Source organism: Chitinibacter sp. GC72 (assembly GCF_009760905.1).
In the GTDB taxonomy this organism is placed as follows: domain Bacteria; phylum Pseudomonadota; class Gammaproteobacteria; order Burkholderiales; family Chitinibacteraceae; genus Chitinibacter.
In genome coordinates, this window is record NZ_VIRW01000002.1 from 1 (window position 1) to 115,343 (window position 115,343).

A 115,343-nucleotide genomic window follows, 5' to 3' on the forward strand; every position below is an offset into this window, starting at 1 on the left:
ATAACGCGACAGTGCATCACCATTTTGATGAAGAGGTGGTCAATCGTTGGTTGGTGGATCATCGTTTTGTGGTGATGTACTTGCCAGCGTATAGCCCTGAGCTCAATTTGATCGAGATCGTGTGGAAACACGCCAAGCATTTTTGGCGTAGCTTCAAGTCGTGGAGCAAGGATAAATTGGTCGAAGAAGTCCACACCCTTTTATCCGGCTTCGGTTCGAAATTTAAAATTAGTTATGCGTGATTACTTACGAGGGCAATTTTAGCCGGATTTTATCCTCTATTTTTGGCGCGACCGACAAGCCCCCTCTTGGCTCTGCACCAGCTCACACGATAAGCATTTACAATGAAATCGGCGGTATAACTAAGGCAGACAACTTAGTTCTCAAGGAGTCGTGTGAATATTGCCTCCAGAGTGAAGACTTCTTCATCGATCCAGAACAGCTATTTCCCGATGTAAACACATTGGGCTTCAAGCGTTCGGAAATAAAAGACTGCATAGAAATACTAGAGCAGCACGGCTATATAACCGTTTCACATTTTATTGGAGGAGGACTCGAAGGATATGGTTGCCGCTATCAAATCACTGAATATGGGTTTGAAACATATGCTGCAGCATATATTGCAAACTATTCAGGCATAGTGGCTAACGTTATTTCTGAAGTTGTTAATAATCAAATGAACAGCAACTTAGATCTACAAACAAAAACAGCTCAACCAATCACCTTGATTAATCACATTCTGACTACTTTAGAATCTAGAGGTCATGTCAATCTTGTCAAATATCTTGGTGGAAACATTCATGTCTACAATGTTGCAGCAAGTCTTCGTCGCTTATTGGCGGTAAGTTAGCGAGTCGGGGTAACCAACTTTCCAACACGATTCCGGACATAAACGCTAGTCATATTTTGCGTGGTATGAGCGAGCAAATCTTGCGCGGCGCTCATACCGGAATCCATTTCCTTTTCTGTTCCGGCCTTAGCTCGCAGATCGCGGAATTGCCAAGTTTGGCCGCTTAACTCGCGCGCATGATCGAATTTATGGCGGAGCATTGATTCGGTTAGCGGTTTGCCAACCTCATCAATCAGCAGCTTTAAACTATGCACTTTATAGGCCTGCTTGCGCGTCATGATGCGCTCAATCACTTCGGCCAACTGACCTACAACTGAAATTCGAAGTTTGGCGCCCGTTTTGTTTTGCTTCACCCACAACACGCCGTCTTTCACATCAGCTTCTGACATTTTCAGAATATCCGCCGGACGCTGACCAGTCAGCCACGCCAAATCCATTGCATCACGCAACACGATATCCGCTTGCTGATAAACCGCATTGTAAGCGGCATCATCAACATACACATCACGAGCGTGTTCACGATAGCCAGCAATTCCTTGGCATGGATTCGGCTTATTGGTATAGCCCCATGACCGGGCAAAATTCCAAATATGTGAGAACAACGCTTTCTCACGATTGGCGCGAACCCGGCCATCCCCTGCTGCATCTTCTTTGCCTGCCCGCTTTAACCGCTCTTTCGTTTCGGCTACGCGCCAATCAAGAAATTGCCGAATATTAATTGGCTCAATTTGATCCAGCGGAGCAGGTGGATCATCAAAAAAGGCGAGCAGCTTTGCGAGCTGCGTTAAATTGTCTTTTTGAGTTCTCGGTGCTTTTTCTGGAAGAACGTCACGAATATAGCGTTCCGCAGCATGGCGAAAGGTAATCACGATAACTTCGGTACGCTCAGCCTTCTCCAGTTCCGCCCATTTCAGGACGGCAATCACGTAATCATCGCCCAGCGGAACTTCACGGCGCGGCTTTCCGCCAGCATCGTAGTAATACCAGACCTTTTCACCCCGATGACGCGCACGCATTCGGGGCGGCAGGTTTTTATTTCTTGTTGGTACTCTACCCATCGTGTTTACTGCGCTCCACCAGAAATGACACGCGGTGACCACGCAGGGGCAGCCGCTATTGCAGCACCATGCTTAGAACCTTCAATTGCAACACGAGCAACAATGGGTGCGCCTCTGGCATTCACCCAATAGGGAATTCCGACGCTTCGCAACCATTGGCTTTGCAAAACCTCGCGTGGCTTACCGCCCTGCCCCGTTTTAACGCCGGTTAATTCAATCAACTCATCACGAGTCAAAAATAGCGCACTCATGCCAGCACCTTAAAAATAATCCAATCCATAGCCACATACATCACACTCAGAAGCCGCATCGCCAAATTTCAGCGTGGTATCTGGCGGTTCGATCCAGATGCCTTTTTCACCGCACGCAGGGCAAACCAGCACTACCTTTTTCATTGGCCGCCCATCACGAAACGGTGGCACATCAAGCGCATCCATTGCCGAAGTACCAAAGGGAACGTCAAATTCTTCAATATGATCCATCGCCATTTCGTATTACTCCGAGTCAATATTGCGAAAATTCAATTCATCGATGGCAAGCTGCGCAATCAGGTACAAGCCACCACACAGGACAAAAAACCACGATATTGCTGACCATGAAATTGGAGCACTTAAAAGCTGGCAAGCCATCGCATACAGTGCCACGCCGCTCAATCCGCCAAGCGATCCATCAAACAAAAACCAGCGGTGAAATTGCGAAATTGTCATTTTCTTCATGGTGTTTTCTCCTCTAAATAATCGGTTTCAAACTCGGTCAACTTGTAACAGCACAAGTATTTCGGTTTGATTTAAGTCTTTGCCTTCGCCTAGCGGCAGACTAAAAAATGGTAAATGTGACTTTTCTTCTGTGGACTTGGCGCTAGTTAAGCCGCCGATTACATATACTTCGCCGGGCTTGGCCAGCAGGTTGGTTTTGATTTCGCGTTTAATCAGCGTGGGTGATGCACTGACGCCAGTTTTGGTTGCCGCAAAGTTTGAGATTTGCTGTGTAATCGCCAAGTCAACAATTTCATCGCGAATATTTGGCGCAACATCCAAAATGACGCCCGAGGATTTATATTCAACGGATTGAACAGGATTCCCGTTTTTATCAATTACGGCAGCACCGAGCACAGGGACATCATCACCACTCATAAAGCGGGCTGCGGCTGCATCTTTAACGCGCACATGTGGGCGGGAAATCACTCTAAATCGAGTATCGGTGGATACCAGTGAAGCCACTAAATCCAAACTGCCCGTTGCTAAGGTCAACACATTGCCTGTGGCCGAAGCTGGCGACATTCCCAATGATACTTTCAGCTTGCCATCAAACAGCTTGAGCAAAGCACCAACGCCCCATGAGTTGGTATCTACTGTAGAAAATTCGTAGACCACGGCTGAAATTTGAACTTGTTTTTCTGGTAAATCAATTTGCTGAATCAGGCCGCGCAATTGGCTGACTTCTTGCGCAGGGCCGCTAAAAATTAACAGGTCGTGATGTTTATTGATTTGCGAGTACGCCGAATTGCCACCATCCTGAATCGGCGCTTGACCCGGCGTGGCCGCAATCGATGCTTGCACAGCACGTTGGAAAGTAAATCGACCTTTCGGAAACAGGCTGGACAGCAAATCAGAAAAATAAGTGATGTCACGAAATTTGGGGCGGTACACAAAGATTTCATTCGGTTCTGCAGGTGTGCTCGCTTTCGTATTCAAGCGCAAATAATCCGTGCCATTCTGAGTTTCGACTTCAAGACCTGACATGGCCAATACACTGAGGAACAAGGTACGGTATTGCTTCGGCTCTTTCGCATCAAACGAGATCGTCACTTTGTCGGTAATTTGCTGTGCCTTGGGATCAATGACGAAATTCTTGCGTTCAATTTCGGTGTAATACAGCTTGGCAAACTCAAGCACAGGCAGCGCATCAAAAAACAGCCGTGATTTGGGCTGCTGATCTGCTGCCATGGCCAACGATGTGAGAAACAGAAAAATCAATGTAAGGCGTTTCATTGTTTGGACTCCGTGGCGGTCGGCAATGCCGCACCAAATGGCACTACCTCAAGTTCGCTACCAGACCAGAAGGCCACCATTTCGCCATCGATATAACCTGATGTGGTTAGGCCATCAATCGCAAAGCTGGTCGCTTTAACCGTCCGATAATGTTTTCCGTCGTGCAGGCTGACCAGCAACGTGCCATCCTGTTTTTGCAAATAGCCCGTCAAGCGCCAGCGCGACATTCCCTCGGTTTGGTTTTGTACCTTCCCGCCGATGCTTTGATTTTGGTGATTCACTACAGGTAGAACCTTGGCTGATTTCTCTGTCTCTGTTGCCACGGGCGTCGGGTGAAAGAATTTCCACATGTTGTAAAAGCCAACGCCGAAAACTATGATCGTGCCGACGACCAACGCCCACAGCCGCCAGTCTTTGAGCAAGTTCTGTCGATCATCAATTTGATGCTCTTTACCTGTTCCTCCGGTGTATGACGAATACAGCGGGAAAATAGCTTTGTCGTATTTTTTGGGGAATGTGTTTACGCGAGTTTTAGCGTTGAGCTTGTAGCCCTCATAGACCTCGACCCGATAGGCTTTACTCAAACCGAGCGATTTGAGTTTTACCGTGCGAAAGGTCATTTCAACGACCACCCGCAAAATACGGTGCAGGTCGGTGATGTCCTGAACCATCAGCACCAAGTCACAGCACACCTTAGTGATTGGGCTGACGTAATGACGATGCTCGCGGAAGAAAATTTTATGCTCTTGGGCGATCTTGCAGTCGCAACCCCAAAAGCGCCAAGCCTCGTCAATGCACACTAAATCGCCCGGTTGAACCGTGGTTTCGGCCTCTGTGCCGTGGCAGAAAAACTCCGGGCTTGCGACCGTATCATTTGAAACGTGAACAACGTGCCCCAGCTTTTCCAGTTCATCGCCGTGCTTGTCATGCAGGTAGGCGCGAATTGCATCGCTATCAATGTCGGCCACGTTGGTAATCACGCGCCTACCACGGCGTACCGCTTCAAGAATGACGCTACTCACGCATTCGTAGGATTTACCCGACCCCATCAAGCCAGTGTATGCATTAATTGGCATGGCTTACCCGATGACTGGAATACGACGAATTAAAAAGCGAGTGACATACGCAGCAATCACCATTTGAATGCCGGCAGCAATTTCAAACGCATCCAGATACCACCACACTGTTGGCGCTACGCCGCCAAATGCAGAATTCAAACCATCTATGCCTGGCAGCAATTCAATGAGGTTTTCAGCCATCAGTTGCACCAGAAAGAACACTGCAAACGCGACGACAAACTTCACAATCAGCGTGCGAAAGACCCAGCCAATAACGGCGTTGAATGCCGAGAGCAAAATGCCAAACATGATTTACCTCACGCCGCCAAAATGATGAAAAGCGCAGCCAAAGCCCACATCAACAGCGCTGCCGATGACATAACTTCTTTGTGTTGCTCGAACAGTTGGCAATGCGCGTCAAATGCGCCTGAAAATGGGTGGCCCATAAGCGAAAAATTGAACTCACCCGTCGGGCATTGCGCACTGTGACCCGGAACTTGAAATCCCTTCAATGGCGCAAGTGCATCATTGATTGGTGCAAAAATTTCTTTGCCAGTTGGCGTTTGTTCCAGTTCTGGCGAGCCGATTACCGGATCAGGCCCCAAATCAATTTGCGTTGCGCCTTGCGGTGCATTAATGGGTTGAGTACCGGGATTCGTTGCTGTAGTTACAGGTGGAATCGGGACTTGCGATGTTGAGTTCGGGTTAATTGCAGGCGATACAAAATCGCGTACTTTTGGATATGAAGTTGGATTGTTTACGCGCCAGTTTTCAACATCACCCTCGGTAATTGGATCAGCTGCGTCGTAAGGCAAACCACGATAGTCAGGTTGTAACGCTGCATTTCGCCAAAGCGCATTTGCTGCTGCAGCCAATTGCAGTGGATGAACTTGGGCATCTAAAGCGGCCTCTGGCAATTTATTGATGGCATCAACTGGCGTGAGTCCAATCCCTGTACCGGGGACTGTTGGCAGCGGCTTAAAATCATAGGCCACACATTCTTTATCGCGCAGCCATTTCCCTTTCGGGCAAGCCGTATGCGCAGGCGGACTGGCAACATATTCAACAGTCACGCTTGAAGCCGTAAATAACTCCTCTCCGGTTTGGCTTGGCTGGCGATACACCGCATCAAAATTGCATTTGTAGATGATGTTGCTGGTTTTTGTGCAAGCAACATTGCGGTAGCCTTTGTATGCCTGATTATTTTCAGGTGAAAAGCGGATTGAAATTGCCTGCTGACCAACAGCTTCGGGATCAGCGCCAAGCACTGCAGGACCGATTTGCGTATAAGCTCGCCAGTACGGTCCATTCAAAGGTAAGCCTGTTGAATTATCGATTGGCACAAACTCAGTCATTGAGCCGACTTCAATCGTGCCATCAGGTTTCCAGAACCATGAAATTGCTTTGTCGATCAAAAATGGCAATGCAACGCTAGCAACTACTGAAATTCCAGCGGCAGCCAAAATCACAGGCCATGTTGCTCCGGCAACTACCCCCCCGGCGATGGTAACGACAGCCGCACTGACACCATTTACTGTTGCGCCATAGCGCGGATCATTTGCGGCTACATAGTTGTAATTTGGATCATTCGCTGCGCGACCCGGGGTAATTCGCTTGGTGGCTTTTTGAGCGACTATTTCACCAACCGCCCGCCCCATATTGGGGTTGTAGGCAGGAACGGCTGCGGCCATTACCCGGATACTGAACATCAGTAGCAATAAAACCAGCATCAAATTCTTCACGATTCAAACCCACGAATAAAAGCCCAGCCGCATAGCGCACCAAAACAAAACATTGCTAGATACCAAAACTCTGCAGCCATACAACCCCCATAAGTCCAACCCGTTTTCTATTGGGAAAATTACTTCACCCAAGAGAAAACGGGCGGGAAACCCGCCCAAAACGATTAAGCGCCTTTGACTTTCTTCAAGATGAATTCAGCCGCCTTGATCGCGAGGTACACGCCAAGAATCACGGCTGATACGGACAACAGCCCGGTCTTAACATCATCGAAGTTCACCGCTGCGACGAGGCCATTTACATCAGTAATTGGCGCTGCACCTGCAAAAGCGGCAGCAGAAGAAAGTGCTGCAACAGAAACACCTGCAATTTTTTTCAAAAAGTTCATGGTCATACTCCTAGTTAAAAAACGGGAAAGCGCCCGTTACGCTCTTTTCACCAGACTGACAATTGATCCCATGCCAATCCCGAGAAGCCAGACAAACAGAACGGTGGAAAGGCCAAACGAAAAATACTGGCCTGCCGTTGCAGTCGAAAACGCTTCGTTTTCAGCCTCAAATTGAGCTGCATTTGCTGGATCAATCACATAAGCCTGCACAACCTTCGTGGTTTGCCCTGCAGGGCAGGGAACACGAGTCGGCGTACCCGGCATGCACACGATCACATTGACTACTTGTCCGAGAGCCATCCTTTATCCATCCAGCCTTATTGCTTGAGCAGCACTTCGACCTGCAGCGCTCTGCTCAAACCGTGGAATAAAAATCTGATTTTCTTTAAAGGCAAAAACATCTAGTTCGCGGTGGCTCGGCGTTCCGCCGATCTGGCCGACCGTATAGTTATTGATACGAGTCGAACTAAGCTCGCTTCGCTCGCCCATGGGCGTAAACTCAACCGTCCATTCATGAATCCGTGAGCGCACGAAATCACCGTCAACTCGATCAACAACACCTGTAATTTTTGATGTGCTGGCTTCGCCATATTTATTAAGCAAATTGGTGTCGCGCACGAGACCTAGCGGCAAATCACACAGCTTCAAACCTGTGCCGCCAAGTATTCGAACGTATTCAGCCCAATCGCCCTGTTCTGCAGCAACAGAAGCACGCTCCAGAATGTCAGAATCAACTGACGGGTCTTGACGAGCAATGCGGCGAAGTTCCCGCCACAGAGTTACAGGTGCAACGCCAATTGGTTGAAATTGGCGAATGCTCCAGATTGACGCCCATGCCTGCACACGTTCCGCTGCCGTAATGGCTTCAAAACCATCGTGAGTAACACCGATGCTTTCACCGTCCGTTTGCTTGCCGTCGATGTTTTTTGAAATGTATTTAGCGATGTAGCCAGCTGCGCTACCACGTTTCCAATCAATTTGAATAAACTTGATGCGACGCTGCCATTTGATTTTGCCGCTGACGCTATTGATCAACTCTTGCTGATCTTCCGAGGTGAAGTAGCGGCGAAATATTTCCTGCATGGTCTTCACATGCTCGGGTTCAACAAACAAAAGTAGATGCCAGTGCGGGCAACCGTCGTGGTGTGGCTCTGCCACACGGAACCCAAACGGTTTGATTCCACGTCGATGAAGTGCTGCACGAACACGTGCAAACACTAGAGATAAGTACACCTGACCATCATGAGGTGTAGAACCATCAAAATTTGGATTTGGTGTGGCTTTCTTTTTGCCTAGACGCTTGAACGCATGAAAACGGCTCGGACACGTTGCAGTAATAAAAACACCGACATGGCCAAGGTCACGTGCAATACGTTCTTGTCCAGCAATGCGTGTCATTAATTCGGAGCGGCGAATAGCCGGATTTGAAACACTGGTATCCGCTAGGTCTTGCAATGAAAACGTGTCACCAGCTTCGTTGGTCGCCTGTAGATTTTGCAATAGCGTTTTATTGCGCTTCCGTTGAGCACGGAAACGATAAACACTTTCGTCGCTGGCGTAAGCGCCCGCCTGAATGTTGACTAGACCCAAACGGATTGCTTCGGTCTCCAATCTACGGGCGGTGCCACGGCGTAATACACGCCGCCAGTAATATTCATCAGTGAGGCGCTGAAGCAATGTTTCTTCAGTTACGCCATTCTTGCCAATTGCAGGCAGATCAGAAGACTCAACGTCAAATTGCTTGGAAAACTCAAGTGCGCGAGACAACAGCTCTTTTGCATCATTAGTCAAAGGCGGGAATTTGAGTTGAGAAATGATCTCATTAGCCACTTTTTTGGCCTGAATGCGAATTTCTTCATCATTGGCCGCAAGATTAAATTTCCCGGTTACTGATTCAATATGGTCGCGATACTCACGAACCAGAATATTCCCGGCAGCAGCGGCGCGGGTATCACTACCTTCCGTTTTGAAAACAATGTCGTTATGCTTCCGACGAATAACGCGGGCAAATGCTGGAGGCACTTTTGCCAGACATTTATCTACAAACCACTTGTCTTGCTGGTAATAGCGTTGACGGTATTCGACGGCAGAACGAAGTTGCACGTTAAGCCCCCTGCTTCACACGGTAAGGAACAAGGGGGTCAGGCAGGCCAACGACTTTAGCGATGGCCTTGAAACGCGCCTGCTCTTCTGTTTTCAACTCAATAAAATCAGGCGTGATTGAGCCGATCAGTGTTGAAACAAAAGCGCGATCTGCAAGCAAACGTGATGATGGGTGAGGCGCTGTAACGAACTCGATATACACCTCTGAGGCCATTTCGAGCGATTCCAGCAGGCGCGGGATTGGCATCGAATTCATCGTTTATTCCTCGACAGCTGAATAAACGTTGACGGTCGGGCGGCGGGTTACTTTTTCGCCAGTCTGTTTGTCGAGATATTGAAAGCTTTTGGCGCGATAGCCGCCGCAAGTCACAAGCACTTCAACGGTGTCACCTGATTGACCCAAGCGCTTTTTCGAGCGGATTTCTACAGAATTTGGTGGAGTGTATTGGTCAACGGCGGGAAGTGTTACTTCGGTGTAGGTGAAGTCGTCTGCGCGGCGAACCGAATGGATACGTCCAAAGAGCAGGGCTTGGTTTGGTTTCAGTGACAACTTTTGATTTTCTTGGGCAGTACTCATTTTCGTGTTCCTTGTAAAAGTATGGGGGCTACGTTCGTAATTCAGGCTTTCAGTGTTCATCGCTTCGCCTTGCCGTCCGTCCTCGCAGGCTGCGGGCGGGCGGCAACCCTCGCGCTGAAGCACGATAGAGCCCTCTACAGTGCAGAAAAAAGATAAAATCTCTACAATCTGCACTAATAGAACCACTCACCGCGAACAAATTACACCATTAAACTACACCGTGCAATATTATCGTGCAAAAAATATGCTAGCTTTGAATGGCACATCAACAAAGGAGGGGGTCAAATGGCCAAGACACAGCAAGAAAAAGAGTTGAGTCACCGCCTCAGAACGCGGATTGAAAAGAGATTCCCACAACGAGGCAGGTTCAGGGAGTTAGAAGAAATAAGCAGTATTAGTGCGAGTAGATGGAAAAACTTCTTCTATGGAAGGACAGATGCAGCTGTTGAAATGGTCGACTTTTGGTGTAGCAAATTTCATGATGAAAGCGAATTTATACTACACGGTGTACTAGAAAGAGCAGGCGGGGAAGCGCCATTCGGCTCGGTTCCCATGCTTAAAGAAAGAGCAAACCGAACGATTTCCGAACGGTTGACATGGGTTATTTTTGAATGGGCGTCACCATCAGGGGATCAGCTATTTAGCTACCTTGAAGGAAAGTCAAATATGAAAATTTCGGCAGATGAATGGAAACAAGTCATTGTGCATGCACAACCACCAAGTGCAGAAATGGTTGCAGTAGTTGGTGAGTATCGCCCGCATTTTATTGAATGGATTATCAGAGGTGCTACGACAGGTGATGGCCAGGTAGACCCAACAAATAAACAGTCAATCCTAGACTGGAACACTCGCATGCGGCAGCAATGGGATTTGGCATTTAGTAGCTTTGCGAAGGCAATGCAACAGTCGGGCGATCTTCCCGATTGCTGAATGTTCAGTGCATCTGGGGTGTTGGGGTCGAGGATGTCGGCAGATGCGACAAGCTACGCAAAATGGTCATTCAAATAGATCGCTGCGAAAGTTCGTTGTAGCCAAATAGCTCGGGATATAAAAATAAAGAAGGCCGCTACCTAATGGTTTGCGGCCTTTCACGTTTCAAGTTACGGCTCATGTTTAAACTAAACACGGCGGAGCGTAGCGAAGGATATTCAAACGTTTAGCTTTTGAGCCAATGTGCACTTTTTGCACATTGCGTTATGGATTAAATTGGACTTTCATCATTGGTCTTTGATCGATACGTCCGATTTTCCAAGAATATGAACCGATCCCAAGAGTTGGTGTTGTTGTTGCATTATGCGATATAACATTTGCATTTTTCGGAAGGCGCACCTCAAGAACTCCGTTAATGGCGATTCCTAATTGCTCCAATTCGCGCTTGTCTTTATCTTTTATTTCGTTGGAAGAGATTGTTACCACACCATCTTTCCCTGTTTTCACAGAAAAGATGTCGAGCGCACGCAGGGGCTGACCAGCCTTCTTTGCACTTTCAATCTCAAGTTCATACCGTCCATTGCCTTTATAAATCGCCTTTTGAATATCCGGTTTTTTCGAGAGTTTTTCCGCGTCTGATTTAAGACCATTCTCATCTTTCTCTGAAAGGGAGCCTTTCTTCTTGATCTCGGCGGCAGCAAGTGCGTGAACGGCAGTGCCAGAATAGTGAAACGTATAGTTGGCATCTGGCTGAAAATCAATTTTCGCGGTAAATCGCTCAGGGATCAGACAGCCTGATAGTAGCGTAACAGTGCCAATTACAGCCGAAATAATGAATGCGGATTTTTTCATATTGAACGCAAGTGGAAGTGGTTAACCAGAACTCGACTGATTCTCACCCCTCTTAAAATCTGACGCAAAAGTAAGTTGATTATTGTGTCCGTTGCTACACATAAGTGCCAGCTATGTCCGAACAGCAGAAGTCGATGTGCTGCCGCAATCAGCCGTAAATCAACGAATGTGGTCTCTGCCACACTAATCACGTGACCAGATTCCGGAACGGCATAAACCCATGGGCTCCGCCCAAACCCGCTCTAGCTTGCGAGGCGGCGGAGTCAGGGGATAAAACCCTCCCCTCACTCCACCTGAAGCTTGAGGTCGTTGCTTGAGCATCAAGGGGCTTTCGCGGCATAAAACGTGGCAAAAATCCGCCACATTTATTCCACGTCCCCTTGACCCTCACTACACTATCAATGCCCCACTCCAACGTTCCGCAAAGTGAAGTTGCTTCTATATATTGCAAGCCCTGTAACAAGGCTGATTTTTTGTGTTTGCGGAACAGATATTTATCGAAAAATTATCCAAAGTACTATAAAAAAGCGAGACAAGCCCGGAAATGCTTGCTATAGTTCGGCCTCTTCAAGAACGGAAGCGTGGCTGAGTGGTTTAAGGCAGCGGTCTTGAAAACCGTCGGGGATGCGAGTCCCCCCAGAGTTCGAATCTCTGCGCTTCCGCCAAAAATTCTAAAATGCCCTGAGCTTGCTCAGGGCATTTTTTATTCCCCCAGGGTATTGCCCTGCAGAGCAATCTGCCCCTAGCTTTCAGGCGTATACTCCAAGCAAAAAATCCGGCAGCAGCGCCTGCTGGCACCTTGCCTGCGAAAGAAATAAATATTACCTGCACCAGCCGCCACCACTTTTAACCAAGCAAAGCAGCTGCCCGGCAAAAAGCCGATGATTTTTAGCGTCAGCCTCTTGAAAAGCCCCGCACTCGCCCCTACTATTTAGCACTCAAGCGCAGAGAGTGCTAAAAATGCCATCTGCGCCAATCAAATTCTGAATTAACGAACTTGTACTCAGGAGTTTTAACACCATGAAAATCCGTCCATTGCATGACCGTGTTGTGATCAAGCGCGTTGAAGCCGAAGAAAAAACTGCATCTGGCATTTTGCTAGCTGGCAGCGCGGCTGAAAAACCAGACATGGGTGAAGTGATTGCAGTTGGTGCCGGCAAAGTACTGGAAAACGGCTCAGTTCAAGCACTAACTGTCAAAGTCGGCGATAAAGTCTTGCTCGGCAAATACGCGCAAAGCGTGAAAATCGACGGCGAAGAGTTGGTTGTTGTACGTGAAGAAGAAATCTTCGCGATCGTTGAGTAATCCACACTAAAGATTGTTTCCCGGCAAAAAGCCGGTTGATTATGAATTTGGAGAATTGAAAATGGCTGCTAAAGAAGTTCTGTTTGGTGACAGCGCACGCGCAAAAATGGTCAACGGCGTTAACGTATTGGCGAACGCGGTAAAAGTAACTTTGGGCCCTAAAGGTCGTAACGTCGTGCTGGAGCGCTCTTTCGGTGCGCCAACGATCACTAAAGACGGTGTATCGGTTGCCAAAGAAATCGAATTGAAAGACAAATTCGAAAACATGGGCGCGCAGATGGTGAAAGAAGTGGCGTCTAAAACTTCTGACATCGCTGGTGACGGCACGACGACTGCAACCGTATTGGCTCAAGCCATCGTGCAAGAAGGCATGAAATACGTTGCTGCTGGCATGAACCCAATGGACCTGAAACGCGGTATCGACAAAGCCGTGGTGACTTTGGTGGGCGAGCTGAAAAACATCGCTAAACCTTGTACAACCAGCAAAGAAATCGCGCAAGTTGGCTCGATCTCTGCTAACTCTGATGAAATCATCGGTGAAAAAATCGCGGCTGCGATGGACAAAGTGGGTAAAGAAGGCGTGATCACCGTTGAAGACGGTTCAGGCTTGGAAGACGAATTGGACGTGGTTGAAGGTATGCAATTCGACCGCGGCTACTTGTCACCGTACTTCATCAACAACCCAGACAAACAAATCGCTGCGCTGGACAACCCATTCGTATTGTTGTTCGACAAGAAAATCAGCAACATCCGTGACTTGCTGCCAGTACTTGAGCAAGTAGCAAAAGCGGGCCGTCCATTGCTGATCATCGCTGAAGACGTTGATGGCGAAGCATTGGCAACGTTGGTAGTGAACAACATCCGCGGCATCTTGAAAACTGTAGCGGTTAAAGCACCAGGCTTTGGCGATCGTCGTAAAGCGATGCTCGAAGACATCGCGATTCTGACTGGCGGTACTGTAATCGCTGAAGAAGTGGGTCTGAGCCTTGAAAAAGCTGATTTGAGCATGCTCGGTCAAGCTAAACGCATCGAAGTGGCAAAAGAAAACACCACCATCATCGACGGTGCTGGTTCAGAAGAAGCGATCAAAACTCGCGTTGCAACCATCCGCAAGCAAGTTGAAGAATCAACCAGCGATTACGATCGTGAAAAACTGCAAGAGCGCGTAGCTAAATTGGCTGGCGGTGTTGCGGTAATCAAGGTTGGCGCGGCAACTGAAGTTGAAATGAAAGAGAAGAAAGCACGCGTTGAAGACGCGTTGCACGCGACTCGCGCAGCGGTTGAAGAAGGTATCGTGGCAGGTGGCGGCGTTGCGCTGTTGCGTGCTCGTTCAACGATCACTGAGCTGAAAGGCGCGAACTCTGATCAAGACGCAGGTATCAAGATCGTGCTGCGCGCAATCGAAGCTCCATTGCGCCAAATCGTACAAAACGCGGGCGACGAGCCAAGCGTTGTGGTGGCTAAAGTGCTGGAAGGCAAAGGTAACTTTGGTTACAACGCGGCGACTGGCGAATACGGCGATATGGTTGAGATGGGTGTACTCGATCCAGCTAAAGTAACTCGTTCAGCATTGCAACACGCAGCTTCGGTAGCAGGTCTGTTGTTGACGACTGACTGCATGGTTGCTGAGTTGCCAAAAGACGACGCACCAGCAATGCCAGACATGGGCGGCATGGGTGGTATGGGCGGCATGATGTAATTTGTCCCAGCGCAAGAAAACGCCACCGGCTCCACCGGTGGCGTTTTTTTTACCTTGAACTTAATACCCGCAATCGGTAGAGTTTGACGACAGTACCTAAGAGATAAAGAGATTGTTTTGACACCTGCAGTTGTGGCCTTACTGGGTAATGATGGCGATTTCTACCCGCACCACCTTGAGCAACAGTACCCGCGCATACTGGAGCAGGTCGTTGCACTGTGGGGTAGCGAACAGCTCGAGCCTTTTATCAGCGAGCTGGCCGTGGATGAACGCGGCACGCGCCAGGGCTTTCCGCCTGCGGTGGCTTCCGAGCTATTTACACTTTATCAGCTGCATACCCAGCGCTTTGGCGGCGAACCCGAACAGGAACAAACCTGGGATCACGTCAAACTGCAAGATGACGGGCTAAGTTTTTACGAAGTCAACGGCACGCAAAAAGATTACTTTCAAGCCGCGGAATCCGGCAACACGCTACGCGTACTGGTTCACCTCAAAGCGGGCATCGACATTGAAACCGGCGATGAATACGGCAAAACAGCGCTCATCTGGGCGGCGACCCAATCGCATCTTGCGCTGGTCGGCTTGCTGCTATCGCGCAATGCCAATACCGAAACTCGCGATCTGGGCGGCTTTACCGCACTGCACTGGGCCGCAGCCGCTGGCAATCTCTCCTCACTGGCGCTACTGCTCGAACACGGTGCGGCGGTGAATGCGCAAAGCAAAGCCGGCATTACACCGCTGATGCAAGCCGCATCGCGCGGACACCATGCTGCCATCCGCAGCTTGCTGGAGGCAGGGGCCGATCTGGGCCTGCTAGACGGCCATGGACAATCCGCGCTTAGCCATGCCCTGCAAACCAACCACTATCGCAGCAGCGAAACCTTGCTGCTGCAATTTACCAAGCTAGACACCGCCAGCAAAAGCAAGCATCAGGCCACGCTGGCTCAGGGGCTAAGCCATACCAACCCGGCCATCCGGCAACTCTTCATCAAGCACCGCTTCGAGCTGCAAGTAGGCTAAGCCCCTGCTGGTTTAAATCATTTAATTAACCATTCGCCAGACGGATATTGCGGCGCGCCAAGGCTTCGTCCCAGCGCTGCTGCTGCACCGCGCTGCTAATCTGCAGCGCCGGGATGGAGAGCGGCGTGCCCTGGGCACTCATGGCCACCATGGTGAAATAGCAGCTATTGGTGTGTCGCTGCGTTTGCTCGCGGATATTTTCTGCCACCACCCGGATGCCCACCTCCATCGAGGTGCGCCCGGTGTAGTTCACGCTGGCCAGAAAATGCACCAGCTCGCCGACATTGATTGGCTGCTTGAACATCACCTGATCCACCGACAACGTCACCGCATACGCACCAGCGTATCGGCTGGCGCAGGCGTAGGCCACCTGATCGAGCTGCTTGAGCAAAGCACCACCGTGCACCTTGCCAGAAAAATTGGCCATATCGGGCGTCATCAGCACCGTCATGGCCAGCTCATGCCGTGGTAAATCGCTCATATACCCTCCCAATGTATTGCCCAGAAAAAGATATACAACAATGCTTGCTTGGCAATACATAAGAACGGGGCATCAGCCCCGTCATATTTCATTGCAATGATGATGCGTTAAATCTCGACCAATCCCCTGTCCTTGAACCAGCGCCCTTCGGTATCGCTACCCCCGCCCTGATCATCGTTCAGATTGTAATTAATCGTTAATTCTTCATCGATCGCGATATCACGCACCGCAACATAGCGCATATGGCTAAAGCTTTCATCAGCGTGATACCACAAATTGGCCGGGCTGCTATGGTTGTACAGGCTGCCATAGCCGAGCACCAGCGCGACAGCATTGGGCTTGTCCGGAAAGAAGGACCAACCAAAAGCGACAAACTTCAGCTCGTTTGGCAGCGCGGTAAATGGATGATCAACCAGCAGAATCGGCGCGGCTTCAATCAGCTCACCTTTCTTGAAAGCTCGTGCGGCAAACACGCCACGGCCTTTTGCCGTTTTCGTATCCATCACATAAACATCGGGGGGCGTGATCGCCTGCTCATTGCGCATATCAATTTATCCATAAGCTGATCGAAACAGTATAAATAAATCATGCTCAAGGCTGAGCAATTACTTGTAAGCCAAGATCGAGTGTCAATAAATCCCCACAAAAAATGGCGCCGCAGCGCCATTTTTTACATCACTCAAGTTCAACCGTCTTACAAACCGGCGTTATGCGCCTGCTGATCGGCATGGTATGAACTGCGAACCATTGCGCCAACGGCAGCGTGCTTGAAACCCAGCTCGTAAGCGCGCTTCTCGAAAGCCTTGAACTGATCCGGGTGCACATAGCGCAACACTGGCAAATGGCCATTCGATGGCTGCAGATACTGACCGATCGTGATCATGTCGATGTCATGCGCGCGCATGTCTTCCATCACTTGGTAGACTTCTTCGTCCGTCTCACCCAGGCCAACCATAATGCCGGATTTGGTATTCACATGCGGGTACAGGCGTTTGAATTCTTTGAGCAGATCGAGCGAGTGCTGGTAATCCGAGCCGGGGCGAGCCTGCTTGTAGAGGCGTGGCGCGGTTTCCAGATTGTGATTCATGACGTCGGGCAAGGCCTGCGCAAAAATATCGAGCGCGATGTCCATGCGGCCACGGAAATCGGGCACCAGCACTTCGATTTGCGTCTCGGGGCTCAACTCACGCGTTTTCTGAATACATTCAACAAAGTGCGCCGCACCGCCGTCACGCAAATCGTCGCGGTCGACTGACGTAATCACAACGTATTTGAGTTTCAGCGCGGCGATGGTTTCGCCCAGATGGCGCGGTTCGTTTTCATCGAGCGGATTGGGGCGACCATGACCGACATCACAGAAGGGGCAGCGCCGCGTACAGATGTCGCCCATGATCATGAAAGTAGCCGTGCCCTTGCCGAAACATTCGCCGATATTCGGGCACGATGCTTCTTCGCAGACGGTATGCAGCTTCTGCTCGCGCAGGATTTCCTTGATTTCGTAGAAGCGGCTATTGTGGCTGGCGGCCTGAACGCGAATCCATTCCGGTTTTTTCAGCTTGGTTTCCAGCTGCACGATTTTGATTGGAATACGTGCAGTTTTGGCTTCGCCCTTAAGCTTGACGCCAACTTCTTTGCCTGGCTTTGCCGGTGTTTTGATTTCTTCAGTCATTTTTTTCCCGATAACCGTACAAACTAAACGGTTAAAGTTTTGATTTGGTGGGCAATTTTGTCCGCCATTTTAGCGGCTAATGTCGCGGGTGTCTCGTCAAGACCAAAATCAGCCATGCGCGTCACCTGCAAACCCTGATAACCGCAAGGATTAATCAGGCCAAATGGTGCCAGATCCATGCTCACATTGAGCGCCAGGCCGTGATAGCAGCAGCCATTGCGAATACGCAGCCCCAGACTGGCGATCTTGGATTCAGCGTATTCATCCCTGACATATACGCCGGGCGCGTCGACTTTGCCATACGCCGCAATGCCATGATCGGCCAGAATGCCAATCACGCTGTTTTCCAGCTTGCGCACCAGATCGCGGACGCCCATTTTGTAGCGGCGCAAATCGAGCAGTAAATAGGCAACGAGTTGACCGGGGCCGTGATAAGTCACCTGCCCGCCGCGATCGATCTGCACCACCGGAATATCCGACATGGCCAGGATATGCTCGGCCTTGCCCGCCTGCCCCTGCGTAAAGACGGGCGGATGTTCAAGCAGCCAGAGCTCATCAATGGTGTCGGAAGTTCGCTCGGCAGTGAAACGCTGCATGGCTTGCCAGACTGGCTGGTAATCAACTTGCCCCAGCTGCCGCACACGCAGCACATGCGGAAATGGATCAAGGGGTATATCGCTGTAGGGCAGACCGGACATTTCCTGCAGGTCAATACCTAGCAATGTATCTTCAGCAAGCATCATTACAGAACACGCAATACCAGCGGGTGGGCGCGCAATGCCGTGTCGAGCGCGTACACCTGATCAATGTGCTCGAATGTCACCATTAGCGTGGCCGAAAAATAGCTGCCGGCGCTCGAAGCACGAATCGTGATGTGTTCTTCCATAAACACTGGCACCAGCTCGCGCGTCACGGCCAATACAGCGGCACGAAATTCGTGCTCGGCGATGTTTTTATGGCTGACCGCTTTCACGGGAATCAGGGCAGGAAAAGTCACCAGGTCTTCAAGTTTCTGGTTCGGAATATCAATTAAAGCCATATTCAGTCCTCGCCACGGCGCATCACCGTGGCTTTGTAGGTTTGATAAATCGACAGCATTTGCTGGTATATGGGGCCAGGTTTGCCATTTCCTACTGGCAAACCATCCAGTTCGACAATCGCCAGTATTTCTTTGGATGACGACGTCAGCCATACCTCGTCGGCGTCACGCAGCATGGCCTCGCTCACCTCGCCCAGCACCAGCGCCAACTGATGCTGCTCTGCCAGCTCGATCACCAGCTCGTAGGTAATCCCGGCCAGCATCAGCTCGCTGGTTTGCGGCGCATAAATCACGCCACTTTTAACTATAAAAATATTGCTCGCCGCACCTTCGATCATCAGGGCTTCTTCCCCTTGTCTGCCATCGCGCAGCATAATGGTTTCGGCCGCACCCGCCTCCACCGCCTGCTGTTTGGCCAGCACATTGGCCAGCAGCGAGATCGCCTTGATATCGCAACGCAGCCAGCGAATATCGCGTGTAGTGACAGCGGCAACGCCTTGCGCAAATAGCGCCGCGGGTGGCATCTCCAGCGGGTCGCTAAATGCAAAGACCGTTGGCGCGGTGTCTGTCGACGGAAAAGCATGATTGCGCGGATAAGCCACACCGCGCGTAATCTGCAGGTACACCGACTGGTCGGCAAAATCCTGCTGTGCCACCAGTTGCAGCACAATCTGCCGCCACACAGCCAGCTCATGCGGATTGGCGATCCCCACCGCCGCCAAGCTGCGCGCCAGACGCTGCAAGTGTTCATCCAGCCGGAAAACGCAGCGCGAATACACCGGAATCATTTCATACACGCCATCGCCAAACAAAAACCCCCTGTCCAGCACCGGGATTTTCAGCTCGTCCAGTGGCGCAAACTGGCCATTCAGATAAGCAATCAGATTTGGGGTGTGCATAAGATGAACTCCTTGAAGAATCTGTTGGCGCTTGCTTTGCCGTCTGCAAACCAAGCAGCAACAAACCCGAGCTATATTTTACCCTTTTTCATACGCAGACCGACAGCGCAAGGCGTCAGCGGTCGGCTCGGGGCTTGGCACGCCGAGATTTGCTGCCTATACTGGTCACAATTTCAAACGATCGTTTTACCGGAGGTTTTATGTCTGAACTGGCTCAACGCTTTCAAACCGCACAAAACGAAGTGGTCGAACTGAACGAAGCGCCTGATGTACAAACCAAACTCAAGCTGTACGCACTCTACAAACAGGCGAGCGAAGGTGATGTACAGGGCGAGCGCCCTTCTGCCATCCAGTTTGTGGCGCAAGCCAAATTTGACGCCTGGGCCAAACTGGCAGGGCTGGATCGCGAGCAGGCCATGCAAAGCTATATTGATCTGGTTGAAGAACTCAAAGCCAACGACGATTAAGTCCACGCTTTACCAAACAAAATGCCACGCAAAGACGTGGCATTTTGTTTGGGTATTGCATCAACCTAGTATCAAAAATGATTCGTGCGATTATTCCGGAATCACTGTGATCATTTCAATCTCGGGTAGTTTGAGCTGCCGCTGCTCTTGCAGCAATTGCCGGAACTCATCAGCACGAACCGGGCGGCTAAACAGATAACCCTGAATCGAATCGGTTTTGGCGCGGCGTAAAAATTCAAGCTGCAGCTCGGTTTCAACACCTTCAGCCAGCACCGACATCCCCAGCGTTTTGCCCAGACCAATAATCGCCAGCACAATGGCCGCATCGTTTGGATCAGAGCTGATATCGCGGACAAAACTCTGATCCACTTTAAGCTTGTTAAAGGCAAAACGTTTCAGATACGACAAGCTGGAATAACCGGTACCAAAGTCATCGAGTGAGAGTTTGACCCCCAGCTGCTTGATGCCATGCAACATGGCCATCACATGCTCGACTTCCTGCATCACGACCGACTCGGTGACTTCCAGCTCCAGATATTTAGCATCCAGCCCGGCGGTATCGAGCGCATCCTGAATCAGATCCAGCAAATTGGCCTGATGCAACTGCAAAGGCGACAGATTCACGGCAATCGTAATCGGCGGCAAACCATCTCTTTGCCATTGCGCGGCCAGCTCGCAAGAGCGGCGCAAAATCCAGTTGCCTAATGGCACGATCATGCGCGATTCTTCGGCAATCGGGATAAATTTGCCGGGCGGCACCAGCCCTTGCGTGGGATGATTCCAGCGAATCAGCGCTTCAGCGCCAATAATACCGCCCTGATCCAGCCCGACTTGCGGCTGGAAATACACTTCGAATTCACCGCGATCCAGCGCTTGGCGCATGCTGGTTTCCAGACTTAGACGCTCGGACGCTCTGGCATTCATATCTGCGGTGAAAAACTGGTAATTATTGCGGCCATTGCTTTTGGCCTGATACATGGCCACGTCGGCATTTTTGATCAGTTCGTCGGCATCCTGACCATCATCCGGATAAACGCTGATCCCGATTGAGGTGGACGTCGCAAAATTGCCCGCTTCAAGCACAAACGACTCGCCAAACGACGCCAGAATCCGCTCGGCCACGTCGCCGGCAACCAGTGCATTGGGCAGATCGGCCAGCACCAGCACAAATTCGTCACCGCCGAGGCGCGACAGAATATCCTGCTTGCCCACAATGCTGCGCAAACGCAGCGCAACCTGCGCCAGCACCATATCGCCCGCCGCATGGCCTAATGAGTCGTTAATCGTTTTAAAGCGATCCAGATCCAGAAACAGCAAGGCCAGTTTGCGCTTGTAGCGCTCGGCAGAAGCCAGCGCAAGGCGCAACTCGTCGCGCAGCAAATTGCGGTTAGCCAAGCCGGTGACGGTATCAAAATTAGCCAGCTCGGTAATGCGATCCTGCGCTTCCTTGCGTTCGGTAATATCGGTCATGGTGCCGATCAGACGGCTCGGTTTGCCGCGCGAATCAAAGTCGACAAACTTGCCACGGGTCTGATACCAGCGAAACTCGCCCAGTTTGGTGCGGCGGCGAAAATCGACGGTAAATTGCGCCGAATTGCCGACATAATAATCACGATAAGCCGAGACAGCCTGCTCGCGATCAGTCGGGTGAAGCTGCTCTTTCCATTTCTCAAATGTTTCAATGAGCTCGCCTGGCTGATAGCCAAGCAATTTATCATATTCGGGGCTGGTCACGGCTGTGCGGCGGCCATCGAGCGGCATATCGAACAAACCGGTATTCGAGGCTTCCAGCGCCAGACGCAATTGCTGCTCGGATTTGCCGATGGCTTCTTCGGCCATACGGCGCTCGGAAATATCGCGCACCACGGCACAGTTGTACTCCTGCCCCTGGAACAGAATATAGTTCGAGTGCATTTCGCTGGGAAACTCTTCACCCGTACGGGTACGCAGGACAATCTCGTCAAAAAGGTGACGGTGATGCCGCAACTTTTGCCAGAACTTGGGCCATCCATCCGCTTTGAAATTGGGGTGAATATCGCGAAAACGCATCGCCATCAGCTCGCTTTCGCTGTAACCTAGGCGCTTGCTACTGGTGGCATTTACATAGCGGATATGCCCCTGCGGATCCAGCCAGATCGCCATATCGGCCCCATTTTCAACGGCGACCTTGGTCAAAAATAGCGTATCTTCAGTGCGCTCCAAACGGCGCAGCTGGCGCAAAACATAAAACAGCAATACCACACCCGAGAGCACCAGCAGCAGTGCAATTGCCACATTGACCAGTGTATCCTGCCGCCACTGGGCCAGCACCAACTCACGATCAACCCCCACCGAGACACCCAATGGCCAGCCCTGAACGCGACGCCAGCCATAAATCCGGGTCAGAAAATCAATCTTGCTGGTTTCATAAAAAATTCCGGTTGGCGCATCACGAAATACTTTGTCAAAGAAACTGCGCTGCGATATATCACGCCCGATTTCTTCATTGGCTTTGGGAAAGCGCACCAGCGAAATACCGTCTTCGCGAAATAATCGGATCACCAGCTGCCGTTCCAAATTGATCGAATCATAAAACTGCTGGTAAAAATCTGGCGCCAAACCCGCCACCAGCACCGCAGCCATTTTGGTTTGCGGATCGGATACACTGACGACAAATGGAATCATTTCCAGCTTGCCGGTCGGATCGGTTTGCTGCTCGCCGATATAATAAGGAGCCTGAGCACGGCTGCGCATCGCGCGGAAATACGGCGCGCTGGAAAGGTTGCGCGCCTCAACCGGATAAATAGTGCTGGACGCTGCCAGATCGCCATCGGGATACGCCAGCGCGAGCGTGGCAATTTGCGGATAGCGCCCTACCGTGCGCTGCAGGTAGGCGTGCAAACAGGCTTCGTCGCGCGCCGCCAGACAGGAAGTGAAAATCTCATCGTGCGCAACACCATTCATGGCCGACAACGTGCCTTCCATCGAACGGCCAATGTGCTCTTCCATCGTGCGGGACAGAAGCAACATTTCTTGCTCGGCCTTGCCCAGCGCCTCCTCGCGGCTGCGCCAGGTAGATTGCGCCAGAATAGCCAGTGCAATCACGCAAACCGACAAAGATAAAAAGATCAGCACTTTACGGATTCGGCCAAATGAATAGCCGGAATCGTCAACTTGCTGATTTAATCGATTACGAGACACAGGATATTTCTCTTATAAAGGCAGAGTCGGCAATTGAAGCGGGGTAAAACCCCATTATTTTTATGACAAAGCCCACTGAAGGCAAGCAATCATAGTAAAGCGTAGCAAAACAAGGCTTTATTTGCTGACAAAATGCTTAAACTGGGCAGCAAAATTGTAGATCAGCGCCCTTTCATGCACGCGCACAGCCGATGAGTCGGCTCCTTATTCAAAACACCCCGGACACCATGAACCTCAATCTGTGGATTATATTTCTTGCCAGTACCATTTTTATTTCAGCCACGCCCGGCCCGAATATGTTGCTGATGCTAAGCCATGGCGCCCGCTATGGCTGGCGGGCGACGCTGGCCACCATGGCGGGAGCGATCAGTGGTCTGGCCATCTTGATCGGTCTGTCTGCACTGGGCGTCGGCGCCATTTTAATGGCTTCGCCTGTACTTTTTCAGGGCTTGAAACTGGTCGGTGGCGTCTACCTGATTTATCTGGGGGTGCAATGCTGGCGCGCCGGAGAAACAATGAATATGCCGGAAAAAAGTGCCAATACCGCATATGCGCGCTACCAGACCGGTTTCACTGTCGCCTTGTCCAACCCCAAAGCCATTCTGTTTGCCGGGGCTTTCCTGCCGCAATTTATCGATCTGAATCAGCCCCAGGGACCGCAATGGCTGATTTTGCTCGTGTCTTTTTTTTGCATTGAAAGTCTATGGCAGGTGGCCTATGCCTGGGGTGGCCATCAACTGGCACAGTGGCTACAGGCTCCGGGACGCATCCGGCGCTTTAACCGTTGCTGTGCGCTGGCGTTCTTTCTGGTCGGCGGTCTGTTGACATTCACTCAGTAGCGATATTGATCCGACGACGAAAAAGGCGGTTTCCGTCCCAGTAGGGCTTCCAGCATGGTCAGCTCGGCGTCGGTATGATTGCGCACGCCACCGGGACGTACTTGTGCGCCTTCCACCCAGTACGGCTTGTCGTGATGCATGGTTTTGTATTCGATCATCTGCTCTGGCGCGGCTTTCGGGGTGAGGATGGCATGCCCATAACACAGGCAGACATAGGTGCCAGCGCCTTCGGCTTCCAGATAGCAGCCGGTACCACGGATTCCCAACGTCACCGCCTGCGTTTCCAGCGTTTTTTCGCCGGGGCCAAACACCGAGAGTAATTTGCCGGTTTGCAGGCGGATAAAGCGGCTTGCCGCTTCCAGCCCCAGCTGTACCCGGCTGTTTTCGCGCAGTAAAAATGCGTCCTTGCCCAACACAAACACCGCGCTGGATTTCACGCCGGTTTCCACCGTATCACCCCAGGAGACCGGCATGCCTTCAGTGGCCGGACTGCCGTTGATTTTGACACTGCCCTGAATCGCCCGCAGGCCGGGGCGATACAAAAACCCACTCATTGCCCAGACGCGGGAAAGCGGCAAGGCCGCAAGCAGGAGCATGAAAGTGCGACGACGAATTGATGCCATGAAAACCTCCCAAAAACTATTTGGATTGCCAGCTCCAGATGCCATCTGCTGGCCAGTTGGGTAAGCGAGCCCGATAGCTGTGATATAGACCATCTGGCAAGCCGAGCTCACGGCATTGCGCCAAATACTCAGCCGCCAGTACCGCATCCCCCTGCAGACAAGCCGCACGCAGTTGCTGCCACGCTGCAAGCCAGCGCAGATCATTTGCGGGTGGCAAGGTATAGAGCGAAATGGCTTGCTGCCGCCCCTTCACCCTGACCCGGTCAATCTCCAGCCAGGCATATTGCGGCAAAGCCTGCACCAGCGCCTCGGTCACCAGAAAGCCTTGCTGGTAAACACGCGTCAGGCTTTCGGTTCTAGCCGCCACATTTACCGCATCGCCCATTACGGTATAGGCGCGGCGGTAGCGCGAGCCCATATTGCCAACGCGCATCGACCCTGCATGCAGCGCAATGCCCATCGCCAGCTCGGGCCAGCCTCGTGCAGCAAACTGGCGGTTCAGCTCGATCAGGCTCGATTGCATATCCAGGCTGGCCTGCACCGCGTGCGCATGCTGCAGCTCATCGGCCACCGGCGCGCCCCAGAACGCCATAATCGCGTCGCCAATGTATTTATCTACCACGCCCTGATTGGCGTGGATCTGCTCGGTCATCGCGCTCAGATACAGATTGAGCAATTCGGCCAGCTCGTCCGCACCCAGCTGTTCGGCAATCGCAGTGAAATCGCGCACATCGGCAAACAGCACCGTCATCGACCTCACCTCCGGGCTCATGCCTTGCTGCAAGGTGGCGCTATCGAGCCTGGCCACAATTTGCGGCGGGATATATTCGCCAAAACGCGCTTTGAGCAAACGATGCTGGCGAAAAGCCAGAAAACGGCTTGCCAATACCATCCACAGGTATAGGGCCACAATCATGATCAAAGGCCACACTACAGGCAATACCCATCTAAACTGCTGCCAGCCCCAATAGGCCTGCCCAATCAGCACACCGATCGCGAGTGCAAACCACAGATGGCAACGCAAAAAATCATCGCGGGCAAAACGCCAAGCCAACAAGCCACCGATCAATACCATCAGCGGCAGCATCAGCAATGTCGCCAAAGGCGGCTGCCACGCCAGCTGGCCTGACAAAATGCCGATCAGTAAAGAGGCCTGCGCCTCCAAGCCGGGATAGATCGGGCTCACTGGCGTCGCCCGGATATCCTGCAAGCCCGGAGCGGTCGCTCCGATCAGGACAGCCTTGCCCCGCAAGGCCGATTTATCCACCCGGCGATGCAAAATATCCGCTGCTGAAAATCCCGGCACAGCACCTGCCGGGCCAAATTGGGGGAGCAACACACGGCCAGCCGCATCCAGACGATGGACAACGCGCTGCCCAAGCCGGATGCCATCAAGCACGTGCGCGCCCGAATCGTCACTCAGTATCAGCGGCTCAATCACCGGCGCAGCTGGACCGGCAAGTCGGGCCGCCATGCGCACCGCCAGCGCCGGATAGAGGCGCTCCTGATAGCGAATCAGGAGCGGCACGCGCCTGACCACGCCATCATCATCGACCTGGGTATTCAGAAAACCAGCATCGGGCAAGGCCCTGGCCAGCCCCTGCCAGTTGCCGCCGAAGCCACGCGCCAGCGGAAACAGATTCAGGCCGGACTCAAGCGCGATCCCCTCGGGCAGTGCGCCCGACTGGCGCGCTTCGGGCAGAAAATACATGCCGCCCACCACAGGCAGCTGCGTCAAGGCTCGCATCAGGCGCCGCTCGGGTAGTAACAGTGGCTGCAGGCGTTGTTGCCACTGCTGGCAGCGCGGACTTTGCTCGCCGCCCAGATCACGGCACAACGCCGCCCATTCGTGCTGCAACTGATTTTGCTCGGGCTCGGCCAGCACAATATCAAGCCCGATCAGCTGCACCCCGTAATCGTGAACCAAAATCTCCAGCAACTGTGCCTGCGTTTCACGCGGCCAAGGCCAGCGGCCGATCTGCTGCAAGCTGGTGTCGTCAATACGGATCGTGGCCACCTGCTGCAAAGGCACGTCCCCCGTCGCCGACATGCGTACCCGTACATCGTAGGACCAGCGCTCCAGCCCCGGCAACAAGCCCTGCGTCTGACCCAATACCGCCAGTACGATCATTACGGCGGCAACCCAGCTGCCATAGCGCATGCCCTGCTCCATCCCGAAGATGGTTTTAGTAAACGCGATTTGCGCCAAATAGCAAGGTCAGCAAAAAATCCACCACAGCCCGATTTTTGACTAGACTGGTCAGGTCTCTTCACTCAAGAAAAGGAAGCCGCCATGTTTGGTAAATTAGCCGCAGATGCACTGGGATTGAGCGATATTGGCTCGGTCGTTAAAGTGGAAGACTATGACAAGGTCGACGCCGATGATTATGTATTTCACGAAGACAGCGAGAAGATTTTCTTTCTGATCAAATCCAAAACCGATGAATACTGCTTTACCAATAAAGCGCTGATTCATCTGGACGGCACCAGCGCAATGAGCAAAAAGCGCATGCTCTATCGCTATAGCTATCATTCAAATCCGATCACCAATGTGCATCTGGAAACCGCTGGCACGGTGGATATGGACATCGAGATCAAATTCACTTTCGGCCATAAGGAATTCTCGATCGACGTGCATAAAAAGCATCTGGAAGAATTGAAAGACCTGTACAAATCGCTGCTGCGCATCGCCGAAATCATGCACGAGAACGAGCTGATGCATGACAACGCCAAAGCCAGCCTTGAGCTTGCCGCCACCACACTGGGTCGCGGTCAGGTCGGCGGCACGCCGGTGGTGGAAGCGTTTAAAGAACTCAATCAAACCGCCTTTAGCTGGCTGTCTGCTGCGCAGCAGAAATACATCGTCAAGGATTTTGGCTTTGTGTTTGAGCGCTACCTAAAAGCCTAAGGGTATATCTATATAAGCCATAAATGCATTGATGTATAGAAATATACTCATGCATGTATGGTTACCATCTGAGGCTTTGCCAAGGCAAAGCCTCAGATGCTATGCGCTCTGCGTTTTACCGCGTTTACGCGCCCACCATTGCACGAAATCATCGACAAAGGTAAACACCACCGGAATCACCAGCAAGCTGAGGAAAGTCGAGGTGATCAAACCGCCGATCACCGCAATCGCCATTGGTGAACGGAAGCTCGAATCAGCCCCCCAGCCCAGCGCAATCGGCAACATCCCCGCGCCCATTGCAATCGTCGTCATTACAATCGGGCGCGCCCGTTTGTGACACGCATCCATCAGCGCATCAAAGCGGTTTTTCCCTTCGCGCCTTGCGACAATCGCGTATTCCACCAGCAAGATCGAGTTTTTGGTCGCAATCCCCATCAACATAATCAAACCAATTAACGATGGCATCGCAAAGGCGCTATTGGCAATGAGCAGCGCGACAAAAGCACCACCAATCGACAGCGGTAGCGCCGCCAGAATCGTCACCGGCTGCATAAAGTCGCGGAACAGCAGCACCAGCACCATATAAATGCACAGCACGCCAGTCAACATCGCCAAACCAAAACTCGCAAACAGCTTTTTCATTTCTTCGGCATCGCCAAACTCGGCGCGCGTCACACCGGCAGGCAGATTTTTAAGTGCCGGCAATTCATCGAGCTCAGCACTGACCTCACCCAAGGTGCGGCCATTGAGTTCGACATCAAAAATCACATTGCGCGCGCGATCATAACGGCTGATCAGGCTAGGGCCGCTGGAGATTTCGACGTCCGCCACCTGTCCCAACATCACATCACCCTGAGTCGATGGCACCGGCAAACGCTTGATCGCCTCCAGATCGGTGCGGAATGCATCGGGCAAACGCACCACGATAGGAACCTGGCGCTCGGGCAAATTGAGCTTGGCCAGCGCGGTATCAAAATCGCCCACCGTCGCGACACGGATCGTATTGGCGATCGCCAGACCAGTCACCCCCAGATCGGCGGCTTTGGCCATATCGGGACGAATAATCACCTCGGGGCGAACCAGACTTGCACTCGAGGTAATCGCCCCAACGCCTTGCAACGTGCGCAAATCCTGCTCGACATTTTTGGCCGCCAGCGCCAGGCTTTCCGGATCATCCGACTTGATGATCATTTGCAATTTCTCACCCGATTGCCCCAGACCAATTTTGACCCGCGCACCCGGCAAGACGGCCAAGGCTTCGCGCAGATTTTTCTCAATCTGCGTTTTCTTCACGGGTCGCTCGGTGCGATCAGCCAGAGTCAGCGTGATGCTGGCCTTGTTCACCCCGCTTGAGCCACCGGCAAACGGATCGCTCCCCGCCTTGCCGCCGCCAATCGCCGTGTAAATACGGGTGATATAAGGCTGCTTTTCCAGAATATGCCTCGCCTGCTCGGTGACCGCGAAGGTATCCTGCAAAGTTGCCCCCGGTGGCAGCTCAATGCTCACCAGCGTTTGCGATCTATCATCGGCAGGTACAAAACCGGTGGGCAGCAGCGGCACCAAAGCCAGCGAGCCGACAAAGAACAGAATCGACAAGGCCGCCGTCGTTTTACGATGCCGCAAGCACCACTCGGCCCACTGCAGATAGGTCTGCATAATGCGACCTTCTTTTTCCTGCGTCAGAATCGGCTTGAGCAAATACGCCGCCATCATCGGCGTGAGCAAACGCGCTACAACCAGAGACGCCATGACCGCCAGCGCCGCAGTCCAGCCAAAAGAGATAAAGAATTTACCCGGAATGCCGCCCATAAATGCGGTCGGCAAAAACACCGCCACCAGCGCAAAAGTGGTCGCAATCACCGCCAGACCGATTTCATCGGCCGCTTCCATCGCCGCCTGATACGGGGTTTTGCCCATGCGCAAATGGCGCACGATGTTTTCAATCTCGACAATCGCGTCGTCAACCAGAATCCCGACCACCAGCGCCATCGACAGCAAGGTCACGGTATTGAGGGTGAAACCCATATAGTGCATGCCGATAAAGGTCGGCAATACCGACAAGGGCAAGGCCGCGGCCGACACCAGCGTGGCACGCCAGTCGCGCAGGAAAAACCACACGACCACAATCGCCAGCAATGCGCCTTCGTACAGCAGCATCATCGAGCCATCAAATTCATCCTGCACCGGCTTGGCCATATCGTAGGCCTGCGTAATTTGCAGCGTCGGGTGTTCGGCCTTGAGTTGCGCCAGCACTTTCTGAATCAGCGCCGCCACTTCGGTCTCGCTGGCGCCGCGAGAACGCGTGATTTCAAAACCCACCACCGGCTTGCCATCGAGCTGGGCAATCGTGCGCCGCTCGGCCACCGTATCAGAGATGATCGCGACTTGATCGAGCCGGATGCGGCGGCCATCGCCCAGCGCCAGCTCGGTGCTGGCGAGCTCGGCCGCGGTTTGCACCGTGGCAATCGTGCGCAGCGCCTGCTCGGCGCCCGCCAGATCGGTACGGCCACCGGATGAGTCGCGTTGCGTCATCGCCAGCTGGCGCGAAATATCACTGCTGGTCACACCCAGCGCGCTCATGCGCTCAGGGTCAAGCTCGATGCGCACTTCACGCGTTACGCCACCAACGCGCGACACCTGTCCCACGCCAGAAACGGCGCGCACCAGCCGGGTGATTTTGTTATCCACAAACCACGACAGCTGTTCTTCATCAAGCTGCGGATCGGCGACGGTAAACACCAGAAACGGCACACCGGAGAATTCCACCTTGCCAATAATCGGGTCTTTCAAATCGGCGGGCAGATCGCCGCGCACATTGGATACCGCGTCCCGAACGTCATCGACCGCTTCGTTGATCGGTTTTTCCAGCTCGAATTCAACCGTCATACCGACGACGCCGTCGGTGATATTGCTGTAAACGTGCTTGACGCCTTGCAGCGCCGACACCGAATTTTCGATTTTGCGCGCCACTTCGGTTTCCAGCTGGGCGGGCGCAGCGCCATCGAGTACGGCGGTCACCGTCACCATGGGCAATTCGATGTCAGGAAAATCCTGCACCTTCATCGCTTTGAACGACCACAGCCCGGCGATGGACAGCAAGACAAACAGCATAATTGCCGGTATCGGGTTTTTAATCGACCACGCAGAAAAATTCATCATGCATCCTTGGCAAACATACCAACACAGGTATATCGACAGCGATATTGATTATCAAGGGCTACAGAGCAATACCCTTGGTTTAACAACGAAAACAAAGTACCCACGCGGGCCGCTGGTGCGGGGGCAGGTGTGCTGGCTGATTACTTCACAACACGGACGGTATCGCCATCGGCCAGAAAGCCAGCACCCGACGCCACGACTTGGGCATTGGGCGCAATGCCGCTCACTTCCATCAGCCCCTGCGCCTGCCGGCCCAGTTGCACGCGCACCTGCTTCACCTTGCTCGCGCCCTGTTTAGCAGCGGTGTCGATCACAAACACATTGGCAAAACCGTCACGCAGCAAAATCGCGCTACCGGGCAAGGTAATGGCTTTGGCTTGCCCTACAGCGATCTGCCCTTTGGCAAACATCCCCGGTTTGGCCGCGCCTAGCGCTGCGTCGTCATTTTTGACGTCAACATACACAATTAAATTGCGGGTTCTGGTATCGACCGTCGGCGCGATCTGGCGCACCTTGCCGCTGAGCGTCTTGCCACTGGCCACCGTTAATGTCGCATCCTGCCCAACCTTGATGCGCGCGCTCTCGGTTGCGGTCACTTCGGCCTGCCATTCCAGCCGTCCTTTGCGCACTAGCTTGAACAAATCCTGCCCCGGCTGGCTCACCGAGCCCAGCGTGGCGCTGCGGCCGGAAATCACGCCATCGTCGGGCGACACAATCCGGGTTTGATTCAGCCGCGCCTGCGCGCTGACCAGCTGCGCCTTGGCTGCGGCCACGCGCGCTTGCGCGGTGCGCTCTTGCGTCATCGCCTGAGTGATTTGCTGCGCACTCAATGAGCCACTCGTGCCCAATTGGCGCACGCGGTTGGCGTTTTCCTGCGCTTCATTCAGCCCCGCCTCGGCTTCGGCCAGTGCGGCCTTCACTTGCAGTAATTCGGCTTGAATCGTCTCGTCGTTGTAGCGCGCCAACAGCTGGCCTTTTTTCACTACATCGCCAATCTGCGCATTCACTTCCACCAATCGCAAACCGCCGATTTCGGTGCCGATTTGCGATTCCTGCCAGGCCACGACATTGCCATTGGCCGACACGTTCTGCGCCCATTCCATCACCTTGGGCGTAATCAGCTTGACGGTCAGCACCGCCTTGGCCGGGCTGGCGGCATCCGGTTTTTTATCCGCATTGGCCACGGCGTAACCAGCCATGCCAATCACAGCCAGCGCGGCCAATACACTGGCCACCATGCGACGTTGCGCGGGAAGACGTTCTAGCAAACGATTCATTACCCTACTCCAGTATCTTTATGTAATCTGCTTGGTGCATTGCCTTCGGAGCAATACCCTATTTATTTGCAACCAATTCGGTATCATCGAGCGGCCACTCGCCACCGACCGATTTATACAAGGCAATCCAGTTCGCCAATTGCTCGCGTTGCAAATTGATCAGGCGGGTTTGAGTGCCGAGCAGGAAACGGCGTGACACTTCCAGATCAAGCAGGCTGGCTGCGCCGGCCTGCCACATCGCCTCGTTTGAGGCGAGCTGCTTCTGGTAACCTGCCACCGCGCGCTGCGTGGCGGCGACGCGCTGGGCCGAGCTAGTGAGCCGCACCATGTTTTCTTCCACTTCGCGCACGGCCAGCCGCACGCGCTGCTGATACGCCGCCAACGCCTGATCGTAGCGCGCTTGCGCGGCGTCCTGATCGGCTTTGAGCCGCCCGGCGTTAAAAATCGGCAGTTTGATCGTCGGGCCAAAAGACCAGCTATTACCCGATACCGTCACCCCGTCGTTCTGCTGCCGGCCAATGCTGATGGCACCAAACAGACTAAGCGATGGCAGGCGTGCCACTTCGGCCACGCCCACGTCAGCAGCGGCCATTTTGACCTGTTCGGCCGCGCCACGGACATCGGGGCGCTGGGCAATCACTTCGGCAGGCAGGCTGGCGACGGTAAAGCCCACGGCTTGTGGCATGGTTTGCGCGGCTGGATCAAGGGCTGCAAGCTGCAAGCGTACTTCGCTTTCTTCCAGGCCGGTCAACGCCACCAGCGCCTTGATCGCCAGCGCCTGCCCTTCGTGCATTTCGGCCAATTGTGCTTGCGCATCGGCGCTGCTGGCGTCGAGCAGCGCAACGTCAACCGGGCTGGCCAGACCAACGCTTTCTTTATCTTGTGTTAGTTTCAGGCTGCGATCACGCGAGGCCAGATCCTGCGCCACAATCGCGCCCATGGTTTGATAAGCACGGTAAGTGACATAGGCATTAGCCACTTCGGCCGCCATACTGGCGCGTGCGTCATGCCACTCGGTTTCGCGCGCGGCCAGATTGGCCAGCAAGCCTTGCTCGGCGGCACGCACACCGCCCCATAAATCAATTTCCCAACTAGCATCCAGCCCGAGCGAGCCAGCCTTGCTGATTGCCCCCGGCGGAGCCAGCTCGTTCTTGCTGCGCGTGCCCGCTGCCGTGCCAGTTAGCGTCGGCCACAAGTACGCCTTGGCTGAATACGCCTTGGCGCGCGCTTCGCGTATTCGCGCCTGCGCCAGTTGCAAAGTCGGGTTTTCCTGCTGCGCGGCGGCTTGCAGCTGGCTGAGCACGGGGTCATTCCAGGCTTGCCACCACTGCGCCTGCTCGGCGAGGCGCTCAGCCAGTGGCGGGCTGCTTTGTTGACTGATTTGCAGAGGGCTTTGCAGACTGGTTTGCCATGCCTGCGCCTTAGGGTCGAGCTGGGCAGAAGTCGGGGTGGGCAAATTGACGGCGCAAGCACTGAGCAGGCTCGCCAACACACTCACTGAAAGCATCAAACGGAGTGACATGGAACTGCGTTCCTCATTGGGACACACACGATCTAAGCCGCGGCCTTCACAACAATCTTGAAACAGGCAGCGGCGCTGAATTGGGATTTACGAGCAAAGATGCTAAACTGACTGAACGGTTCGGTCAATACGCCGATTGAATATATTTCCGGAAGCCTTGTTATGTCAGATCAGCAAAACACGAGCAAACTCAGCGAAAGCAAGCGTCAGCAAATTATCGACGGGGCGCGTGACGTTTTCATGGCCAAAGGCTTTGCCGCCGCCAGCATGGAGCAGATTGCCAAAGCCGCCGGCGTCTCCAAAGGCACGCTATACAATTACTTTGAAAACAAGGAAATGCTCTACGTCGCGCTGATTCAGGGCGAGTGCTGTAAAAGCGAACAGCACGAATTACCCGAGCATTTTTCGGAGACTTCGCCCGAGCAGGTACTGGAACAGATCGGCCAGCAATGGCTGATCAGCCTGCTTGATCCGCAGCAAAGGGCGCTGTTTCGCACGGTGCTGGCCGAAGCCTTGCACTTTCCGCAACTCGGGCAAGCCATCGAGCACAATGGCCCGGCCATTGCACACGCCAATCTGGCGCGCTATCTGGCGCATTTAAATGGCACAGATTTGCTGAATATTGACGATACCGCACTGGCCGCCGAGCAGTTTTTTGCGCTATGCGACGCCGGTATCGTGCGCAAAATGCAGCTATCCGTGGCCGAGCCCACGGCCGAAGTGATCAAACGGCAAGTCAGCAGCGCGGTGATGGTGTTTTTGAAAGCCTACCGAAGCTGATATACCTAACTAGGTATTGCCTTGAAGGGCATGCAGATAGAGATCTTTAAGAACATACCCAAAGATCAATTCATCGCCACACCATTGCGCCATAGCTGCAGCTTTTCTTCCAGCGCCTGCTGGTTCAATGGTTTGGACAGAAAATCATTCATCCCGGCCTGCAGGCAGGCATCCCGGTCGGCCTGCATGGCATTGGCGGTCAGCGCGATAATCGGCATGGCGTCAAAGCGGCTTTGCGTCCGGATTAATCTGGCCGCAGTCAGGCCATCCATCACGGGCATCTGCATATCCATAAACACCAGATCGTAGGATGTCTGCTGCAATCTGGCGATGGCTTCTGCACCGTGCTGCGCCGTATCCACCCGGCAACCGATGGCTTCGAGCATTTTCACTGCGACCAGCTGGTTGATCGGATTGTCCTCAGCCAGTAATACTGAGAGCTGGCACTGGCGAATTTCGCGCACGGTATGGCGCGTAACCAGCTGGTTGGAATGCCCGTTTCTGATCACCAGCTGCAGCATTTCGTACAAATCGCGCTGGTGTATGGGTTTATTCAGAAAGCCATTGCAACCAGCAGCCTGAGCGCGGCCAGCATCACCACGCTGGCCGACCGCGGTGAGCATGACGATGGGCAACGCCTCGAACGCTGGCGTCTCCTTGATACGGCGCGCCAGCTGTTCGCTGTCTTCGCCCGGCAGCTGGAAATCGAGCAGGAGCATGGCGTAGGGCAGTCCGGCCTGCTGCGCAACGGCCAGCGCATCGAGCACCTGTGGGGCAGACACCACCACATCGGGGTGCATGTCCTTGCGCTGCAATAGCTCGCGCAGCAGCTCGCCATTATTGCGATGCCGCTCGGCAATCAGCACCCGCTGCCCGCTCAGATCAGCGCTGCGCACTGCCAGCGGATAAGCGCTTTCCCCCACCTGCAAGCGGGCGGTAAACCAGAATTCCGAGCCCTGATCCAGATGGCTTTCTACGCCGATTTGCCCGCCCATCAGATTGGCCAGCTGCTTGGAAATCGCCAGCCCAAGGCCGGAGCCGCCAAAGCGGCGGGTAATCCCGGCATCGACCTGGCTAAAGCTCTGAAACAGGCAAGCGAGCTGCTCAGGCGCAATGCCGATGCCGGTGTCGCGCACTGTAAAGCGCAGCGTCATCTCGTTGCCGGTCTGCTCTTGCAAGGCAATATGCACATCCACTTCGCCCTGCGCGGTAAATTTGATCGCGTTGCCGGTCAGATTGATCAGGATCTGCCGGATACGGCCCGGGTCGCCCACCACGCGCTGTGGCACATTTTCGTCAATCCGGCATAAAAACTCGACGCCGTTCTGCTGCGGCTTGATCGCCATCATATCGGCAAAATCGTCGAGCATGCTGTGCAGGTCAAACTCGATCGGATCAAGGTCAAGCTTGCCGGCCTCGATTTTGGAAAAGTCCAGAATATCGTTAATTACGCTCAGCAAAGCGTCGCCGCTGGCTTGAATGGTTTCGATGTATTTGCGTTGCGCGTCGTTCAGCGGCGTATCCAGCAGCAATTGCGCCATGCCCAGTACGCCGTTGAGTGGCGTGCGGATTTCATGGCTCATATTGGCGACAAACATGCTTTTGGCTTTGCTCGCTGCTTCGGCATTCTGTCTGGCTTGTCTGAGCTCCAGCTCAACGCGTTTTTTCGCCGTGATATCGCTTTCGATGGCAATAAAGCCTTGCAGAAAATTAAGCCCGTCAAAAATCGGATTGCACTGGATGCTGACCCAGTACGGCGTGCCGTTGCGGTGATAATTGATCAGCTCGACATCAAAGGGCTGCCTGCGCATCAGGCATTGCGCCATGTATTGCACCGTGGCGGCATCGGTATCCGGCCCCTGAAAGAGCATACCCGGACGCTGCCCGGACAATTCGCTCAGGCTGTAACCGGTCATCATCTGCAGTGCCGTATTGGCCCATTCAATCGCACCGCTGGCGTCGGTAATGATGACGCCATTACTGGTGTGGCTAGCCACGAGTGATAGGCGCTCCATCGCCATGTCGAGCATGCGCCGCTCGGTTATATCCTGCACCAGCCCTGTCCAGCATACCGACTGGTTATCAATCTTACGTGGAATCGATTCAAAGCGGACCCACTTCTCCCTACCCTCAATCAAGAGCCGCCCTTCCCAATACAAGGGCATCATATTGAAATTGGCTGCTTCATTGGTCGCTGCAAATGACATCAGATCATCTGGATGCAAACGTGTCAGCAGCAAACCTGGGCTGCGTATTAAATTGGCTTCGCTGAGCTCAAAAATTTCGCAAAAAAGCTGATTGACCAGTTCAAAGTAGAGAGGAATACTCTCTGGCTCCCGCCAGTCCTGTTCCTGCCATTCATGAATTGGCTGCACGCGGAAGCGGAATACACCGGCCGGTTGCGTATTGATAATGTCGGACAATAAGCCGCGCTCGTAATCGCGCTGCAACTGCGCTTCTTTTTGCTCGGTAATATCGCTAAAGACGCTGTACACCACGTCATCGTCCTGCTCGCTGCCACGACAACGCGGATAGGCGTCGATATTAAGCCAGCGATAAACCTGCTTTTGCGGGTGAAACACGCCCATCACCGCATCACGAATCGTCTGCCCGCTGCTGATCGCCAGCATGGCCGGATGGGTATGCACCGGATATGGGCGACCATCTTCATGGATGGCACTTTGGCTGGGGTCGAGCGACTTTCGCGCGAGCAATTGCGCTTTGCTCATACCCAGAATATCGCACGCCGCCGGATTGGCCTCGATCACACAGCCATCGGCATCTTGCATGACAAAGCCTTGCGAAATATGGGCAAACAGGTCCTGCAGCAAATGGCTGCTTTTCGCCAGCGCCACTTCGCGCGCCTGGCGCTGCAAAGTCACACCGATCCAGCGCGCCAATAGCAGGACAAAATCATCATCACTGCCGTCAAAACGCTGCGCGCGCGGGTGCGGCGACGAGAAGTTCAACGTGCCAAAGCGCACGCCATCCACCCAGACCGGGCAGCCGATATAGCTTTCCAGGCCAAATTTCTGATAACAAGGGTGGCGTGCATGCGGCGACTGCGCCATATGGTCGATATGCAGCACCTCATTGCTGGCCAAAGCCAGGCTGCAATAGGTATCGCCCAAAGGAAAGACCATGCCGTCCTGCAATTCGGCCCCCGGGCAGGTCTGCGCCATAATGCTGTACTGCTCGCCCTGAATGCGGCTGATAATGCCGAATGGCAAGTCCAGATACTGGCTGGCCAGGCTCAGCGCCGATTGCAACTGCACTTGCGCACTATCACTGGGCAGGGACGCGATTTCATTGAGCGAGCGCACTGCCGCTTCCTTGCGAATCAGTTGGGCCTGTTGCGCCTGCTGTGCCTGCTGATAGCGCTGGCTGGCCACCAGCTGGGCAATGGTGGTCGACAAAGGCTCAAGCACATCGACCATCTCCGGCGTATAGCCCTGCGAGCGATTGGCCAAACCCAACAGCGCCACCATCGTACTGCCATAAAAAATCGGCACACCCAGAAAACAGTTCAGCGGCGGATGTCCCGGCGGCAAACCACCGGAGCGCGGATCATTGGCGGGGTCATTGGCAATCACCACCTGGCCGCTGAGCATGGCGGCACCAAACAGCGTTTTCATATTGGTGAAAGTCATGCCTTTTATTGCTTGCCGGCTATAAGCGGGCAAGGCCGAATCGGCCCACGCCATCTCGCTCATTGCACAGCTTTGCAAATAGGGCTGCCCGTCCGAACGGAACAGCACCTGGCCGATAAAGCCGTATTCGCTTCCGGTCAACTCCAGCAGATCGCTCAGCAGGCTTTCAAATGCAGCGTAGCGGTTTTGTTCATCGACAAAACCCGCTTGTGCACGCGTGATCGCCGCCAGTATTTTCGACAACATGCCACAACCTTTCTTGCTTGCCAGGCTAAAAATCCAGATTAATGCTTTCACAAGCCATTAGCAAAATTTCATCGCGGCGTGCTGCTCTGTCGATCGCTGCGGCTGAAAAACATTAAAAATAAAATCAGACATTTAGGCAAAAACCCGGAAAAATTTGGCCATCGCAGCTTGACGCACGCTAGCCTCATCGGTATAGTTCGCAACCTCTAGTCGGGGCGTAGCGCAGCCCGGTAGCGCACCTGGTTTGGGACCAGGTGGTCGTGAGTTCGAATCCCACCGCCCCGACCAGAAACCAGATAAAAACGCCGAAAGGCGTTTTTTTTCGTCCAGCGTTTTGTCTTTCTCCATTCCCACTCGGCGCTGCGGGCGCTATCATAAACGCCATTCGCTCATTTCCGCCCAATCAATATCGTGGGTATATTGCGGCAAAACAATACCGGCAAGTCTCACGGACAGATACCCAAAGACCATGGCATATACATTTCTCTGGCACGATTACGAAACCTTTGGCGTTAACCCCAAGCTGGATCGCCCAGCACAATTTGCCGGTGTACGTACCGACGAGCAGCTGAACGAAATCGGCCCGGCCATCAATCTGCACTGCCAGCCTGCCAACGATTATCTGCCCGCGCCCGAGGCCTGCCTGCTCACCGGCATTACGCCGCAGTTCTGCCTGGAAAATGGGATTGCCGAATACCAGTTTGCCGCCGCCATCGAGCGCGAACTGGCGCAAGCCGAAACCATTGGCGTTGGCTACAACACCATCCGTTTTGATGATGAAGTCACGCGCTTTATGTTCTGGCGCAATCTGATTGACCCGTACGCGCGCGAATGGCAAAACGGCTGCGGCCGCTGGGATTTGCTCGATGTCGTACGCGCCATGTACGCGCTGCGCCCGGACGGAATCCAATGGCCGCAACACGAAGATGGCCGCGTCAGCTTTAAGCTTGAGCATTTAACCCAAGCCAACGGCCTCGCGCACGAAGCTGCGCACGATGCCTTATCCGACGTGCGCGCCACCATCGCACTGGCCAGACTGATCCGCACAGCGCAGCCCAAGCTGTTTGATTTCTGCCTTGGTTTGCGCAGCAAGCAGCGCGTGTTCGACGAAATCAATGTCGCCCAGCCGCGAGCGCTAGTACATATCTCGGGCATGTACGGCGTCGAACGGGGCAATCTGGCCATCGTCTGGCCGCTGGGCGTACATCCAACGAATAAAAACGAAATTATTGTCTGGGATCTGGCGTTTGATCCAAGCGAGCTATTTACGCTTGAGCCAGCAGAAATCCGCCGCCGGATGTTCAGCAAGCAGGACGAGCTGGGCGATGTGACGCGGCTACCGATCAAAACCATCCACGCCAATAAATCACCGATTGTCGTGGGGAATCTGAAAGTATTGCGCCCGGAAGACCTGACGCGCTGGCAGATCAATCTGGAGGCGATCAAGGCCAACGCGGCCAAACTGACGACAGCCCCCACCCTGCCGTGGGGTGAAGTATTTACGCGCGACAGCCTGGACAAGCAGGACGTGGATGCCAATCTGTACGGCGGCTTTGTTTCCAACCCCGACCGGCGCACGCTGACCCGCTTGCGCGGACTGAGCGGCGAGCGGCTGGCGAGCGAAATCGTACATTTTGAAGATCGCCAGCTTGAAGAGCTGTTTTTCCGCTATCGGGCGCGCAATTTCCCGTACACGCTGAACGAAGAAGAAGCGCAGCGCTGGGAGCAATGGCGCACCGCGCGGCTGTTTGACGGCGCCGCCAATGCGCTGACGCTGGAAGCCTATAGCGAGGAAATTGATCGGCTGGCCGATACCCTGCCGGAAGGCGACGAGCGCGCCGAGGCGATTCTGGCCGCGCTGTATGATTATGCCGAGCAGATCGCCCCCGAATTCTGACCGGCGCGGCGAGACCCGGTCGAGACATCAGCCAGCGTCTGCTGAGCTTAAGACACACACCCACATCAACTTATATCTCATCCTGTCGCGGCGCCTGCCCGCGGCGGGATGAATACAGATAAATACTGAAATCCAGCGATTCATCGACACGCGGCGCAGCCTTGCTATCCTGCCGCTGATATACCCACCAGCTCGCCAGCAAATACACCACAAACCCCAGCACAATTATCCAGCCTAGCGCGTCCATTGCCATCTCCTGCTCTCATCTGAACGTCAGCTTAGATTAAGAATTTGGCGTACATACGGTTTATACCGTTAAATTTTTGTGAAATCCCCTTGTGCAAGCCCAAGCTCGACCCTGTATCAAGGGTATCCCCCTACAGGGCTTATCCAATATTACCTTCAGAGCTATACCCCAATATCCTTACCCGAACCAAAGGTCAAATCAGCCCACACAATGCCATCGGCATTCTCCTACCCTAGCGCACAGGCATGCTGGCCAGCATGGCAACGCGGCACTTTTCCACTGGATAGATCGCTGTTTCATAAGGGTATTTATATAGATAAATCCTGTTGATTTATTAAGAATAGAAGCATAATCTTTTCATAAATCAGATTGATTTATATAAAAGCACAAACAATCTGATCGCAACACACTCGACACAGGAACCCATTTCAGGAGAAGTATCATGCAACAAAGCCGCATCCATCTTGCCATTGCCACCCTCGCTACCGCGATTGCCCTGCCCGCTTTCTCTGCCGAACCGATTATCGGCCTGATCACCAAAACCGAAACCAATCCCTTCTTTGTCAAAATGAAGGAAGGCGCCAGCGCCGAAGCCAAGGCCAAAGGGGCCAAGCTATTGTCTGCTGCCGGGCGCACCGACGGCGACAATGCCGGTCAGGTCACGGCCATCGAGAACATGATTGCGGCAGGCGCGAAAACCATTCTGATTACACCAAGCGACTCCAAAGCCATCGTACCGAGCATTAAAAAAGCCCGCGAAAAAGGCGTACTGGTGATTGCCCTCGATAGCCCGACCGAGCCAGCGAATGCCACCGACGCACTGTTTGCCACCGACAACTACAAGGCAGGTGTGCTGATCGGCAATTACGCCAAAGCCAGCATGGCGGGCAAACCAGCCAAAATCGCTACACTGGACTTGTTCCCCGGCCATCCGGTCGGCGCCCAGCGCCATAACGGTTTTCTTGCCGGGTTTGGCTTGAAATCACTCGATGCCAAGAGCAATGAGCTGGCCAAACCTGCTGAAGTGGTCTGCATGGCCGACAGCTTTGGCGATCAGGCCAAAGGCCAGACGGCAATGGAAAACTGTTTGCAGAAAAACCCGGACATCAATCTGGTGTACACGATCAACGAGCCTGCGGCGGCTGGCGCGTTTAATGCCTTGAAAAAAGCCGGCAAGGAAAAAGGCGTGCTGGTGGTGTCGGTGGACGGTGGCTGCCAGGGCATTAAAGACGTCGTAGGCGGCAAAATCGCCGCTACGTCGCAGCAATACCCGCTGCGTATGGCGGCCATGGGCGTCGCTGCTGGCGTTGAGTACGCCAAAACCGGCAAGAAACCCTCAGGCTACACCGATACCGGCGTGACGCTGATTGCCGCCAAGCCAGTGACAGGCGTTGACAGCAAAGACACCAAAACCGGGCTGGATCTGTGCTGGGGCAATAAATAAACCGCCCTATCACCCGCCAAGATGAGCTGGGCCTTAGGGCTCAGTTCGCCGGAATCAAACAGTAGCAAGGAGCGGTGTTATGCCGAGCTGGAAAGAGCAATTACCGTCGATTGGCAGCTTGGGCCCGTTTATGGCCCTGCTGATCGCCTGCGGTTTCTTTTCGTTCCAAAGTGAGCAGTTTCTCACGGGCGCGAATTTTTCCCTGATTTTGCAACAAGTGATGGTCGTCGGCCTGATCGCGATTGGCCAGACGCTGATTATTCTGACTGCAGGCATTGATTTGTCCTGCGGCATGGTGATGGCGCTCGGTGGCGTCGTGATGACCAAGGTGGCACAGGATTACGGCCTGCATCCGGTGATTGCCATCGGGATTGGCTTTGCCGTCACCGCCGGTTTTGGCCTGATCAACGGCCTGCTGGTCACCCGGGTCAAGCTGCCGTCTTTTATTGTCACGCTGGGCACGATGAATATTGCCTTTGCGCTGACGCAGCTGTATTCGCAATCGCAAACCATTACCGATCTGCCAGCCGGCATGACCTTGCTGGGTAATACCTTCAGCCTTGGCCAGACGCAGATCGCCTATGGCACGGTGCTGATGCTGGCGATGTATGCTCTGTCATGGCTGTGGCTACGCGACACGGCGTCCGGGCGCCATATTTATGCCGTCGGCAATAATCCGGAAGCCACCCGCCTGACCGGCATCCCGACGCACCGTGTGTTGCTGATGGTGTATGTGCTGGCTGGTTTGTGCTACGGCATTGCTGCGCTGCTGTCTGTTTCACGTACCGGCGTAGGCGACCCGAACGCAGGTCAGACCGAGAATCTGGACGCGATTACGGCTGTGGTACTGGGCGGCACCAGCCTGTTTGGTGGTCGAGGCATCATTATCGGCTCGCTGATCGGTGCGATGATTGTGGGGGTATTTCGCAATGGCCTAACGCTGATGGGCGTTTCATCGGTATACCAGATACTCATCACCGGCATTCTGGTTATTCTGGCCGTCGCCACTGACCAACTGTCCCGCAAAGGAGGCCGCTAATATGAGCCCCATGACCGAACTGGAAGCAAATCCGCACAGCCTGACACAAGATGCCCGCCCACTGGTGCTGCAAGCCAAGGGCATCGTCAAACGCTATGGCCAGGTGACCGCGCTGGATGGCGCCGATTTCGAGCTGCGTGCTGGCGAAATCATGGCCGTGATTGGCGACAATGGCGCAGGCAAATCATCGCTGATCAAGGCTTTGTCCGGGGCGATCGAGCCCGATAGTGGCGAAATCCTGCTCGATGGCCAAGCTGTGCAATTCAAAAGCCCGATTGACGCGCGGCGCGCCGGGATTGAAACGGTGTATCAGGATCTGGCCGTCGCGCCAGCGATGACCATCGCCGAAAATCTTTTCTTGGGTCGCGAAATCCGCCGCGACAATCTGCTGGGCCACTGGTTTGGCGCGCTGGATAAAAAGCGCATGCTCAAAGACAGCATTGCCTATATGCAGGAGCTGAAAATCGGCATTCGCTCGATGAGCCAGGCTGTGGAGACACTATCGGGTGGTCAGCGTCAGGGCGTGGCCGTCGCACGTGCTGCTGCTTTTGCCCGCCATGTGGTCATCATGGACGAGCCGACTGCGGCGCTGGGCGTCAAGGAAGGCAATATGGTGCTTGAATTGATCCGCAATGTGCGTGATCGCGGCCTGCCGGTGGTGCTGATCAGCCACAATATGCCGCATGTATTCGAGATTGCCGACCGGATTCACGTCGCCCGGCTGGGGCGTCGTGCCGCGATTCTGAACCCCAAGGCCATTACGATGAGTGACGCCGTGGCGGTGATGACCGGCGCGATGAAACCCGAAGACATTCCCGCCCACTGGCTTGCCAATTAATCAAGGATATCGTCATGCTCAAAGGGATAGATCCGATTCTCACCCCTGACTTACTCAAGGTACTGGCCGAAATGGGGCATGGCGATGAAATCGTCATTGCCGACGCCAATTTCACCGCCGCCTCGCTGGGGGCAGGCAAGCCGCTACTGCATCTGGCCGGTGTTGGTGTTGCACGTGCGGTGGAAGCCGTCGTCAGCCTATTTCCACTCGATCAGGATGTGACACAGCCGGTGGCCTATATGCAAGTCAGCCATCAGCCTGATGGCTGGCGCAGCGCGCTGCAAAGACATGTGATTAGCGATTTGGCCGCACAAGGCCATGCGTTAGAATCGCAGGTTGCCGCAGTGGAGCGTTTTGCCTTTTACGAGCGGGTCAAGCAGGCTTACGCCATTATCCTGACCAGCGAGTTGCAACCCTACGGCAATTTCATTCTGAAAAAAGGGGTTATCAGTGAACCGCTCGCCGGATAAGCGTACAGCAGAACCCGCCAGCAAAACCGCGAAGCTCAAGCCGCGCGGCTCTTCACAGGGCGGGATGCGGCAATACAATGAGCGGGTGGTCTTGCAGGCCATCCGCCTCAATGGCCGCCTGCCGGGCGCTGAAATCGCCCGCCTGACCCGCCTGACTGCGCAGTCGATTTCAATGATCACCAAGCGTCTGCTCGACGATGAACTGCTGATCAAGGAAACGCCGCAACGCGGCAAGGTGGGCCAGCCATCGGTACCGCTGGCGCTGAACCCCGACGGGGCTTTTGCCATCGGCGTCAAAATCGGCCGCCGCAGTCTGGATGTACTGCTGGTCGATTTTACCGGTGCCGTGCGCGAACGCTGGGATCTGCAGTACGACTTTGCCTCGCCCGAACAAGTGCTGGCACATATTGCCGACAGCCTGAAGAAGATCAGAGCCCGTCTACCCGATGCACACTGGGATCGCATTCAGGGTATCGGCGTGGCCGCGCCGCTGAATATGGGCGGCTGGCAGCAATTGCTGGGGCTGGACGCCAATATCGTCGAACGCTGGGCCAGCTTTGCGCTGGAAGATGAAATCGCCGCCATGGCGGGCTTGCCCGTGCAATCAATCAAGGATACCTCGGCGGCCTGCGTCGCCGAGCTGGTTGCCGGACGCGGGCGTGATATCCGCAATTTTGTCTATATTTTTGTCGACACTTTTATTGGTGGCGGTCTGGTGCTCGATAGCCACCTGCGTATCGGTCAACACGGCAACGCCGGGGCTTTGGGCTCGCTGCCACTGGGTATGGCCAGCCAGGGCAGAAACGGCACGCAACTGCTCAATATTGCCTCGCTCTATCAGCTGGAAAACCGCTATCTCGCCGCCGGGCTCGATGGCAAGGCCACCAGCGATGAGCGCAGCATGAGTGATCCATACAGGCCACACACCGATGCCTGGCTGGCCGAAGCGGCACCAGCCATTGCACTGGCCTTGTTAAACACGGCCTGCCTGCTGGATCTGGAAGGCGTGATTCTGGACGGCTGCTTTTCCCGCCAGCTACAAAACGAGCTGATCGGCCGGGTAGTGGCAGCGATGCAAACGTTCAACTGGGAAGGCGTGAGCGAGCCGCAACTGCTGGCAGGCGTCATCGGCTCGGACGCGCGTGCGCTGGGCGGCGCTTTATTGCCGCTGTATGCCAATTTTGCGCCTGATCGCGATTTGTTTTTAAAACTCGACTACTAGGTGCCACCATGAGCAAGACCTCAAGCGCATTTCCCAGCTTTGTTGCCGCTGGTGAAGCACTGACCGATATGATCCGCCAGGATAGCGAACACTGGCTTGGCAAAGTGGGTGGGTCAACCTGGAATGTCGCCCGCGTGCTGGCCAGCCTGGGGCAAAGCAGCGCTTTTGCTGGCGCAGTGAGCCAGGATTGCTTTGGCGATGATCTACATGCAGCCAGCGCGGCTGCCGGGCTGGATCTGCGCTTTTTGCAGCGGCTGAATTACTCACCGCTGCTGGCCATGGTGCATTCAACCCACCCGCCGCAGTATTTCTTTGTCGGGGACAACTCGGCCGATCTGCATTTTGACCGGCACCAGCTACCCACCGGCTGGCAACAGGCGGTGCAGTGGGTACATTTTGGCGGCATCAGCCTGGCGCGCCAGCCGCTGGCCCAGCACCTGATCGAGCTGGCACACGAACTCAAATCGCGGGGCGTTAAAATCAGCTACGACCCCAATTTCCGCATACTGATGGACGAGCATTACGACACCACCTTGCGCACCATGAGCCAGCTGGCCGATGTGATCAAGGTGTCCGATGAAGATCTGGCCGGGCTGTTTCGCACCACTGATCTGGCCGGAGCACTCGACACCCTGCGCAGCTGGAACCCGGCTGCCGCCATCCTCTACACCCGAGGCGGCGACGGTGCCAGCCTGTATGCTGGGCAGGACCACTTTAGCGCGGCAGCGATGCAGGTGAAGGTGGTCGATACGGTAGGGGCAGGCGATGCTTCGATCGGCGGACTGATTTACAGCATGCTCAACGCCCCAGCGCGTACCACGCGCGAACACCTGCTGTTTTCCATCGCCAGCGGCGCTGCCGCCTGCCAGCATGCGGGCGCAAGACCGCCCACTCTGCCAGAGGTTGAACAGCTGTATGCGCAGGCCTGATGGCCTGCCAACTTGATAGATTACTCCTTCGTTGCCGAAGCGTCCCAGGCCTCAAAAGTGCTCGCGTTGTCACGCGTCACCAGTGTAGTGCCCAGCAACAGCAGCTCCGGTTCTGCCGCCCCGCCCTGATGCAGGGCAAGCGCCATCTCGATGGCGTGCTGGCCTATCATTCTGGGTGACTGGCTGGCAGTGACCACGATGGGCGAATCACCCGCAATGGCCTGCACCACGGCATGCGAGCCATCAACCGAGCCAATCCGGGTTTTGTGATGTCCGGCTTTTTGCAAGGCTTGTACCGAGCCCAGTGCCTGCCTGTCGTTAATTGTGAAGACCGCATCAAGTTCACCATACCGGCTGATCGCCGCCTGCATGGCCGTGTGGCCGCCCCAGACCGAGCCATCGCCATTTTCCTTGTCCGACAGCAACTGGATTTTCGGATAATTGAGCCAGGCCTGCTTGCAGCCCGCAACGCGGTCGATTACCGACGACACTTGCGGACCATTCTGAATCACCACCCTGCCCTTGCCATTGATCCGGCGCGCCAGATAGTCACACACCAGCTGGCCTGCCGCAAAATTGTCGGTCAGCACCGTTTGCTGCGCGCCGGTAGCACGGACATCCACGCCAATCACCACAATGCCCTGCTTGCGCGCCTGCAGCAGCACTTTTTCCAGCGCATGCTCGGACGAAGCGGATAACAAAATGACATCCACTTTGAGTTTGATCAGCTCCTGAATCTGCGCCTGCTGGTTGGCCACACTATATTCAGCCGCCCGGACTATCCATTTCACCGCCGGGTTTTGCTGGCGCGCGCGCTCATGCGCACCGCGCGTCAAAGCAACAAAAAACGGATTGGCCAGGCTGGACACACTGACGCCAACGCTCTGTGGCCAGGGCGCTTTACTGGCCGCGGCCGCCGGTTTTGCCGTTTCGCCCTGCGCCATGGTCATCAGCACAAAAACCAGCAGCACAAAGCAACACAAATTGATTAAAGACATCCCGCGCATGATCTGCCCCTGTCGAGTTCGCGGATTCTTACAGCCGAATCCATTACCCCGTATTAGCCCACGGCACTGGGCCTTGCCTTGCTAACTGACAGGAGGCAGACCAGGCTTACAGAGTGGCAGAGCTCAGTAGCTCGCCCCAGCCCGAGCCGCCACGGGGGCGATGGCAAGCCTGTGCCGGGTGGCTGGGCAAAGCCAGATTGCTGCATTGTCTGAGCCGTTGCCAATAGCAAAATTCAGCCAGCTGGTGCAGCTGACCCACCCGCTGTTCAATATCGTGCAGGATTTGCGCTTCACTTTGCACGGCTTTGTTAATGGAATGGACGCCCCTTCCAAATGCAGCGCGGCCGTTCCCCTGCCCAGCCCCTTGGGGGCGCAGTTTCCAGCTAGGCTATTTCAGCACCAGCAATGACCGTTTTCAGTGTCTATTCTGGATTGTTGGTATCGGGATTTGATACCAACAAATATACCAACAATGATTGCTGGCTTTGTTGGTACTATGGCGAACTGCTGCGGAAACAAAAAGCCCCGCAATCCTAGGATTTACGGGGCTTTAGGTATTCTCTGGGAAACCCTGAGAATGGTATTTGGTGGCTATGACGGGACTCGAACCTGTGACCCCAGCATTATGAGTGCTGTGCTCTAACCAACTGAGCTACATAGCCAAGAGAAGCAGCATGATAGTAGGCCGATTATGTACTGTCAACCCCTCTTCGATTTTTTCTTTCAATTATGTGCGGGTCTTGATACCATTAGCCCCTCTTACAGGAGACGAGCGCATGCGCAAGTTGTTGTTTTCTTTGCTTCTTAGTATTTCGGCCAGTAGTTTTGCGGCTCGCACTTTTCCAAACGGAAATTTGCTTGAATTAGAAGCCTATCAGCCAGGACAAATGAAACTGAGCGGCAAAGTCTATACCACGGCGCCTGCGATGCAGGTTCGCGGACTGAAAAACACCTTGTTGATGCCCGGATTTATCGCGCAATTACCGCGCAATAGCAAAGTCTGGGTGCAGGCCGAACCGAATACCGGTTATATCTGGCGTGTGTGGGTGGTGAATGAACTAGAAGCCCAACAATTGGCGATCCGCGAAAAACAAGAACGCGAGCTCAAAGCCAATCAACAATAGGTATACCTCTGTAGCTATTACTAGATTTTATCTGCATAGGCATACCCCCCTATGCATTCGATTTTTCGTTTGCCGCGCAAACCCATTAGCTTTTAAAAGAAAAGATGTAACCCAATGAGCAGGAAAGTGTGTCGCTAAACCTTATCCTGCCTTCGCAGCCCTATTTGCATTTCAGAAAAGACGTGAATTTATGAGTAAGAAAGTATTTATCAAGACCTTTGGCTGCCAGATGAACGAGTACGACTCGGACAAAATGGTCGATGTATTACACGCATCGGAAGGCTTGAGCCGCACCGACAATGTTGAAGAAGCCGACGTAATTTTATTCAACACCTGTAGCGTGCGTGAAAAAGCACAGGAAAAAGTATTTTCTGACTTAGGCCGTATCAAGGAATTGAAAAACGCCAACCCAAACATCGTCATCGGCGTCGGCGGTTGTGTTGCTTCGCAAGAAGGCGACACGATTGTGAAACGCGCACCGTACGTCGACATTGTATTTGGCCCGCAAACCTTGCACCGCTTGCCTGAGCTGATTGCAGAAAAGCGCAAAACAGGCGTATCGCAAGTCGATATTTCTTTCCCAGAAATCGAAAAATTCGACCACATGCCACCGGCGCGTGTCGAAGGCGGCTCGGCCTTTGTGTCGATTATGGAAGGCTGCTCAAAATACTGTTCATTCTGCGTCGTACCGTACACGCGCGGCGAAGAAGTATCACGCCCGTTTGACGACGTACTGGTTGAAGTAGCGAACTTGGCGCAGCAAGGCATCAAGGAAATCCACTTGCTCGGCCAAAACGTGAACGCGTACCGTGGCAAGATGGAAGACGGCGAAATCGCTGATTTTGCAACGCTGCTTGAATACGTGCACGAAATTCCGGGCATTGAGCGCATGCGTTTCACGACCAGCCATCCAAAAGAAATGACGCAACGCATTATCGATTGCTACAAAAATCTGCCGAAATTGGTATCGCATTTGCACTTGCCCGTACAAGCCGGTTCCGACCGCGTACTGGTGAATATGAAGCGCGGCTACACCACGCTGGAATACAAATCGCTGATCCGCAAATTACGCGAAGCGCGCCCTGATATTTGCATGTCGAGCGACTTTATCGTCGGCTTCCCCGGCGAAACCGAGGACGATTTCGAGCGCACAATGAAACTGATCGAAGACGTGCGCTTTGACGCCAGCTTTAGCTTTGTTTACAGCCGCCGCCCGGGCACGCCAGCCGCCGATTTGGGCGACGATGTGCCAGAAGAAGTGAAATTGGCGCGCCTGAAACGCTTGCAAGCGCGAATTGAAGAATTCGCCAGCGAGATCAATCAGGAAATGCTCGGCACTGTTCAACGCGTGATCGTCGAAAAAATCTCGAAAAAAGACAGCAAAGAGCTGGCTGGCCGCACTGATAACAACCGCATCGTCAACTTCCCCGGCAACCCGCGCCTGATCAATCAAATGGTCAATGTGCGGATCACCAAAGTGTTCCCGCATACGCTAGGCGGTGAGCTGGTGATTCTGGAAGACTAAGATTAAATGGCGGGTATATCCCGCCATAATTTATGGAATAAGCCTTGCACACTGATACCCTATCTTTTACTCCAATCGATAACGCCCGCCTTGCCAATCTGTGCGGGCCTCTGGATGAAAACCTCAAGCAAATTGAAAACGCGCTCGACGTGACAATTTCACGCCGTAACGAGCATTTCAAAGTCGCTGGCCGCACCAAGGTCGTCAATCAAGCGCTTGATGCGCTGGAATATTTTTACAACGAAGCGGTGCGCAAAGAGCTGGAAGTTGATGATATTCAGCTTGGCCTGATCGAAATCATCCGTGGTCCAGAAGAAGCGCAATCCGATGTCGATACGCCAGTGCTGCGCACGCGTCGCGCTGACTTGCGCGGCCGCACGCCGGGGCAGAATGTTTATTTGAAACAAATTCAAGACAACGATATTACTTTCGGTATCGGGCCAGCCGGTACGGGTAAGACGTATCTGGCTGTAGCCAGCGCGGTAGATGCGCTAGAGCGCGATACCGTCAAGCGTTTGATCTTGGTACGCCCTGCGGTGGAAGCGGGTGAAAAGCTCGGCTTCTTGCCCGGCGATTTAACGCAAAAGGTCGATCCTTACCTGCGCCCGCTGTACGACGCGCTGTACGACTTGCTCGGCTTTGACCATGTGACGCGGCTGTTCGAGAAAGGCATTATCGAAATTGCACCGCTGGCCTTTATGCGCGGCCGTACGCTGAACCACAGCTTTATCATTCTGGACGAAGCGCAAAACAGCACGCCCGAGCAGATGAAGATGTTTTTGACGCGGATCGGTTTTGGCAGCAAGGCCGTGATCACGGGCGACCCGACGCAGGTCGATTTGCCCAAACATATGAAATCCGGTCTGGTCGACGCGCAAGAAGTCTTGCAAGGCGTGCGCGGCATCGGCATTCATCACTTCACCAGTGACGACGTCGTGCGCCACCCGCTGGTGCAGAAAATCGTCAATGCGTATGAGAAAGCGACCAAAAAACGCGACGAAGAAGCGGCTGCACGCAAAGCGCGCCAAGAAGCTGAGCGTGAACTGGCGCTGAAAAAGGAATAAGCATGCAGAAAACAACCCTGCCCGGACTATTGCTGATCTGCGCTCTACCCGTGCAGGCCATCACGCCGCAAGCCGACGCCGAAGTGCAGCAATTATTGAATTTTGTTGGCAAATCGCAATGCACGTTTATTCGCAGCGGAACAAACTATAGCGCCAAAGAAGCGCAAGAGCATCTGGGCATGAAATACGGCAAGGCGAAAAACAAAATCAGCAGCAGCGAAGATTTCGTCAACGAAGTAGCGAGCAAAAGCTATCTCACCGGCAAGCCCTATACCGTGCAATGCCCGAAAACGGCCGAACAGCCAGCCAAAAATTGGTTGAGCACCGAGTTAAAGCGCCTGCGCGCCGAAAAGAAATCCTAAGCCATTACACACAAGCCATTTATGTCCAAGAATATCGAAATCAGCATTCAAAACCAAAGCACCCTTAGCCCCATCCCACGCAAAAAACTGCTGAAAGAGTGGGTGCGCGCAGCGCTGGGCGCACAGGTGGAAATGGCGCAAATTACCTTACGCTTTGTGGACACCCCCGAGGGCCAGACGCTGAACCGCGAATATCGCCAGAAAGACTACGCCACTAACGTACTGACTTTTACTTTTAACGACGATATGCCGCAAATCGACGGCATGCCGCTGTTGGGCGATCTGGTTTTTTGCGGCGCGGTGATCGAGCGTGAAGCGCAAGTGCAAAACAAACCGCTACTGGCACATTACTGCCATATGGTCGTGCATGGCACTTTGCACATGCAAGGCTTTGACCATATTGAAGACGATGAAGCCGAGACAATGGAAAGCTTAGAAACGCAAATTGTCATGTCTTTGGGTTATGATGATCCGTACTTGGCGGAAAAATAAGTTAGTTAAGCACAAGTTTTCTTGCGTCGTTGTCTCGCCTTGTCGTACTAGATGTACTGTCTGCGGCTTCGACGCCTTGCCATAAAACTTTTGCACGAGCTCTTAATCACCCAGGTTTTTTTCAATTTAAAGGAAGCACGACCACTATGGACGATGTACCGTCCCCGAGTCCCAAGCAAAATTGGCTTGAGCGACTCACCCATTTCCTGTTACGGGAGCCGGAAAACCGCGGCGAACTGGTTGAAATCATGCACTCGGCTTTCGAGCGCCACCTGCTCGACGCCGACGCGCTGGGCATGATCGAAGGTGTGCTGAACGTCGGCGATATGCAGGTGCGCGATGTCATGGTGCCGCGCTCGCAAATGGACGTCATCGACATCAACGACACGCCCGCCGAATTTATCCCCCGTGTGATCGCCACTGCGCACTCGCGCTTTCCGGTGATCGATGGTAGCAAAGACAGCGTGGTCGGCATTTTGCTGGCGAAAGATCTGCTGCGCTACTACGCCGAAGATGTTGAATTTAATGTCCGCGACATGCTCCGCCCCGTCGTGTATATCCCCGAAGCCAAACGCTTGAACGTGCTACTCAAGGATTTTCGCAATAATCGCAACCACATGGCGATTGTGGTCGATGAATACGGCGGCGTGGCGGGCTTGGTGACGATTGAAGACGTGATCGAACAGATTGTCGGCGACATTGAAGACGAATTTGACGAAGACGACGATGAAGACCAGATCATTCCTGATCGCCGTGGCAATCTGCGCGTCAAAGGCGAAACCCGGATCGCCGACCTGAACGAGGCACTGAGCGAGCACTTCGACAGCCGCAGCCAGTTTAGCGACAAGGAAGTCGATACCGTCGCTGGCCTGGTGACACTGGCTTTTGGTTGCGTCCCCAAACGCGGCGAAGAAATCGTGATCGACGGCTATCACTTCCTCGTTTTGCGCGCAGACAGCCGCCGTGTGCATTCAGTGCAGATTGACGAGCATCTGGAACGGCACGAGATCGAATAGTCATCTTGACGATATAAACTGACAGGCTGGATCTGGCGCGAATTTTCCCATACGCCAGAACAGCCTGTTTTCACGCTGGCATTTGCTGGCAAAGCGCAGCCACATGACCCTCACCCGCCCCCAGCAAATCCTACTTCAGACCATCGCCGGAGCTATCAGCGTACTGGCTTTTGCGCCTGTGTCGCAATTCTGGCTGATGCCCGTGTGCCTGTGGGTGTTTCTGTTTGGTATTCAGCAGGCGGCCAGCGCTCGCTGGGCTGCGCTTAATGGCTTTGCCTGGGGCATGGGGTATTTCTGTGCAAACGCCAGCTGGGTTTACATCAGCCTGCATACCCATGGTGGTATGCCTGTATGGATGGCGGCGGGCAGCACGCTGGGCTTTGCCGTTTTTCTGGCTCTGTTTCCAATGCTGGCGGCCTTCTTCACGCGCAAGCTGTTTACCGCCAGCACACCGCGCCTTGAGGCGCTGCGTTACGCCGTCCTTGCACCCACGCTGTTTGTGATTTTTGAATGGATTCGCGGCTGGATTTTTACCGGTTTTCCTTGGGGCTCAGTTGGCAGCTCGCAGCTGGCGACGATGGGCGGGTTCTACCCCATTATCGGCAGCTATGGGGTCGGCTTTTTGCTGTGTCTGGCTGTTGGTGCGTTTGTATACGAAAAGCGGCTTGGCTTGGGGCTGGCCTTTGCACTGATCAGTAGCAGCTCGCTACTCAATCAAATCGACTGGACCCAGCCGCAGGGCGCGCCGGTGCAAGTGAGCCTGCTGCAAGGCAATATCCCGCAATCAATCAAATGGAACCCGGATATTTTTGTCGATAGCCTGGGCAACTATATGGATCTGGCGCGCCGTGCGCAGGGGCAATTGATCGTCTTTCCCGAAACGGCCATTCCGTCGATGCTGGACAATATTCCGCCGTGGTATCTGGACGATTTGCGCCAGATCATGCGCGAGAAAAACGCCGCAATGATTCTGGGCGTGGCCACCAGCAGCGACGATGGCCAGCGCTCATTTAATGCGGCAGTCGATGTCGCCAACCCACGGCAAAATTCTTACGCCAAATACCATCTGGTGCCATTTGGCGAATACATCCCTGCGCCGCAAATTTTTGGCCCGATTTATCAGTTTTTGCAAATGCCGCTGATGGGCTTGTCGCGCGGCGAAGCGGTGCAAGCGCCGTTCAGCATGGCGGGTGGCAAGATCGCCGCCAATATTTGCTATGAAGACGCTTTTGGCAATGAAATCCGCCGCAATGCCGTCAATGCCACGCTCTTGGTTAATCTGACCAATATGGGCTGGTTTGACGGCTCCTGGGCCGCCGAGCAACACGCCGAAATGGCACGCGCCCGTGCACTGGAAAATGGCCGCTACCTGATCCGCGCCACCAATACCGGCAAAACGGCGATTATCGGCCACAAAGGCCAACTGATCGCTGCCCTACCCGCTGAGCAACGCGGCGTACTTGAAGGCGAAATCACCCATCGCAGCGGCACGACGCCGTATCAAATTTGGGGTGATTGGCTAATTATTGTTTGTTGGTCGGGAGTGTTGCTAGGGATACTGCTGCAGAACTCACGATGTAGGGAGCGCACGGCCAAGTCGGTTGATAATCTTTCTAGGTATTAACTAATGAGTAAAATATTTTTAAACGTACCCTACGCGATGCGCGGTATTGCCAAGTTGCACGGCGCCAATTGGGATGGCTATGAGGAAAAATGGTATTGCATCGGTGAAGTGCCAACCGAATTATTGGGCTTTGTGCCACGCACTTTGCCGAGATTTGGCGCTACACCTGAGCCGGGGGCATGGTTAGGCTCGACGATTGAGGACATTATGCCTCCGCTCAACACAAGCTTACGCGAAGCACCTACTCCAAGCAGAAAAACCGAGCCAGCGACGGTCCCACCACAGCCCGACCCAGTAAAGCTCCTTTTCCCCGCCGCAGTGCAAGCACTTGGCTCGCCTGCCAAAGCATCAATATGGCTGATGACACCGAATCCGGCTTTAGGCGATAAAATGCCATCGGTAGCCGCCCGCGATCCGGCGGGATTGGCCGCTACGTTCGCACTACTATCTGGCAGAACAACAGAATGACCGCATCATTGGCGTAATCGCCGTAGGCATTACACCACATACCAATTAATAATGAAATTGGAATATTTGCAGGTTTTATCTGCAATATTCTAATAACAGGTACTGGCAGCTATGCACCACAGCCAACGATTACCATATATAACCGACAGCGGTGTTATCCTGAAAGTCAATTTCTTTAGTGCCGTAGGTACGATTAGCATAGCGTAATCGTACAAGCAAAATCACGAGAGACGCTCTGCGGCTCTTCTTTGCTTGCATCTACATTCAAGCGTCATTGGCGGCTATGCGCCGCGGCACTTACTTTTCTTTGCTTCGCCAAAGAAAAGATAAGCCAAAGAAAGGCGCCCCCGGCATCTGCGCGGGCTACGCCCGTTCCCTCGCTGCGGACAATCGGCAAGGCGGCGGGCTTTAACAAAACAGAGCCCGCCGAATTCCCTTGCCGCTTGTTCCTCGCTCGGCGCTGATGCAGGGGAGTTCGTGCAAACCGACGATTGAGGACTATACATGCCATGGTGTTGCTCTAAGCTTTAACTCCAGACTGCGCTACGTCGATATACCCCTACAAGGGCTGCTTTAGCCAACCATTGTGAATTGGGTTTTGGTCGGCTAAAGCCGACCCTACAATTTACGCTGTCGCCGATTAGTACGAATTGCCCGTGGAGACGCGCCGCTTTAAAAATGGCTGTCAGGGGCAAGGCAAGACTGCCCCTGACTCGTGTGGCCGGCGAAACGGCCGGTGTATCGCCTGCGCCAGCAGGCTAGCGCATTTTATTAAGCAGATGCGACTTTGAGCGGAGCAAGCATAGTCGGGTAACGCTACGCTCACCCGACCTACAAAAAAAGCCGCATTTGCGCGGCTTTTATCATTTTTTCTTCGGGCTATTGACGATGCGGGTTTTGGCAATTCGATCTTGCAGCAACTGCTTGTCAGCATCAAACCACGCCAAGACCCACGGCAGGAAAAACCAGATGGTACCAAGCCACGCCCAGATTTTGGCGTTTGGATGATAAATGGCCAGTATCCACAATGGCAGCAAGGGGGCGTAAAAAAGAGTGGCCACAGCAAAACGGATCGCCGCCTTGCGCCAGCTTAGCTGATCGGCCAGCGGCGCAATGCGCATGCGCCAAGTCATCATGGCCAGCGTCTGGCCACGCGTCCAGCTCCAGCCAAAATAGGCAAAGCACACCAGCAAAATCCATACTGCATTGAGTATGCGCGCCAAACCCAGGCTGGATAACTGCTCCGGACTTATACCCAGCAGCAACTGCGCAATGCCTTGAAAAATGCCTTCGGCAATCAGCAGCACCGCGGCCAGTAACAAGATCTCATACACAAACGCAAGCAGGCGTCGCCCCCACGCGGCGGCTGTGCCATGAACTTCTATTTCACCGGATGGTTTGGACTGCGCCACAATCGAGTACCTTATTCAACATTGAACGCGGCGAAATGAGCCCGCGGCAGGATTTTAAACGATTTGCCCAGAGCCTGTTGACGTTTGCTTGGCAGATCGCATTTGGACTGATATTGAGCTCAAACAAGGCGCGACGGCTATTGGGCTTTACAGCGCCCCATCGTCCTCAAAGCTATCGAGCAGCACTTCGTCGACCACCTGCGCAATCAGCTGCGGATCGCTCGAGTCATTGAATACGCCCGCTTGCGTGCGCCAAACACCGAAGGCCAGGCTAAGCAGCAGTAAAAATGAGAACACCATCGCAACTGCGCGATGCTGCTGCGCCCAGCTGAGCACTTCCTGCCGAATCGATCCGCCGTGCGGCTGTAAAGCCTGATGCCGCGCGCGCGCCAACGAGCGACGCACATCGGCACCGGCCTGCGCCTGCTGCAAAGTGCCGACGAGCTCTCGGGCAAAAGCCTCTTGCGCCACTTCGTCTAGCCTACCGCCCTGCTGATGGTTCATAAAGTGACTCCTTGATCAGACAGCCATTTGGCCAAAGCATGACACGCCCGCGAGCAGTGCGTTTTAACGCTCCCTTCGGAGCAGCCCATCACTTGCGCTGTTTCGGCCACGTCCATCTCTTCCCAATAACGCAGCAGAAAAGCTTCGCGTTGACGTGCGGGCAGCAAAGCCAGCCCCTGCTCGATCAGCGCCATGCGTTGCTGGCTGCTCACTTGCGACTCGGCATCGCGACCAAACGCACTATCGTCGACCAGATATTCCAGCGGATCGGCTTCGTCCGGCGCATCGGCACTGCCAAATGCGGAAAACAGGCTCACCCAGAACGAGCGCACCTTGTTGCGGCGCTGATAGTCGCGAATGGTGTTTTGCAAAATGCGCTGGAACAACAAAGGCCATTCCTGCGCCGGTTTGGCTGCGTAGTGGTGCGAGAGTTTGAACATCGCATCTTGCACCACATCCAGCGCGGCTTCGCGATCGCGCAAGGCCAGCCACGCCTGCCGCCAGGCACGCTGCTCTACTGCGGCCAGAAACTCGCCGAGCGATTGCACGTCTTCGGTAGAGGCAGACAAATGGGCAAACTCCGGTCAAGGATAAAAAACGAAGCGGACGGCGCGTCAGAGACTTGAAATATCACTGCAAAAACAGGGGATTGATACTAGCAAACGTGTCAGTAAACAGCCAGAAAAACTTGCCAACTTTCCCGCCTTCGGGTAACTTTACAGCCCTACACCAAGTCATACCTAGCTGTGCGCAGACATTACGCGTCTCGCCCAGCGCCGTTTCGCTTGCGCCAATGCATCATCTCTCGTATCAATACCGACCAAAAGTTGGTAAATGGCGTTCAAGCTCGGTATTCGTTGGGTTGATACAAACCCACCCTCGCATTGCCGTGCGAGGAGATGCCATATCCCGGATGGGATATGGTTTGCCGATCAACAAGACTTCAGGACTCTAACCGATGGAAATTTCGGGCGCAGAAATTCTGGCGCGATGCCTTGCCGAAGAAAACGTAGAATTCGTTTTCGGCTATCCGGGCGGCGCTGTTTTGGAAATCTATGATGCGATTTTCAAACAAAACAAATTCAAACACGTTCTCGTTCGCCATGAGCAAGCCGCAGTTCACGCTGCCGATGCTTACTCACGCTCTTCTGAAAAAATCGGCGTTGCGCTGGTGACTTCAGGCCCGGGCGCGACCAATGCCATTACCGGCATTGCGACGGCGTTTATGGACTCGATCCCAATGGTGGTGATTTCCGGTCAGGTCGGCACGCCGATGATCGGCTCGGACGCTTTCCAGGAAGTGGACATGGTGGGCTGTTCACGCCCCGTGGTGAAACACAATTTCCTGGTCAAAGACGTGAAAGACCTGGCTGCGACGGTCAAAAAGGCGTTCTACATCGCCACCACCGGTCGCCCTGGCCCTGTTGTGATCGACATCCCGAAAGATGTCACTCAGGCCAAAGCCGTTTTTGAATATCCAAAATCAGTTTCAATCCGCAGCTACAACCCGCCAGTGAAAGGCCATCCGGGCCAGATCAAAAAGGCGGCGCAATTGCTTGCGGAGGCCAAACGTCCATTTATTTACGTGGGCGGCGGCGCGGTATTGGGCAATGCGGCAGCCGAGGTCACTGAACTGGTGCGCCTGCTGAATGTACCGTGTACCAATACGCTGATGGGCTTGGGTGCCTACCCTGGCTCCGACCCGCTGTTTGTTGGCATGCTGGGCATGCATGGCACGTACGAAGCCAATATGGCAATGCAATACGCCGATACGATTATCGCCATCGGTGCGCGTTTTGACGACCGGGTGATTTCCAACCCGGCGCAATTCTTGTCGCAAGCGAAGAAAATCGTACAGATCGACATCGATCCATCGTCAATCGCCAAGCGCGTGAAAGTGGACGTGCCGATTGTGGGCGACGTGAAAGACGTCTTGAAAGACCTGATCGCGATTTTAAAAGAGACCAACGCACGCCCGAATGAAAAAGCATTGAATGCGTGGTGGGATCAGATCAACGATTGGCGCAAGCCGAACAGCCTGTGGTACGCACAGGATGATGAAATCATCCAGCCACAGTTTGTGATGCAAAAGCTGTTTGAAGTGACCGGTGGCGAAGCCATCATCACCTCGGACGTTGGCCAGCACCAGATGTTTACGGCGCAGTACTACGCGTTCAACCGTCCTCGCCAATGGATCAACTCTGGCGGCTTGGGCACGATGGGCTTTGGCTTGCCAGCCGCGATGGGCGCGCAATTGGCCAACCCATACGCTGATGTTGCTTGCATTACCGGTGACGGCTCAATTCAGATGAATATCCAAGAATTGTCGACGTGTAAGCAATACCATACGCCAGTGAAAATCATTAACCTGAATAATGGTTACTTGGGCATGGTGCGCCAGTGGCAAGAGTTCTTCTACGGCACGCGCTATTCCGAATCGTATGTGGATGCATTGCCTGACTTTGTAAAACTGGCCGAAGCATATGGCCACGTGGGCATGCAAATTAGCAAGCCTGCGGATGTAGAGCCAGCACTTCGCGAAGCATTTGCGATGAAAGAGCGTCTGGTCTTCATGGATTTCCTGACCAATCCAAAAGCCAATGTCTTCCCGATGATTCAAAACGGGAAAGGCCTCAATCAGATGGACTTGCCACCGCACATGCAAAGCATGCAGTTGGTGCCATTCGAAAACAACCGTGACTACGGCAATCTTTGCTAAGGAGAGATGAATCATGCGTCATATTTTGTCTGTCCTGATTGAAAACGAAGCCGGCGCGCTATCGCGTGTAACGGGTCTGTTTTCGGCTCGTGGTTACAATATTGATTCGCTCACGGTGCAAACCACCGAAGATCCAACGATGAGCCGGATGACGATTGTGACTCACGGCTCGGAAGATGTGATCGAGCAAATCACCAAGCAGCTCAATAAGCTGATCGAAGTGGTGAAAGTGATCGACCTGAACGAGGCCGATCACATCGAGCGCGAGCTAATGCTGATCAAAGTGCGTGCCACCGGCAAAGATCGCGACGAAATGAAACGGATGGCGGATATTTTCCGTGGCCGCATCATCGACGTGACCGAAAAAAGCTACACCATCGAATTGACCGGCCCGGGTGAAAAACTCGACGCCTTTATCAAGGCGCTGGATCAGGCTGTCATTCTGGAAACCGTGCGTACCGGTGCTTCCGGCATTGGTCGCGGCGAGCGGATTCTGAAACTTTAAGCGGGTATTTGCCTGTAGGCCACTACAGGCAAGACCTGCAAAGCAATACCCATACAAGTATCATTAAATCATTCAAAGGAAGCATCATCATGGCATTGAACGTTTACTACGATAAAGACACCAACCCAGCAATCATCAAAGGCAAAAAAGTAGCCATCATCGGTTACGGCTCACAAGGCCACGCTCACGCTTGCAACCTGAAAGACTCTGGCGTTGATGTCACTGTTGGTCTGCGCACTGGCTCAGCGACGGTAAAAAAAGCTGAAGCTCACGGCCTGAAAGTAACTGATGTTGCTACTGCCGTTGCTGCTGCTGACGTAGTGATGATCCTGACTCCGGACGAATTCCAGAGCAAACTGTACAAAGAAGAAATCGAGCCAAACATCAAACAAGGCGCTACTTTGGCCTTCGCTCACGGCTTCGCGATTCACTACAACCAAGTTGTGCCACGCAAAGACCTCGACGTAATTATGGTTGCGCCTAAAGCACCTGGCCACACTGTACGTTCAGAATTCGTCCGTGGCGGCGGCGTTCCTGACCTGGTAGCGATCTACCAGAACGCCACTGGCAACGCCAAAGAAGTGGCTTTGTCTTACGCTTGGGGCGTGGGCGGCGGCCGCACTGGTATCATCGAAACCACATTCAAAGACGAAACTGAAACCGACTTGTTCGGCGAACAAGCCGTATTGTGCGGTGGCGCAGTTGAATTGGTGAAAATGGGCTTCGAGACTTTGGTTGAAGCCGGTTACGAGCCAGAAATGGCTTACTTCGAGTGCTTACACGAATTGAAATTGATCGTTGACTTGATGTTCGAAGGCGGTATCGCGAACATGAACTACTCGATCTCTAACAACGCTGAATACGGTGAGTACGTAACTGGCCCACGCGTGATCAACGAAGAGTCGCGCAAAGCAATGCGTCAAGCATTGAAAGACATCCAAACTGGTGAATACGCTAAGCAATTCATCTTGGAAGGCCAGACTAACTACGCTTCAATGACTGCAGCGCGTCGCAACAACGCAGCGCACGGCATCGAAGTAGTAGGTGCGAAATTGCGCGCGATGATGCCTTGGATTCAAGCGAACAAAATCGTTGACCAGTCTAAAAACTAATTTCGTCGCTGCAATGCAGTAGAGCTTTGTCGCTGCGGCTCTCGCCCTACTGCATTTCGCAGACGAAACGCAGTTAATAAGAAACCGGCATCATGCCGGTTTTTTTTACAGCTTGAATCTCAGGAAGAAATGCGTGGATAAAGTCGATATTGTCTATCTGTGGGTCAACGGCGCTGATCCGATCTGGCAGCGCAAGCGCGCTTTGGCACAGCAAGAAAAGCTTGATCCAAAAGAGCTGGCGCAGTATGGCAATGTGGCTGGGCGCTATCGGGACAATGGCGAGCTGCGCTACAACCTGCGGGCACTTGAGCGCTTTTTTCCCGATCATGGCCATATCTATATTGTGAGCGATGGTCAGCGACCAGATTGGCTCAGCCCTGATGCGGACATCAGCTTTGTCGATCACGCCAGCCTGATTCCCGCTGCGGCGCGTCCGGTGTTCGATGCAGGGCACATTGAATCGTACCTGCACCACATCCCCAACTTGTCCGAGCGATTTATTTATCTGAACGACGACATCTTCTTTGGTGCACCAGTCCAGATTAGCGACTGGTTTAGCGAGCAAGGCCTGGCTGTTTTCTTTGACCAGCAAGCCGCACCACACACCAACAGGCTACAAGAGCGCGAAACGGCACTGGTGAACGCAGCCGTTCTGTCCAAACAATGGCTGGCGCAGCAATATCCGGATTACCAGCACCAACCCTGGCTCTGCGCCCACGCCCCGCGCCCGATGTTGAAAAGTGCCCTGTGGAATCTGGAACAGATGGCGCCCGACCTGTTCGCCAGGGTGCGCAGCACCACATTCCGCGCCTGGCATGTGCCGCCGATCATTTCCGATCTGCTCTTGCGCTGGAAACTGCACACCGGCATTGCCACCGCCAAACACCATCCGGTGCTGCACATCAGCAGCGGCGATCCCGACGCAGCCCAGCAGTTTCACGCTCTAGCACTCAATTTTGGCCACATTCCGTTTTTCTGTATCAACGATACCTGCGACGATTGCCCGGATGACGACCCGCGCCTGCAAGCCATTGCCAGCACGCTATCAGCCCTGCTGCCCGAGCCGTCACAATACGAGGTCAGCCCGGCTGGCGCTCACAAAACCAGCAACTCTGACGAGCAAAAAGCCAGAAAAAACAAAGCCATACCCAAGGGTATGGCCCTGGAGATCAAATAGAATAAAGCCTTGAATCAAATACCCGGCAAGGCACTTAGCCAGCCATCGCCTCACCCAGACAAACCGGTTTGGCCGCCTGCCAGGCCGGATTAAACGCAGGCGTACCTTGCGGATAGAGCAGAACAACGGTTGAACCCAACAGAAAGCGCCCCATTTCCGCGCCTTTGGCCAGACGAATATCCTGATTGCGATAATCCTTGCGCCACACCGACTTGCTGCGCGGCGGGTTCACCACGCCGTGCCAGACCGTTGCCATGCTACCCACAATGGTGGCGCCAACCAGTACCAGCGCGAAATTGCCCAACTCCGATTCAAACATGCACACCACGCGCTCATTGCGAGCAAACAAAGCATAAACCCCGCGCGCCGTGGCCGGATTCACCGAAAACAATTCGCCGGGCACATAAATCATTTCGGTCAAACGACCATCACACGGCATATGAATGCGGTGGTAATCCTTGGGGCTGAGGTAAATCGTGGCAAATTGGCCATTTTCAAACTGCGCAGCCAGCGCAGCATCGCCGCCGAGCAAAGCAGTCGTGCTATACGATTTGCCTTTGGCTTGAAAAATCTGGTCTTTGTCGATTTGGCCCAGCTGGCTAATCGCGCCATCCACTGGGCAGATCAGCGCAGCATCGGCAAGCGGGCGCACGCCTGCGCGTAGTTCACGCGTGAAAAACTCGTTAAAAGTGGGGTACGCGGCCGGATCAGTGTTTGCCGCCTCGTTCATATTCACTTGATACTTGCGGATAAAGGCACGGATCACCGCATGCGTCAGGCCACCGGCTCGCAGCCCGGCAAAATAGCCAAATAGCTGCGTGATCGCCTGCTTGGGCAAAATGTGTTGGAGCATTACAAACAATTGATCAGACACTGCCCACCTCAATTTCAATCGGAATGGTGATTATAACGTATGCCGAGCCCGAGCTTGCAGTGCAGGCGCAGCAAGCCAAGTTGCTCGCAACACTGTCGAGCAAGCCTAGCCTCGGTTACAATCAACAAGTCTATTCACCCGCCCTTGCCCAGATTATGTCGCTCAACCCGAAGCCCTCGTTAAACCTGCGCCGCCAAGGCATTTATCTACTGCCCAATCTATTTACGCTGGCCGCACTGTTTGGCGGCTTTTACGCCATTGTCCAGGCCATGAATGGCAAGTTTGAACACGCCGCGCTGGCAATTTTTGCGTCGATGATTCTGGATGGGCTCGATGGCCGCGTGGCCCGCATGACCCATACCCAATCCGAGTTTGGCGCGCAATTTGATAGCTTGTCCGATATGGTGTCGTTCGGCGTCGCACCGGCACTGGTCATGTACTCGTGGGGCTTATCGAGCTTTGGCAAGCTGGGCTGGGCCGTGGCGTTTATTTACTGCGCTGGCGCCGCGCTGCGTCTGGCACGATTCAACACCAATATTGCGGTGGTCGACAAACGCTTCTTCCAGGGCTTGCCCAGCCCTGCCGCTGCGGCACTCGTTGCCGGGCTGGTGTGGATCAATATCGAATATCACGACGATCTGTCGCCACTGGCCGAATTACTGCCGTACACTGCGCTGTTTTTTACGCTGTTTGCCGGGCTGACCATGGTGTCGAATGTGCCGTACTGGAGCTTTAAAGAGCTGCATATGCGCAAAACAGTGCCGTTTGTCTCGCTGCTGATCGCCACCTTGGTGCTGGTCATCGGCGCATCACGGCCTGCGCTGGTGCTATTTAGCTTCTTTATCTGCTATGCAGCGTCGGGTTATCTCTACTGGTTGTGGCGTTTGATCAAAAAACAGCCGACCACGGCGACAAAATTAGACAATTAGTCCAACAAACTCCCTTTTTCATCGTAAATAGCGGCCTAAACAACAAGGCCGCTATTTTTTCGTCAAAATTATTTGACACAAAGTCTAAAAATATCTAATCTAAACCCATCAACGCGAAGGAGCACACTGTGTCATTAGACATTGATCGTCTAATTGCTGATTTTGGTGGACCAAGTAATCTGGCCGAGCAACTCAATAACCTGTTTCCAGATGATCCGGTGTCCCGCGCAGCGATTTATAAATGGCGTGAACGCGGCAGTTTGCCACTCACCCAAGTGGACAAGCTGGCCAAATTGGCCACAAGCCAAGGCCGCAGTTTCAACATCCAAAACTATATGGCGGGCGCGCAAACCGCCCCGACACAGGAGCACACCATGAGTCAAAACAATCGCTTGGTTATTTTCGATACCACCTTGCGCGATGGTGAGCAATCACCCGGCGCATCAATGACCAAAGAAGAAAAAATCCGCATCGCCCGCCAGCTCGAAAAGCTTGGCGTTGACGTGATCGAAGCCGGCTTTGCCGCCGCCAGCCCGGGCGATGCTGATGCGATCAAAACCATCGCCGGCATCATCGAGAACAGCACCGTCTGTTCGCTGGCGCGCGCCAATGAGCGCGATGTACGCGCCGCGGGTGAAGCAATCAAGGATGCCAAACGCGGTCGTATCCATACCTTCATTGCCACCAGCCCAATCCATATGGAACACAAGCTGCGCATGACGCCGGATCAGGTCGTTGAAGCGGCAGTGAAAGCGGTCAAAATGGCGCGCGAATACACCGATGACGTGGAGTTTTCGGCAGAAGATGCATTGCGCTCGGATATTGATTTCCTCGCCCGCATTTTTGGCGCGGTGATTGAAGCAGGTGCGACGACTTTGAACGTGCCCGACACTGTCGGCTACGCCGTACCACAACGCACCGAAGCGTTTTTCCGCGAGTTGATCGCCAAAACACCGGGCGGTGACAAAGTGATCTGGTCTGCACATTGCCACAATGACTTGGGCATGGCCGTGGCCAACTCGCTCGCCGCCGTACTGGGTGGCGCGCGTCAGGTTGAGTGCACGATCAACGGCTTGGGCGAGCGCGCCGGTAACGCGGCGATGGAAGAAATCGTCATGGCCACCCGTACCCGCCACGATATTTTTGGCGTTGAATGTAATGTCGATGCGACGCAAATTGTCCCAACGAGCAAACTGGTTTCAACGATTACCGGCTATCCGGTTCAGCCCAATAAAGCCATTGTCGGCGCGAACGCGTTTGCGCACGAATCAGGCATTCACCAAGACGGCGTACTGAAACATCGCGAAACCTATGAAATCATGAGCGCCGAATCGGTTGGCTGGAGCACCAATCGTCTGAGCCTAGGCAAATTGTCGGGCCGTAACGCGTTTAAAACCAAACTGGCCGAATTGGGCATCCAGATTGACTCGGAAGAAGCTTTGAACGCCGCCTTTGCTCGCTTTAAAGCGCTGGCGGATAAAAAACGCGAGATTTTCGACGAAGATTTGCACGCCTTGGTATCGGATGAGCTGATTTCCATCGAGCAGGAACACTTCAAATTGGTGTCGCTGAAAGTCGTGTCGGAAACCGGGGAAACGCCGCAAGCCGATCTGGTGATTACCGAAGCAGGCGTTGAACGCCGCGCGACGGCGCAGGGTGACGGTACGGTGGACGCAACCTTTAAAGCCATCGAATCGCTATTCAATAGCGGCGCCGAGCTGCAGCTGTATTCGGTTAATGCCATCACCGCCGGCACCGACAGCCAGGGCGAAGTGACTGTGCGCCTGTCCAAGGATGGCCGCATCGTCAATGGTCAAGGCGCGGATACCGACATTATTGTTGCCAGCGCCAAAGCGTATATTTCGGCGCTCAACAAGATTCAAAGCAACGCGGAACGAGTTCACCCTCAGCCCGTGTAGCCCTCCCCTTTTGCATCATCGGGAACGGCGGGTTTTACCCCGACCCGCCGCGAGGCCAGGGCCACAAGCCTGCCGCTTCAAACTTAATGCTGTTTTTACCAAAAACAGCCACCTAAGCTACCCAAGCAAAACAAAACCCCGCCGACCTGGCGGGGTTTTTCATGAGCATATGAATGAAGGGGAATCTGCAGCCTACCTTCAGAGCTATACCAAGGTTGCTATAAGCAATAAATATATATCCGTCGCAAACCTTCGTTATCGAGACGTAAGAACACGATAAAACCGCCGAAACGGATCTAACGACCACATAAATACAGAACTAATAGCAAGAATTGACATAGGAATAAACCACAAGCAATTCAAAATATAACTTGCACTATATGCCAGTATTTTTTGGTCATTCCATAGCGCATCTCCAATGCCATAATGCCCAGAAATCACCATGATGACAAAAACATGGAACAAGCATGCTGGAATGAGGAGCAAACATATAGCTGCAACACTTATGAAACACTTCACAGCAAGAGCGAACACAGAAACTCCAATCTCTGAAGGAGCTTGCCCCTCCACACGTCGGCGCACAAATGCCCAAGTAAAAAACCCCGATAACCCAAATAGAGTCATCATGTCCGCAACAAGACCAATAATATCTTTAACGCTCACACTAGCACCGCCTCAATTATGTATGCCACCTGATGGCAAATGACGCCTTCGAGCAAGCCATCCTCAATCACCCTGATACTTCTCCAGAATACTCGGCCGCGAGTATTTGGCATACAGATTTGCCGTGGTGTAGCTCACCACAACCAGTGCAACCTGGACACACGCCAGCCAGCGGCCGAGGCCGGTTTCGGCATAGGCGCGCATGATGCCTTCGAGTAGCCAGAGCAGCACGAACATCGTGTACCACTGAAAGGTATAACGGCGGCCATGCAAGAGGCCGCGTAGCGGCAATAGCATAATCAGTGCTTTGGCGGCCAGCCAGGAACCACCGGGGTATAGCGGTGAAAGCCACAGCTCCCATAGCATAGTGAGCAATACCATACCCAGTACACAGGCAACAGTCATCCATTGCCAAATCGGCAATTGCTTGGGGCTCAAAGTCATGATGATTTTTCCGCGCTTAACTTCAGAGCAACCTCAGCGAGCCGCTTGCCTTGTGCAATGCAGAGCTGGCGTTCGGCATCCGAGATGGGCTGGTTTGATTCAGTGCCCGCCCAGTGGCTGGCACCATATGGCGTTCCGCCGGTGGTGGTCGACATCAGTGCGTTTTCCGAATACGGCGTACCAACAATCAGCATGCCGTGGTGTAACAGCGGCAACATCATCGTCAGCAGGGTCGCTTCGTTACCACCGTGCAAAGTGCCTGAACTGGTGAAAACGCTGGCCGGTTTGCCGATCAGCGTACCTTGCAGCCATTCGGCAATGGTTGAATCCCAGAAATATTTCATCGGTGCGGCCATATTGCCAAAGCGCGTCGGGCTACCGAGTGCAAGTCCAGCACATTCCTGTAAATCTTTAAGCTCAACATAAGGTGCGCCCGCTTCAGGTATCGCCGCTTCGGTGGCTTCGCAGACGGTAGAAACGCGCGGGACAGTACGTAAACGCGCGCTTGTGCCCGCGACAGATTCGACACCACGCGCAATCAGCTGCGCCATTTGCCGCGTTGCGCCGTGCGTTGAGTAATACAACACCAATATTTCAGTCATGATCAGGCCTGTTCAGAGTTTGCGGTATTATAAAGGGATTCAAGTTCTCAGACGCGATCATGTCGGACACCTCCACGCTGCCACTGTGGCGCAGAATCATCGGTTTTTCCCGTTTTGTCGGTCGCAGACTGTACGCTGACCGCTGCCTGGAAACCGCTGGCAGCCTGACCTATACCACGCTGCTGGCCGTCGTTCCGCTATTCACGATTGCGCTGACCGTGATTTCGGCCTTTCCGATGTTCAGCGGCATCAGCAGCCGTTTTCGTGGTTTTATCATTACCAATTTGGTTCCTGATGCGGCAGGCAAAGTGGTTGGTGTTTACATGCGCCAGTTTGCCGATAATGCCGATCGCCTGACCACGTTCGGGATGATCGGTTTATTGGCGACGGCAATTCTGCTCATGGTGACGATTGAAAAGTCGGTAAACAATATCTGGCGGGTACGACGCCAAAGAAAACTGCTTTCCCGCACGCTGACTTACTGGGCAACGCTAACACTAGCACCATTGCTGATCGGCTTAAGCCTATCCCTTACCAACTGGCTGTCTTATCAGGCTGGTGGTCTGGCCGGTGGATTTGGCGTAGATTTCATTAAAATAGGTCCGATGGTTCTGGTCGTTGGCACCTTGAGTTTGCTTTATTTAGCACTCCCCAATTGCTTTGTTCCACGCAACCATGCGCTGACAGCGGCACTGATTACGGCGGTTTTTCTTGAGCTAATGAAGTGGCTGTTTGCCTTGTACTTAAAGCAGTTTGGTACTTACAAGCTGGTATATGGCGCATTTGCCAGCTTCCCTATTTTTCTGCTCTGGCTCTATGTGTGCTGGGTAATTGTGCTGGCAGGGGCCGTCATTTCGGCGACGCTATCGTACTGGCATAACGATGGCTGGCAGTGGGATGAGCATCACGGCACCCGCTTTGAGCAAGCGATGCGCATTCTGAGCGAGCTGGCGCTGGCGCATCAGAACTCAGTGATTTTGCACATCAATGATTTGCGCAAGCGCGTTGGCTTAGGTGTTGATGCCACGCAGTATTTGCTGGAACAGATGGCTGAACGTAATTGGGTAGAATCCAATCGCGATGGCGAGTGGTTTTTGGCTGGCAGCGCGAACAATATCCAGCTTCATCAGGTATTCGAGCTGATCGTTAGCCCGCTCAGCTCGGATGAAAAAAGCGGCCTGTCCCTATCGCTGGATAAGGCCAAAGCCGCTTTGAGCATTACTTTGCAGGATTATCTGGCCGCTTCGCAACCCGCCAGCAACGCAGCATCAATGGCTGACTCAGGCAGTTCGCCAATATAAGCTTCACCGAGCTGGCGAAGTAGGATGAATTTAATGCGACCTGCATCGACCTTTTTGTCTTGCGCCATCAGGGCCTTATAGCGCTCGCCCCCCAATGCTGGCGACACGACCGGTAAACGGGCTTTTTGCAGCAAGACAATCACGCGCTCCACATCCTGCGCGCTTAAATGCCCAATGGCTTGCGAAGCATAAGCAGCCAGCACCATGCCGGCAGCGACCGCTTCACCATGCAGCCAGGCACCGTACCCCAGGCCCGCTTCGATCGCATGGCCAAATGTATGGCCCAAATTGAGCAAAGCACGCTGCCCGGTTTCTTTTTCATCGGCAGCAACGATACGTGCCTTATTCTGGCAGCAGCGTTCAATGGCTTCAGCCAGTAGCTGTTCCTCGCGCGCCATAATGCCGTCGATATTATCTTCCAACCACAGCAGAAAATCCGGATCATCAATCAGACCGTACTTGATGACCTCTGCCATGCCCGCCGAGAACTCACGATCAGGCAGAGTGCTCAGGCTATCAAGGTCGGCCAGCACCAATCGCGGCTGGTAAAAAGCACCAATCATGTTTTTGCCAAGCGGATGATTGATGGCCGTTTTGCCGCCAACCGATGAATCAACCTGCGCCAGCAAGGTCGTCGGGATTTGAATAAATGGCACACCGCGCTGGTAAATTGCAGCAGCAAAACCGGTCATATCGCCAATCACACCACCGCCCAAGGCAATTAATGTGGTTTTACGTTCAGCACGCTCGGTCAGCAGCGCATCCATGATCAGATTGAGTGATTCCCAGGTTTTATATTTTTCCCCATCAGGCAAAATGATTTGCTGGCATTGAATACCTTGTGCCTGCAATGATTCAACCAGTCCAGCCAGATACAGTGGCGCAATAGTGGTATTGGTGACAATGGCGACCCGTGACTGGGGCAGCAACCCGCTAATTTTTTCAGCCTGAGACAGCAAATCGCGGCCGATTAGAATATCGTAAGGTGCGTGGGCAATATCGACATGAACAACACGGGTCATGATTTTCGTTCCAGCTCTTTGAGAAGAAGTTGCAGAAGGGAATTGACGCTTTGCTGGCTGGTATCCATCACCAGATCGGCAACCTCGCGATAAAGTGGATCCCTGATCGCGTATAGCTCGGCAAGTCGAGCTTTGGGGTCTGCTGTTTGTAATAATGGGCGGTTTTTATCGTGGCAAGTGCGCTGATAAAGCTCTTCCGGCGTGGCACATAAATAAATCACATAGCCATTACGCCGCAAATGAGCCCGGTTGACCGGATTGAGAACCGCGCCACCGCCTGTCGCTAACACAATATTTTTTAATTGCGTTAACTCGGCAATCGCCTCAGCCTCGCGCTGGCGAAAACCCGCCTCGCCTTCCATTTCAAAAATAGTAGGTATACGCGCCCCAGTACGGGCTTCAATTTCATGATCGGAATCATGAAATGTCTTTCCCGCTGCTTTAGCGAGCGCACGACCTACCGTCGTCTTGCCAGCCCCCATAAGGCCGACCAAAAAAAAATTGCCTGGCATTTTCATACCAGGCATTTTACTTGAAACTACTTCACTTAGCGATGCTAGCGCAATCAGCGCAGCGTTAAATCTGACTGCAGTACACGAGGCGTAAGGAAAATCAACAGTTCACGTTTTTGGGTGGTATTTGCCCTATTCTTGAACAAATTACCAACCATAGGTATATCACCTAATACAGGAATTTGAGTCACGGTATTTTTACCTTCCTCAATATATATGCCACCGATCACTACCGTGCCCCCATTCTCAACCAGTACCTTTGTTTTGATTTGTTTAGTATTAATAGCTGGTCCATTCAGAGTATCAGTACCACGGCTATCTTTATTAACCGCCACATCCATAAAAACATTCCCATCAGGTGTAATTTGTGGGGTCACCTTCAATGATAATGTTGCCTTCTTAAACGAAATAGATGTTGCACCGTTTTGCGATGACTCGGTATATGGAATTTCCTGACCATCTTCAATAACAGCCTCTACCTGATCGGCAGTAACTAGTCTTGGACTTGAAACTACTTTACCCTTACCATCCTGCTCCAAAGCAGTTAGCTCCAGCCCCAACAAACCATCCGAACCAGCCAATAACATTGCAATCGATCCAGGATCAAAACCGCCAATCTTTCCTGCCGGCAGATTTACGGCAGGCGCATCACCGGCTAGAGCGGGACCAGGATAAGTCGATCCGCCAGTAGATGTGTAATCTTTGGTAGTCAATCCCCCGGAGGTTCCGCCGTGCTTATTGGCAAACAAGCCATGAAATTTAACCCCGAGATTACGACTGAATCCATCCTCTGCCTCAACAATACGCGCCTCTATCATGACCTGACGAACAGGAATATCAGTTTTTGCAATCAGCTCACGAATTTGCTCCAGTTTAGATGGGATATCTTGCACGATAACCTGATTAGTCCGAGGTACAATTACTGCACTACCGCGGGGAGAAAGCAACTTCTGCTTCTCATCGGTCAAAACCGTTTTCATTTCTTCGGCTTTAGTGTATTTAAGCGCAAAGTACTCTGTACGGGTTGGTTCTAATTCAGCGATTTGCTTTTTCGACTCCAACTCTTGCTTTTCTTTAGATGCCAGCTCATCGCGTGGAGCGATCCACATCACGTTGCCTGATTTACGCTGATCCAAACCTTTAGCCTGCAGAATAATATCAAGAGCCTGATCCCAGGGTACATCTTTCAAACGCAGTGTTAATGTACCACTAACAGTATCGCTTGTAATAATATTAAGCCCGGTAAACTCCGCAATTACTTGCAAAACCGTACGGATTTCGACGCTTTGGAAATTCAAAGATAGCTTCTCGCCTTTATAGTTAGCTTTACTTTGGGCAGTCTTTAATTTGACATCTGAAGCATCTCGCACTTCAACCACAAAACGATTCTCAGTTTGATACGCTGAATATTCCCAATTACCTTTGGGCTCAATCAGCATTTTAACAGTATCGCCCTGGCCAAAAGTATCAACTTTTTGAATGGGAGTACCGAAATCTGCAACGTCCAAGCTACGTTCTAGATTCTTTGGGAGGCCAACTTTAGCAAACTCCACCAGTAGTTTCTTGCCTTGCTGGCGAATGTCAATTCCAACATTAGAGCTTGATAAATCAATGATGACTTTCCCTTCGCCAGCACTACCACGGCGAAAATCAATATCTTGAATTCCTTCGCGCTTCCCAGTTGCTTTACTCTCAGCAAATTGCACATTACTTCTTGCGGGACCACTATTTTTTGCAGAAATAGCGCCAAGGGTTGCGCCATCAATTGCAATTAAAAGTGAATTATTTTCAACCTTGGTTTCATACGAAGCAGGCTTCTGTAAATTAAGAACCAATCTAGTTCTGCCAGTTCCTTCTGCGATGTTAATTAAGCGCAATGCAGCACCATTGACTTGCACCGCACTTTGACCTGCTTGATTTGAAGTATTGGCAAAATCAAATGCAATTCGAGGGGGGCTATTAACAGAGAAACTCGTTGGAACAGGTGGCGTGCCATTGAAAGTGATCTTGACAATCTGCTTTTCTGCACTGATATTGCTCACTTCAACAGCAGTTATGCTCGACAATTCTGCTGCTATCGCAAAAGGAGCGATTAACATCAAGGCAACCTGAGTAAAACGGCTCAGTATTTTAGTCATGTTCATTTCTTTTGCTCCGAGTCATCTAAGCCGAGGGTTGTAGTACGCTCAACCCAATCACCACCACTGTCTTCTACGATTTCTTTCAATGTAATTTCTGTCTCATTAACAGCCATCACCATGCCAAAATCTTGCCCCATGTAACTCCCCACTTTGACACGGTATAAATTCCCGTCCGGAGCCTTGATTAGGGCATGCACAGTTTTACCTTGCTGCAGAGTACCTACCATACGAAGTTTTTCAAGGTCATAATTTTCTAGAACCTCTTTAACCCTATCTCTATTTGGTGCAATCCCACTACCAATACCCTTTTTGGCCAACTCCATCTTACTAGGTTTAAATGGATCAGGCAGACCGAAAGCATCGTATGCAAACGGCTCGTACGCCTTAACTTCCGGCAAAGGCTCGACCCTACCACGCAAGCCCTCAGACTGCTCAGCCATCCAAGCTTTAAGATCGCTATTCTCTTCGCCAATGCACCCGGTCAGGGAACCCGCCAATATGCTCAGTAAAATCCATCTTTTCATTATTTACTCTCCGGATTGGACATTACTGCCTCTTTTTCTTACGAGCATCCAGCTCTGCTTGACGAATAGCCTGCTGCTCTGCCTCGTCTAAGGCGCGATATGTTTTTATTGTCGCTTCCATAACAAGCAGTTCAACATCTTTTGCCGCAACGTTGTTCCCCGCTTTATCTTTTTGAGGCGTAGGCTTATTCCCCTGTTCTGAGATAGCAGAAATCTGAACATCGCTCAAAGTGACAATCCGCGACAATTGTGCCACATCACTAACAAAAGCCGACAAATCATGATAAGAACCACTGACTTTGATTTGAATCGGCATTTCGGCAAATTCGGATGTTTTTACTTCTGTATTTGGCTTAAACAACTCGAACAACAAACCCCGACCGACTCCTGCCTGATTAATTTCAGTGAGAAGTGTTTCCATTTCAGATTTATTGGGCAGTTGCTTTAATAAAGCACCAAATGATTGTTGAATCTCCAATAATTGCTGACGATATGCCTCAAGATTAATTGCTTTTTTCTTCTTCTCAAGAAACTCCTGCTTTAGCTGCTCTTCTTTTTGCACACCTTGATCCAGCTCCTCAAACTGCGGCTGCCAAAAATAGAAGACGCCCAAAGCAACAACAATAATCAGTAATAAGCCCATTGCACCGAATTGGACGGGCATAGGCCAATTTCCAGCTTCTTTGGGATCTAAATTCTTAAGCTCGTCAAATGTAATTGACATTCTCACCCCCCCTGCTTACGCATTGGCTGTGAAGCTACAGCAGAGGCCTCGGTAACTAGACGTGTTACTTTTATATTCAAAGTAAAATCAGATAGTCGCTGGTTACCAACATTTGCCGCTTTGGCTTCGATCAATAAAGGCTGCTCAAACGTTGCAGAATCATTCAAATTGCGCATTAATGTAGAAACACGGGCATTAGATTGCGCATATCCATTTAAGACCAGCTGATCATCTTTTTGTTTTACATCCTTCAGATAAATTCCCTCTGGAACCTGACGTGTCAACTGATCCATCAAACGAACAGTTTCTGTTCTATTTGATTGTAGACGTTCAACAATTAGCTTGCGATCGAGCAAAGCCTGCTTTTCTGCCTTCAGCTTTTCAATTTCCGAAATTTCTTTTTCAAGCTTGGCATTTTCCGCTACCAAAAACTCATTCCTTTCATTTTGAGACTCGATCCGCGCCCCCAGCGCCAAATAACCTGCAGCAACAACTGCAGTTGCAGCAATAAATGTAAATACCATCAAAGCAACAAAGCGCTTTTGTTTTGCCTGCCTTTTTTCTTGCCGATGAGGCAAAAGATTAATTCTTATCATGCTGGATCAAACCTCCGCATAGCTAGGCCACAAGCTATAAGCAAGGAAGGTGCATCAAGCTGAATCTGCTTTCCTCGCACCTTGCCCGTCGACATACTAAAAAATGGATTGGCACGCATTGTACTTGCGACTTGAGTTCGGCTTGAAACGGCCTCATCCAAACCATGAATTACGCTACAACCACCAGCTAGCAAAATATGGTCAACTGTCGTGTAATTACTTGAAGTGTAGAAAAATTGCAAGGATCTCGAAATTTCAAGTGCCATGGTATCCATAAATGGCTGCAGTACGTCGGGCTCATAATTATCTGGCAAGCCGCCTTGGCGCTTGGCCTGCTCTGCTTCCTCTGAGGACATATTGAACTTGCGCTGGATTTCCTGCGTAAGCTGATTACCTGCGTACCCTTGATCCCGGCTGTAAATTGATTGTCCATCCTTGAAGATGTTCATGTGCATTGCTGTTGCACCAATGTCAACAACTGCGACGATCTGATTTTCTCCACCGTTTGGTAACTGTGGCCTCATCAATTCGAAAGCCGCTTGAGTTGCATAAGACTCGACATCAAGCACGGATGCACGCAGACCGGCCTCTTCAATCGCAGCAACGCGCTCATCAACTTTGGTTTTCTTGGCTGCAGCAATCAACACCTCTTCTTCATCCGGATTATTGGGCGCAGGCCCTAGAACCTGGAAATCGAGATTAACTTCGTCCAGTGAAAAAGGAATATATTGATTGGCTTCAGTTTCAACCTGCATTTCCAAGTCACGTTCACTCATCCCGGCCGCAACCAAAATTTTCTTCGTAATTACGGCAGATGCAGGCAAAGCAATGGCGACATTCTTTATGTTACAGCCCATTTGCTTCCATGCCCGCTGAATGGCTTCAGCTACCGCTTCAGGGTTGGTGATATTACTATCGGTCACCGCATCTTTTGGCAAGGGCTCGATTACATAGCGGTCTAGGCTAAAATTACGCCCCGTCTGGCTCAGTTCAACCATTTTTACTGCGGACGCGCTGATGTCTACACCAATGAGTGGAGGAGCTGATGGCTTTAAAAAATCGAGGTTCAACGCACTAGTCCCCTTATATGCAATTAAAAAATGCTATCAGCGTACCAGTTCGAGTGTAAAGAAAGCCTTTTAAGTGACACGCTTTTTGCAACAAACCCGTATTCGACGTACATTAACACCTTAGATTGAACTTTATAAACAAACAATCACTACCGCAATGACAAAGAAAATATTTTTAGCACTGATCGCAGTAATTGTGGGCTTAGCCTTAGTGGCTGTTTGCTTATCAGCAATGGCTGTCGCAATTACATACCCCAAGCTGCCATCTCTTGAGGCGCTGACTGACTACAAGCCCAAAGTACCTCTACGAATTTTTACGCAAGACAAGGTGCTAATCGGTGAATTTGGCGAAGAGCGTCGAGCTTTTACTCCTATTAATCAAGTACCAAAGCCGATGATTCAGGCCTTGCTTGCGGCAGAAGATGAGCGTTTTTACCAGCATGGAGGCATTGACTATCTAGGTGTGATGCGCGCCATACTTGGCAATTTAACCTCTGGACAAGCTCGTTCCGGAGCAAGTACGATCACCATGCAGGTTGCTCGAAATTTTTATTTGTCGAATGAAAAAACATTTACACGAAAATTTAACGAAGCACTACTGTCATTCAAAATAGAGCATAACTTATCAAAAGATCAAATCTTAGAGTTATACATTAACCAGATCTATCTGGGGCAACGAGCTTATGGCTTTGCATCAGCCGCCCAGATTTATTTTGGCAAATCTCTATCGCAACTCAATCATGCAGAAATGGCCATGCTGGCCGGACTGCCTAAAGCCCCTTCTGCGTATAACCCGGTAGTAAATCCAAAACGTGCTAAATTAAGACAAATGTATGTCTTACGCCGCATGCATGAATTGAAATCAATTTCTGACAGCGAGTACGAAAGCGCCAAAATTGCGCCAATTAATGTGCTTCGCACAGCGCAGCAATATCCCGTCCATGCAGAATATGTTGCCGAGATGGTGAGGCAAATGATGTACGAGCGCTACAAAGAAGCGATTTATAGCGAGGGCTTCCAAGTTTACACAACCATCAACAGTCAATTGCAACAAGCCGCGTATGAATCATTACGCGAAGGCCTGATAGATTATGACAATCGCCATGGCTACCGTGGTCCGGAAGGATTTATTGATCCGGCACTACTCACTCCAGGCGCCGAAGAGCAACTGGATGATGCATTAAGCAATATTAAAGAGGCTGACGATCTACGCATTGCTGTCGTAATTAGCGCCTCCAACCAAACCGTAACGGCCTATATCAAAGGCGACGAAAAAGTTACCATTCAAGGGCAAGGCCTTAAATTTGCCCGGAATGCTTTATCGGAAAAAATTGCGCCCGCCAACCGCATCAGACCAGGCGCAATTATTAGGCTACGTGCCAGCGAAAAAGGCTGGGTTATCCGCCAGCTACCGCAAGTAGAAGGAGCACTGGTTGCGATAGACCCACAGCAGGGTGCCATCCAGGCTCTAGTCGGCGGCTTTGACTACAATCGCAATCATTTCAATCATGTGACCCAGGCGTGGCGCCAGCCCGGCTCAAGCTTCAAACCATTTATTTATTCGGCTGCACTCGAACGCGGGATCACGCCATCCACCCAGATCAATGATGCCCCGTTGGTGATTGCTGCCTCACAGCTCAATGGTCAAAGCTGGGAGCCCAAAAACTATGACGGTAGTTTCTCGGGGATGACCTCGGTACGAAAAGCGCTGACTCTGTCAAAAAATCTGGTATCGATCCGTATTTTGCAAGCTATCGGCACCGACTACGCCCAGCAGCATCTGACCCGATTTGGCTTTCCTCCCAAAAACCATCCGCCCTACCTCACCATGGCCTTGGGCGCGGGCAGCGTAACGCCGCTGCAAATGGCCGAGGGCTATGCGGTTTTTGCCAATTCAGGTTACCGCGTTCGCTCTTATTTTGTGGACCGGATTGAAGATGGTAAAGGCAAAATACTGGCACAAACCCAAGCCGAAGTGGCTGGAAAAAATGCGGTCAGAACGCTGGATCCTCGCAATGCGTTCATCATGACCAGCATGATGGAAGATGTAATTCAAATGGGTACCGCAACAAAAGCCAAGGCCTTGGGACGAAATGATCTGGCAGGGAAGACAGGAACGACTAACGATGCATTTGACGCATGGTTTGCTGGCTACAGCCCGAAATTGGTCGCCGTAACCTGGATCGGTTTTGATCAGCCACGCTCCCTAGGGGCCAGAGAAACAGGCGGAGCGGCTGCACTACCCGTTTGGGTTAACTTCATGAGCAGTGCGCTACGGAATGTACCGGAAACGCCGAAAACTGTACCGGACGGCATTCTGAGCAAGAGTATTGAAACTGAGCGCGGTACTTTGGTTGAATACTATTTGCAAGAATTTCCTAATACCAATAGTGAACTGGGCTTAGGTGGTGGTGGTGGCTCGACAGATGCTGAAGCTCAGCCGCTGGACGAAATCAAAGAGCTACTATTCTGATATTGAATAATCGAAAAATGATGACCAACGCCATGCAGCGCCGAGATACATATCGCATCCCCATCCCGCATTCAGTGAGCACCCGCTGTTTTATCAGGATGCGGGATGGTAGCGAAGTAATGATTGCCGTGATTGATATCAGTGTTGGCGGAATAGGCCTGATCGGTTTTAGCCCAGATGTCGATTTGCAAGAAGGGAATGAATTTACCGGTTGCCGACTGGAGTTACCTGGCATCGGCGCAGTGCATTGCAAACTGCTCGTTGGCAGACAATCCGAAATTACCTTGGATAACGGAATCAAAACCATTCGTACTGGTTGTAAATTTGCGCAACTTTCCAGCCAGAATGAAAACCTGCTCCAGCGTTTCATCTACGCGCTGGAGCAAGAAGCCAACAAGTAGCATTGGACAACTCAATATAATTGCCCACTGGTTGCGCCAAGGGCAGATCTGCAGCTCTAGCCTGGAGAAGCTGTAGAGATCAATATATTGCAAAGGTATAGCCACCAAACTCAATACCAGCAATGCATACAGCGCAATACCCAACAAAACTACAAACTAGGTGCAGTTTTCCAGAGCTCAGTCCCGGCGATACCAAAGCCCTGCAAACCATCAACCCGCAAGGAAAGTAAAGTTTCCTGCTCTGCTTGAGTTTCAACCGATTTCGCAATCACCTGCAAATCCAGACCATGGGCAATCTTGACCATGGCATCCATAAAGAACTGGTGCTCACGGTTCTGATCCACGTCCTTGCTAAACGAGCCGTCCACTTTCAAATATTGAACTCTTAATGCACTTAAATAGCTGAAAGAGCTAAATCCCCGACCAAAATTATCCAGACCAAATTTCACACCAAACACCGCCAACTCATCAATAAACGCGCGCAAGTCATCCAGCTGATTCACAGCCTCCGTTTCGGGCAATTCAAAACAGAGCTGCTGCCCCAACGCAGGTTGAGCCGCCAGTTTTTGCCGAATCCAGGCCACAAATTCGGGGTGAGAAATTGAAGCCGGGAAGAGATTGATTGCCAGATGTAAATCTGCATCTTTCGCCAGCTCCTTGAGGCACAAATCAATCACGACCCGATCAAATTCTTGAATCAATCCGTGTCGTTTGGCCATTGGCACAAATAATCCGGCAGGAATTTGCTCGCCTGACTCATCACGTAGGCGCAGGAACACTTCGCGATGGATTAATTGGGCATCACAATCCTGCACACCCTGGGTATACAACTCGACGCGCTGGGCATTTAGCGCCTCCAGCAGCACAGCTTTCCATTGTGAGGCGCTAAGCGCACCATGTCCGGCCAGCTCTTCTGGGGCGAAGAAATGCATGGCATTAGGGCCTTCGCCTTGTGCGGTGCGCAAGGCCAGGTCGACCTCTGACAGCCATTTATTGATTTTTTGCCCATGGAACATCGCCATTCCCAAGTGGCCAACATCACTGTACGGTGTTAAGCCGCGCTCGAACAAAGTACTTAGGCGATGCGCGAGCGTGTTACCGATTTGTCTGGCTTTTTCTTGTTCGACTCCGGCCATAAAAACCGCAAAGGTGTTGCCACTCATTCTGGCGGCAAAAGCCTCGCTATCGGCATGCTCAAGCAATAGGGTTTTAATCAGCGCACCTGTCTCAACCAGCAATTGATCAACGACCCTGAACCCTTTCTGATCATTAATCTCTTTCAGATGACTGATTTCAAGAAATAGCAAAGCCCCTCGCGCCAACGGCTCATCGGCCTCCATCAATTGTTTCACATGCAAGTCAAAATATCGGCGATTGGCCAATCCGGTTAAGGTATCAAGATATGCTTCGGCCCGCATTCGCTCAATGCTGGCAGCTTGCTCGGCAAACATTTCTTTTACTTTTTGAGTCATGCGGTTCATCGCCTGCACCACGCTGCGCAGATCCAGTGTCCAGGGCAATTTGGCCGGATCGGGATATTCACGATTACAAATCGCCAGTGCCTGCATTTCCACGTCTCTCAAGGGTCGCAAGACGTAGTGCAACACCAGTAAGCCGACACATAAAGTCAGTAATGATGCCCCCAGAAACCAGAACAAGGCGTTCATGCTACTCGCCCACAATGAGGCATAGGCAATTCCTGGATTAGCCGCGATTTTCACCACCCCGGCCTGCTGCCAACCCGTGGTCATCAATGCTTCTCCCACTGGCGTTTCGATCGGAAACAAGCGGATAAACCAGTCAGGGACATTGTTCACCTGAGTCCCGGCCTGCTTTGCAATCAAGGAGCGCCCTTCCATATCGTGAATCTGTATCGAGCGGTAATAGCCGCTATCGAAAACAGCATCAACCGTTCGTTCGACAAAAACCTGATTATTCTTATCCAGAATCAGCGGGGACAACTGCATACCCAATGAGGTAGCCGCATCCTGGGCGATGGTGGCCAACTGTTCAGAGATAAATGCCCGGGAATTTTCTGCATTCAGATAAACCGTACCTGCGAACAGAAATATAAATAAAGCCACAATCAACAAGATTAGCTGTTTGAGCAAGGTCATTTTGTCCTCCTAGCGGGCGAGTGGGCGCATGATTGAACTAATCAAACTCCCGCCCCTGTCGCGCCTTCAATTGATCCCAAAGGCTGATTTTGTTTTGTCGCGGGGTAGCGTTACCGCTACTACGGTCTTTCGCCAGCCACAAACCCTGCCCGTTAAAACCATAAACAGGGGTTAAATCCGGGCGCTGCGACGCGGGCTTGATCTCCGGGATCAGGTTATCCAGCACCAAAGGAACAGCAGAAGGCGTGGGGTAGTACGTCAACACCATGTGCGCCAAATTAGCCGGGCCATGACCTGTCGCCTGCACATAAGTAATGCGTAACTTGCTTTCCGGAACCCCTAGGGCGAGCAGAGAAAAGTATTTTGCAATCGCAAAATCCTCACAATCGCCAGCCCCACGCCCCAGAAATTCAACCGGAGTTGCCCAGTAATCTTCAACCCCCCAGACCTGGCGATCAGACGAAAAAATAATTCTTTCATTAAAATAATTATTAACGCGCAGTAGTTTGCTTTGTTCATCGGCTTTTTTGTCACCATCAAGCAAAGCCTGCCAGCTTTCCAGACGCTGCTTGGCATTCGCCCCATATTTGGCTTCGGCCTTGTCCAGCGTCCCCGTTTTCAATTTATATGGATTCTCGCCAGTTAGGGGGGTCGATGTGCAGGCAGCCAAGCCCATTGCCGTTAAAAAAACCACGCGGCAAGATGAGCACCAATATTTACAGCGAAAACTGAACATTTTTTTCAACATGATAAGCAGATGAGATTCGGTTATATGTATGAAAGGTGAAAAGCTCAAGCCTGAACGAAGCAAACAGACGACCGCTCAGCAATTTAACGATCAACTGAATGACTATTTGCATCACTTTGATTCACCAGCAAAGCAAGATGCACCCGATCACTGAGATGCAATTTGCTGAAAATGGCACTCAAGTGGCTTTTTACCGTGTGATCAGAAATATTGAGCGCGCGAGCGATCAGCTTATTGCTTTCCCCCAGACCGACCAGATGGGCTATTTTGCGTTCCTGCGGGGTCAATATCGCCAGGGAGTCGTCAACAGATGTTGATGATGTTGCCGAATGACGAGCTTCTGCGGTGAAATGCTGCAAGCCTTGAATCAACATCGGCAAGGAACGACTTGACACCCAAATACCGCCGCGCACGGTGACATCAATAATTGTTTTCAATCGCTCATCGTCCAAATCGGGTGTACAACACGCACGGATCCCTGTGGCCAGCCAGCGTAATTCCTCTGCCACAGTGAAAGAATCACACACCAAACAAATGGCCAACTGCGAGCTGAGTAGTTTCAAATCAGGAATTTGCTCGGGGCGCTGCCAAGCAGCAAGGTCAAACACACAAAATACCGGCGCGAGTTGCTGAATCTGCTGCATTGATGGCCATTGCCGATAAAGCTCTACCGCCCCCCGCCCAGTCAACAGCGGACACCAACGCATTGCCAATTCCCTGGACGGAGAAACAATCACATGATTTGCTGGCATAGCATCTCCAAGTGCCGCCAAGGTCATCGAATCTGCTGATTTTTCCTTGGAAAATCCCGCGCAATCCGCCTTGAGCTGATCACACCGTCTGCACCATCACGTGCAAACCATTGACCCTAGGGTTTTCATTTAGACCATCAGGCTGATTTTCATTTTATGACCAATTCATACAATGAAACATCCAGCCCGTATTGGCGTGGTGGCATTTGCCATCACTGTGCATTGAGCTTAGTCACCGCCCATTGCAAAGACCACCCCAATGATTGCTGCAGACGACAAATGAGGAGCACATCATCATGGCAACCGTAAACCAAATCAGTAGCGATACAAGTAAAAGTATTGCCAACAAAGGCACCGTCGCTCAGGTCATTGGAGAAGTCAAAATCCTAACCGCCAGCGGAGAAACCCGGATTTTGCAGGTGGGAGACAAGGTACAAGTAGGCGACACCATCCAAACCGGTGCCAACGGTGCGATATCAATTACCTTCGATAATGGCGCACAAATGAGCCTGGGGCGCTCAGACTCATTGAGCATCACAGAACAAGTGCTAGCAGAGCTGTTACAGCCTGCCAATAACGCAGCGGATGATGCAGCACGTATCCAGGAACTGATCGCTCAAGGCGCTGATCCAACCCAAATCGCAGACGCCACCGCAGCCGGTGCAGGCGGTGGGGAGGATGGCGGACATAGTTTTGTGGTACTTGAGACGCCATTCTCTCGCGTTGACATTCCAACCGGAGTGCCAACAGCAGGCATTTCAATAGACCCCAACCTGACGCTAGAGGATTTACCTAACAACCTTCCTCCAGATGCTACGGACGATAATAGCAGTGACGCTGACAATGATGCATTGACAACGCCAGAAGACCAGCTACTGATTATCGCTCCTAGTATTTTGCTATCGAATGACGTTGATCCCAACGGAGACACACTGACCATTATCAGTGTACAAGATGCCACCAACGGCACAGTGAGCTTGATTAATGGACAAATCGAATTTGTACCTAATGAAAATTACAATGGCAGTGCAAGCTTTACATACACGGTGAGTGATGGCCGCGGAGAAACAGATACCGCCACAGTCAATATCAATGTGACACCAGTCAACGACCTGCCTGATGCTGAAGATGATAACAGCGCCAATGCGGCCAACGATGCCCTGACCACAGAAGAAGACTCCGTCCTTAATATTGATCCAGCTACCTTGTTAGCAAATGATACCGATATCGATGGAGATCAGCTTACAATCAGCAGCGTACAAAACGCTATCAATGGCACGGTAGCAATCGTCGATGGACAAATGATCTTTACGCCCGACAAAGATTACAATGGGCCTGCCAGTTTTAATTACACAGTTAGCGATGGGAAAGGCGGTTTTGACACTGCAACAGTGAATATCACGGTCACACCAGTCAACGATCAACCAATCAGCCAGAATGACAGCAACTGGACGAAAGATGTCACCGTCGGCAGCGACCCAACGACCAGCGGTAATGTATTGCTCAGTATCGACCATACCGCTGGTGCACCATCCGGTAGCTTTAGCGACGCAGCAGATACCGATGTCGATGGCAATACACTCAGTGTAAGCAACCCTGGCACCTTTGTGGGGGCGTATGGCACGCTGGTCATTGCCAGTGATGGTTCATACACTTATACCCTCAATACCAATAACGCGGCGGTCAATGAACTTGATGATGGCGACACTCTCACTGATACCTTCAGCTATACGGTCAGCGACGGCGATCTCACTGATTCGGCCAATTTGGTGATTACTGTTTTTGGCACCAACGATGCACCGGTTACCAACGGCACGACTGAAAGCATCAACGATACCAACTGGGTCTTAGACGTCACCAGCGGCAGTGATCCAACGACTACTGGAAATGTACTACTCAACATTGACCATACAGCTGGCGCACCATCCGGTGCCTTTAGCGACAAGGCTGACACCGATGTCGATGGCGATACTCTCACTGTCAGCAGCGCTGGCACCTTTGCGGGAACGTATGGCACGCTGGTTATTGCCAGCAATGGCTCCTACACCTATACCCTTGATGCCAATAACACGGCAGTCAATGCACTTGATGATGGCGAAACCCTCACTGACACCTTCAACTACACGGTCAGCGACGGCGACCTCGCGGATACAGCCAATCTGGTTATTACGGTTTTCGGCACTAACGATGCACCGATTGCCAACGGTACGACAGCAAGTATCGACGATACCAACTGGATTCAAGACGTCACTAGCGACAGTAACCCAACAACAGCAGGGAATGTCCTACTCAACATTGACCATACAGCTGGCGCACCATCCGGAGCCTTTAGCGACAAGGCTGACACCGATGTCGATGGCGATACTCTCACTGTCAGCAGCGCTGGCACCTTTGCGGGAACGTATGGCACGCTGGTTATTGGCAGCAATGGCTCCTACACCTATACCCTTGATGCCAATAACACGGCAGTCAATGCACTAGATGACGGTCAAACGTTGGCCGATACCTTCAGCTATACCGTTAGCGATGGCAATCTGACTGATACAGCCAACCTAGTTATTACCATCTTTGGTACCACCGAGCCCCCTGTCATCGTCAACGCCCAACCCCAGGGCATAGACGACACGAATTGGGTGAAAGATGTCGTGGAATTTAACCAAGAAGAAAGTGCTCCCAGTGCCAGCGGGAATGTACTGCAAAATATCAACCATACAGCAGGTGCACCATCTGGCAACTTCAATGATCAAGCAGACACCGATGTCGACGGCGATACTCTCACCGTCAGCAACGCTGGCACCTTTGTGGGGACGTATGGCACGCTGGTCCTTGCCAGTGATGGTTCGTATACCTATACCCTTGATGCCAATAACAGCGTAGTGAATGCGCTCACGGAAGGGCAAAGCACTTCAGAAACCTTCACTTATACCGTCAGTGATGGCAGCCTCACCGATACGGCCAATCTGGTCATTACCATTTTTGGTACCAATGATGCCCCCGTGGCCAATGCCCAGCCCGTGGGCTCTGATGACACCAACTGGGTCAAAGATGTGACCGAGGGAAGCAATCCAACCACCTCCGGCAATGTGCTCTTCAACACCGACCACCCGGACGATCCTTCCAGCTCGCTCAGCTTTAGCGACAAAGCCGATACCGATGTCGATGGCGATACACTTACTGTCAGCAATCCAGATACATACTCGGGGCTGTATGGCACGCTGGTGCTCGCCAGTGATGGTTCCTACACCTATACCCTTAATGCGAATAATGCGGCAGTCAATGCTCTGGGTGATGGCGACACCCTCACTGACACCTTTAGCTACACCGTGAGCGATGGCGATCTGACTGATACGGCCAATCTGGTCATTACCATTTTTGGTACCAATGATGCACCCGTGGCCAATGCCCAGCCCGTGGGCTCTGATGACACCAACTGGGTCAAAGATGTGACCGAGGGGAGTAATCCAACCACCTCCGGCAATGTGCTCTTCAACACCGACCACCCGGACGATCCTTCCAGCTCGCTCAGCTTTAGCGACAAAGCCGATACCGATGTCGATGGCGATACACTTACTGTCAGCAATCCAGATACATACTCGGGGCTGTATGGCACGCTGGTGCTCGCCAGCAATGGTTCCTACACCTATACCCTTAATGCGAATAATGCGACAGTCAATGCTCTGGGTGATGGCGACACCCTCACTGACACCTTTAGCTACACCGTGAGCGATGGCGATCTGACTGATACGGCCAATCTGGTCATTACCATTTTTGGTACCAATGATGCACCGATAGCCAATGCCCAGCCCGTGGGCTCTGATGACACCAACTGGGTCAAAGATGTGACCGAGGGGAGTAATCCAACCACCTCCGGCAATGTGCTCTTCAACACCGACCACCCGGACGATCCTTCCAGCTCGCTCAGCTTTAGCGACAAAGCCGATACCGATGTCGATGGCGATACACTTACTGTCAGCAATCCAGATACATACTCGGGGCTGTATGGCACGCTGGTGCTCGCCAGTGATGGTTCCTACACCTATACCCTTAATGCGGATAATGCGGCAGTCAATGCTCTGGGTGATGGCGACACCCTCACCGACACCTTCAGCTACACCGTGAGCGATGGCGATCTGACTGATACGGCCAATCTGGTCATTACCATTTTTGGTACCAATGATGCCCCCGTGGCCAATGCCCAGCCCGTGGGCTCTGATGACACCAACTGGGTTAAAGATGTGACCGAGGGGAGTAATCCAACCACCTCCGGCAATGTGCTCTTCAACACCGACCACCCGGACGATCCTTCCAGCTCGCTCAGCTTTAGCGACAAAGCCGATACCGATGTCGATGGCGATACACTTACTGTCAGCAATCCAGATACATACTCGGGGCTGTATGGCACGCTGGTGCTCGCCAGCAATGGTTCCTACACCTACACCCTTAATGCGAATAATGCGGCAGTCAATGCTCTGGGTGATGGCGACACCCTCACTGACACCTTCAGCTACACCGTGAGCGATGGCGATCTGACTGATACGGCCAATCTGGTCATTACCATTTTTGGTACCAATGATGGTGTAACCATCACCGGACTGGATGGCCAAGGCAACGAAGAAATCGTGTATGAGCGCAACCTGAGCGATGGCAGTGCGCCCGACAATACGGCACTGACTCAAACCGGCACATTTACCCTCAGCACCCCAGATGGCTTTGGGGGCTTGAAAGTCGGCGCTGTACAGCTCATCAACGCAGATGGCACGCTGACCAGCAACTCCGTGAACTCAACCATCGGGACACTCAACATTCTCAGTTTTGATGGCACTACCGTGAGCTACAGCTACACGCTAGATCACAACACCACCAGCCATAGCGTGGTTGATACTGCGGATCACGTCACTGACAGCTTTATGGTGACCGTCTTTGACCGTGACGGTGATCACGAAGAGGCAAGTCTCGACGTCACCATCGTTGATGACCTGCCCGTCCTCAGCGTCAACAGCATTGAAGTCACTCGACAAGTTGGCACGACGACCGGCAGCTACGATTGGGAATCTGGCGCAGATACGCTGACCTTTAGCCAGGCGTTTGCTAATGGTGCCCTGCAATGGAATCACCCTGCTGATGACGGTTACACCTTTGCCCTGAAAACAGGCACAACTTACGCCGCCACCTATGTGGATGGTCTTGTGACAAAAACCTTCTTTGAAGTCACCATCAATAGCGATGGTACTTATAACTTCAATCTGATCAACCCGGCACCAACACAAATCATTACAACACCGAACCTATTTAGTGCTCTGACACCGACAGACCTGGATGGCAATGGCTCAACCGAAGCGGCCGTTGTTGCCGACAGCAATTTTGGCGGTGCATTCAAACTGGTTCTCACTGGCTCGGAAAACGATGGTGCAAGTTATGGTGGCAGCACTTTACTCAATAAATCGGCTACCGATATCGGGGTAAATGGTAATAGCATTCAAGAGTCGCAAAATGAACGCATCAAACTTGACGTTGTGCGTAATAGTGGATTTGAAAACGTCACACTCGATGCCCTGACAATTAACGTGTCATCCACCGGTAGCCTCAGTACCGGCGATAAAGTTGACCTGAAAGTCACGTATGCAGATGCATCATCGTCAACGCTGCAAATCACTTATGACAACACCGGTAAACTGGTCTTTGATATCGATAGCAGTAAAATTGTCGATTACGTCGAGTTAATTCCGATCTCCAATAATGTCACTTTGAAAGTCATCGGAATTACCGTGGGTTATACCGAAACCATTGACCCGGATGATAATTTGCTCAATTTCAGCCTCAAGGGGATTGATGCAGATAACGACAGCGCAGTGGCTAACTTCACGGTCAACTTGATGTCTGGCACCTCAGGCAATGACACCCTGACCTTTGGCAGTGGCGATGACCAAATTTCGGCTGGAGCCGGAAACGACAGTATCTTTGCCAACGCTGGCAACGACATTCTGAATGGTGGAGCAGGAGACGATATTCTCAACGGCGGAGCAGGCTCTGACACCTTTGTCTTTGCTAGTACACCCACAGCAAACGGCATTGATACCATCCAGAATTTCGCCGTGAATACGATTGCAGCCGGTGGTGATGTACTTGACATCACTGACCTGCTCAGCGGCGCGGGGATCAGTGCAGCAAGCTTCGATGCAACAGAAGGAGCCTTCCTGCAATTTGTCAGCGATGGCTTGGGCAATACCAAAGTTATGTTTGATGCCAATGGTGATACCGGAGGCCATGGTGATGCGGTGCAGGTTGCCACTTTAAGCGGCATTGCCGACCCTTCCAGCTTGCTCAACACCTTGCTGGAGAACGGTGAAATTAAAACCAGCCACTAAGCAGCACATACAAAAATACCCAGCCATACATGGCTGGGTATTTTCACGTAAATCAATCAAGTATTGAGCTAGAGGGCAATACCCCTAACGCTCTCTCATCGCTTCGTCTTTGGCTTTTACAATCGGCTTGATCAGGTATTGCAGCACCGTTTTCTTGCCGGTACGGATATGCACGGTTGACAGCATACCGGGGATAATCGGCAGCACTTGCCGGGTATTACCCAGATGGTTGGAGCGAGTACGCACCCTGACCAGATAGTAGCTTTCTTTCTTTGCTTCATCCGTAATCGAATCGGCAGTAATGGTTTCAACGTCGGCCAGCAGACCGCCATAGATAGAGAAATCATAGGCGGTCAGTTTAACCATGGCTTCTTGTTTGGGGCGTAAAAAGCCAATATCAGAAGGCCTGATTTTGGCTTCCACCAGTAAATTGTCTTCCAGAGGAACAATTTCCATCACGTCCATCCCCGGCTGCAAAACCCCACCCACTGTATTGACCTTGATCAGTTTGACTATCCCGTTTACCGGGGCACGGATGGTGGTTCGCTCGAAACGGTCACTCAAGGCCACTGTTGTCGCCGAGGTTGATTCCAGCTCGGCTTTGACTGCTGCCAGCTCATTAGCCGCATCCGCTTTGGCTTTGGCATAGACACCGGCTATTTTGCCATTCGTTTCTGCCAGACTGCTTTGCAAGCCAGGAATGGCGATACGTGTTTCATTGATTTCACCGTTCAGATCGCTGATCTGGCGTTGCAAATGCATGAAATCAATTTGGGATATCACGTTTTTTTCTGCCAGCGGCTTGCTCATCGCATATTCCTCTTGCGCCAGCTTCAAACCCGACTCCAGCTTGCTCAGCTTGGCGCGCATGCCTGATATTTCATGGCTACGTTTTGCCGCTTCACTTTGCAAAATGGCGATTGATGATTCCAGTTCACGCTTGCGCGAGTTGAATAATTGCCGCTCGGCCTCGATCAAGGCCGGATTACTTTGATTCAGCTTTTCTGGTGGCTTAAATTCCGCGCCATTGGCTTCAGCAGTCAGTCGTGCCATTTTGGCAGCGAGCGCATCGTACTTGACCGTGCTTTCACCAAGAGAGGAAGAAAAGCGTTTTTCGTCCAGCTTCATCAGCACCTGGCCTTTTTGCACCACCTCCCCAACCTTGACCGGAATATGGGCCACAATACCGCCTTCCAGATTCTGAATCACCTGGACTTGAGTTGACGGAACGACTTTACCTTCAGCCACCGTCACTTCGTCGATCTCCGCCAATGCCGCCCACACGATAGCAATCAGGATCAAGGCAGCACTGGCATACAAAATCCCATTCGATAGCACGGTGGAACCGCCATAGACAGCGGCAGCACCATCCCCCAGGAAATTCAAATCTTCATTATTCAGTGCGTTTTTATTTCGCGGCATGGAGTTTGCCCCCCGCGAGCAGATTGATCACTTCATCCTTAGGGCCGTCAGCAATCAGGCGGCCGTTGTCCAGCACCAGCAAGCGATCGACCAGGCTAAGCATCGACATACGGTGGGTAATCAGCACCAGCGTATGATTCCGATTAAGCCGCTTTGCAAAACGCTGCTTGAACTGTTCTTCACTGCGGTTATCCAGCGCACTGCTTACTTCATCAAACAGATAGATCGCCGGATTCAGCAGCAAGGCACGGGCGATCCCGATAGTTTGTTTTTGCCCCCCGGAAAGCCCCTCTCCGCGTTCGCCAATCACCATTTCAAACCCCTTGGGATGACGATTGATAAAATCGCTGACTCCGGCAATTTCGGCCGCATCCAGCATCGCAACATCATCAATATAGGGTGCCGAGAGCACGATATTTTCACGCACCGAGCCATAAAACAGAAAGACATCCTCTGGCACATAACCAATATTGTGTCGTAACTGAGCCGGGTCAATTTGCCGGATGTCGACGCCATCAATCCATACCGCACCCGAGGTGGGCTCCTGAAAGCCCAGGATCAGTTTTTCCAGCGTGCTTTTACCCGAGCCTATACGCCCAATAATCGCCACCCGTTCACCTGGCGCGATACGGAATGACACTTTGTCCAGAGCCAGCGCATCATGCCCAGGATAAGAAAAGCTGACATCACGAAACTCGATCTCACCGCGAAAATCGGGGCGCTGGACAAAATCTTTCCCCTGCGCGCGCTCCAGCGGCAAGGCCATGATGCTCTCCATACCCTTTAAGCCTGCGCGCGCCTGATGATAGCGGCTAATCAGGCTGGCCACCTGAGCAAAGGGCCCTAAAGTACGACTGAGCAATAAATTGCAGGCAATCAATCCACCAACCGTTAATTCGCGCTGACCAATCAGATAGACCCCACCCACGACCATGACCACGGTCGCAAATTGCTGAAAAAAGCCGGCCTGAATCACGATCAGGGACGACAAACTACGGGTTTTCACGGCCAGACGACCAAACTCGCCGATGATTTTTTCCCAGCGATGCTGGGCATTGCTTTCGGCCGTGCATGCCTTCAACGTGTCAATACCGCCCAAGGTTTCAATCAAACCCGCTTGCTTTTGTGCTGATACACGAAAGCTTTGCTGAATCAATTCACCTAAAGGCCTTTGCAGGATCAGGCTGATAATCACAATCAAGGGAATAAAAATAATCGGGATCAGCACCAGCCAGCCGCCCAGCCAGTATGTGACCAGCAAAAACAGCACAACAAACGGAATATCAACGATCACCGTCACGGTGGCCGAGGTGATGAAATCCCTGAACCCTTCAAACTCCTGAAAGTGGCTCACCATGGCTCCCACGGACTGGGGACGGGCAGCGACTTTCAGCCCCAGTACATGCTCGAAAATCTGCGCCGACAACATGACATCAATGCGTTTACCAGCCAAGTCAATGTAATACGCGCGCAAAGCCTTGATCAGAAAATCAAAGGCCAGCAATAAGGCCACGCCAATCGAGAGTACCCAGAGAGTGTCATAAATCTGATTGGGCACCACACGGTCATAGACATTCATGGTGAATAGCGGCACAGCCAGTGCAAACAGATTGATCAGGCAGGCCGCCAGCAACACATGACCATACATCGGGTAGCATAGCTGCAGGGCTCCCCAAAACCAGTGCTGTGCTTTGGGGATGTAATTGTCACGGGTGCGGGCGTCAAATTGAAACTCGGGTTTCACAAAAATAACAAAACCACAGTAAAGCTGTTCAAGTTTGCCCTGTTCAAGTTCCAGCTCACCGCCCGCCGAATTGCTCTCCAGTATCGTCCAGCGCAAACCGGAACGCCTGATCGCCACACAGGCTCCGCCCTCTTTCAGTAAAAGCACCACAGGAAAAGACAGCTCAGGGATATCATCCAGGCTGCGTCGCTGCAGTTTGGCGGTCAAACCGGCATGTGCAGCAGCTCGGGGGAAAAGTACGGCACTAAGGCGATTGCCCACCAAAGGCAGTCCACTCGTTAGCGTTTGCGCTGAGAATGGGCGATGAAAAAATCGTGTTAGCTGAATCAGGCAGGTAGTGAGTGGATCATCCGGGACGAAGGCGGAATGCGGAATGGCAGCTTCGTGTGGTGGCGGCGGTGGATTGGAAGTCACAATGAATTCCTATACGCGAATAGGCCTGATTGTTCATCAAAACTGCTAGGCCATGAGACAGGAAGTTGTCGAACCAAGGATGCACTACACATCCATGCTCCGAATCTCGAGGCAGAAATCACCACCCCGAGATCGGCAATGAGCCGTGGCCTTATTCGGTGACCAAGGTTTCATCCAGAGGTTTGAGATTGAATGTGGTGAGCAATTGATTGCCATCAGCCAGCAACCGGAAACGGGCTCGCAATTCATCATATTGCCCGCCAACCAGGTCTCGCTGTGCGGTGAAATATTCATTTTCACTATCGAGCAAATCCAGTAACGAGCGCTGTCCCAGGGAAAACTGCTTGCTATATTCGTCGCGCGCGGACTTGCTTGAATTGGCGTAGCTGGTCAGTACCGGCACCCGCTCTGCGGCAATCATCATCGCATTCCAGGACAAAGAGGCATTCTGGCGAACCTGCCGTTCGACACGGCGAACGATTTCTTCGGCAGAATAAACCAGCTCTTTGGTTTCGGCGACATACGCCTTGTCGGCTCCGCTTTTAAAGAAATAGCGCACTTTTACCATCCCGTAATAGCGCTCGGTTTCTTCAACCCGCAGGCCATCAAGCGAATCGGTATAAATCGCGCCAGCTTCCAGATCCACGCGCGGGTACATTTGCGATTCGGCCAAACCATACTGGGCCTGGGCTCCGGCGACATCGGCACGCGCGGCTTGCAGCAAGCGATTATTGGCAACCGCCCAGTTTGCAGCCTCGTCCATCGCAACGGGCAAGCCCTCAGGAACGGCCGGACGCAACAAATCTGCAGGCTGCTCACCCACCAGACGCATATAGGCAATTTTTGCCTCATTCAAGCTCGATTGTGCTGCTGACACATTGGCTTTGGCTAGGGCCACCCGGGCGTCAATTTGTTCGTCGTCCGACTTGCGGCCAAAACCGCCTGCCGTACGCATTTTGACCTGATCTGCAGTGCTGAGATGCGCGTCCAGATTCGCTTTGGTCAGCGTTAGCAATTCTTGCTGGCGCAACACATCCAGATAGGCCTCTGTGGTTTTAAGAGCGACGTCTTCCGAAGTATTGGCCAGGCGGTGGGCTGCGCCCAGTTGTCGCGCTTTTTGACGATTGACTTCATTTTTAGTCCCCATGCCATCGAACAACATCTGGGTTAGCAGCGCCTGAGCTTCCTTGCGGGTGTAATTTACCCCGCCACCGAATGCCGCGCGGGTAGAAAAATTATTCGTGTGTTCCCGCCCGATGCCCGCAGACAATTCAACCTTGGGGTAGTAGCCGCTTTTGGCTTTATCGACTGCAGCGTTGCTCGCTCGTCGTTGCCCTACATCGGTCTGGATATCAGGGCTGGTTTGCAGTAATTTTTCAACGACCTGGGGCAATGGTGCAGACCATGCTTGTGGTGCAAACACCGCCAGCACGGCCATGGTGCAAATACATTTTCGCATGTCTCTAGCTCCTGTATTGAAGAGGCAGCCGGTTTACTTTCGGCAGCTTTTCTTGGGTCTTATTGGAAATAGCGTTCCGTTTTTATTCATTCAATACAGATCATCGACTAGTGAATAGCAAGCACAATTTATCCTAACGGGCACCTCCTAGCAGGCCAAACCATGACCCTGCCCAAAGCCTGCATCATCAATGTTTTGGCCGCTAAACTGGAGGATTTGCACATAAAAAAAGCCACCGAAAACGGTGGCTTGGATTAACAGATCGGGCACTAATCAACGCCAGAATGTGCCCAACAACAGCGCCAGCAGCACGGCGATCACGGCGAGCAGGTAGTTACGTTTTTTCTGCTCCCACATCAGACCTTGGTAGCCAGCCAGCAAGAGCTCGGTGTGGTTTTGATTGAGCACTTCGTTGAGCTTGCGCGGTAGCGTTGGCAACAGCGTCGCCCACTGCGGCGCTTCGTGTTTCAGCGTCGCAATCAGGCCGCGCCAGCCGATTTGCTCGTTCATCCAGCGCTCAAGGAAAGGCTTGGCCGTTTGCCATAAATCGAGATCGGGATCGAGCTGGCGACCCAGCCCTTCGATGTTCAGCAGCGTTTTTTGCAGCAGCACCAGTTGCGGTTGAATCTCGACGTTAAAACGGCGTGACGTTTCAAACAGCCGCAGCAGTACAAAACCAAACGAAATCTGGCTCAGCGGCTTGTTAAAGAACGGCTCGCACACGGTACGCACCGCCGCTTCCAGCTCTTCAACGCGCGTGTCCTTGGGCACCCAGCCGCATTCAATGTGTGCGGTGGCAACGCGGCGATAGTCGCGATTAAAAAATGCCAGAAAGTTAATCGCCAGATACTGCTTATCTGTATCGCTCAGCGAGCCAACAATACCAAAGTCTAGCGCGATATACTTATTGTCCGGCGCCACAAAAATATTGCCCGGATGCATATCGGCATGAAAAAAACCATGCCGGAATACCTGGCTGAAAAAAATCTCGACCCCAAAACGGCTGAGTTTTTTCAGATCCATGCCAGCAGCTTTCAGATCGTCGATTTTGCCGATCGGAATACCGTCCATCCATTCGAGCACCAGCACTTCGCGAGCGCAGTAGTCGTAGTACACCTCGGGGACGATCAGTTGGTCTGAATCTTTAAAATTGCGACGCAACTGGCTGGCATTCGCCGCTTCATGCATTAAATCGAGTTCATCGTGCAGATGGCGATCAAACTCAGCCACCACTTCGCGTGGTTTCAGGCGCGGGCCATCGGCAAACAGCTTTTCCACGCAGACCGCTAGCACGCGCATCAGCGCCAGATCGCTTTCAATGACCGGCAAAATGCCGGGGCGCAAAACTTTCACCGCCACATGTTTGCCATCGAATAGCTTCGCGCGGTGCACCTGCGCGACCGAAGCCGAGGCGACCGGCTGCGGATCAAACTGAGCAAACAGCTCGGCGATGGATTTGCCCAGGCTTTTCTCGATTTGATTGATCGCCGTTTGCGAATCAAACGGCGGCACATTGTCTTGCAATTGCGCCAGCTCGTCGGCGATGTCGGGCGGCATCAAATCGCGGCGCGTGGAGAGCACCTGGCCAAATTTAACAAACACCGGGCCGAGCGACTCCAGCGCCAGACGCAGCCTTACCGCACGCGGCTGATCAAGCTTGCGCCAGAAAAACAGCGCCGAAATCAGTTTGCGCAGGCCATGCACACGCTCGTGGCCAAGCAAAAACTCGTCCAGACCAAAATGCACCACGACATAGGCAATTTTAAAAAAACGGAACATGTTCGCCTTTATTACTTGCCGCTTTCAAAGCGGCCCAAGTCAGCCTCGAGTCGAGCCAAACGCTTGTCCAGCCGCGCCAGATCATTGCGCAAGGTATCCACCTCATCACAGAAGGCCGCCACAACTTCCTTGCGTGGCAGCATCCGGTCTTCGTCGCGCAGGTATTCCACCAGCGTTTCGGTCAGACGCCTGCCCATCGTTACAGGTGCGTTGGCCAGTTGCTGGCTGCTCGTCACAATCCGGTGCGCAGCAATATCGCCGACCAAGCGCGACAAGTCTTCGGCCACATCCCACGACAAAGCGCCCAGTGCCGCTCCTGCTTTGCTGGCCAACTCGGGATCGCCCGCCAGCACGACTTGGCGCGATGCAGCCTGCGGGTCGGTCAGACGCAGCGTAAAAAATTGCAGCGGCAGGCTCAGGCTTGCTTCAGGCAGGCCTTCCGAATGCGCCAGCAAACCATTGGGCATGACGACGACGTTGGCGGCCAGTAGCGGCAACTTCACCGCAAAAGTGCGGCCAGCCAGGCGAGACAAATCGGCCTGTGCCGCCGGGGCCTGCCCCAGCAAATGATTGAGCAGAGCCGACAGACTCGCTTGACCCAAGGCCATCAGAATTTGGTTCCTTTATGCAGCGCACACACGCCGCCGGTCATATTGTGGAAATCCGCGCGGCCAAAACCGGCGTCGAGCATCATTTGTTTCAGCGTTTCCTGATCGGGATGCATGCGGATTGATTCGGCCAGATACTGGTAAGACTCGGCGTCATTGGCAACCAGCTTGCCCATAAAAGGCAGCAATTTGAACGAATACAGATCGTAAGCCGGCTTAAGCGGCGCCCACACCTTTGAAAATTCCAGCACCAGCAAGCGGCCACCGGGGTTGAGCACGCGATGCATTTCTTTGAGCGCGGCATCCTTGTGCGTCATATTGCGCAGGCCAAACGCCACCGAAACAATATCGAAGTATCCGTCTGGAAACGGCAGCTGCTCTGCATCACATTGCGCTACCGGCAGGGGGTATCCCGCATCGAGCAGACGATCACGACCCACGCCGAGCATCGAGCTATTAATATCAGTCAGCCACACTTGGCCAGTTTTGCCCACTTTCTTGGCAAAAGCTTTCGAGAGATCACCCGTACCACCGGCAATATCCAGAATCTTGTCGCCCGCTTTGGCGCCACTGGTTTCAATGGTGAAAAATTTCCATGCGCGATGCAGGCCAGCCGACATCAGGTCATTCATAACGTCGTATTTTTGCGCGACCGAGTGAAACACTTCGGCGACTTTCTGCGCTTTTTCTGATTCATTGACGGTGCTAAAACCGAAATGGGTTTTTGAATCGCTCATTGCGTTCTGCCTTTATTTAAAGTGGTTCACGAGATGCGCCAGCAGCGGCCAGCTCGTTCAGGTATTTTTGCCAGTAGCTTTGATAATTGGCACCCAATTCATAGAGGTATTGCCATGAGAACAAGCCGGAATCATGGCCGTCGTCAAATACCAGCTTGAGTGCGTAATGCCCAACGGGTTCGATGGCCTTGATATTGACGTTGATTTTGCCCACCTGCAGCACTTCATTGCCGACGCCGTGGCCACGCACCTCGGCGGACGGGCTCAGTACGCGCAGATATTCGCACGGCAACTGGTAGCTCGCGCCATCAGCGAAAGCGATTTCAAGCAGGCGCGAAGCCTGATGCAAGGTCACAGCGGTGGGATGCGGGGTTTCTGCGGTAAGGCCAGCCATAAGCGTCAATTTGCCAGAAGGAAAATAGCCATCATCATACCGTGCTTAAGGTTTGCTCACCACTCGCGAACCGGGGCACGCGCGTCGCAGTTCTGTCATGTCCGGCTTTCACTTTCTGAAAAATAAGTCGTCAATTTGCAGACTTGTAATATTAAGTTCACACTAAAGCCTTATTCTCGCAACCAACAATATTGAACTTTTTCCGCGAGGAGCACTACATGGCCGCCAATATCCTGCTGGTCGAAGATGAACCAGCAATTCAAGAACTGATTGCCTTTAACCTGTCACAAGCAGGTCATCATGTAATGCGTGCCGATTCGGTAGAAAGTGCCCAAGGCATTGTACGCAATGCCCTGCCCGATCTGATTTTGCTCGACTGGATGCTGCCAGGCATGTCGGGCATCGATTTTGCCCGCAAATTGCGCGGGGACGAGCGCACGCGCGCCATTCCGCTGATCATGCTCACCGCACGCTCAGACGAGCAAGATAAAATTGCCGGTCTGGAAACCGGCGCCGACGATTACATCACCAAGCCATTTAGCCCGCGCGAATTGCAGGCGCGGATCAAGGCCGTGTTGCGCCGCCGTGCACCGCAAGCCACCGATGATCCGGTGGAAATCCACGGCTTGCGCCTTGATCCGGTGACGCACCGCGTATCAGGCAATGGCCAGCCGCTGGAACTGGGGCCAACCGAATTCCGTCTGCTGCATTTTTTCATGACGCACACCGAACGCGTGCACACGCGCGCCCATCTGCTCGATCAGGTGTGGGGTGATCATGTCTTTGTTGAAGAAAGAACGGTGGACGTGCATATTCGCCGCCTGCGCTCTTCACTGGAAGGCACCGGTCACGATCATTTGATTCAAACGGTGCGCGGCTCGGGCTATCGCTTGTCGGTCAACTAAAGTCAGCACCCGCGTCTGCCCCGGCAGCGCTCTGAAGGGTCGGCACTGACCCGCGTGTTTCATTAAAGGCCGCACATGCTCTGGCTTCGTTCGATTATTTATTATTCTTTGACCACCCTGATCGCCCTATTCATCGGAGCAATCGGCGGCGCAGCCTGGGGGCTGGGCTTTGCGCTGCTCGTCGTTTCGCTGGCCTGCCTGTTTCATATTTTCAATCTGCACCGTTTACATCACTGGCTGGAAAATCCGCAAGTCGATAATGTGCCCGGCAGCTTTATGCTGTGGCAGGAAGTGTTTGACCAGATTTACGCCGAAGTGCGCAAGCAGAAAAAAGCCAAAGAGCGCCTCGCTGGCACGCTGGATCGCTTTTTATCCGCCGCCGAGGCGCTGCCCGATGGCGTGGTCATCCTGGACGACAATGATCGTATCGAATGGTGCAACCCCGCCTCTTGCGAGCACCTGAGCCTGAATCGCAAGCTGGACATGGGTCAGCCCATCACGCACCTGCTGCGCTACCCCAGCCTGCGCGATTATCTAAAAGAACAGGATTTCAGCCATCCGGTGATCATCCGCATCAGCCGCCCGAGCGAGCAGACTTTATCGGCGCAAGTGGTGCCGTTTGATTCAACGCGCAAGCTGCTCTTGAGCCGCGATATTACCCAGCTTGAACGTGTCCAGACCGTCCATCGCGATTTCGTTGCCAATGTCTCTCACGAACTGCGCACACCACTAACCGTGGTCGGCGGTTTTATTGAAACCATGATCGACATGCCTTCATCGGATGCCAAAACGCGCGAGACGCATTTGCAGCTGATGTACGAGCAAACGCAGCGCATGCAGCGGCTGGTCGAAGATTTACTGACGCTCTCCAAGCTGGAAAGCGGCGCACAGGTACGCGAAGAAGAAGTCGATATTCCGCAACTGATGCAATTGCTGCGCACCGAAGCCAATGGGCTTTCGCAAGGCCGCCACACGGTAGAAATAGGCCGCCTTGATCGGCCGCGCCTGATCGGCAATCACGACGAGCTGCATTCGGCATTGGGCAATCTGGTCTCCAATGCCATCCGCTACACGCCACCTGGCGGCACGATCACCATCGGCTGGGAAAAGCGTGACGATACAGTGTGCTTTACGTGTCGCGATACCGGCATTGGCATTGCCCCCGAGCATATTCCGCGCCTGACCGAGCGTTTCTATCGCGTTGATCGCGGCCGCTCGCGCAATACCGGCGGCACCGGGTTGGGGCTGGCGATTGTGAAACATATTCTGCATCGCCATCAGGCGCATATGCTGATCACGTCCGAGCTGGGCAAAGGCAGCGAGTTTGCGGTGAAGTTTCCACAAGCGCGTGTCATAGAATAAACGGCGCGAATAGATACAAACCTCAGCCGGAGCTGCAAGGCTCACCCAGTCAGCGCCCCACTTGCCCAAGTCACAATCTGCCCGTAAATTGCGGCAATCGCATTTTTTTTGCGTCTGCGCAAAGGCACAGGGCTTGGCTTTGGTTGATAATGCCCCATGTCATTGAAATGCTTTGAACAAGTCAGGATTCAAAGTCAACGCAGAATCGCCAACTTCAATCATGAGGTCACTTAACTATGAGCAGAATCGCAGCAATCAAACCTTTCGGTCAACGTATCTGGTTGGACAATCTTTCCCGTGATCTACTGAAATCTGGCGAACTCGCTCGCCTGATCTCTGAAGACGACATCGCTGGCGTGACTTCCAACCCGGCTATTTTCTACAAATCGATTTCTTCTGACCCACTCTACACCGGCGATCTGGCCGAGCTGAAAAAGCAGGATCTGACTGCTGAACAACGCTACGAAGCACTGGTAGTACCGGACATCCAGGCCACTTGCGATCTGACTCGTGCCATGTACGATGCGACCAATGGTTTGGATGGCTACGTGAGCCTGGAAGTATCGCCAACGCTGGCCAACGACGCGCAAGGCACCATCGCCAACGCCAAACGTCTGTGGGCCGCGATTGATCGCCCGAACGCGATGATCAAAGTACCGGCCACCGATGCTGGCGTGATCGCTTTTGAAGAGCTGATCACCTCAGGTATCAACGTCAACATCACGTTGATGTTCAACCTGAAACACGTTGATAACGTCTTGACCGCCTACATCCGTGGTCTGGAAGCGCGCGCTGCGGCGGGCCTGCCAGTGGATAAAGTACAAGCCGTTGCTTCAGTATTCCTGTCTCGTGTTGATAGCCTGATCGACCCGCAACTGGATGCCATTGGCACACCAGAAGCGCTGGCGCTGCGCGGCACTGTGGCCAAATCATTCGTTAAAGTGGCTTACCAGCACTACAAAGGCCTGTTCCAGGGCAGCCGTTTTGCCGCACTCAAAGCACTGGGCGCAAACCCGCAGCGTCTGCTGTGGGCGTCAACCGGCACCAAAAACAAAGCCTACAACGACGTGATGTACGTTGAAGACCTGATCGGGCCAGAAACTGTCAACACCGTACCGGACGCCACACTGGCACTGTTCCGCGACCACGGCAATGCAGCCAACACCCTGGAAACCGGCACCGATGCTGCAGTACAAACCTTGGTGAAAGTGCGCGAATTGGGCATCAACTACAACCTCGCTGGCGAGCAGTTGCAAGTGGATGGCTTGAAACAATTCGACGAAGCCTTTGCCAAATTGCTGGATCTGACCAAATAAGTAGGCAGACAAAAGTTTCCGCCCATCGTTGGCTCGCCTCGCTGTACTACTTGTACTATCTTCGGCTTCGCCGCCTTGTTCGGAAACTTTTGCTCAGTTACTTAATTGGCCGTATTCCACAGCAAAGCCCCGCCAGCGTGCGGGGCTTTTTTATACCCTAGCCATGTATTGCCACGTAAAAAATACTCAGCAATCGTTACAGCCACATACCCTCAATCGACTAGATTATCCACTAGATTTGTAATGACGCAACAAATCGCGGCCCGTCACAATTCTTTCACCGATTAGTCATAATTTAACCAAACTGTCACATTAAAACTGACAATCTCTGCCATAATTAATGCCGCTTTTTGTTCCGGCCTTATGATTTATGCGCAAGATTCTGATCGTCAATCCCAAAGGGGGCAGCGGCAAGTCAACTTTGTCGACGCACCTGGCCAGCTGGTTTGCCTGGCAGGAAGCCAAAGTGATGCTGGGCGATTTGGACAAACAGCACTCCAGCCACCACTGGCTCGATTTGCGCCCGGCGCATCTGCCGCAAATTGCCCGCTGGGAAATTGGCGATGACCACATCGCCCGCCCACCCAAAGGCAGCCAGGTTGCCGTGCTCGATACGCCAGCCGGGTTTAGCGGCAACAAGCTGAAAAAAGTGCTGAAAATCGTTGATCACGTCATTGTGCCGATTCAACCCTCGGCTTTCGATCTGTGGGCCTGCGCCGATTTTTTTGAAGAGCTGGCCGAAACCAAGGCGGTGCGTCAGGAAGACGTCCAAGTCGGCGCTGTGGGCATGCGGGTGAATGCGCGCACCCAGGCGGCCAACCCGCTGCCCGAATTTCTGCGCAAATACGATATTCCGCTACTCACCTGCGTGCGCGATACCCAGCTCTACAATCAGACCATCCAGCGCGGTATGAGCATTTTTGATCTGCCACACAGCAAAACCCAGCGCGACCGGGCCGAGTGGCAAGCGCTGATTGACTGGGTACTCAAACGCTAGCCCCCATCTGGCGACTGAATCTGGCAGCCTGAAGCACATTCGACGTTATAATCGCCTGCTTTCCAGCTTTTAAAGACGCCCATGTTCAGTGCGCCCCATCTCCAGTTGATCGAACAGGCTCTGGCCCGCAGTCCGGCCCGGGTGCTGGCTGTTGCCCTTGGTGGCGAGACGGTGATTATCAAACGGCAGGAAAGCCGGGCCCGCCCGCTGGCGTATCGCGCGCTGAATCTGGCCGCCCGTATGCTGGGCCAACCTTTACTCTGTGCCGTGCCGGCTTATGGTGGCGCGGCGGGTCAGGCCACCGAAGTACGCCGTTTGCAGGCGCTGCAGGCCGCGGGGGTTGCGGTGCCCACGGTACTGCATATTGCGCCAGACTGGATTGCACTGAGCCACGCTGGCGAGCACTCGATTGATCATCTGCTCAGCCGCAGTCAGGAGCCCCAATTGGCGATCTGGGAGAGCGCTCTGGCCGCGATTCTGGACGCGCACCACAAAGGGCAAGTGCTCAGTCAGGCTTTTGCCCGCAATATCCATCGCCATCAGGGGCAAATTGTTTTCATCGACTTTGAAGATGACCCCACCGAGGTATTGAGCCAAGAGCAAGCACAGGCAAGGGATTGGCTGCTATACATGCACTCAACAGCGTATCTGCTGCAGGCCGACCGCCAGATTCTGGCGCAACGCCTGCTCGCCTTTCTGCGTCAGGACAGTGCTGCCGTGCAGGCGCTGATTTTCAGCAGTGCACGCAGCCTGGGCTGGCTGCGCCATCTTCCGCGCCAGCGCAAACCGTGGGGGCGTGACGTGATTTCACTGCAAAGCGCGGCAGAAGTCATGCACGCGCTAGGATCTGTCAACTAGTGCTCAACGCGCCGCTGGCAGCTGGCAAATAAATCCAGCTGCGGCTGGTAAAGCTGTGTTCTGACGTCGAGCAAGCCGAGCATCGAGTGAAACAGATTGTCGTGCGAGTAGCGCTGGCCCGCGTGCTGCTGCAGGCAGCGCGTATCAAGGCCACGATTTTGTTCGTAGGCAGGCGAAAACCACATTAGCGCCGGGATATGCGTCTGGAAGTCCGGCGCAATCACATAGGGCGAACCATGCAGGTATAGCCCTCTTTCCCCAATTGATTCGCCATGGTCAGACAGATACACCATGGCGGTATCCAGCTTGCTCTCGTTGTGTTGCAAGGTACGGATCAGGCTGGCCAGCACATGATCGGTGTAGAGCAAGGTATTGTCGTAGCTATTCATAATCTCGCCCTGCGTACAGCGATCAAGCTGGTTGGTCGTGCAGGCGGGCTGAAAACGCGCAAACTGCGGCGGGTAGCGTTTGTAATACGCCGGGCCGTGGCTGCCCATCATATGCAGCACCAGCAAGGCCGATTGCTGCCCCTGGCTGACCTGATCAATCTTCGCCTGCAGGTTTTGCAGCAGCATTTCGTCCCAGCATTCGCCATCACGACACAGCGCCGGATCGGCTTGCTCGCTCGTTTGCTCATGCGGCACGCGATCACACGCGCCCTTGCAGCCGGACTGATTATCACGCCAGCTCACGCTCAAACCTGCACGCTGCATGATATCGAGCAAGCCCTGATGGCTTTTGCCCTTGTCATCCGAATAATCGCTGCGCTCGAACATCGAGAACATGCATGGCACTGACACAGCGGTATCGGTGCCGCAGGAATGAAAATCCGGGTAATTGATCAGCCCGGCGATTTGTTTGAGCTCAGGATTGGTTTCGCGCGCGTAACCATTGAGCGAGAAATTGGCCGCACGCGCGGTTTCGCCCACCACCAATACGGTCAAACTGGGGCGCTGCATCTTGGCCCAGTTGGCACCCAGCCGGGCATCTTCGCCCACCGCTTTGATCTCTACCGGGCTTAATGCCGCACTATGGCGCAAATATTTGGATGTGGCTTGCAGGTAATTACTTGGCGTGAGGACATAACGCAATTCACGGTGATTACGAAAAACCGAAGCAAAATCCTTGTAATAGCCCGCAGCAATCACGCCCAGTAATAAAAGGGACGCCAGCAAAATCCCCGATTTCACCCTGGCTTCATTTTTAAGTGGCCGAAAATCAATCCGCACCCGCCAGAGCCAGGCGGCAGGCAAAGCCCCCAGTAGCAGCAGATAAATCAGCAGCTTGAAGCTGAGCAAATCCCGTGCCTCGGCATGATTAGTTTCAAAGGCGTTCTGGATCATTTCCGCATTAATCATCACCCCGTATTGCGACATGAAATACACAATAAACGGCGTAATCAGCAAAATGGCCGTCAAAACCGGTTTGAATACATAGGGCACGGCAATCAGCGTCAGGATGGCATTAAAGACCAGAAACAGAAATGCAAAGCCAATGCCAATAAACAGCCACGCGCCCACCGTAGCCGGCTGCTGGAGGGCGATGAATTTTTGCCAGAACACCATATTGCAGGCGCTTAATAAAAACAGCACCAGAATGGCGGTGACGCGTTCACTACGCAAGATCATATGAAGACCTATTTAAGACCAATTTAAGAAGGTTTTTTTTGCTGAAACAAACTGCGGAACACTATGCCCACAGCAAGCTTAAGCCCCGGTAAAGAGCCGCTAGGCAGGGCAGCAATCAGCGTAGGACTTCTGCTATTTTTTGGCGGGGTATAGGCGGGTAAACCAGATACAGCAAGAGCAGAACCAGCCATACCCACCAGAGTGCCCACAGGTTATGCGAGAGAAAATGCGCACCGCGCATCATCTGCCCCCAACCCATCACAGAGCCCAAGGCCAGCGCCAGCACTAGGCTGCGCAGCGCCCAGCGCGGCTGCTCATCCCGCAGCGCGAAATAAAATGCCAGCAATGAAAAGCCACCCGAAGCGTGGCCGCCAGGCAGGCAACGTCCGGGGCTTTGCCCGCTAGGTAAATCGGCAAACAAAGGTAATAGCGGTGCCTGACCGCCAAACAGATTCAAATCCCAGGGGCAGGCGTGAATGCTGTTGCGCTTGAGGATTTGCACCACCAGCGCCGACAGGGCCAGACCGAGCAGAATCCAGACCATGCGGCGGCGATAAGGCTGCAAACTGCTGGCAAAAAATGGCCCGCCAAAGCGCGCGCAGAGTAGCAAGGCCAGCAAAGAGAGCGGAATAAACCACAGCGCGCTTTTCAGCCCGGTATGCATCACCGCGTTCAGGAAGAAATCATTTCTCAGCGCAAACTGATGCTGCACGCCATCGTAGTAAGGGCTGATGAGCGCCAGATCCCACTGCTGCGGGTAGACCCAGAGCAACAGGGCCGCCAGCAGCGCTGGCAACAGCAGATGTCCAAGATAAAAAGCCGGAGATAAACGCCGCATCGCACACGTACCGCAGTAAAAACGGCAGCTTAGCGGGTGGCGTGTGAGGATTTCGGCAGGATTGTGTGAGGGTTTTGTGAGGGTCGGTTGGTTTTAGGATTTGCTTCAGTTTTGCGCCAGCGCGAGCTTCGCGGCGATGCCGATCTGCACCCGGGTGCCCTGCCCCGGCTGGCTATCGATACGCCACTCCCAGCCCAAAGCTGCGCAAATGCGCCCGACGATGGCCAGGCCCAGCCCAAAGCCATCGGGCAAGGGACTGGCGCGCTCGAAAGTATGCTGCACACGGTGCAGATCATTGTCAGCGATCCCCACACCGGTGTCGGCGATAGTCAGCACGCCGTCTTGCCAGTCGATCACAATCTGGCCGGACTGGGTATAGCGCAACGCATTGCTCAGCAGATTATCCAGCAGCATTTTCAGCAAGGCGGGGTCGGCATCGATCATCAGCTGGGCAGCGATGCGATTGCTGCGCACAATCTCGCCTTTCTGCGCGGCAAACTGTTGCAGGGATTCTGCTACGGCGGCGTGCAGATTTAATCTTTGCAGTTGGCTGGCATGTAGATCGCGAGCCAGAAACAGCAAGGCGCTCAATCTGGCCTGCATTTCATCGGCAGCCGCTTCGATTTGCTGCACGCGCTGCAAATCCGCAGCAGATAAAGCGGATAATTCACGTAGTAGCTCGGCGCTGGTACGAATACGCGTCAGCGGCGTACGCAACTCATGCCCGGCATGCGCGGTAAATTCACGCTCGCGCTGCAAGAGCTGGGCTTTTTCCAACCGATGCGCATGAATAGCCTGCGCCAGCACGCTCACTTCGTCGTCGTGCGCGGCATCCAGCGGCAGCGGCCTATCATGTTCGACAGCCTGCGCCAGCGCCGATAGCTGCTTGAGTATGGTTCCCGCCAACACATGCCCGATGACCCCGGCCAGCAAAGCCAGCACGACCACGGCAACGCCAACGCCCAGATAAATGGTCGCCAGCCGCTCCTCATGCCGGGCGGTGTCATACAACACATACAGGCGCTCACCGCCGTATTCACGAATGCCGACATGAAATTCGTGCGATTGCTCGTAATATTCGCTATTGCCCACCGCCAGCGAGGCGACTTCGGCCGGCAAGCCCGGCGGCAATTGCCCGATGGGGGCGTGATAAAACTCCAGATTTTGCGGCAGCACAATGCTGCCCTGTATCGGCCATTGCGATTCAATCCGGTTGAGCGCGGTGTTGACCACTTCATCAATCAGCGCCTCTTCGCTCTCTTCGGCCGACATCAGCAAAGAAGCCGCCAGCGCTAGCAGCGAACAACAGCTCACCATAAACAGCACCAGCGTCATCCGGCGGCGCAAGCTCATTTTATGCATGCGGCTCACCCGCCGGATCAATCAGCATATAGCCACGGCCATGTACGGTTTGCAGCGGGCTTAGCCCATCCGGCATGGATAAGGCGCGGCGCAATTGCGACAGGTGATAGCGCAGCGGATCACTGCTTTCCTGCGCTTCACCCCAAAGCGCACGCTCGAGCTGATCACGCGTAAACAAGGTATTGGGACGCGAGAGCATGACTTGCAGCAGCTGCTGCGTTTTGGGCGGCAGCTTAAGCAGTTGCCCCTGCCAGAAGACTTGACCCGTATCGGGCTCAAACAGAATCTGCCCACAGCGCAAAGCCTGCGCCACCAGTTGGCCGCTGGCGCGTCGCAGCAGCGCCTTGATGCGCATTTCCAGCTCTCTAAGTGAAAACGGCTTGAGCAGATAATCATCCGCCCCGGCATCAAAGCCGGCTTCCTTGTCGGCCAGCGTATCGCGGGCGGTAAGGATCAAAATCGGCAAATTCAAAGCCAGTTCGGCACGGACATGGCGCGCCAGGCTCAAGCCCCCCATGCCGGGTAAACCCAGATCAAGCACGAGCAAGTCAAACGGTTGGCTGGCCAGCAAATGCAGTGCAATGCCCGCATTGGCCGCTGCATCAGGCACAAAGCCCCTCGCCTGCAGAAAGTCATAAATATTGGCGCTAATCTGGGCATCGTCTTCAACGATTAGAATTTTGGCACTCATGCTGGCTCCATCGACAGATCAGCAGTGTAGCGCTTTTTTGCGCGCTCAATACACTACCCATGTATTGCCATATAGAACAATCAAATACTCGTCTAGCGACATATACCCTTAATTGCAACTCAGCGTATGAATAAAAAAAAGCCCCCTCAAACGAGGGGGCTTTCGTAGCAGTGAGTCAGCTTATTTAGCTGCGCCCATTGCTTTAGTCAGTGTTGCGTTGCTGTCATCGCCGTCCAGAGACCAGCTGAATACACCGCCCAGACCTTTGTTTTTACCGTACTGAACTTTAGTACCGATTACTTCTGGTGTGTCGTAAGACCAGAAAGTAGAACCGTCGAATTTCCAAGACTGTTTGGTCGTTGGGTGAACAAATACGTTACCCGCTGCGTTTTTCAGTACTTTGTAGTCTTCGATACCGGCTTCGTAAGTACCACGAGCTGGTTGAGTTGCTTTCTGGTACAGACCGTTGTTCGCGTTCGTTACGCCAGTCCAGCCACGGCCATACTTAGGCACGCCCAGAACCAGTTTCTTCGGATTCACGCCAGCGTTCAGCAATTGGTTAACTGCATCATCGGTGTTGTAGAACGATACGAGGCTGCGATCACCGTAGCAAGTGTCGCCAGCTTTGCCGCTGCACTTGTACGTTGGGTTAGTTGGATCTGCGTACAGATGCGACTGGAAGTCGGTAGGACCTTGAGCAGCCCAACCACCGTTGTAGTCGTAAGTCATCATGTTGATCCAGTTGAGGTAACGGCTGTACTCGCGTGGTTCAGTCATGTCGATCTTGTCTTTACCTACACCGATCGCCACAGTCAACAGGTACTCTTTCTTGTTCGCAGCAGCCAACTCATCGATCTGTTTGCGGAACTCAGCCAACAACAAGGTGAAGTTCTGTTTGTCAGCTGGCGATACTGTGTTGTATGGCTGGCCAACTACACCTGGGAATTCCCAGTCGATATCGATACCGTCGAAGATGTTAGGTGCAGAGCCTGGGCCACCGCGACCATCAACCACTGGCAAGTTGCCTTTGAGGTAGATGTCGATACACGATTTAACCAGCTGTTTACGCAGAGCATCAGTTGCAGCGGCTTTAGAGAACCACTTAGACCAAGTCCAGCCACCCAGAGAGATGAACAGTTTGGTGTTTGGATATTTTTTCTTGTAGGCCTGGAATTCGCGGAAGTTACCGGCCAGTTTGTCATCCCACTTGATGGTGTCAGAAGCATCAACACGGCGTTTAGCAGTCAGACCAAAGTCAGCCCAAGCATCGCCACCTGTACCTGCGCCTGGTGCGTTTGCATCAGTTGCACCTGGTTCGAGTTTGTTAACGATACCGCACTCGTAGCCGCCATTTTTCTCGTAGATGTTACCGAAGGCGTAGTTGATGAACGTCAGGTGAGCTGCTGCGCCAGAGCTGATGATGTCAGCTACTTGGTAGTCACGGCCATACACGCCCCACTGAGTGAAGTAAGAACCCACTTGAGCAGAAGCTGGTGGTGCTACTTCTTGGCCTGGAGCCAGAGTTGCCAATGGTGTTGGTGTTGGTGCTTGTGTTGGCGCTACAGTTGGAACTGCAGTTGGCGCTGGTGTCTGGCCAACTGGTGTTGGCTCAGCAGTTGGTACGGCAGTCGCAGCAGGGCCGCAATCGCCTTCATATTTCCATGGACCCCACTGGTCAGCAGCAGAAGGCGCTTGACCTTGTGTCCACCATTTAGCAGAGAATTTTTTGCCGTTGTATGAAACAACTTTACCACCAGTGTATGCAGCAGTTGCATTCCAGGCTTCAGCATTGTCACAACCAGCTACTGGGCCAGTTGTTGGCGCTGCTGTAGGTGCAGTCGTTGGAGCAACTGTTGGTGTTGCGCTGCCAACTGGTGTTGGAGTTGGAGCAACAGTAGGAGCAGGTGTCGCGCTAGAACCAGAAACTGCTTTCCACAGTGTTGGTGTAGCAGCTGGATTCCAGTTTGCACCAACATAAGCAGTGTGAGTTACCAGAGCTTGGTAGTCATTACCAGAGTATGAAACTACTGCGCCAGCATTGTAGGTAGTGCCTTCTTTCCATGCATCAGCTGCATAAGAGAAGCTGGCAACTGCCATCATGGCAGCAGGGATTGCAGCTACAGCAAAACGATTAAAGTGCGACATAAAGGGTCTCCATCCTCATTTATTTGGCATCACTCGCGCAATGCAATTGGTACTAACCAGATCAGGCAACTCGTCAGTTATTTGAAAGTATTTACTGATTCGAGTCATCTATCCATCGCCTCTCAATCGGTATCGAGCTGCGTTGGTGTCTATTAATCTCCAAAGCGTTTTCCTTGTCAACACCCTTTTTTTCATTTTTTTTGCCCTCCACAAAAAGAAGCTGGGCACTAGGGGAAAATACTACAAACTACATAAATTTCACAATTGTGCACCGCACAAACATTGCTGTTTAAATCACAAAAAAACTTATTTTAAATAGCACATATAGATGATGCACTGCAACATTAGCGCATGATTATGTAACAAAATCTGTTTTGTTATGTAGTTAATAGTTGATAAACTACACAAAATTTTTACTGATTTTGTGTTGCCAACGCGATTTTTCAAAATGCCCGCCCAAAAACAAGCTTTCAATATAATTAAAAAAACTTTTCAAAAAAGAAAGCTTTCATCGCTTACATTAAAAATCCAGTAGGCATTAAATTAGATATTTTTCGTCAGCAAGTGGTATTACCCAATAGAACCATCTGCCATTAGATTCGCAATGACATACTGACAGGCCAGCAGCAGGACAGAAATCAGCCATCGTTGCATCAGTACCCCCCGCAACGTGCAGGCAATTGACTTGAAATCAAGCTACAAAACGCTACTCATTCGACTGCACCACACCAGAATTATCATGCAGGCTGCGACTGGCATTTGACTTGAACAGAGTGCAATACCAGCAACAAAAGCCCCATTCTTCGAGCGAGAAAACGGCGAGGCAGCGCAGGCTAGCGCAGAAGGGAAAATCATCGCCTGAGCCTGAGCTCGGCTCGGCAAAGCACACGACAGCGGCTGCAGCCGCTGACCACCCTATTGCTTTAGTCATCCATTGAGCTAGATGTATGGGCAATACGGACATAAAAAAACGCCGCGAATAAATCGCGGCGTTTTGATCAGGCTTGACTCACTAGTCCTTGGACATAGTAAGTAAAGTCTTAGCGTTTAACTCCGTACACTTTGCCGTTTGGCAGAGTCAGAGTCACGTTAGTTGGTACTGGCATTGGCATGAAAATGCGCATACCGATGGTGATGGTTTTACCTGGACCGAAGTCAGTTACACCCCACGTTGTACCTACAGTGCCTTGTTTCAGTTGGTAAGCTGGACGATGGAAGGCGTTTGGCAGACCACCTACGTTACCGACTTTGTTAGAAGCTACTGTTGCAGACCAAGTACCACCGCTGTAGATATCAACCAGATTCTCGATACCTTTACCCGCTGGTGGAGCGTATGGTTTCAAGAACTCAACTGTTGACGAAGTCAGTGGTGTTGATGGCGCTACGTCGAACGCAACTTTTGCACCAGTCAGATCAACGTTTGAATTGTTTTTCAATTTCAAACCGATCTGGATTGGGTAGTTGTCTTCACCTTTAGGCAAGAAACCAACCAGGTCTACTGATACATCGAGTGTCTCAGCTGGCTGAACGAAAGCTTCGTCGCCTGCTTTGATACCATATGGCGTTGCATTTTTCAGCATTGTGCCGGCCAGTGAAGTCAGCGTGCTACCGAAGTAGTAGTGACCCAGACCATTCTGTGCTGGTGTGCTGTAGTCACCTGCCAGCTCCCAGAACATGATACCGCCAGCGCCTTGATCGATTGCGTACTGAACTTTCGCTTTGAACGATTTTTCATTTTCAGTCGACAAGAACACTTTCGTCGTTGGGTTCCACAACCAAGAAGACTGAGCGATGTCATCGTAGTTTTCTACGTAAGTGCCACGAACTTTAGATTCTGGCTTGCTCAGATCATGGCCATAGATACCAACGTATGGTGTTGGCAAGCCATCACGCAAGTTGTTGGCGTGCCACAGCGGGTTAGCACCAGCAAACATTTCTTTGCCATCTGCGCCCAAGTCAAACCACAGGTTGTCGATACCTTGCGCACCGAAGCCGCATGGAGCGCCAGCTTTCGGGCTCAAAGCGTCTGGACCCAGGTTGCCGCCAGTACCGTTGTAGCAAGTTTTCTGATCGGCAACAGCTGCAGTACCCCACAGACCATTAGTGCCGCCAGTTACGTTTTGCCAGCCACGAGTGTAGTAAGGCAGACCGATATTGATACGACCACCTGCCAGAGCAGTACGGAAGTATTTGTATGACCAGTCGATGTTCAGGTAACCCTGAGCATTGTAGTACTTGCCATCACCTGCAGTGTCGTAGATCTTAGCGTCAGCGATTTCGCTGTCTTTACCTGTATCGTAGAGCGCAGCATTGTGACCTACGAAGTGGTTCCATGCGCCATGCAAGTCATAGCTCATGATGTTCACGAAATCGAGGTATTTAAGGGCTTGGAAGCCTTCAAAACCACGCAACAGGTAACCTGACGATGGAGATGCAATCGTCAGTTGGTAGTATTTGCCAGAAGCTGCAGAAGCTTTATCCAACTCTAGACGCAGAGTCTTCATCAAAGCCATGTAGCCATCCCACAACTTGCCGCGATGTTTGTTCGCGATCTTCCAGTCATCTGGGCTACCCGCGTCAGACATTGAAGTTGGGTATTCGTAGTCGATATCGATACCGTCTAGGCCGTATTTAACCGCAAATTCAGCCGCAGACTTAGCGAAGGTATTGATACGATCTTGACGAACTGCACCAGTTACTTCATCCACCGTCAACGAGTAGAAACCACCGCTTGCAACGCGCTTGCCGTCTTCACCGAAGTAGCCACCAGTTTCAGCCCAACCGCCAACAGACAGCAGCAGTTTCACGCCTTTAGGATCAGCATGCTTGTTCAGCATGTTGAAGTGACCCTTGAACGGCAGTGTTGGATCCAGTGCGTATTTAGGACCTTTTGAATCCCAGTTCATGCCAGTAGCGGCATTGTTCGGGCCGTCAGCACCAACCGATACTTTCCAGTCTTTATCAATGTGCGCAAATGCGTAGTTGACGTGAGTGATGTCGTTCCAAGGCACATCAGCCGCCAAGTAAGCTGGCTGACCGTTTGCGCCATTACGCCAGCTAGTGAAGTAACCGATGCTACGGCGTTTCATGCCATTAGCCAGTTTTTCACGACCTGCTGTGTCGTAAGCATCACAGTATGGCACGTTCGCAACTTCAGACACCAAGCCTGTTGGGCGGCACTGATCTTGGCCGCCAACCACTGGAGGCGTCGCTGTTGGAGTTGGCGTTGGGCCAACTGGTGTTGCTGTTGGTGTTGCAGTAACCACTGGCGTTGCAGTTGGAGTCACAACTGGCGTTGCCGTTGGCGTTGGTGTTGGGCCAACTGGCGTAGCGGTAGGCGTCACAACTGGCGTTGCAGTCGGTTTGGCCGTTGGCGTCGCAGTTACAACTGGAGAAGCAGTAGGTGTTGGCGTTGCGTTGGTGGTACCGCACTCACCTTCATATTTCCAAGGGCCCCACTGGTCGGTAGCAGAAGGCGCCTGGCCTTGCGTCCACCATTTTGCAGAGAATTTTTTGCCGTTATAAGCAACAACCTGAGCGCCTGTATAGGCAGTCGTCGCATTCCAGGCAGCAACATTGTCACAACCGGCAACCGGGCCTACTGGCGTTGCAGTAGGAGCAGCTGTTGGCGCTGTAGTTGGGCCTACTGGCGTAGCCGTTGGCGCAACAGTCGATTGTGGTGTAGCAGTTGCAGTCGCAGCGCCAACCAGTTTCCACAGTGTTGGTGTGGTATCAGGGGTCCAGCCAGCACCAACATAGGCAGTGTGTGTCACCAAAGCAGAGTAATCACTGCCTTTGTGGCTCACAACCGTGCCAGCGCTGTAGGTAGTGCCTTCTTGCCACGCAGGCGCTGCATAAGCATAAGCAGCGAACATTGCGACTGGCATAGCAGCAAGTGCAAGACGATTAATACGGGACATTAAAGTCTCCTCCGATTTATAAATGGCATTGACGCTAGGAGTTAAGTGGTCTTGACTGCTAGGCGCCTGCTTGTCACCCTTTTGTAAGAATTGGGCGATTCTCTACGCTAGACCTGTTCACCAAAAAGCAAACCAGTACCAGTGAGAATGATTAATCACCATGCCGTTTTTCTTGTCAACACCCCATTTTTCGACTGTGAAGTACTGCACGTAGCAAAATTTCATTCGACTACAAAATCAGAATCAAACCCACCGCCGCCAAATGCTGCATCGCATCATTTAATCAGCATCTTAATGATTTTTATAGGTTTTATTGCAGCATAAAAAATGCTGCAATACATCATTAGCATCATCTGATGTAGCTTAGACAGAAAATAACAGGTAGTTTCAAGCGAAAATTTTATTAAAAAAAAGACACTTTCAATCCACGTCGCCTGCACGGCCTGGCGGCACTTCCTGGCGTAAAAAACAAAATTTACTTGAAACTTTCTTTTTCGCTTTCCCTAGGGTTTCTACTTACGTGCCAAAATGGCTGTCAGCATAGTGGTATTAGAAAACAATGAAATTCTCACGTCATTCCCTTGGCGCTGGTCCTACGCACATCGCCTTGCTCGCCGATGAATCAGCAAGGGCAAATTGCCGGAGCATTTAATCGCCCATCTCGCGCATGTATATATATACAGCGCGAACTACGCTGGGCTTCATCGAAAAATTCGCCACAGCGCGATGACAAACCCATCGTCAACCGACCCTAGGACAATCTCGGCTTGCCCGAATCCGGAGCATCTGATAAAACCGTGCCTCAAGCTTGGAAATGAAAAATGCTGATTCGTAAACTGTTTAAATTTGAAAACGCCCACATCGTGCGCAACTGCTCGTCCGAGCGCTGCCGCACATCGATTCACGGCCACAGCTATAAAGTGGAAGTGTTGCTGGAAGCCACCGCACTCGATCACGGGCAGATGGTTTATGACTTTGGCCTGATGAAGGGCACGATACGCGATGTGATCGACGCTTTTGATCATGCCGTGTGTTTCTGGGATCGTGATGACGCCGAATACATCCGGCTGTGCAAACAGTTTTCGGCGCGCTGGATTTCCATGCCGGTCTCACCCTCTGCCGAGCAGTTTGCCCGCCTGTTTTTCGTGATCATTGACCAGATTCTGACGCAGACCATCATGGCCAACGGGGAAGCCGATGTGCGTCTGCACTCGATTATTGCGCACGAAACCGACACCGGCTACGCGCAAGCGTTCCGGGAAGATGCCTACAACCCCAGAATGGGGCTGATCGCACTGCAGGATATTGAATTCTCGGCGCAATGCCAGCAGGAATGGCATGACCCGCTGATGTATCAGAAGCTGCTGACCGCCGGCCAATTTAGCAATCCTGCCGTACCGCTTCAAGTACAGCCTTCATAGGGTATAGGTCTGCAGAGCAACCAGGATCTATCCTGCAGAGCAATACCCCACCAAGGCAAACCCAAGCAGGACAAAGGGCAAAACAGCGCAAGGCTTCAAGCAGAAATCCGGGGATTTGGGCGGCAGGTGCGCCGCCTTGAAAAGCCTGGCACGGATCGCGCAGCCCTACTCGTTGCCCCCCGAGTCGCCCAGCAAAAAGCAGATCAGCAAGGCCAGCGCGCCAAACGGCCAGATATCACCAATCACCTGAGCCAGCCCGCTAAAGTGCTGCAAATGCCCGTACTGCCACTTGAACAGCGGTAAGGTGGCCGATAATTGCGGGCTTAATGGCCAGATCATGCTCACCACCGTCGCCAAGCTGAGGCAGGCCACCGCCAGAACCGCCCGATAGCGCCGTCGCAACGTCCAGGCGGCCAGCAGAATCAAGCTACCACACAGCCCGCCCAGCACAATATTCAGATTAAGCCAGACAAAAAACTGCTCAGGCTTGAGTAGCATGCCGGCAAAAGCCATTTTCAGCGCCAGCGCCAGACCAAGTACCAGACTGATTACACGCGGAATATCGCGCCCGTACGCCAGCAGCACCGACACATACAGGCCAACCCCCGCCAGATTGAGCATCATGCCGCCTGCTTCGAGCAAGCGCAGAAACAGCGCCG

The 115,343-nt window shown here is 52.8% G+C and carries 102 protein-coding genes and 3 tRNA genes (1 of these 105 running past the window's edge); 43 read left to right on the forward strand and 62 right to left on the reverse strand.

All coding sequences use genetic code 11. From position 1 onward, the window contains the following. Positions 1 to 242 (forward strand): transposase (locus tag FLS37_RS01675; protein WP_198314448.1); only part of this gene is annotated, 242 nt, incomplete at its 5' end. Next, positions 239 to 850, forward strand: a complete 612-nt coding sequence (locus FLS37_RS01680; protein ID WP_157314200.1) for a hypothetical protein — start codon at positions 239 to 241, stop codon at positions 848 to 850. The genes FLS37_RS01675 and FLS37_RS01680, both read left to right, overlap by 4 nt. Here the strand turns inward: FLS37_RS01680 and FLS37_RS01685 are convergent. From FLS37_RS01685 to FLS37_RS01745, 13 genes are all read right to left on the reverse strand, one after another. Next, complete coding sequence (locus FLS37_RS01685) at positions 847 to 1,866, reverse strand: tyrosine-type recombinase/integrase (protein ID WP_198314449.1); 1,020 nt, start codon at positions 1,864 to 1,866, stop codon at positions 847 to 849. The two genes, FLS37_RS01680 and FLS37_RS01685, sit on opposite strands and share 4 nt — an antisense overlap. 47 nt (positions 1,867 to 1,913) lie before the next feature. Beyond that, positions 1,914 to 2,159 carry a DUF4224 domain-containing protein gene (locus FLS37_RS01690; protein WP_157314202.1) on the reverse strand — a complete coding sequence of 82 codons (246 nt, stop codon included), beginning with the start codon at positions 2,157 to 2,159 and terminating at the stop codon, positions 1,914 to 1,916. A gap of 9 nt (positions 2,160 to 2,168) precedes the next feature. Next, on the reverse strand, positions 2,169 to 2,396 hold the full coding sequence (locus FLS37_RS01695) for a hypothetical protein (protein ID WP_157314203.1): 228 nt from the start codon (positions 2,394 to 2,396) through the stop codon (positions 2,169 to 2,171). Between the two features lie 6 nt (positions 2,397 to 2,402). Continuing rightward, on the reverse strand, positions 2,403 to 2,624 hold the full coding sequence (locus FLS37_RS01700) for a hypothetical protein (RefSeq protein ID WP_157314204.1): 222 nt from the start codon (positions 2,622 to 2,624) through the stop codon (positions 2,403 to 2,405). A 27-nt stretch (positions 2,625 to 2,651) separates the two neighbouring features. Further along, positions 2,652 to 3,803 (reverse strand): type II secretion system protein GspD, encoded by a 1,152-nt coding sequence (locus FLS37_RS01705; RefSeq protein WP_157314205.1) that lies wholly within the window; start codon positions 3,801 to 3,803, stop codon positions 2,652 to 2,654. Between the two features lie 92 nt (positions 3,804 to 3,895). Then, complete coding sequence (locus FLS37_RS01710) at positions 3,896 to 4,975, reverse strand: zonular occludens toxin domain-containing protein (RefSeq protein ID WP_157314206.1); 1,080 nt, start codon at positions 4,973 to 4,975, stop codon at positions 3,896 to 3,898. Positions 4,976 to 4,978: 3 nt separating this feature from the next. Next, positions 4,979 to 5,266, reverse strand: coding sequence for a DUF2523 family protein (locus tag FLS37_RS01715; RefSeq protein WP_157314207.1), 288 nt, complete (start codon positions 5,264 to 5,266; stop codon positions 4,979 to 4,981). Positions 5,267 to 5,274: 8 nt separating this feature from the next. Then, positions 5,275 to 6,699, reverse strand: a complete 1,425-nt coding sequence (locus FLS37_RS01720; RefSeq protein ID WP_157314208.1) for a hypothetical protein — start codon at positions 6,697 to 6,699, stop codon at positions 5,275 to 5,277. 164 nt (positions 6,700 to 6,863) lie between these two features. After that, positions 6,864 to 7,085 carry a hypothetical protein gene (locus FLS37_RS01725; protein ID WP_157314209.1) on the reverse strand — a complete coding sequence of 74 codons (222 nt, stop codon included), beginning with the start codon at positions 7,083 to 7,085 and terminating at the stop codon, positions 6,864 to 6,866. Positions 7,086 to 7,121: 36 nt separating this feature from the next. Then, positions 7,122 to 7,385, reverse strand: coding sequence for a hypothetical protein (locus FLS37_RS01730; RefSeq protein ID WP_157314210.1), 264 nt, complete (start codon positions 7,383 to 7,385; stop codon positions 7,122 to 7,124). 3 nt (positions 7,386 to 7,388) lie between these two features. Next, complete coding sequence (locus FLS37_RS01735) at positions 7,389 to 9,188, reverse strand: replication endonuclease (protein WP_157314211.1); 1,800 nt, start codon at positions 9,186 to 9,188, stop codon at positions 7,389 to 7,391. A 1-nt stretch (position 9,189) separates the two neighbouring features. Next, complete coding sequence (locus tag FLS37_RS01740) at positions 9,190 to 9,444, reverse strand: hypothetical protein (RefSeq protein WP_157314212.1); 255 nt, start codon at positions 9,442 to 9,444, stop codon at positions 9,190 to 9,192. A 3-nt stretch (positions 9,445 to 9,447) separates the two neighbouring features. Then, positions 9,448 to 9,765 (reverse strand): hypothetical protein, encoded by a 318-nt coding sequence (locus FLS37_RS01745; protein ID WP_157314213.1) that lies wholly within the window; start codon positions 9,763 to 9,765, stop codon positions 9,448 to 9,450. 285 nt (positions 9,766 to 10,050) lie between these two features. Here FLS37_RS01745 and FLS37_RS01750 point away from each other — a divergent pair, with 285 nt between their 5' ends. Beyond that, the gene (locus FLS37_RS01750) at positions 10,051 to 10,695 is read left to right on the forward strand and encodes a hypothetical protein (protein ID WP_157314214.1); all 645 of its coding nucleotides are present in this window, start codon (positions 10,051 to 10,053) and stop codon (positions 10,693 to 10,695) included. A gap of 264 nt (positions 10,696 to 10,959) precedes the next feature. Here FLS37_RS01750 and FLS37_RS01755 read toward each other — a convergent pair whose 3' ends face one another. Beyond that, positions 10,960 to 11,547 (reverse strand): hypothetical protein, encoded by a 588-nt coding sequence (locus FLS37_RS01755; RefSeq protein ID WP_157314215.1) that lies wholly within the window; start codon positions 11,545 to 11,547, stop codon positions 10,960 to 10,962. A gap of 575 nt (positions 11,548 to 12,122) precedes the next feature. Between FLS37_RS01755 and FLS37_RS01760 the strand changes: the two genes are divergently transcribed. From FLS37_RS01760 to FLS37_RS01775, 4 genes are all read left to right on the forward strand, one after another. Then, positions 12,123 to 12,212 (forward strand) — tRNA-Ser (locus FLS37_RS01760). A gap of 355 nt (positions 12,213 to 12,567) precedes the next feature. Beyond that, the gene (locus FLS37_RS01765) at positions 12,568 to 12,852 is read left to right on the forward strand and encodes a co-chaperone GroES (protein WP_157314216.1); all 285 of its coding nucleotides are present in this window, start codon (positions 12,568 to 12,570) and stop codon (positions 12,850 to 12,852) included. A 61-nt stretch (positions 12,853 to 12,913) separates the two neighbouring features. Beyond that, positions 12,914 to 14,551: a chaperonin GroEL gene (gene groL, locus FLS37_RS01770; RefSeq protein WP_157314217.1), complete on the forward strand. Its 1,638-nt coding sequence runs from the start codon at positions 12,914 to 12,916 to the stop codon at positions 14,549 to 14,551. A gap of 117 nt (positions 14,552 to 14,668) precedes the next feature. Beyond that, the gene (locus FLS37_RS01775) at positions 14,669 to 15,571 is read left to right on the forward strand and encodes an ankyrin repeat domain-containing protein (RefSeq protein WP_157314218.1); all 903 of its coding nucleotides are present in this window, start codon (positions 14,669 to 14,671) and stop codon (positions 15,569 to 15,571) included. 25 nt (positions 15,572 to 15,596) lie between these two features. Here the strand turns inward: FLS37_RS01775 and FLS37_RS01780 are convergent, their stop codons facing one another. From FLS37_RS01780 to FLS37_RS01805, 6 genes are all read right to left on the reverse strand, one after another. Then, a complete protein-coding gene (locus FLS37_RS01780) occupies positions 15,597 to 16,052 on the reverse strand; it encodes an acyl-CoA thioesterase (RefSeq protein ID WP_157314219.1) in 456 nt (151 codons plus the stop codon). Positions 16,053 to 16,159: 107 nt separating this feature from the next. Further along, positions 16,160 to 16,597: an SET domain-containing protein-lysine N-methyltransferase gene (locus FLS37_RS01785; protein WP_157314220.1), complete on the reverse strand. Its 438-nt coding sequence runs from the start codon at positions 16,595 to 16,597 to the stop codon at positions 16,160 to 16,162. Between the two features lie 149 nt (positions 16,598 to 16,746). Continuing rightward, a complete protein-coding gene (gene lipA / locus FLS37_RS01790; RefSeq protein ID WP_157314221.1) occupies positions 16,747 to 17,721 on the reverse strand; it encodes a lipoyl synthase in 975 nt (324 codons plus the stop codon). A 23-nt stretch (positions 17,722 to 17,744) separates the two neighbouring features. Beyond that, positions 17,745 to 18,368: a lipoyl(octanoyl) transferase LipB gene (gene lipB, locus FLS37_RS01795; protein ID WP_374756823.1), complete on the reverse strand. Its 624-nt coding sequence runs from the start codon at positions 18,366 to 18,368 to the stop codon at positions 17,745 to 17,747. 95 nt (positions 18,369 to 18,463) lie between these two features. Continuing rightward, entirely contained in the window at positions 18,464 to 18,760 is a 297-nt protein-coding gene (locus FLS37_RS01800; protein ID WP_157314222.1) for a YbeD family protein, read from the reverse strand. A 2-nt stretch (positions 18,761 to 18,762) separates the two neighbouring features. Next, the gene (locus FLS37_RS01805; protein WP_157314223.1) at positions 18,763 to 19,659 is read right to left on the reverse strand and encodes a D-amino acid aminotransferase; all 897 of its coding nucleotides are present in this window, start codon (positions 19,657 to 19,659) and stop codon (positions 18,763 to 18,765) included. Positions 19,660 to 19,859: 200 nt separating this feature from the next. Here FLS37_RS01805 and FLS37_RS01810 point away from each other — a divergent pair, with 200 nt between their 5' ends. Next, complete coding sequence (locus FLS37_RS01810; protein WP_157314224.1) at positions 19,860 to 20,126, forward strand: acyl-CoA-binding protein; 267 nt, start codon at positions 19,860 to 19,862, stop codon at positions 20,124 to 20,126. Between the two features lie 90 nt (positions 20,127 to 20,216). Here FLS37_RS01810 and FLS37_RS01815 read toward each other — a convergent pair whose 3' ends face one another. Next, entirely contained in the window at positions 20,217 to 23,306 is a 3,090-nt protein-coding gene (locus tag FLS37_RS01815; protein ID WP_157314225.1) for an EAL domain-containing protein, read from the reverse strand. A gap of 191 nt (positions 23,307 to 23,497) precedes the next feature. Here FLS37_RS01815 and FLS37_RS01820 point away from each other — a divergent pair, with 191 nt between their 5' ends. Continuing rightward, positions 23,498 to 24,145 (forward strand): LysE family translocator, encoded by a 648-nt coding sequence (locus tag FLS37_RS01820; protein ID WP_232522462.1) that lies wholly within the window; start codon positions 23,498 to 23,500, stop codon positions 24,143 to 24,145. On the opposite strand, the gene FLS37_RS01825 is transcribed toward FLS37_RS01820, so the two are convergent. Both FLS37_RS01825 and FLS37_RS01830 read right to left on the reverse strand, forming a co-directional pair. After that, positions 24,139 to 24,768 (reverse strand): hypothetical protein, encoded by a 630-nt coding sequence (locus FLS37_RS01825; RefSeq protein ID WP_157314226.1) that lies wholly within the window; start codon positions 24,766 to 24,768, stop codon positions 24,139 to 24,141. The genes FLS37_RS01820 and FLS37_RS01825 overlap by 7 nt on opposite strands. A 16-nt stretch (positions 24,769 to 24,784) precedes the next feature. Beyond that, positions 24,785 to 26,929: a CHASE2 domain-containing protein gene (locus FLS37_RS01830; RefSeq protein WP_198314450.1), complete on the reverse strand. Its 2,145-nt coding sequence runs from the start codon at positions 26,927 to 26,929 to the stop codon at positions 24,785 to 24,787. A gap of 132 nt (positions 26,930 to 27,061) precedes the next feature. On the opposite strand from FLS37_RS01830, the gene FLS37_RS01835 reads away from it, so the two are divergent. After that, positions 27,062 to 27,676: a PH domain-containing protein gene (locus tag FLS37_RS01835; RefSeq protein ID WP_157314228.1), complete on the forward strand. Its 615-nt coding sequence runs from the start codon at positions 27,062 to 27,064 to the stop codon at positions 27,674 to 27,676. A 99-nt stretch (positions 27,677 to 27,775) separates the two neighbouring features. Here FLS37_RS01835 and FLS37_RS01840 read toward each other — a convergent pair whose 3' ends face one another. The 3 genes from FLS37_RS01840 to FLS37_RS01850 form a co-directional block, all read right to left on the reverse strand. After that, on the reverse strand, positions 27,776 to 30,835 hold the full coding sequence (locus FLS37_RS01840) for an efflux RND transporter permease subunit (protein WP_232522463.1): 3,060 nt from the start codon (positions 30,833 to 30,835) through the stop codon (positions 27,776 to 27,778). Between the two features lie 140 nt (positions 30,836 to 30,975). Then, on the reverse strand, positions 30,976 to 32,112 hold the full coding sequence (locus FLS37_RS01845; protein WP_157314229.1) for an efflux RND transporter periplasmic adaptor subunit: 1,137 nt from the start codon (positions 32,110 to 32,112) through the stop codon (positions 30,976 to 30,978). 58 nt (positions 32,113 to 32,170) lie between these two features. After that, a complete protein-coding gene (locus FLS37_RS01850) occupies positions 32,171 to 33,634 on the reverse strand; it encodes an efflux transporter outer membrane subunit (RefSeq protein WP_157314230.1) in 1,464 nt (487 codons plus the stop codon). A gap of 162 nt (positions 33,635 to 33,796) precedes the next feature. Between FLS37_RS01850 and FLS37_RS01855 the strand changes: the two genes are divergently transcribed. Further along, a complete protein-coding gene (locus tag FLS37_RS01855; RefSeq protein WP_157314231.1) occupies positions 33,797 to 34,414 on the forward strand; it encodes a TetR/AcrR family transcriptional regulator in 618 nt (205 codons plus the stop codon). 65 nt (positions 34,415 to 34,479) lie between these two features. Here FLS37_RS01855 and FLS37_RS01860 read toward each other — a convergent pair whose 3' ends face one another. After that, positions 34,480 to 38,310 carry a response regulator gene (locus tag FLS37_RS01860; protein ID WP_157314232.1) on the reverse strand — a complete coding sequence of 1,277 codons (3,831 nt, stop codon included), beginning with the start codon at positions 38,308 to 38,310 and terminating at the stop codon, positions 34,480 to 34,482. Positions 38,311 to 38,521: 211 nt separating this feature from the next. Between FLS37_RS01860 and FLS37_RS01865 the strand changes: the two genes are divergently transcribed. Continuing rightward, positions 38,522 to 38,598, forward strand: a tRNA-Pro gene (locus FLS37_RS01865). A 181-nt stretch (positions 38,599 to 38,779) separates the two neighbouring features. Next, a complete protein-coding gene (sbcB, locus tag FLS37_RS01870; protein ID WP_157314233.1) occupies positions 38,780 to 40,207 on the forward strand; it encodes an exodeoxyribonuclease I in 1,428 nt (475 codons plus the stop codon). Positions 40,208 to 40,277: 70 nt separating this feature from the next. Here the strand turns inward: sbcB and FLS37_RS01875 are convergent, their stop codons facing one another. After that, positions 40,278 to 40,454 (reverse strand): hypothetical protein, encoded by a 177-nt coding sequence (locus FLS37_RS01875; protein WP_157314234.1) that lies wholly within the window; start codon positions 40,452 to 40,454, stop codon positions 40,278 to 40,280. A gap of 442 nt (positions 40,455 to 40,896) precedes the next feature. Here FLS37_RS01875 and FLS37_RS01880 point away from each other — a divergent pair, with 442 nt between their 5' ends. From FLS37_RS01880 to FLS37_RS01905, 6 genes are all read left to right on the forward strand, one after another. Then, positions 40,897 to 41,898, forward strand: a complete 1,002-nt coding sequence (locus FLS37_RS01880; protein ID WP_157314235.1) for a sugar ABC transporter substrate-binding protein — start codon at positions 40,897 to 40,899, stop codon at positions 41,896 to 41,898. A gap of 79 nt (positions 41,899 to 41,977) precedes the next feature. Continuing rightward, the gene (locus FLS37_RS01885) at positions 41,978 to 42,937 is read left to right on the forward strand and encodes an ABC transporter permease (RefSeq protein ID WP_157314236.1); all 960 of its coding nucleotides are present in this window, start codon (positions 41,978 to 41,980) and stop codon (positions 42,935 to 42,937) included. Between the two features lies 1 nt (position 42,938). After that, positions 42,939 to 43,775, forward strand: coding sequence for an ATP-binding cassette domain-containing protein (locus FLS37_RS01890; RefSeq protein ID WP_157314237.1), 837 nt, complete (start codon positions 42,939 to 42,941; stop codon positions 43,773 to 43,775). A gap of 14 nt (positions 43,776 to 43,789) precedes the next feature. After that, positions 43,790 to 44,245, forward strand: a complete 456-nt coding sequence (locus FLS37_RS01895) for an RbsD/FucU family protein (RefSeq protein WP_157314238.1) — start codon at positions 43,790 to 43,792, stop codon at positions 44,243 to 44,245. Further along, the gene (locus tag FLS37_RS01900; protein WP_198314451.1) at positions 44,226 to 45,467 is read left to right on the forward strand and encodes an ROK family transcriptional regulator; all 1,242 of its coding nucleotides are present in this window, start codon (positions 44,226 to 44,228) and stop codon (positions 45,465 to 45,467) included. The genes FLS37_RS01895 and FLS37_RS01900 overlap by 20 nt, the downstream gene beginning before the upstream one ends. An 8-nt stretch (positions 45,468 to 45,475) precedes the next feature. Beyond that, positions 45,476 to 46,396 (forward strand): carbohydrate kinase, encoded by a 921-nt coding sequence (locus FLS37_RS01905; RefSeq protein ID WP_157314239.1) that lies wholly within the window; start codon positions 45,476 to 45,478, stop codon positions 46,394 to 46,396. A 20-nt stretch (positions 46,397 to 46,416) separates the two neighbouring features. Here FLS37_RS01905 and FLS37_RS01910 read toward each other — a convergent pair whose 3' ends face one another. From FLS37_RS01910 to FLS37_RS01920, 3 genes are all read right to left on the reverse strand, one after another. Beyond that, positions 46,417 to 47,403, reverse strand: coding sequence for a substrate-binding domain-containing protein (locus tag FLS37_RS01910; protein WP_157314240.1), 987 nt, complete (start codon positions 47,401 to 47,403; stop codon positions 46,417 to 46,419). Between the two features lie 106 nt (positions 47,404 to 47,509). After that, positions 47,510 to 47,704: a hypothetical protein gene (locus tag FLS37_RS01915; RefSeq protein WP_157314241.1), complete on the reverse strand. Its 195-nt coding sequence runs from the start codon at positions 47,702 to 47,704 to the stop codon at positions 47,510 to 47,512. Positions 47,705 to 47,988: 284 nt separating this feature from the next. Next, positions 47,989 to 48,065 (reverse strand) — tRNA-Met (locus tag FLS37_RS01920). A 114-nt stretch (positions 48,066 to 48,179) separates the two neighbouring features. Between FLS37_RS01920 and FLS37_RS01925 the strand changes: the two genes are divergently transcribed. The 8 genes from FLS37_RS01925 (at position 48,180) to FLS37_RS01960 (ending at position 55,078) form a co-directional block, all read left to right on the forward strand. Further along, positions 48,180 to 48,527: a hypothetical protein gene (locus FLS37_RS01925; RefSeq protein ID WP_157314242.1), complete on the forward strand. Its 348-nt coding sequence runs from the start codon at positions 48,180 to 48,182 to the stop codon at positions 48,525 to 48,527. A 190-nt stretch (positions 48,528 to 48,717) separates the two neighbouring features. Beyond that, complete coding sequence (gene miaB / locus FLS37_RS01930; protein ID WP_157314243.1) at positions 48,718 to 50,052, forward strand: tRNA (N6-isopentenyl adenosine(37)-C2)-methylthiotransferase MiaB; 1,335 nt, start codon at positions 48,718 to 48,720, stop codon at positions 50,050 to 50,052. A gap of 44 nt (positions 50,053 to 50,096) precedes the next feature. Beyond that, positions 50,097 to 51,116, forward strand: coding sequence for a PhoH family protein (locus FLS37_RS01935; protein ID WP_157314244.1), 1,020 nt, complete (start codon positions 50,097 to 50,099; stop codon positions 51,114 to 51,116). Positions 51,117 to 51,118: 2 nt separating this feature from the next. Next, positions 51,119 to 51,478, forward strand: a complete 360-nt coding sequence (locus tag FLS37_RS01940; RefSeq protein ID WP_157314245.1) for a DUF5329 domain-containing protein — start codon at positions 51,119 to 51,121, stop codon at positions 51,476 to 51,478. 21 nt (positions 51,479 to 51,499) lie between these two features. After that, a complete protein-coding gene (ybeY, locus tag FLS37_RS01945) occupies positions 51,500 to 51,970 on the forward strand; it encodes an rRNA maturation RNase YbeY (protein ID WP_157314246.1) in 471 nt (156 codons plus the stop codon). A gap of 146 nt (positions 51,971 to 52,116) precedes the next feature. Further along, positions 52,117 to 52,986, forward strand: a complete 870-nt coding sequence (locus FLS37_RS01950; RefSeq protein ID WP_157314247.1) for an HlyC/CorC family transporter — start codon at positions 52,117 to 52,119, stop codon at positions 52,984 to 52,986. Between the two features lie 103 nt (positions 52,987 to 53,089). Further along, positions 53,090 to 54,610: an apolipoprotein N-acyltransferase gene (gene lnt, locus FLS37_RS01955; RefSeq protein ID WP_157314248.1), complete on the forward strand. Its 1,521-nt coding sequence runs from the start codon at positions 53,090 to 53,092 to the stop codon at positions 54,608 to 54,610. Between the two features lie 3 nt (positions 54,611 to 54,613). After that, positions 54,614 to 55,078: a DUF5710 domain-containing protein gene (locus FLS37_RS01960; protein WP_157314249.1), complete on the forward strand. Its 465-nt coding sequence runs from the start codon at positions 54,614 to 54,616 to the stop codon at positions 55,076 to 55,078. 863 nt (positions 55,079 to 55,941) lie between these two features. On the opposite strand, the gene FLS37_RS01965 is transcribed toward FLS37_RS01960, so the two are convergent. From FLS37_RS01965 to FLS37_RS01975, 3 genes are all read right to left on the reverse strand, one after another. After that, positions 55,942 to 56,490: an RDD family protein gene (locus FLS37_RS01965; protein ID WP_157314250.1), complete on the reverse strand. Its 549-nt coding sequence runs from the start codon at positions 56,488 to 56,490 to the stop codon at positions 55,942 to 55,944. 147 nt (positions 56,491 to 56,637) lie between these two features. Beyond that, positions 56,638 to 56,994, reverse strand: a complete 357-nt coding sequence (locus tag FLS37_RS01970) for a hypothetical protein (protein ID WP_157314251.1) — start codon at positions 56,992 to 56,994, stop codon at positions 56,638 to 56,640. Then, a complete protein-coding gene (locus tag FLS37_RS01975; protein ID WP_232522464.1) occupies positions 56,991 to 57,563 on the reverse strand; it encodes an RNA polymerase sigma factor in 573 nt (190 codons plus the stop codon). Before FLS37_RS01975 ends, FLS37_RS01970 begins: the two co-directional genes overlap by 4 nt. A 389-nt stretch (positions 57,564 to 57,952) precedes the next feature. Between FLS37_RS01975 and ilvB the strand changes: the two genes are divergently transcribed. The 4 genes from ilvB (at position 57,953) to FLS37_RS01995 (ending at position 62,507) form a co-directional block, all read left to right on the forward strand. Next, positions 57,953 to 59,713, forward strand: a complete 1,761-nt coding sequence (ilvB, locus tag FLS37_RS01980) for a biosynthetic-type acetolactate synthase large subunit (protein WP_157314252.1) — start codon at positions 57,953 to 57,955, stop codon at positions 59,711 to 59,713. Positions 59,714 to 59,726: 13 nt separating this feature from the next. Beyond that, the gene (gene ilvN / locus FLS37_RS01985; protein ID WP_157314253.1) at positions 59,727 to 60,218 is read left to right on the forward strand and encodes an acetolactate synthase small subunit; all 492 of its coding nucleotides are present in this window, start codon (positions 59,727 to 59,729) and stop codon (positions 60,216 to 60,218) included. A gap of 95 nt (positions 60,219 to 60,313) precedes the next feature. Beyond that, positions 60,314 to 61,330: a ketol-acid reductoisomerase gene (ilvC, locus tag FLS37_RS01990; protein ID WP_157314496.1), complete on the forward strand. Its 1,017-nt coding sequence runs from the start codon at positions 60,314 to 60,316 to the stop codon at positions 61,328 to 61,330. A gap of 133 nt (positions 61,331 to 61,463) precedes the next feature. Continuing rightward, the gene (locus tag FLS37_RS01995; protein ID WP_198314452.1) at positions 61,464 to 62,507 is read left to right on the forward strand and encodes a stealth family protein; all 1,044 of its coding nucleotides are present in this window, start codon (positions 61,464 to 61,466) and stop codon (positions 62,505 to 62,507) included. 34 nt (positions 62,508 to 62,541) lie between these two features. Here the strand turns inward: FLS37_RS01995 and asd are convergent, their stop codons facing one another. Next, a complete protein-coding gene (gene asd / locus FLS37_RS02000; protein ID WP_157314255.1) occupies positions 62,542 to 63,381 on the reverse strand; it encodes an archaetidylserine decarboxylase in 840 nt (279 codons plus the stop codon). Between the two features lie 155 nt (positions 63,382 to 63,536). Between asd and pssA the strand changes: the two genes are divergently transcribed. After that, positions 63,537 to 64,310, forward strand: coding sequence for a CDP-diacylglycerol--serine O-phosphatidyltransferase (gene pssA, locus FLS37_RS02005; protein WP_157314497.1), 774 nt, complete (start codon positions 63,537 to 63,539; stop codon positions 64,308 to 64,310). Between the two features lie 128 nt (positions 64,311 to 64,438). Further along, on the forward strand, positions 64,439 to 66,229 hold the full coding sequence (locus FLS37_RS02010) for a 2-isopropylmalate synthase (RefSeq protein ID WP_157314256.1): 1,791 nt from the start codon (positions 64,439 to 64,441) through the stop codon (positions 66,227 to 66,229). 255 nt (positions 66,230 to 66,484) lie between these two features. Here FLS37_RS02010 and FLS37_RS02015 read toward each other — a convergent pair whose 3' ends face one another. From FLS37_RS02015 to wrbA, 3 genes are all read right to left on the reverse strand, one after another. Further along, positions 66,485 to 66,892: a hypothetical protein gene (locus FLS37_RS02015; RefSeq protein ID WP_157314257.1), complete on the reverse strand. Its 408-nt coding sequence runs from the start codon at positions 66,890 to 66,892 to the stop codon at positions 66,485 to 66,487. Positions 66,893 to 66,955: 63 nt separating this feature from the next. Continuing rightward, positions 66,956 to 67,336: a DUF2069 domain-containing protein gene (locus FLS37_RS02020; RefSeq protein ID WP_232522465.1), complete on the reverse strand. Its 381-nt coding sequence runs from the start codon at positions 67,334 to 67,336 to the stop codon at positions 66,956 to 66,958. Further along, a complete protein-coding gene (wrbA, locus tag FLS37_RS02025) occupies positions 67,333 to 67,938 on the reverse strand; it encodes an NAD(P)H:quinone oxidoreductase (RefSeq protein WP_157314258.1) in 606 nt (201 codons plus the stop codon). Before wrbA ends, FLS37_RS02020 begins: the two co-directional genes overlap by 4 nt. 59 nt (positions 67,939 to 67,997) lie before the next feature. On the opposite strand from wrbA, the gene FLS37_RS02030 reads away from it, so the two are divergent. Further along, positions 67,998 to 69,239 carry a YihY family inner membrane protein gene (locus FLS37_RS02030; RefSeq protein WP_157314259.1) on the forward strand — a complete coding sequence of 414 codons (1,242 nt, stop codon included), beginning with the start codon at positions 67,998 to 68,000 and terminating at the stop codon, positions 69,237 to 69,239. On the opposite strand, the gene aroB is transcribed toward FLS37_RS02030, so the two are convergent. From aroB to FLS37_RS02065, 7 genes are read right to left on the reverse strand one after another with little or no spacing between them, the layout of a single operon-like run. Beyond that, positions 69,170 to 70,264 carry a 3-dehydroquinate synthase gene (aroB, locus tag FLS37_RS02035; RefSeq protein WP_374756824.1) on the reverse strand — a complete coding sequence of 365 codons (1,095 nt, stop codon included), beginning with the start codon at positions 70,262 to 70,264 and terminating at the stop codon, positions 69,170 to 69,172. The genes FLS37_RS02030 and aroB overlap by 70 nt on opposite strands. Continuing rightward, on the reverse strand, positions 70,258 to 70,788 hold the full coding sequence (locus tag FLS37_RS02040; RefSeq protein ID WP_157314261.1) for a shikimate kinase: 531 nt from the start codon (positions 70,786 to 70,788) through the stop codon (positions 70,258 to 70,260). The genes aroB and FLS37_RS02040 overlap by 7 nt, the downstream gene beginning before the upstream one ends. Before the next feature lie 38 nt (positions 70,789 to 70,826). Then, the gene (gene pilQ, locus FLS37_RS02045; RefSeq protein WP_157314262.1) at positions 70,827 to 72,917 is read right to left on the reverse strand and encodes a type IV pilus secretin PilQ; all 2,091 of its coding nucleotides are present in this window, start codon (positions 72,915 to 72,917) and stop codon (positions 70,827 to 70,829) included. Continuing rightward, positions 72,914 to 73,438, reverse strand: coding sequence for a pilus assembly protein PilP (locus FLS37_RS02050; RefSeq protein WP_157314263.1), 525 nt, complete (start codon positions 73,436 to 73,438; stop codon positions 72,914 to 72,916). The genes pilQ and FLS37_RS02050 overlap by 4 nt, the downstream gene beginning before the upstream one ends. Positions 73,439 to 73,460: 22 nt before the next feature. After that, positions 73,461 to 74,162, reverse strand: a complete 702-nt coding sequence (locus FLS37_RS02055) for a type 4a pilus biogenesis protein PilO (protein ID WP_232522466.1) — start codon at positions 74,160 to 74,162, stop codon at positions 73,461 to 73,463. A gap of 2 nt (positions 74,163 to 74,164) precedes the next feature. Then, positions 74,165 to 74,758, reverse strand: a complete 594-nt coding sequence (locus FLS37_RS02060; RefSeq protein WP_157314264.1) for a PilN domain-containing protein — start codon at positions 74,756 to 74,758, stop codon at positions 74,165 to 74,167. After that, a complete protein-coding gene (locus FLS37_RS02065) occupies positions 74,755 to 75,828 on the reverse strand; it encodes a pilus assembly protein PilM (RefSeq protein WP_157314265.1) in 1,074 nt (357 codons plus the stop codon). The genes FLS37_RS02060 and FLS37_RS02065 overlap by 4 nt, the downstream gene beginning before the upstream one ends. 157 nt (positions 75,829 to 75,985) lie before the next feature. Here FLS37_RS02065 and FLS37_RS02070 point away from each other — a divergent pair, with 157 nt between their 5' ends. Continuing rightward, positions 75,986 to 78,301, forward strand: a complete 2,316-nt coding sequence (locus tag FLS37_RS02070) for a penicillin-binding protein 1A (RefSeq protein ID WP_157314266.1) — start codon at positions 75,986 to 75,988, stop codon at positions 78,299 to 78,301. Positions 78,302 to 78,318: 17 nt separating this feature from the next. Next, positions 78,319 to 78,702, forward strand: a complete 384-nt coding sequence (locus tag FLS37_RS02075) for a flagellar brake protein (RefSeq protein WP_157314267.1) — start codon at positions 78,319 to 78,321, stop codon at positions 78,700 to 78,702. Between the two features lie 149 nt (positions 78,703 to 78,851). On the opposite strand, the gene FLS37_RS02080 is transcribed toward FLS37_RS02075, so the two are convergent. From FLS37_RS02080 to FLS37_RS02090, 3 genes are read right to left on the reverse strand one after another with little or no spacing between them, the layout of a single operon-like run. After that, positions 78,852 to 80,819, reverse strand: coding sequence for an EAL domain-containing protein (locus tag FLS37_RS02080; RefSeq protein WP_157314268.1), 1,968 nt, complete (start codon positions 80,817 to 80,819; stop codon positions 78,852 to 78,854). A gap of 37 nt (positions 80,820 to 80,856) precedes the next feature. Next, a complete protein-coding gene (locus tag FLS37_RS02085; protein WP_232522467.1) occupies positions 80,857 to 81,630 on the reverse strand; it encodes a transglutaminase-like cysteine peptidase in 774 nt (257 codons plus the stop codon). 20 nt (positions 81,631 to 81,650) lie between these two features. Further along, entirely contained in the window at positions 81,651 to 82,346 is a 696-nt protein-coding gene (locus tag FLS37_RS02090) for a LuxR C-terminal-related transcriptional regulator (RefSeq protein ID WP_157314269.1), read from the reverse strand. Positions 82,347 to 82,615: 269 nt separating this feature from the next. Here FLS37_RS02090 and FLS37_RS02095 point away from each other — a divergent pair, with 269 nt between their 5' ends. Beyond that, on the forward strand, positions 82,616 to 88,684 hold the full coding sequence (locus FLS37_RS02095) for a retention module-containing protein (RefSeq protein ID WP_157314270.1): 6,069 nt from the start codon (positions 82,616 to 82,618) through the stop codon (positions 88,682 to 88,684). An 84-nt stretch (positions 88,685 to 88,768) separates the two neighbouring features. Here the strand turns inward: FLS37_RS02095 and FLS37_RS02100 are convergent, their stop codons facing one another. The 7 genes from FLS37_RS02100 to FLS37_RS02130 all read right to left on the reverse strand — a co-directional run bounded on the left by FLS37_RS02100 (position 88,769) and on the right by FLS37_RS02130 (position 97,241). After that, on the reverse strand, positions 88,769 to 90,106 hold the full coding sequence (locus tag FLS37_RS02100; RefSeq protein ID WP_157314271.1) for an HlyD family type I secretion periplasmic adaptor subunit: 1,338 nt from the start codon (positions 90,104 to 90,106) through the stop codon (positions 88,769 to 88,771). Beyond that, positions 90,093 to 92,264, reverse strand: coding sequence for a type I secretion system permease/ATPase (locus tag FLS37_RS02105; protein ID WP_198314453.1), 2,172 nt, complete (start codon positions 92,262 to 92,264; stop codon positions 90,093 to 90,095). Before FLS37_RS02105 ends, FLS37_RS02100 begins: the two co-directional genes overlap by 14 nt. 151 nt (positions 92,265 to 92,415) lie before the next feature. Continuing rightward, on the reverse strand, positions 92,416 to 93,723 hold the full coding sequence (locus FLS37_RS02110; RefSeq protein WP_157314272.1) for a TolC family outer membrane protein: 1,308 nt from the start codon (positions 93,721 to 93,723) through the stop codon (positions 92,416 to 92,418). A 273-nt stretch (positions 93,724 to 93,996) separates the two neighbouring features. Further along, positions 93,997 to 95,502 carry a ubiquinone biosynthesis regulatory protein kinase UbiB gene (gene ubiB, locus FLS37_RS02115; protein ID WP_157314273.1) on the reverse strand — a complete coding sequence of 502 codons (1,506 nt, stop codon included), beginning with the start codon at positions 95,500 to 95,502 and terminating at the stop codon, positions 93,997 to 93,999. 11 nt (positions 95,503 to 95,513) lie between these two features. After that, positions 95,514 to 96,110, reverse strand: coding sequence for an SCP2 domain-containing protein (locus FLS37_RS02120; protein ID WP_157314274.1), 597 nt, complete (start codon positions 96,108 to 96,110; stop codon positions 95,514 to 95,516). Beyond that, the gene (gene ubiE, locus FLS37_RS02125; RefSeq protein ID WP_157314275.1) at positions 96,110 to 96,847 is read right to left on the reverse strand and encodes a bifunctional demethylmenaquinone methyltransferase/2-methoxy-6-polyprenyl-1,4-benzoquinol methylase UbiE; all 738 of its coding nucleotides are present in this window, start codon (positions 96,845 to 96,847) and stop codon (positions 96,110 to 96,112) included. The genes FLS37_RS02120 and ubiE overlap by 1 nt, the downstream gene beginning before the upstream one ends. Positions 96,848 to 96,863: 16 nt before the next feature. Beyond that, positions 96,864 to 97,241: a gamma-butyrobetaine hydroxylase-like domain-containing protein gene (locus tag FLS37_RS02130; protein WP_157314276.1), complete on the reverse strand. Its 378-nt coding sequence runs from the start codon at positions 97,239 to 97,241 to the stop codon at positions 96,864 to 96,866. 218 nt (positions 97,242 to 97,459) lie between these two features. Between FLS37_RS02130 and phoB the strand changes: the two genes are divergently transcribed. The 5 genes from phoB (at position 97,460) to FLS37_RS02155 (ending at position 102,679) form a co-directional block, all read left to right on the forward strand. Continuing rightward, complete coding sequence (gene phoB / locus FLS37_RS02135) at positions 97,460 to 98,146, forward strand: phosphate regulon transcriptional regulator PhoB (protein WP_157314277.1); 687 nt, start codon at positions 97,460 to 97,462, stop codon at positions 98,144 to 98,146. Positions 98,147 to 98,221: 75 nt separating this feature from the next. Beyond that, a complete protein-coding gene (gene phoR, locus FLS37_RS02140) occupies positions 98,222 to 99,508 on the forward strand; it encodes a phosphate regulon sensor histidine kinase PhoR (protein ID WP_157314278.1) in 1,287 nt (428 codons plus the stop codon). A gap of 236 nt (positions 99,509 to 99,744) precedes the next feature. Continuing rightward, entirely contained in the window at positions 99,745 to 100,824 is a 1,080-nt protein-coding gene (tal, locus tag FLS37_RS02145; RefSeq protein WP_157314279.1) for a transaldolase, read from the forward strand. 370 nt (positions 100,825 to 101,194) lie between these two features. After that, positions 101,195 to 101,821: an AAA family ATPase gene (locus FLS37_RS02150; protein ID WP_157314280.1), complete on the forward strand. Its 627-nt coding sequence runs from the start codon at positions 101,195 to 101,197 to the stop codon at positions 101,819 to 101,821. An 81-nt stretch (positions 101,822 to 101,902) separates the two neighbouring features. Continuing rightward, the gene (locus FLS37_RS02155) at positions 101,903 to 102,679 is read left to right on the forward strand and encodes a hypothetical protein (protein ID WP_157314281.1); all 777 of its coding nucleotides are present in this window, start codon (positions 101,903 to 101,905) and stop codon (positions 102,677 to 102,679) included. On the opposite strand, the gene FLS37_RS02160 is transcribed toward FLS37_RS02155, so the two are convergent. From FLS37_RS02160 to FLS37_RS02185, 6 genes are all read right to left on the reverse strand, one after another. Next, positions 102,676 to 104,307, reverse strand: coding sequence for a phosphoethanolamine transferase (locus tag FLS37_RS02160; protein ID WP_157314282.1), 1,632 nt, complete (start codon positions 104,305 to 104,307; stop codon positions 102,676 to 102,678). The genes FLS37_RS02155 and FLS37_RS02160 overlap by 4 nt on opposite strands. Before the next feature lie 115 nt (positions 104,308 to 104,422). Continuing rightward, complete coding sequence (locus FLS37_RS02165; RefSeq protein WP_157314283.1) at positions 104,423 to 105,145, reverse strand: phosphatase PAP2 family protein; 723 nt, start codon at positions 105,143 to 105,145, stop codon at positions 104,423 to 104,425. A 105-nt stretch (positions 105,146 to 105,250) separates the two neighbouring features. After that, entirely contained in the window at positions 105,251 to 106,507 is a 1,257-nt protein-coding gene (locus FLS37_RS02170) for a sensor histidine kinase KdpD (protein ID WP_157314284.1), read from the reverse strand. Then, on the reverse strand, positions 106,500 to 107,198 hold the full coding sequence (locus tag FLS37_RS02175; protein WP_157314285.1) for a response regulator transcription factor: 699 nt from the start codon (positions 107,196 to 107,198) through the stop codon (positions 106,500 to 106,502). Before FLS37_RS02175 ends, FLS37_RS02170 begins: the two co-directional genes overlap by 8 nt. A 180-nt stretch (positions 107,199 to 107,378) precedes the next feature. After that, positions 107,379 to 109,343 carry a glycosyl hydrolase family 18 protein gene (locus FLS37_RS02180; protein WP_304487374.1) on the reverse strand — a complete coding sequence of 655 codons (1,965 nt, stop codon included), beginning with the start codon at positions 109,341 to 109,343 and terminating at the stop codon, positions 107,379 to 107,381. 1,040 nt (positions 109,344 to 110,383) lie between these two features. After that, positions 110,384 to 113,263, reverse strand: a complete 2,880-nt coding sequence (locus FLS37_RS02185) for a glycosyl hydrolase family 18 protein (RefSeq protein WP_157314286.1) — start codon at positions 113,261 to 113,263, stop codon at positions 110,384 to 110,386. Positions 113,264 to 114,084: 821 nt separating this feature from the next. On the opposite strand from FLS37_RS02185, the gene FLS37_RS02190 reads away from it, so the two are divergent. After that, entirely contained in the window at positions 114,085 to 114,684 is a 600-nt protein-coding gene (locus FLS37_RS02190; protein WP_157314287.1) for a 6-carboxytetrahydropterin synthase, read from the forward strand. 165 nt (positions 114,685 to 114,849) lie between these two features. On the opposite strand, the gene FLS37_RS02195 is transcribed toward FLS37_RS02190, so the two are convergent. Beyond that, a protein-coding gene (locus FLS37_RS02195; protein WP_157314288.1) for a VanZ family protein crosses the window boundary here: on the reverse strand, positions 114,850 to 115,343 show its 3' portion. The gene runs 610 nt beyond the window's last position; only the last 494 of its 1,104 coding nucleotides appear in the window; its start codon lies beyond the right edge, outside the window; its stop codon occupies positions 114,850 to 114,852.

Excerpts from the sequence above, each read along its gene's own strand:
- FLS37_RS02070 (WP_157314266.1), top strand. The coding sequence starts at position 75,986 with ATGACAAAGAAAATATTTTTAGCACTGATCGCAGTAATTGTGGGCTTA.
- FLS37_RS02030 (WP_157314259.1), top strand. The coding sequence starts at position 67,998 with ATGTCGGACACCTCCACGCTGCCACTGTGGCGCAGAATCATCGGTTTT.
- FLS37_RS01940 (WP_157314245.1), top strand. The coding sequence starts at position 51,119 with ATGCAGAAAACAACCCTGCCCGGACTATTGCTGATCTGCGCTCTACCC.
- FLS37_RS01850 (WP_157314230.1), bottom strand. The coding sequence starts at position 33,634 with ATGTCACTCCGTTTGATGCTTTCAGTGAGTGTGTTGGCGAGCCTGCTC.
- FLS37_RS01950 (WP_157314247.1), top strand. The coding sequence starts at position 52,117 with ATGGACGATGTACCGTCCCCGAGTCCCAAGCAAAATTGGCTTGAGCGA.
- FLS37_RS02120 (WP_157314274.1), bottom strand. The coding sequence starts at position 96,110 with ATGGCCTTGGGTCAAGCGAGTCTGTCGGCTCTGCTCAATCATTTGCTG.
- FLS37_RS02175 (WP_157314285.1), bottom strand. The coding sequence starts at position 107,198 with ATGAGTGCCAAAATTCTAATCGTTGAAGACGATGCCCAGATTAGCGCC.
- ilvN (WP_157314253.1), top strand. The coding sequence starts at position 59,727 with ATGCGTCATATTTTGTCTGTCCTGATTGAAAACGAAGCCGGCGCGCTA.
- FLS37_RS01690 (WP_157314202.1), bottom strand. The coding sequence starts at position 2,159 with ATGAGTGCGCTATTTTTGACTCGTGATGAGTTGATTGAATTAACCGGC.
- FLS37_RS02160 (WP_157314282.1), bottom strand. The coding sequence starts at position 104,307 with ATGATCTTGCGTAGTGAACGCGTCACCGCCATTCTGGTGCTGTTTTTA.
- FLS37_RS02075 (WP_157314267.1), top strand. The coding sequence starts at position 78,319 with ATGATGACCAACGCCATGCAGCGCCGAGATACATATCGCATCCCCATC.
- FLS37_RS01785 (WP_157314220.1), bottom strand. The coding sequence starts at position 16,597 with ATGCGCAATGAGCAGGCGATCACGCCCCCCGATGTTTATGTGATGGAT.
- ubiE (WP_157314275.1), bottom strand. The coding sequence starts at position 96,847 with ATGAGCGATTCAAAAACCCATTTCGGTTTTAGCACCGTCAATGAATCA.
- FLS37_RS01755 (WP_157314215.1), bottom strand. The coding sequence starts at position 11,547 with ATGAAAAAATCCGCATTCATTATTTCGGCTGTAATTGGCACTGTTACG.
- FLS37_RS01960 (WP_157314249.1), top strand. The coding sequence starts at position 54,614 with ATGAGTAAAATATTTTTAAACGTACCCTACGCGATGCGCGGTATTGCC.
- FLS37_RS02090 (WP_157314269.1), bottom strand. The coding sequence starts at position 82,346 with ATGACCTTGGCGGCACTTGGAGATGCTATGCCAGCAAATCATGTGATT.
- FLS37_RS01805 (WP_157314223.1), bottom strand. The coding sequence starts at position 19,659 with ATGCACACCCCAAATCTGATTGCTTATCTGAATGGCCAGTTTGCGCCA.
- FLS37_RS02020 (WP_232522465.1), bottom strand. The coding sequence starts at position 67,336 with ATGACTTTGAGCCCCAAGCAATTGCCGATTTGGCAATGGATGACTGTT.
- FLS37_RS02170 (WP_157314284.1), bottom strand. The coding sequence starts at position 106,507 with ATGCATAAAATGAGCTTGCGCCGCCGGATGACGCTGGTGCTGTTTATG.
- FLS37_RS01925 (WP_157314242.1), top strand. The coding sequence starts at position 48,180 with ATGCGCAAGTTGTTGTTTTCTTTGCTTCTTAGTATTTCGGCCAGTAGT.
- FLS37_RS02190 (WP_157314287.1), top strand. The coding sequence starts at position 114,085 with ATGCTGATTCGTAAACTGTTTAAATTTGAAAACGCCCACATCGTGCGC.
- FLS37_RS01685 (WP_198314449.1), bottom strand. The coding sequence starts at position 1,866 with ATGCGTGCGCGTCATCGGGGTGAAAAGGTCTGGTATTACTACGATGCT.
- FLS37_RS01830 (WP_198314450.1), bottom strand. The coding sequence starts at position 26,929 with ATGCGCTATGGCAGCTGGGTTGCCGCCGTAATGATCGTACTGGCGGTA.
- FLS37_RS02150 (WP_157314280.1), top strand. The coding sequence starts at position 101,195 with ATGCGCAAGATTCTGATCGTCAATCCCAAAGGGGGCAGCGGCAAGTCA.
- FLS37_RS02155 (WP_157314281.1), top strand. The coding sequence starts at position 101,903 with ATGTTCAGTGCGCCCCATCTCCAGTTGATCGAACAGGCTCTGGCCCGC.
- FLS37_RS01730 (WP_157314210.1), bottom strand. The coding sequence starts at position 7,385 with ATGGCTCTCGGACAAGTAGTCAATGTGATCGTGTGCATGCCGGGTACG.
- FLS37_RS02165 (WP_157314283.1), bottom strand. The coding sequence starts at position 105,145 with ATGCGGCGTTTATCTCCGGCTTTTTATCTTGGACATCTGCTGTTGCCA.
- FLS37_RS01860 (WP_157314232.1), bottom strand. The coding sequence starts at position 38,310 with ATGTTGTCGAAAATACTGGCGGCGATCACGCGTGCACAAGCGGGTTTT.
- FLS37_RS01740 (WP_157314212.1), bottom strand. The coding sequence starts at position 9,444 with ATGAATTCGATGCCAATCCCGCGCCTGCTGGAATCGCTCGAAATGGCC.
- FLS37_RS02055 (WP_232522466.1), bottom strand. The coding sequence starts at position 74,162 with ATGTCAATTACATTTGACGAGCTTAAGAATTTAGATCCCAAAGAAGCT.
- ybeY (WP_157314246.1), top strand. The coding sequence starts at position 51,500 with ATGTCCAAGAATATCGAAATCAGCATTCAAAACCAAAGCACCCTTAGC.
- FLS37_RS01810 (WP_157314224.1), top strand. The coding sequence starts at position 19,860 with ATGTCTGAACTGGCTCAACGCTTTCAAACCGCACAAAACGAAGTGGTC.
- FLS37_RS01800 (WP_157314222.1), bottom strand. The coding sequence starts at position 18,760 with ATGGCTTTAATTGATATTCCGAACCAGAAACTTGAAGACCTGGTGACT.
- FLS37_RS01745 (WP_157314213.1), bottom strand. The coding sequence starts at position 9,765 with ATGAGTACTGCCCAAGAAAATCAAAAGTTGTCACTGAAACCAAACCAA.
- FLS37_RS01695 (WP_157314203.1), bottom strand. The coding sequence starts at position 2,396 with ATGGCGATGGATCATATTGAAGAATTTGACGTTCCCTTTGGTACTTCG.
- FLS37_RS01855 (WP_157314231.1), top strand. The coding sequence starts at position 33,797 with ATGTCAGATCAGCAAAACACGAGCAAACTCAGCGAAAGCAAGCGTCAG.
- phoB (WP_157314277.1), top strand. The coding sequence starts at position 97,460 with ATGGCCGCCAATATCCTGCTGGTCGAAGATGAACCAGCAATTCAAGAA.
- FLS37_RS01840 (WP_232522463.1), bottom strand. The coding sequence starts at position 30,835 with ATGATGAATTTTTCTGCGTGGTCGATTAAAAACCCGATACCGGCAATT.
- FLS37_RS02185 (WP_157314286.1), bottom strand. The coding sequence starts at position 113,263 with ATGTCCCGTATTAATCGTCTTGCACTTGCTGCTATGCCAGTCGCAATG.
- FLS37_RS01710 (WP_157314206.1), bottom strand. The coding sequence starts at position 4,975 with ATGCCAATTAATGCATACACTGGCTTGATGGGGTCGGGTAAATCCTAC.
- FLS37_RS01845 (WP_157314229.1), bottom strand. The coding sequence starts at position 32,112 with ATGAATCGTTTGCTAGAACGTCTTCCCGCGCAACGTCGCATGGTGGCC.
- ubiB (WP_157314273.1), bottom strand. The coding sequence starts at position 95,502 with ATGTTCCGTTTTTTTAAAATTGCCTATGTCGTGGTGCATTTTGGTCTG.
- miaB (WP_157314243.1), top strand. The coding sequence starts at position 48,718 with ATGAGTAAGAAAGTATTTATCAAGACCTTTGGCTGCCAGATGAACGAG.
- FLS37_RS01890 (WP_157314237.1), top strand. The coding sequence starts at position 42,939 with ATGAGCCCCATGACCGAACTGGAAGCAAATCCGCACAGCCTGACACAA.
- FLS37_RS01715 (WP_157314207.1), bottom strand. The coding sequence starts at position 5,266 with ATGTTTGGCATTTTGCTCTCGGCATTCAACGCCGTTATTGGCTGGGTC.
- sbcB (WP_157314233.1), top strand. The coding sequence starts at position 38,780 with ATGGCATATACATTTCTCTGGCACGATTACGAAACCTTTGGCGTTAAC.
- FLS37_RS02180 (WP_304487374.1), bottom strand. The coding sequence starts at position 109,343 with ATGTCGCACTTTAATCGTTTTGCTGTAGCTGCAATCCCTGCTGCCATG.
- FLS37_RS01820 (WP_232522462.1), top strand. The coding sequence starts at position 23,498 with ATGAGTCGGCTCCTTATTCAAAACACCCCGGACACCATGAACCTCAAT.
- FLS37_RS02080 (WP_157314268.1), bottom strand. The coding sequence starts at position 80,819 with ATGACCTTGCTCAAACAGCTAATCTTGTTGATTGTGGCTTTATTTATA.
- FLS37_RS02100 (WP_157314271.1), bottom strand. The coding sequence starts at position 90,106 with ATGCCGCGAAATAAAAACGCACTGAATAATGAAGATTTGAATTTCCTG.
- lnt (WP_157314248.1), top strand. The coding sequence starts at position 53,090 with ATGACCCTCACCCGCCCCCAGCAAATCCTACTTCAGACCATCGCCGGA.
- FLS37_RS01905 (WP_157314239.1), top strand. The coding sequence starts at position 45,476 with ATGAGCAAGACCTCAAGCGCATTTCCCAGCTTTGTTGCCGCTGGTGAA.
- FLS37_RS02130 (WP_157314276.1), bottom strand. The coding sequence starts at position 97,241 with ATGGCTGGCCTTACCGCAGAAACCCCGCATCCCACCGCTGTGACCTTG.
- FLS37_RS01875 (WP_157314234.1), bottom strand. The coding sequence starts at position 40,454 with ATGGACGCGCTAGGCTGGATAATTGTGCTGGGGTTTGTGGTGTATTTG.
- FLS37_RS01780 (WP_157314219.1), bottom strand. The coding sequence starts at position 16,052 with ATGAGCGATTTACCACGGCATGAGCTGGCCATGACGGTGCTGATGACG.
- FLS37_RS01700 (WP_157314204.1), bottom strand. The coding sequence starts at position 2,624 with ATGAAGAAAATGACAATTTCGCAATTTCACCGCTGGTTTTTGTTTGAT.
- FLS37_RS01835 (WP_157314228.1), top strand. The coding sequence starts at position 27,062 with ATGTTTGGTAAATTAGCCGCAGATGCACTGGGATTGAGCGATATTGGC.
- FLS37_RS02060 (WP_157314264.1), bottom strand. The coding sequence starts at position 74,758 with ATGATAAGAATTAATCTTTTGCCTCATCGGCAAGAAAAAAGGCAGGCA.
- pilQ (WP_157314262.1), bottom strand. The coding sequence starts at position 72,917 with ATGAACATGACTAAAATACTGAGCCGTTTTACTCAGGTTGCCTTGATG.
- phoR (WP_157314278.1), top strand. The coding sequence starts at position 98,222 with ATGCTCTGGCTTCGTTCGATTATTTATTATTCTTTGACCACCCTGATC.
- FLS37_RS01765 (WP_157314216.1), top strand. The coding sequence starts at position 12,568 with ATGAAAATCCGTCCATTGCATGACCGTGTTGTGATCAAGCGCGTTGAA.
- FLS37_RS01910 (WP_157314240.1), bottom strand. The coding sequence starts at position 47,403 with ATGCGCGGGATGTCTTTAATCAATTTGTGTTGCTTTGTGCTGCTGGTT.
- FLS37_RS02040 (WP_157314261.1), bottom strand. The coding sequence starts at position 70,788 with ATGCCTGGTATGAAAATGCCAGGCAATTTTTTTTTGGTCGGCCTTATG.
- wrbA (WP_157314258.1), bottom strand. The coding sequence starts at position 67,938 with ATGACTGAAATATTGGTGTTGTATTACTCAACGCACGGCGCAACGCGG.
- FLS37_RS01750 (WP_157314214.1), top strand. The coding sequence starts at position 10,051 with ATGGCCAAGACACAGCAAGAAAAAGAGTTGAGTCACCGCCTCAGAACG.
- FLS37_RS01895 (WP_157314238.1), top strand. The coding sequence starts at position 43,790 with ATGCTCAAAGGGATAGATCCGATTCTCACCCCTGACTTACTCAAGGTA.
- tal (WP_157314279.1), top strand. The coding sequence starts at position 99,745 with ATGAGCAGAATCGCAGCAATCAAACCTTTCGGTCAACGTATCTGGTTG.
- ilvB (WP_157314252.1), top strand. The coding sequence starts at position 57,953 with ATGGAAATTTCGGGCGCAGAAATTCTGGCGCGATGCCTTGCCGAAGAA.
- groL (WP_157314217.1), top strand. The coding sequence starts at position 12,914 with ATGGCTGCTAAAGAAGTTCTGTTTGGTGACAGCGCACGCGCAAAAATG.
- FLS37_RS02095 (WP_157314270.1), top strand. The coding sequence starts at position 82,616 with ATGGCAACCGTAAACCAAATCAGTAGCGATACAAGTAAAAGTATTGCC.
- FLS37_RS01825 (WP_157314226.1), bottom strand. The coding sequence starts at position 24,768 with ATGGCATCAATTCGTCGTCGCACTTTCATGCTCCTGCTTGCGGCCTTG.
- lipA (WP_157314221.1), bottom strand. The coding sequence starts at position 17,721 with ATGACTGAAGAAATCAAAACACCGGCAAAGCCAGGCAAAGAAGTTGGC.
- pssA (WP_157314497.1), top strand. The coding sequence starts at position 63,537 with ATGTCGCTCAACCCGAAGCCCTCGTTAAACCTGCGCCGCCAAGGCATT.
- FLS37_RS01970 (WP_157314251.1), bottom strand. The coding sequence starts at position 56,994 with ATGAACCATCAGCAGGGCGGTAGGCTAGACGAAGTGGCGCAAGAGGCT.
- FLS37_RS01880 (WP_157314235.1), top strand. The coding sequence starts at position 40,897 with ATGCAACAAAGCCGCATCCATCTTGCCATTGCCACCCTCGCTACCGCG.
- FLS37_RS02110 (WP_157314272.1), bottom strand. The coding sequence starts at position 93,723 with ATGCGAAAATGTATTTGCACCATGGCCGTGCTGGCGGTGTTTGCACCA.
- FLS37_RS02050 (WP_157314263.1), bottom strand. The coding sequence starts at position 73,438 with ATGAAAAGATGGATTTTACTGAGCATATTGGCGGGTTCCCTGACCGGG.
- FLS37_RS01885 (WP_157314236.1), top strand. The coding sequence starts at position 41,978 with ATGCCGAGCTGGAAAGAGCAATTACCGTCGATTGGCAGCTTGGGCCCG.
- FLS37_RS01725 (WP_157314209.1), bottom strand. The coding sequence starts at position 7,085 with ATGAACTTTTTGAAAAAAATTGCAGGTGTTTCTGTTGCAGCACTTTCT.